This is a genomic window from Bacillus paramycoides (genome assembly GCF_038971285.1).
In the GTDB taxonomy this organism is placed as follows: domain Bacteria; phylum Bacillota; class Bacilli; order Bacillales; family Bacillaceae_G; genus Bacillus_A.
In genome coordinates this window covers 2,009,298-2,124,640 of the sequence record NZ_CP152427.1, presented here as the reverse complement: position 1 = coordinate 2,124,640, position 115,343 = coordinate 2,009,298, and the positions used below count along the sequence as shown (strand labels likewise).

102 protein-coding genes, 6 pseudogenes and 4 other annotated features (2 of these 112 cut by a window edge) are annotated in these 115,343 nt (G+C 34.1%); of the genes and pseudogenes, 16 read left to right on the top strand and 92 right to left on the bottom strand.

The window, feature by feature from the left end; translation table 11 throughout:
• Positions 1-290: the 3' portion of a chromosome-anchoring protein RacA gene (gene racA / locus AAG068_RS11000; RefSeq protein WP_342719290.1), read on the top strand. Its footprint begins 253 nt before the window's first position; 290 of the gene's 543 nt are visible here — the last part of the coding sequence; its start codon lies off the left edge, out of view; the stop codon is at positions 288-290.
• Positions 291-385: 95 nt separating this feature from the next.
• Here the strand turns inward: racA and AAG068_RS10995 are convergent, their stop codons facing one another.
• The 15 genes and pseudogenes from AAG068_RS10995 to gntK all read right to left on the bottom strand — a co-directional run bounded on the left by AAG068_RS10995 (position 386) and on the right by gntK (position 18,735).
• On the bottom strand, positions 386-982 hold the full coding sequence (locus AAG068_RS10995) for a hypothetical protein (protein ID WP_087956354.1): 597 nt from the start codon (positions 980-982) through the stop codon (positions 386-388).
• A gap of 276 nt (positions 983-1,258) precedes the next feature.
• Entirely contained in the window at positions 1,259-3,109 is a 1,851-nt protein-coding gene (locus AAG068_RS10990) for a hypothetical protein (RefSeq protein ID WP_342719744.1), read from the bottom strand.
• The gene (locus AAG068_RS10985) at positions 3,099-4,919 is read right to left on the bottom strand and encodes an AAA family ATPase (RefSeq protein WP_342719289.1); all 1,821 of its coding nucleotides are present in this window, start codon (positions 4,917-4,919) and stop codon (positions 3,099-3,101) included. The genes AAG068_RS10990 and AAG068_RS10985 overlap by 11 nt, the downstream gene beginning before the upstream one ends.
• Before the next feature lie 106 nt (positions 4,920-5,025).
• The gene (locus AAG068_RS10980) at positions 5,026-5,286 is read right to left on the bottom strand and encodes a LemA domain protein (protein WP_098667929.1); all 261 of its coding nucleotides are present in this window, start codon (positions 5,284-5,286) and stop codon (positions 5,026-5,028) included.
• Positions 5,287-5,362: 76 nt separating this feature from the next.
• Positions 5,363-6,790 (bottom strand): arginine-ornithine antiporter, encoded by a 1,428-nt coding sequence (arcD, locus tag AAG068_RS10975; RefSeq protein ID WP_342719288.1) that lies wholly within the window; start codon positions 6,788-6,790, stop codon positions 5,363-5,365.
• A 213-nt stretch (positions 6,791-7,003) separates the two neighbouring features.
• On the bottom strand, positions 7,004-8,515 hold the full coding sequence (locus AAG068_RS10970; RefSeq protein WP_342719287.1) for an ABC transporter permease/substrate-binding protein: 1,512 nt from the start codon (positions 8,513-8,515) through the stop codon (positions 7,004-7,006).
• Between the two features lie 3 nt (positions 8,516-8,518).
• A complete protein-coding gene (locus AAG068_RS10965) occupies positions 8,519-9,466 on the bottom strand; it encodes an ABC transporter ATP-binding protein (RefSeq protein WP_342719286.1) in 948 nt (315 codons plus the stop codon).
• 102 nt (positions 9,467-9,568) lie between these two features.
• Positions 9,569-10,126, bottom strand: coding sequence for a YdcF family protein (locus AAG068_RS10960; RefSeq protein ID WP_342719285.1), 558 nt, complete (start codon positions 10,124-10,126; stop codon positions 9,569-9,571).
• A gap of 201 nt (positions 10,127-10,327) precedes the next feature.
• Positions 10,328-11,557: an MFS transporter gene (locus tag AAG068_RS10955; RefSeq protein ID WP_342719284.1), complete on the bottom strand. Its 1,230-nt coding sequence runs from the start codon at positions 11,555-11,557 to the stop codon at positions 10,328-10,330.
• Position 11,558: 1 nt separating this feature from the next.
• A complete protein-coding gene (locus tag AAG068_RS10950; protein WP_342719283.1) occupies positions 11,559-12,095 on the bottom strand; it encodes an NADPH-dependent FMN reductase in 537 nt (178 codons plus the stop codon).
• A 146-nt stretch (positions 12,096-12,241) separates the two neighbouring features.
• Complete coding sequence (locus tag AAG068_RS10945; protein WP_342719282.1) at positions 12,242-13,396, bottom strand: glycosyltransferase family 1 protein; 1,155 nt, start codon at positions 13,394-13,396, stop codon at positions 12,242-12,244.
• 34 nt (positions 13,397-13,430) lie between these two features.
• Entirely contained in the window at positions 13,431-14,651 is a 1,221-nt protein-coding gene (locus AAG068_RS10940; RefSeq protein WP_342719281.1) for a tetratricopeptide repeat-containing glycosyltransferase, read from the bottom strand.
• Positions 14,652-14,917: 266 nt separating this feature from the next.
• Positions 14,918-15,814: a phosphogluconate dehydrogenase (NAD(+)-dependent, decarboxylating) gene (gene gnd, locus AAG068_RS10935; RefSeq protein WP_342719280.1), complete on the bottom strand. Its 897-nt coding sequence runs from the start codon at positions 15,812-15,814 to the stop codon at positions 14,918-14,920.
• Positions 15,815-15,832: 18 nt separating this feature from the next.
• Positions 15,833-17,182: pseudogene (locus AAG068_RS10930) on the bottom strand (GntP family permease).
• A gap of 14 nt (positions 17,183-17,196) precedes the next feature.
• Positions 17,197-18,735: pseudogene (gene gntK, locus AAG068_RS10925) on the bottom strand (gluconokinase).
• 497 nt (positions 18,736-19,232) lie between these two features.
• Here gntK and AAG068_RS10920 point away from each other — a divergent pair.
• A complete protein-coding gene (locus AAG068_RS10920; protein WP_342719279.1) occupies positions 19,233-20,135 on the top strand; it encodes an ABC transporter permease subunit in 903 nt (300 codons plus the stop codon).
• On the top strand, positions 20,132-21,151 hold the full coding sequence (locus AAG068_RS10915) for an ABC transporter permease (RefSeq protein WP_342719278.1): 1,020 nt from the start codon (positions 20,132-20,134) through the stop codon (positions 21,149-21,151). The genes AAG068_RS10920 and AAG068_RS10915 overlap by 4 nt, the downstream gene beginning before the upstream one ends.
• 130 nt (positions 21,152-21,281) lie before the next feature.
• Here the strand turns inward: AAG068_RS10915 and adhP are convergent, their stop codons facing one another.
• The 6 genes from adhP to AAG068_RS10885 form a co-directional block, all read right to left on the bottom strand.
• Positions 21,282-22,325 (bottom strand): alcohol dehydrogenase AdhP, encoded by a 1,044-nt coding sequence (adhP, locus tag AAG068_RS10910; protein WP_342719277.1) that lies wholly within the window; start codon positions 22,323-22,325, stop codon positions 21,282-21,284.
• Positions 22,326-22,638: 313 nt separating this feature from the next.
• Positions 22,639-23,493, bottom strand: a complete 855-nt coding sequence (locus tag AAG068_RS10905) for a MurR/RpiR family transcriptional regulator (protein WP_172552987.1) — start codon at positions 23,491-23,493, stop codon at positions 22,639-22,641.
• A gap of 251 nt (positions 23,494-23,744) precedes the next feature.
• Complete coding sequence (locus AAG068_RS10900; RefSeq protein WP_342719276.1) at positions 23,745-24,392, bottom strand: response regulator transcription factor; 648 nt, start codon at positions 24,390-24,392, stop codon at positions 23,745-23,747.
• 14 nt (positions 24,393-24,406) lie between these two features.
• Complete coding sequence (locus AAG068_RS10895; RefSeq protein ID WP_342719743.1) at positions 24,407-25,504, bottom strand: sensor histidine kinase; 1,098 nt, start codon at positions 25,502-25,504, stop codon at positions 24,407-24,409.
• 150 nt (positions 25,505-25,654) lie between these two features.
• Entirely contained in the window at positions 25,655-26,548 is an 894-nt protein-coding gene (locus tag AAG068_RS10890) for a mechanosensitive ion channel family protein (protein WP_342719275.1), read from the bottom strand.
• A gap of 278 nt (positions 26,549-26,826) precedes the next feature.
• Positions 26,827-27,264 (bottom strand): Hsp20/alpha crystallin family protein, encoded by a 438-nt coding sequence (locus AAG068_RS10885; protein ID WP_098088188.1) that lies wholly within the window; start codon positions 27,262-27,264, stop codon positions 26,827-26,829.
• A gap of 378 nt (positions 27,265-27,642) precedes the next feature.
• On the opposite strand from AAG068_RS10885, the gene AAG068_RS10880 reads away from it, so the two are divergent.
• Positions 27,643-28,092 (top strand): NUDIX hydrolase, encoded by a 450-nt coding sequence (locus tag AAG068_RS10880; protein WP_342719274.1) that lies wholly within the window; start codon positions 27,643-27,645, stop codon positions 28,090-28,092.
• Positions 28,093-28,128: 36 nt separating this feature from the next.
• Here the strand turns inward: AAG068_RS10880 and AAG068_RS10875 are convergent, their stop codons facing one another.
• From AAG068_RS10875 to AAG068_RS10845, 7 genes and pseudogenes are all read right to left on the bottom strand, one after another.
• Positions 28,129-28,677, bottom strand: a complete 549-nt coding sequence (locus AAG068_RS10875) for a cysteine hydrolase family protein (RefSeq protein WP_098670209.1) — start codon at positions 28,675-28,677, stop codon at positions 28,129-28,131.
• A 114-nt stretch (positions 28,678-28,791) separates the two neighbouring features.
• Positions 28,792-29,046: pseudogene (locus AAG068_RS10870) on the bottom strand (hypothetical protein).
• Between the two features lie 65 nt (positions 29,047-29,111).
• Complete coding sequence (locus tag AAG068_RS10865) at positions 29,112-29,600, bottom strand: hypothetical protein (protein WP_342719273.1); 489 nt, start codon at positions 29,598-29,600, stop codon at positions 29,112-29,114.
• Positions 29,601-29,858: 258 nt separating this feature from the next.
• Entirely contained in the window at positions 29,859-30,506 is a 648-nt protein-coding gene (locus AAG068_RS10860) for a nitroreductase family protein (RefSeq protein WP_342719272.1), read from the bottom strand.
• A 98-nt stretch (positions 30,507-30,604) separates the two neighbouring features.
• Positions 30,605-31,480 (bottom strand): D-amino-acid transaminase, encoded by an 876-nt coding sequence (gene dat, locus AAG068_RS10855; RefSeq protein ID WP_342719271.1) that lies wholly within the window; start codon positions 31,478-31,480, stop codon positions 30,605-30,607.
• A gap of 132 nt (positions 31,481-31,612) precedes the next feature.
• Positions 31,613-32,578 (bottom strand): ABC transporter substrate-binding protein, encoded by a 966-nt coding sequence (locus AAG068_RS10850; protein WP_342719270.1) that lies wholly within the window; start codon positions 32,576-32,578, stop codon positions 31,613-31,615.
• Positions 32,579-32,714: 136 nt separating this feature from the next.
• Positions 32,715-33,564 (bottom strand): annotated as a pseudogene (locus AAG068_RS10845) (phosphatase PAP2 family protein).
• Between the two features lie 352 nt (positions 33,565-33,916).
• On the opposite strand from AAG068_RS10845, the gene AAG068_RS10840 reads away from it, so the two are divergent.
• Positions 33,917-35,247, top strand: a protein-coding gene (locus AAG068_RS10840; protein WP_342719269.1) for an IS3 family transposase whose coding sequence is annotated in 2 segments (ribosomal slippage) — positions 33,917-34,304 and positions 34,304-35,247 — 1,332 coding nt in all. Because the reading frame shifts where the segments join, the coding sequence is not laid out codon by codon here.
• A 46-nt stretch (positions 35,248-35,293) separates the two neighbouring features.
• Here AAG068_RS10840 and AAG068_RS10835 read toward each other — a convergent pair.
• The 3 genes from AAG068_RS10835 to asnB all read right to left on the bottom strand — a co-directional run bounded on the left by AAG068_RS10835 (position 35,294) and on the right by asnB (position 38,026).
• Entirely contained in the window at positions 35,294-35,623 is a 330-nt protein-coding gene (locus tag AAG068_RS10835) for a hypothetical protein (RefSeq protein WP_342719742.1), read from the bottom strand.
• 48 nt (positions 35,624-35,671) lie between these two features.
• Positions 35,672-36,031: a GNAT family N-acetyltransferase gene (locus AAG068_RS10830; protein WP_342719268.1), complete on the bottom strand. Its 360-nt coding sequence runs from the start codon at positions 36,029-36,031 to the stop codon at positions 35,672-35,674.
• Between the two features lie 93 nt (positions 36,032-36,124).
• A complete protein-coding gene (gene asnB, locus AAG068_RS10825) occupies positions 36,125-38,026 on the bottom strand; it encodes an asparagine synthase (glutamine-hydrolyzing) (protein ID WP_000333816.1) in 1,902 nt (633 codons plus the stop codon).
• A 217-nt stretch (positions 38,027-38,243) separates the two neighbouring features.
• Here asnB and AAG068_RS10820 point away from each other — a divergent pair, with 217 nt between their 5' ends.
• Positions 38,244-38,705, top strand: coding sequence for an Hsp20/alpha crystallin family protein (locus tag AAG068_RS10820; RefSeq protein ID WP_001288087.1), 462 nt, complete (start codon positions 38,244-38,246; stop codon positions 38,703-38,705).
• 38 nt (positions 38,706-38,743) lie between these two features.
• Here AAG068_RS10820 and AAG068_RS10815 read toward each other — a convergent pair whose 3' ends face one another.
• Positions 38,744-39,331 (bottom strand): SCO family protein, encoded by a 588-nt coding sequence (locus tag AAG068_RS10815; protein WP_078418580.1) that lies wholly within the window; start codon positions 39,329-39,331, stop codon positions 38,744-38,746.
• Between the two features lie 335 nt (positions 39,332-39,666).
• Here AAG068_RS10815 and AAG068_RS10810 point away from each other — a divergent pair, with 335 nt between their 5' ends.
• Complete coding sequence (locus tag AAG068_RS10810) at positions 39,667-40,641, top strand: MBL fold metallo-hydrolase (protein WP_342719267.1); 975 nt, start codon at positions 39,667-39,669, stop codon at positions 40,639-40,641.
• 267 nt (positions 40,642-40,908) lie between these two features.
• On the opposite strand, the gene AAG068_RS10805 is transcribed toward AAG068_RS10810, so the two are convergent.
• The 4 genes from AAG068_RS10805 to AAG068_RS10790 all read right to left on the bottom strand — a co-directional run bounded on the left by AAG068_RS10805 (position 40,909) and on the right by AAG068_RS10790 (position 43,470).
• Positions 40,909-41,751 (bottom strand): DegV family protein, encoded by an 843-nt coding sequence (locus AAG068_RS10805; RefSeq protein ID WP_342719266.1) that lies wholly within the window; start codon positions 41,749-41,751, stop codon positions 40,909-40,911.
• Positions 41,752-41,903: 152 nt separating this feature from the next.
• Positions 41,904-42,155 (bottom strand): DUF2535 family protein, encoded by a 252-nt coding sequence (locus tag AAG068_RS10800; protein ID WP_000629012.1) that lies wholly within the window; start codon positions 42,153-42,155, stop codon positions 41,904-41,906.
• Between the two features lie 343 nt (positions 42,156-42,498).
• The gene (gene tatC / locus AAG068_RS10795; protein ID WP_098670200.1) at positions 42,499-43,242 is read right to left on the bottom strand and encodes a twin-arginine translocase subunit TatC; all 744 of its coding nucleotides are present in this window, start codon (positions 43,240-43,242) and stop codon (positions 42,499-42,501) included.
• A gap of 42 nt (positions 43,243-43,284) precedes the next feature.
• Complete coding sequence (locus AAG068_RS10790; RefSeq protein WP_000492443.1) at positions 43,285-43,470, bottom strand: twin-arginine translocase TatA/TatE family subunit; 186 nt, start codon at positions 43,468-43,470, stop codon at positions 43,285-43,287.
• A 213-nt stretch (positions 43,471-43,683) separates the two neighbouring features.
• Between AAG068_RS10790 and trhA the strand changes: the two genes are divergently transcribed.
• A complete protein-coding gene (trhA, locus tag AAG068_RS10785; RefSeq protein ID WP_000136894.1) occupies positions 43,684-44,340 on the top strand; it encodes a PAQR family membrane homeostasis protein TrhA in 657 nt (218 codons plus the stop codon).
• A gap of 40 nt (positions 44,341-44,380) precedes the next feature.
• On the opposite strand, the gene AAG068_RS10780 is transcribed toward trhA, so the two are convergent.
• From AAG068_RS10780 to AAG068_RS10760, 5 genes are all read right to left on the bottom strand, one after another.
• A complete protein-coding gene (locus tag AAG068_RS10780) occupies positions 44,381-45,100 on the bottom strand; it encodes a lysophospholipid acyltransferase family protein (RefSeq protein WP_342719263.1) in 720 nt (239 codons plus the stop codon).
• Between the two features lie 111 nt (positions 45,101-45,211).
• Positions 45,212-45,847: an FMN-dependent NADH-azoreductase gene (locus AAG068_RS10775; RefSeq protein ID WP_283791093.1), complete on the bottom strand. Its 636-nt coding sequence runs from the start codon at positions 45,845-45,847 to the stop codon at positions 45,212-45,214.
• Positions 45,848-46,091: 244 nt separating this feature from the next.
• Positions 46,092-48,077: a penicillin-binding protein 3 gene (gene pbpC, locus AAG068_RS10770; protein ID WP_342719262.1), complete on the bottom strand. Its 1,986-nt coding sequence runs from the start codon at positions 48,075-48,077 to the stop codon at positions 46,092-46,094.
• 155 nt (positions 48,078-48,232) lie between these two features.
• Positions 48,233-48,721, bottom strand: a complete 489-nt coding sequence (locus AAG068_RS10765; protein WP_098670196.1) for a dihydrofolate reductase — start codon at positions 48,719-48,721, stop codon at positions 48,233-48,235.
• 19 nt (positions 48,722-48,740) lie between these two features.
• Positions 48,741-49,697: a thymidylate synthase gene (locus AAG068_RS10760; protein WP_342719261.1), complete on the bottom strand. Its 957-nt coding sequence runs from the start codon at positions 49,695-49,697 to the stop codon at positions 48,741-48,743.
• A gap of 198 nt (positions 49,698-49,895) precedes the next feature.
• On the opposite strand from AAG068_RS10760, the gene AAG068_RS10755 reads away from it, so the two are divergent.
• Positions 49,896-51,353: a serine hydrolase gene (locus tag AAG068_RS10755; protein ID WP_342719260.1), complete on the top strand. Its 1,458-nt coding sequence runs from the start codon at positions 49,896-49,898 to the stop codon at positions 51,351-51,353.
• A 194-nt stretch (positions 51,354-51,547) separates the two neighbouring features.
• Here the strand turns inward: AAG068_RS10755 and AAG068_RS10750 are convergent, their stop codons facing one another.
• From AAG068_RS10750 to AAG068_RS10730, 5 genes are all read right to left on the bottom strand, one after another.
• On the bottom strand, positions 51,548-52,480 hold the full coding sequence (locus AAG068_RS10750; protein WP_342719259.1) for an aminoglycoside phosphotransferase family protein: 933 nt from the start codon (positions 52,478-52,480) through the stop codon (positions 51,548-51,550).
• Between the two features lie 85 nt (positions 52,481-52,565).
• Positions 52,566-53,201, bottom strand: coding sequence for an HAD family hydrolase (locus tag AAG068_RS10745; RefSeq protein WP_139365374.1), 636 nt, complete (start codon positions 53,199-53,201; stop codon positions 52,566-52,568).
• Between the two features lie 107 nt (positions 53,202-53,308).
• Positions 53,309-53,896 (bottom strand): YpjP family protein, encoded by a 588-nt coding sequence (locus AAG068_RS10740; protein ID WP_001134412.1) that lies wholly within the window; start codon positions 53,894-53,896, stop codon positions 53,309-53,311.
• A gap of 282 nt (positions 53,897-54,178) precedes the next feature.
• Positions 54,179-55,378, bottom strand: coding sequence for an ABC transporter permease (locus AAG068_RS10735; protein WP_342719258.1), 1,200 nt, complete (start codon positions 55,376-55,378; stop codon positions 54,179-54,181).
• Positions 55,371-56,081: an ABC transporter ATP-binding protein gene (locus AAG068_RS10730; RefSeq protein WP_342719257.1), complete on the bottom strand. Its 711-nt coding sequence runs from the start codon at positions 56,079-56,081 to the stop codon at positions 55,371-55,373. Before AAG068_RS10730 ends, AAG068_RS10735 begins: the two co-directional genes overlap by 8 nt.
• Positions 56,082-56,234: 153 nt before the next feature.
• Between AAG068_RS10730 and AAG068_RS10725 the strand changes: the two genes are divergently transcribed.
• Complete coding sequence (locus AAG068_RS10725) at positions 56,235-56,666, top strand: GNAT family N-acetyltransferase (protein WP_342719256.1); 432 nt, start codon at positions 56,235-56,237, stop codon at positions 56,664-56,666.
• Between the two features lie 29 nt (positions 56,667-56,695).
• Entirely contained in the window at positions 56,696-57,223 is a 528-nt protein-coding gene (locus AAG068_RS10720) for an HAD-IIIA family hydrolase (protein ID WP_342719255.1), read from the top strand.
• A 55-nt stretch (positions 57,224-57,278) separates the two neighbouring features.
• Here AAG068_RS10720 and AAG068_RS10715 read toward each other — a convergent pair whose 3' ends face one another.
• The 6 genes from AAG068_RS10715 to AAG068_RS10690 all read right to left on the bottom strand — a co-directional run bounded on the left by AAG068_RS10715 (position 57,279) and on the right by AAG068_RS10690 (position 62,689).
• On the bottom strand, positions 57,279-57,719 hold the full coding sequence (locus tag AAG068_RS10715) for a GNAT family N-acetyltransferase (protein WP_098670186.1): 441 nt from the start codon (positions 57,717-57,719) through the stop codon (positions 57,279-57,281).
• A complete protein-coding gene (locus AAG068_RS10710; protein WP_088327120.1) occupies positions 57,716-58,189 on the bottom strand; it encodes an SAM-dependent methyltransferase in 474 nt (157 codons plus the stop codon). Before AAG068_RS10710 ends, AAG068_RS10715 begins: the two co-directional genes overlap by 4 nt.
• Before the next feature lie 87 nt (positions 58,190-58,276).
• Positions 58,277-58,975, bottom strand: coding sequence for an aspartate/glutamate racemase family protein (locus AAG068_RS10705; protein ID WP_342719254.1), 699 nt, complete (start codon positions 58,973-58,975; stop codon positions 58,277-58,279).
• 148 nt (positions 58,976-59,123) lie between these two features.
• Positions 59,124-60,326 carry an alcohol dehydrogenase EutG gene (eutG, locus tag AAG068_RS10700; protein WP_342719741.1) on the bottom strand — a complete coding sequence of 401 codons (1,203 nt, stop codon included), beginning with the start codon at positions 60,324-60,326 and terminating at the stop codon, positions 59,124-59,126.
• Positions 60,327-60,378: 52 nt separating this feature from the next.
• Complete coding sequence (locus AAG068_RS10695) at positions 60,379-61,818, bottom strand: GntP family permease (RefSeq protein ID WP_342719253.1); 1,440 nt, start codon at positions 61,816-61,818, stop codon at positions 60,379-60,381.
• Between the two features lie 205 nt (positions 61,819-62,023).
• Positions 62,024-62,689, bottom strand: a complete 666-nt coding sequence (locus AAG068_RS10690) for an HAD family hydrolase (protein WP_342719251.1) — start codon at positions 62,687-62,689, stop codon at positions 62,024-62,026.
• Between the two features lie 180 nt (positions 62,690-62,869).
• On the opposite strand from AAG068_RS10690, the gene AAG068_RS10685 reads away from it, so the two are divergent.
• Entirely contained in the window at positions 62,870-63,667 is a 798-nt protein-coding gene (locus AAG068_RS10685; RefSeq protein ID WP_097852384.1) for a lipid II flippase Amj family protein, read from the top strand.
• A gap of 30 nt (positions 63,668-63,697) precedes the next feature.
• The gene (locus tag AAG068_RS10680; RefSeq protein WP_342719250.1) at positions 63,698-64,264 is read left to right on the top strand and encodes a nucleotidyltransferase family protein; all 567 of its coding nucleotides are present in this window, start codon (positions 63,698-63,700) and stop codon (positions 64,262-64,264) included.
• A 41-nt stretch (positions 64,265-64,305) separates the two neighbouring features.
• Here the strand turns inward: AAG068_RS10680 and AAG068_RS10675 are convergent, their stop codons facing one another.
• The 24 genes and pseudogenes from AAG068_RS10675 to AAG068_RS10560 all read right to left on the bottom strand — a co-directional run.
• Positions 64,306-65,220: an alpha/beta fold hydrolase gene (locus AAG068_RS10675; protein ID WP_342719740.1), complete on the bottom strand. Its 915-nt coding sequence runs from the start codon at positions 65,218-65,220 to the stop codon at positions 64,306-64,308.
• A 36-nt stretch (positions 65,221-65,256) separates the two neighbouring features.
• Positions 65,257-66,597 (bottom strand): sodium-dependent transporter, encoded by a 1,341-nt coding sequence (locus AAG068_RS10670; RefSeq protein ID WP_342719249.1) that lies wholly within the window; start codon positions 66,595-66,597, stop codon positions 65,257-65,259.
• A gap of 116 nt (positions 66,598-66,713) precedes the next feature.
• Positions 66,714-66,962: a binding site (T-box leader), on the bottom strand.
• Positions 66,963-67,735: 773 nt separating this feature from the next.
• On the bottom strand, positions 67,736-68,548 hold the full coding sequence (imm47, locus tag AAG068_RS10665; protein WP_342719248.1) for an Imm47 family immunity protein: 813 nt from the start codon (positions 68,546-68,548) through the stop codon (positions 67,736-67,738).
• A gap of 4 nt (positions 68,549-68,552) precedes the next feature.
• Positions 68,553-68,852 carry a hypothetical protein gene (locus AAG068_RS10660; protein WP_342719246.1) on the bottom strand — a complete coding sequence of 100 codons (300 nt, stop codon included), beginning with the start codon at positions 68,850-68,852 and terminating at the stop codon, positions 68,553-68,555.
• A 394-nt stretch (positions 68,853-69,246) separates the two neighbouring features.
• The gene (locus AAG068_RS10655; RefSeq protein ID WP_342719245.1) at positions 69,247-69,636 is read right to left on the bottom strand and encodes a hypothetical protein; all 390 of its coding nucleotides are present in this window, start codon (positions 69,634-69,636) and stop codon (positions 69,247-69,249) included.
• A 33-nt stretch (positions 69,637-69,669) separates the two neighbouring features.
• On the bottom strand, positions 69,670-70,260 hold the full coding sequence (locus tag AAG068_RS10650) for a CdiA family toxin C-terminal domain-containing protein (protein WP_342719739.1): 591 nt from the start codon (positions 70,258-70,260) through the stop codon (positions 69,670-69,672).
• A gap of 721 nt (positions 70,261-70,981) precedes the next feature.
• Positions 70,982-71,338, bottom strand: a complete 357-nt coding sequence (locus AAG068_RS10645; protein WP_342719244.1) for a hypothetical protein — start codon at positions 71,336-71,338, stop codon at positions 70,982-70,984.
• Between the two features lie 18 nt (positions 71,339-71,356).
• Complete coding sequence (locus AAG068_RS10640; protein WP_342719243.1) at positions 71,357-71,500, bottom strand: hypothetical protein; 144 nt, start codon at positions 71,498-71,500, stop codon at positions 71,357-71,359.
• Between the two features lie 30 nt (positions 71,501-71,530).
• The gene (locus tag AAG068_RS10635; RefSeq protein ID WP_342719738.1) at positions 71,531-71,734 is read right to left on the bottom strand and encodes a hypothetical protein; all 204 of its coding nucleotides are present in this window, start codon (positions 71,732-71,734) and stop codon (positions 71,531-71,533) included.
• 204 nt (positions 71,735-71,938) lie between these two features.
• The gene (locus AAG068_RS10630) at positions 71,939-73,174 is read right to left on the bottom strand and encodes an IS110 family transposase (RefSeq protein WP_342719242.1); all 1,236 of its coding nucleotides are present in this window, start codon (positions 73,172-73,174) and stop codon (positions 71,939-71,941) included.
• Positions 73,175-73,332: 158 nt separating this feature from the next.
• On the bottom strand, positions 73,333-74,115 hold the full coding sequence (locus AAG068_RS10625; protein WP_215557186.1) for a recombinase family protein: 783 nt from the start codon (positions 74,113-74,115) through the stop codon (positions 73,333-73,335).
• 740 nt (positions 74,116-74,855) lie between these two features.
• On the bottom strand, positions 74,856-75,311 hold the full coding sequence (locus AAG068_RS10620; protein ID WP_000428102.1) for a DUF4274 domain-containing protein: 456 nt from the start codon (positions 75,309-75,311) through the stop codon (positions 74,856-74,858).
• A 24-nt stretch (positions 75,312-75,335) separates the two neighbouring features.
• A complete protein-coding gene (locus tag AAG068_RS10615; protein ID WP_342719241.1) occupies positions 75,336-76,733 on the bottom strand; it encodes a WXG100 family type VII secretion target in 1,398 nt (465 codons plus the stop codon).
• Positions 76,734-76,789: 56 nt separating this feature from the next.
• Positions 76,790-77,227 carry an SseB family protein gene (locus AAG068_RS10610; protein ID WP_342719240.1) on the bottom strand — a complete coding sequence of 146 codons (438 nt, stop codon included), beginning with the start codon at positions 77,225-77,227 and terminating at the stop codon, positions 76,790-76,792.
• Between the two features lie 33 nt (positions 77,228-77,260).
• Positions 77,261-78,016, bottom strand: coding sequence for a DUF975 family protein (locus tag AAG068_RS10605; protein WP_342719239.1), 756 nt, complete (start codon positions 78,014-78,016; stop codon positions 77,261-77,263).
• Between the two features lie 164 nt (positions 78,017-78,180).
• Positions 78,181-80,898, bottom strand: a complete 2,718-nt coding sequence (locus AAG068_RS10600; RefSeq protein ID WP_342719238.1) for a hypothetical protein — start codon at positions 80,896-80,898, stop codon at positions 78,181-78,183.
• Positions 80,899-80,921: 23 nt separating this feature from the next.
• Positions 80,922-83,597, bottom strand: a complete 2,676-nt coding sequence (locus AAG068_RS10595) for a tetratricopeptide repeat protein (protein ID WP_342719237.1) — start codon at positions 83,595-83,597, stop codon at positions 80,922-80,924.
• 83 nt (positions 83,598-83,680) lie between these two features.
• On the bottom strand, positions 83,681-83,953 hold the full coding sequence (locus AAG068_RS10590; protein WP_000807831.1) for a WXG100 family type VII secretion target: 273 nt from the start codon (positions 83,951-83,953) through the stop codon (positions 83,681-83,683).
• 127 nt (positions 83,954-84,080) lie between these two features.
• Entirely contained in the window at positions 84,081-88,088 is a 4,008-nt protein-coding gene (essC, locus tag AAG068_RS10585) for a type VII secretion protein EssC (protein WP_342719236.1), read from the bottom strand.
• Between the two features lie 31 nt (positions 88,089-88,119).
• The gene (locus tag AAG068_RS10580) at positions 88,120-88,482 is read right to left on the bottom strand and encodes an EsaB/YukD family protein (RefSeq protein ID WP_342719235.1); all 363 of its coding nucleotides are present in this window, start codon (positions 88,480-88,482) and stop codon (positions 88,120-88,122) included.
• A gap of 29 nt (positions 88,483-88,511) precedes the next feature.
• Entirely contained in the window at positions 88,512-89,282 is a 771-nt protein-coding gene (locus AAG068_RS10575; RefSeq protein WP_342719234.1) for a hypothetical protein, read from the bottom strand.
• Positions 89,283-89,296: 14 nt separating this feature from the next.
• A complete protein-coding gene (locus AAG068_RS10570) occupies positions 89,297-90,061 on the bottom strand; it encodes a vWA domain-containing protein (RefSeq protein ID WP_044792564.1) in 765 nt (254 codons plus the stop codon).
• A gap of 194 nt (positions 90,062-90,255) precedes the next feature.
• On the bottom strand, positions 90,256-91,542 hold the full coding sequence (gene aspS / locus AAG068_RS10565; RefSeq protein WP_342719233.1) for an aspartate--tRNA(Asn) ligase: 1,287 nt from the start codon (positions 91,540-91,542) through the stop codon (positions 90,256-90,258).
• Positions 91,543-91,650: 108 nt separating this feature from the next.
• Positions 91,651-91,862 (bottom strand) — a binding site (T-box leader).
• 66 nt (positions 91,863-91,928) lie between these two features.
• Positions 91,929-92,273 (bottom strand): annotated as a pseudogene (locus AAG068_RS10560) (glutamate ligase domain-containing protein); the annotation flags it as partial.
• Between the two features lie 193 nt (positions 92,274-92,466).
• On the opposite strand from AAG068_RS10560, the gene AAG068_RS10555 reads away from it, so the two are divergent.
• Positions 92,467-92,946, top strand: coding sequence for a hypothetical protein (locus tag AAG068_RS10555; RefSeq protein ID WP_342719232.1), 480 nt, complete (start codon positions 92,467-92,469; stop codon positions 92,944-92,946).
• A gap of 210 nt (positions 92,947-93,156) precedes the next feature.
• Here AAG068_RS10555 and AAG068_RS10550 read toward each other — a convergent pair whose 3' ends face one another.
• The 11 genes and pseudogenes from AAG068_RS10550 to AAG068_RS10500 form a co-directional block, all read right to left on the bottom strand.
• Positions 93,157-94,668 carry a M36 family metallopeptidase gene (locus AAG068_RS10550; protein WP_342719231.1) on the bottom strand — a complete coding sequence of 504 codons (1,512 nt, stop codon included), beginning with the start codon at positions 94,666-94,668 and terminating at the stop codon, positions 93,157-93,159.
• Between the two features lie 241 nt (positions 94,669-94,909).
• Positions 94,910-98,011 (bottom strand): isoleucine--tRNA ligase, encoded by a 3,102-nt coding sequence (ileS, locus tag AAG068_RS10545; protein WP_342719230.1) that lies wholly within the window; start codon positions 98,009-98,011, stop codon positions 94,910-94,912.
• 53 nt (positions 98,012-98,064) lie between these two features.
• Positions 98,065-98,304: a binding site (T-box leader), on the bottom strand.
• A gap of 97 nt (positions 98,305-98,401) precedes the next feature.
• Positions 98,402-102,604, bottom strand: a complete 4,203-nt coding sequence (locus AAG068_RS10540) for a tetratricopeptide repeat protein (RefSeq protein WP_342719229.1) — start codon at positions 102,602-102,604, stop codon at positions 98,402-98,404.
• A gap of 414 nt (positions 102,605-103,018) precedes the next feature.
• Positions 103,019-103,369: pseudogene (locus tag AAG068_RS10535) on the bottom strand (methyltransferase domain-containing protein); the annotation flags it as partial.
• 187 nt (positions 103,370-103,556) lie between these two features.
• Positions 103,557-103,775 carry a hypothetical protein gene (locus AAG068_RS10530; protein WP_342719228.1) on the bottom strand — a complete coding sequence of 73 codons (219 nt, stop codon included), beginning with the start codon at positions 103,773-103,775 and terminating at the stop codon, positions 103,557-103,559.
• A gap of 29 nt (positions 103,776-103,804) precedes the next feature.
• Positions 103,805-104,134, bottom strand: a complete 330-nt coding sequence (locus AAG068_RS10525; RefSeq protein WP_342719227.1) for a DUF2085 domain-containing protein — start codon at positions 104,132-104,134, stop codon at positions 103,805-103,807.
• A 112-nt stretch (positions 104,135-104,246) separates the two neighbouring features.
• The gene (gene argS, locus AAG068_RS10520; RefSeq protein WP_342719226.1) at positions 104,247-105,935 is read right to left on the bottom strand and encodes an arginine--tRNA ligase; all 1,689 of its coding nucleotides are present in this window, start codon (positions 105,933-105,935) and stop codon (positions 104,247-104,249) included.
• Positions 105,936-105,982: 47 nt separating this feature from the next.
• Positions 105,983-106,197: a binding site (T-box leader), on the bottom strand.
• Between the two features lie 40 nt (positions 106,198-106,237).
• Complete coding sequence (locus tag AAG068_RS10515; RefSeq protein WP_342719225.1) at positions 106,238-107,014, bottom strand: class I SAM-dependent methyltransferase; 777 nt, start codon at positions 107,012-107,014, stop codon at positions 106,238-106,240.
• 49 nt (positions 107,015-107,063) lie between these two features.
• Positions 107,064-107,498, bottom strand: coding sequence for a BrxA/BrxB family bacilliredoxin (locus AAG068_RS10510; RefSeq protein WP_098387880.1), 435 nt, complete (start codon positions 107,496-107,498; stop codon positions 107,064-107,066).
• 83 nt (positions 107,499-107,581) lie between these two features.
• Positions 107,582-107,965, bottom strand: coding sequence for a thiol-disulfide oxidoreductase DCC family protein (locus AAG068_RS10505; RefSeq protein WP_342719224.1), 384 nt, complete (start codon positions 107,963-107,965; stop codon positions 107,582-107,584).
• A gap of 3 nt (positions 107,966-107,968) precedes the next feature.
• A complete protein-coding gene (locus AAG068_RS10500) occupies positions 107,969-109,096 on the bottom strand; it encodes a conserved virulence factor C family protein (protein ID WP_342719223.1) in 1,128 nt (375 codons plus the stop codon).
• A gap of 258 nt (positions 109,097-109,354) precedes the next feature.
• Between AAG068_RS10500 and AAG068_RS10495 the strand changes: the two genes are divergently transcribed.
• Together AAG068_RS10495 and AAG068_RS10490 are read left to right on the top strand one after the other, a co-directional pair.
• Positions 109,355-110,488: an FAD-dependent oxidoreductase gene (locus AAG068_RS10495; protein ID WP_342719222.1), complete on the top strand. Its 1,134-nt coding sequence runs from the start codon at positions 109,355-109,357 to the stop codon at positions 110,486-110,488.
• A 122-nt stretch (positions 110,489-110,610) separates the two neighbouring features.
• The gene (locus AAG068_RS10490) at positions 110,611-111,201 is read left to right on the top strand and encodes a TetR/AcrR family transcriptional regulator (RefSeq protein WP_342719221.1); all 591 of its coding nucleotides are present in this window, start codon (positions 110,611-110,613) and stop codon (positions 111,199-111,201) included.
• 25 nt (positions 111,202-111,226) lie between these two features.
• Here the strand turns inward: AAG068_RS10490 and AAG068_RS10485 are convergent, their stop codons facing one another.
• The 5 genes from AAG068_RS10485 to AAG068_RS10465 form a co-directional block, all read right to left on the bottom strand.
• Positions 111,227-111,565, bottom strand: a complete 339-nt coding sequence (locus tag AAG068_RS10485; RefSeq protein ID WP_342719220.1) for a single-stranded DNA-binding protein — start codon at positions 111,563-111,565, stop codon at positions 111,227-111,229.
• A gap of 158 nt (positions 111,566-111,723) precedes the next feature.
• The gene (locus tag AAG068_RS10480; protein ID WP_098668970.1) at positions 111,724-111,978 is read right to left on the bottom strand and encodes a DUF4318 domain-containing protein; all 255 of its coding nucleotides are present in this window, start codon (positions 111,976-111,978) and stop codon (positions 111,724-111,726) included.
• A 106-nt stretch (positions 111,979-112,084) separates the two neighbouring features.
• Entirely contained in the window at positions 112,085-112,816 is a 732-nt protein-coding gene (locus tag AAG068_RS10475; protein WP_001260642.1) for a Bax inhibitor-1/YccA family protein, read from the bottom strand.
• A 75-nt stretch (positions 112,817-112,891) separates the two neighbouring features.
• A complete protein-coding gene (locus AAG068_RS10470; RefSeq protein ID WP_342719219.1) occupies positions 112,892-114,787 on the bottom strand; it encodes an ABC-F family ATP-binding cassette domain-containing protein in 1,896 nt (631 codons plus the stop codon).
• A protein-coding gene (locus AAG068_RS10465) for an HD domain-containing protein (RefSeq protein ID WP_342719218.1) crosses the window boundary here: on the bottom strand, positions 114,784-115,343 show its 3' portion. The gene runs 88 nt beyond the window's last position; the window shows 560 of its 648 coding nt (coding positions 89-648); the start codon falls outside the window, past its right edge; it ends in the stop codon at positions 114,784-114,786. The genes AAG068_RS10470 and AAG068_RS10465 overlap by 4 nt, the downstream gene beginning before the upstream one ends.

Here is a 115,343-nt window from a genome sequence, read left to right as displayed (position 1 = left end):
AAAACATATCATCACATGATTTTGAGCAATTAGCAACTCAATTAAATACAATTACGAGAAGGCTAGATCGAATGGAAGAACAAATGCAGGATAAGGCAAATGATGTTGTTACGTACCAACTTTTACAACATCGCCGTGAAATGGAGGAAATGTTAGAGCGAATTCAAAAGCTAGAATCTGCCCTCAAGAAAGAAGAACCAATATATATTACTCCCGATACAAAAACAACATATGAGCGTGAAAAGAAACCAAATCGCCGTAAAATGATTTTTAGTATTTTTGGATTATAATTTTTAGACCCTTATTAAAATAATAAGGGTCTTTTTCATGAAGAATGATTCCATTTTAAAATAGTTTTCTCTTTATTATACATATTCATTTCTTTTTATTTGGTTAACATAATATTCTTACTGTATTCTGCGATTAATGCCTGTGCATGAGCATTTCCTTGAATTACATCTCGAAATTCTTTTAAAGAATATAAATGCGTAGCTCCTTTCCGGGCATGAATTCGTACTGGTACACCTTGTAAAGTATCATGAAACTGAAATGGCTTATCTATCGGTTCAATTGGAAAACCGAGTGTTAATAAATACATATACATTCTTTTCGTAACTGCTGCAATATACCATTCTGCTTTCGTTTCTAATGCATGCATAAATAAAATAGCTGTTAAACGTTTGAAGTGTCCTCTCCCACGAGACGTTTTCGCAATACTTAACTTACCTATTTCATATACATTTTTCAAATCTTTTACTAAATCATTTTTAGAAAACGGATAGAAAAACTCAGAATTCGACTGCTCTGGTACCGTATACTTAATACATTCTACTGTACCGATATGATGTTCATCTTCTATTAATAAAAATCGTGATGGATTTAAATTACGTTCTACGAACATTAAGTTTCTTTCTTCACAAAAATCTCCCCATAGTTGTTCGAACCAAAAATGTTCTTCCTTCGTTTGGACACGCTGGAACATATTTCCCCGCCTTTCCCATTGCCGCTCTGTTTTTGATAACGCTTTCACTATCTATCATATAAGAACAAATCTTCGTATGCAACTAAAAATATTTATGACTTATTATATTCTGCAAAACGAATTAAATTCCATCTTAATCGTCTTTTATCCCTCATGTACCGTTCTTCTAATAACATATTTATATTACTACCAAATTCATATCTCATGGAACTTTCTTCCACACTGCATATAATTCTTCTTAATCTAAAAGAAATCCTTTATAAAAAAGGATTTCTTTTACTTCTTCATGCTTTTTAACCACTTCTCAAAAATTTGTACCATTCCATGTTTTCCAGCTAATTTCTCTTCCCCTTGTTTCGTTTTATATGGATATAATTGCAAAAACACACCACATCCAGACTCAATTTTTTTACTATGCATATGACTTCCTGGATATACACAAATAACTTCATAAATGGCCCTTCGATGATAGACTCGCTTTCCATCTTGTTCTTCTACATATTTTATAGACCAGTACTTATACATTTGCTCAGTTGCTTTCGTATTTCCAACGTGCTGAAAAATATTGTACATTGGGCTATACTTCACTTCAATAATAATAGAAGATTGATATACATATTTCTCTTCTTCCTTTACATAGCAGTCTAATCGAATATCTGGCTTCTTCGTATCTTCTCCATTATAAAAATTACTCCCTTTACTTAATGCTATAAGAGGATGTGTTTCAATTAAATCATTAAATGCAACATGTACTCTCATATCATCACGTTGTAAAACTACTGTCGTGCCATCTTGTAATCCATCTACATAAAAATGTTCTTGTATTTGTTCACGAATAGAATTTCTAGCCTCAAAACCAATTTGCTCTAACATGGAAATAACGATAAAAAAAGCGTAATATTCATACACTAAAAATGTTGGCTTATAAACAAATAATAGAGATGGAGATTGATCTGTATATTGTGGAAGTAAATCTAAATGCTGTAGTAGTTGTTGATGTGGTGTCGGTAAATTATGTGGGTTCATCTTACCCGTTTCTGAAACCTCTCTCCAAAATGGAGAATGCATTAAAGTTTGAAAGTATTGTACACTTTCATGTACAAAATGCGCTAATATTTTATATTCTTGTATCTTCATGGAACTTTTTCGTAAATCCGCCTCTTTTAGTAAATGAATATTTTTATATTTTTGTTTCTCTCTATCGGTCACTGATCCATTACGCTCTATTGTTTGTATAATCGTTTTTACAGCTTGAAATTCTTCTGATTTTTTCTTCTTTGCTCTTTCTAATATATCAATTGTTTGACACAAAAAACTTTCAGCTTCAAGTAAATAAAGATAAAATTGCATCGCTTTAAATTTAAGAAATGCATTCTCCTTACTATTTTTTTGTTCTATAAATTTACGATTATAATATTTTGCATACGGTTTTCTTTCCGCCACTACGGCTCCCTTTCTCGTTACTTTCCGCTCCTTTTCTTCCCATTTATATTCATGTATAAACTTTGAACTCGATTCTATTTTCTTAAAAATTTGCTTTATCTTTTTCATTTTTTGTGGCAACTTTCTAAGTAACACTAAATAAGAAGAATCTTCAATATCACTAAGAGCAGAGAAAGTCTTTTTATAATAACCTCTATCTAAAATCAACTCATTTAAAATTGACTTCACATAGTTTTGAATCATTTCAAATTGATTATCGAAAAAATTTTTTGGTACGACTTGAAAAGCGCCATAATACGTTTGATCTTCTATATTTACCTCAAAATGATACAAACCACAACGCCATGGATAAAAGAATTCTGTTTTTCCATGTTCATATATTAATACCTTTTGTTTTTTGTCATTTATTTCATATTTTGTCTCTTTTATATTCTTCTGTCCCTCATAGACTTTATTCCATATAAAAGTAATATTCATTGGATTTTCATAATGGTACTGCAATCTGATTGGTTTTAATTCTTGCACTTTATAAATACATTGAGCTAATGCTATTGCAGATGTACAAAGACGATTTAATAAAATATATTCTCCTTTTGACTCCGTTCCAATAATTAACTTTAATACAAAAGGAAGCGTTTCTTTCGTATCAACGATTTCTGTTTCGTATCGCCCATCATTTTGCATAGCCATACAACTCCAGTTCTCTACGCTTTTCTCTTATATATGCTATAGAGTGTTCAAATGTAGATACGCTGTTTGCAAGTGGAGATTGCAAAAGAGGTACTAGTGTCGCTCCCCTTTTTACTTCTTCAGAAAGTAAAGAGCCCACCATCATTTCGGTCCCTCTTATTTTCGTCAATACACGTTGCTTTATTTGTAAATCAAACCCCTCTTCTCTACTGATCATATAGGAATGATTATTTTGGAACGGTATATTTTGCAAGTAAGCAGCTATTGCGTTTGCACATCGAAAAGAAATCCCCTTTGACGCATCATGTGATGACAATGCAGCATGTAATTTATCTAATAGTTCTAACTCTTCCCCAGAAAACACCTCAATCATCGTTTTATTCCTAACCCAATTTATACGAAATTCTCCTGCAGTTACTTTCAGAGGTGGCTGTAATACAACTTTCTCTTGTTCCATACACATCTCACAAAACGGGATCTTTTGTAATGTTATTAAATTTGTCCGATCTAGTAATCGATCTGAGAGCTCTTTCGTTGTTTCATCAAAATTTATAGTGCCTACAAATATAATATTTTCTCCAATTTCAATTGTTGGTGGAATTGGATTTTCTTTTTCTTGTACACCTTCATATAAATTTAAAATACGATTTTGCTTTTCAAGTTGAAGAACAGATAGAAATGGAGTAAACCAATGCTCAATATGTGACATATTCATTTCATCAAAAACGATTATATACAGCTGATTTTGATTTTCTTTTGCCTTCATTAGCGCCCTAACCAATTTTGTTTCACTTTCAATAAAGGTACCATTTGGGTGAAGATAACCGAGTAAATCATGTGGTTCTTGATACGATGGTGAAATCGGGATCCAAACCAATTCTTCCCCGTATTGTAATCCAAGTGCTTCTGCATAAGCTTGTAAAAAACGGGATTTGCCAGTACCCGGTATACCACCAAGAATCGTTAACATATTTGTTTTCACGCTTATATGAAAATTATAAATGTCCGTTTCATCCAAATATAACCCTTTATTACGCACAAAACTTTTTACATATTGTAAAAAGACGGATTCACGCTCATCCCATTCCCATTCATCCTTTTGCACTTTTATTTCCTCTACTTCTACATGCTTACCTTCTTCAGTCATTCGTTTTTTTAATTGCTCATGCATATGATTACTTACAAAATACAATTGATCTTCTACAGCTATATCTACATGCTTCATCCAGTCATTAAAGTCTATATACTTACATTCCCGCTGCTGTTCAAAATATGCGATTGAACTAATTGATGAAGACTTTAACGATATATTTCCATATAACCTTCCATCATGCCACAATAATTCAGGAGGTTCAAAGTCTTTCGGATATTTAGGCATTAGAAATGACAAATAACCATTATTAAGTTTTCTTTCTAAAGATTCCCCTTTTTTATAATCGGAAACTTTAGGTACTGGAATCATTTTATAACCGTTTGCTATTTCTCTCGGTTCTTCTGTACAAATTAATTCCGCGTATATATGTCCTCTTTCATAATAAAGACGAAACATAACTAATTGTTTTTCTAATTTTTTTTTCTTTAATTCCGAAAAGACTTTTTCATTCTTTTTATTACTACATAAACCTTCAAATACATATGGTTCATTTTTTAGTTGTTCTTGTAACGTATATGGTATTGGCGATAGGCATTGTACAAAGAAATTCTCTCCATTCTTCTCACTTTCTGATTTTGTAAACTTTCCGATAAACCTCATATAGTACATTCGTTTTATAAAACTTGGATGAAGAGCTTTATGTAATTTCACCTTTGTCACCTTCTTTTTTTCATACTATTCTTAGTGTATGAAAGAAACGAAAAACTAGAAACAAAAAACCTGACGTTATCCGTCAGGTTCAAAATAAAAACGTATATTAATGAGATGGAAATGCTTTTTTCTCTTGTAAAATGGCATTATGAGCAATTTTCATTTTTGCAAGTACATATCGTAAACGATCTTCAGCGTTTTCATCTTTATGTTGCTGTAATTCCGCCAAATTCTCTACCGCACTCGCTAAATTTTCAATCACTCCTCGCAGTTCAGGATGATGATTAAAAAAAGATTCTTGCACTAATACTTTCCTTACTTCACTCGCTAAATCAACAATTCTGGTCAACTGTTCTTTTTCTTCCATTTTCATCCCTCCTGAATATCTTATGTATTAAATATTCTCTAGACAAAGAAAAAAGCCCTTTAATTGAAAAGGACTTTTACATTTTTATATTTCCAGTTAATAACATATAAATTGATGTGACAGCTGCAACTACAATTGCCCACATTACATATCTCTCTATACCAGTAAAACAACGATTTCCTTTTTCTTTTCTTGCATACATATAAACCATGATCCCGATTCCATATACGATTGAAACAAGCAATAAATTCTTCAAACCAGCTGCATAAATAAGCCATACAGAGTACATAGAAGCAATTAAAGCTAATGAACCGTTTTTTACTTTTGCATCTTTTAGTTCATTTGTAATGACTAATTTCAATTGGAATAATGCTGATAATAAATATGGTACTAAAATTGATGTTGACGCTATGAAATACATAATTTGATATGTTGATTCTGAAAACAGAACAATTATAAATATAACTTGGGCAACGCCATTTGAGATCCATAATGCCATATGCGGCGTTTGTTTTTTATTTGTTTTCGTAAAGACTTTCGGAAACACGCCATCTTTTCCTGCTACATGGGAAATTTCAGAAACAAGTAAAAACCAGCCTATTAATGTACCTACAAGTGAAGCAACTAACCCGATGTTAATCGCTACTGCGCCCCACGTCCCAACAACATGTTCTAATACATGTCCCATTGACGGCGTTTCTAAAACAGAAAGCTCTCCTCTTGTCATCGCTCCCATTGACAAGACAGAAATTAAAATATAAATAGACATTACTAAAATAAGTCCTAATACTGTCGCTTTACCGACGTCTCGACTATTTTTCGCTCTTCCAGATAATACTACCGCTCCTTCAACCCCAATGAAAACCCAAAGAGTTACAAGCATAGTATTTTTCACTTGACCAAGTATAGAGGAAACTGAAATAGTTCCTTCTCCCCAAAAATCATGTGTAAATGTATCCCAGCGAAACGCTGTTACCATTACAACAATAAATAATACGATTGGAACCAATTTCCCTATCGTTGCAATAACATTCATAATAGATGCTTCACGGATTCCAAATAAAATTAGAAAATGAAGTGTCCATAATAAAAGTGATGCTCCTACGATAGACGCAACACTATTTCCGCCTTTAAAAATTGGGAAGAAATAACCTAATGTACTAAACAGTAACATGATTGTTGCAACGTTTCCTAAAATTCCTGCTAGCCAGTATCCCCATGCACTGTTAAATCCAATATATTCACCGAAGCCAGTACGTGCATAACTATAAATTCCGCCCTCAAGCTCTGGTTTTTTTCTTGCTAACGTTTGATATACGAGCGCGAGTGGAATCATTCCCATCGCTGTAATACACCAGCCAATTATTATAGAGCCACTATTTGCTCCTACTGCTAAATCATGCGGTAAACTAAATACACCGCCACCAACCATTGTTCCGACTACTAATGCAATTAATGGAAAAAATCCTAACTTCTTTTCTATTTGTACCACCCCATCTGTCATTCTAGGTGTTATGTTCGTTCAACTATTAAAGTCACCTTTTTCTCTAATAGACGTTTCTTTTATATTTTTTCAGGAAAACATTACTTATTCTAAAAGAAAATGAACAAAAATGGAATACTTTTTTGAAAAAATGTATAAGTATGCACAAAAAAACCGTTCATTTTGTAATGAACGGTCATTTCATACATATAAATTTGTATATTTCTTGTAAAATTAACGAAGTAAATTCTCTTTTTGTAAAAATTGTTTCGCTACTTCTTCACTACCCTTTCCATTCACATTGACTTCATAATTCATTTTTCGCATTTCTTCATCTGTAATCTTTCCAGATAATTTATTTAATACTTTTTCAAGTTCAGGATATTTTTGTAACGTCTCTTTTCTTAATAAAGGTGCACCTTGGTACGGTGGGAATAACCCTTTATCATCTTTTAGCACTTTAAGTCCGTATTGTTCCAATTCACTATCTGTTGAATATGCATCAATTACATTCACATCCCCTGATTGAATTGCACTATAACGTAATTTCGGTTCCATCGTTTTCACATTTGAAAATTTATAGTTATATAATTTTTGCATTCCTTTATAACCGTCTTCACGATCAGCAAATTCTAATGTGAATCCTACTTTCGCATCTTGTGCAATTTTTCCTAAATCAGAAATTGTATTTACATTATTTTGATCTGCTATTTTTTTCGGCATAGCTAGAGCATACGTATTGTTATACTCCATCGGTTTCAACATAACCATATTATAATTCTTTTCCATTCCAATGCGGGCTTGCTCATATACTTCATCACGATTTGTGCTTTTCGGCTCTTCTTTTACGAAAGTAGATAAAGCTGTTCCTGAAAATTCAGGGTATATATCTACTTCTCCTGATTTCAATGCTTCAAATACAAATGCTGTTTTTCCAAGACCTGGTTTTAATTCTACGTGTAAATCAGTATCTTGTTCAATAAGCTGCTTATACATTTGAATTAAAATTTCTGGTTCTGATCCAAGTTTGCCGGCAATAACAATATCTTTCTTTTGCGTGTTCCAAAGAAAGGGAGCAGCAATCATGATACAAATAATACATATCGTCAATATAACACCCTTAGAAGAGCGTTTAGGACTCTCAAGCACTCTAAGTACTACATCAAAGAATAAAGCGAGTAACGCGGCTGGTACAGCCCCTAAAATGATAAGCGCATGATCATTCCGATCAATACCAAGTAATATGAGTTTTCCGAGCCCACCAGCACCTATAAGAGCTGCTAATGTAGCCGTTCCAACAATTAGTACCATCGCCGTACGAATACCGGCCATAATAATTGGTAATGCAAGAGGAAGTTCTACCTTCCACAATCTTCTCCAGCTATTCATCCCCATAGCTCTCGCTGCTTCAATTAAAGATTCATCTAATTCCCTTATTCCCGTATATGTATTTCGTAAAATAGGTAATAGTGCATACACAACTAATGCAATAATGGCCGGGAGTTTTCCAATTCCTACTAACGGAATTAAAAGTCCGAGTAGTGCAAGTGATGGCACTGTCTGCATAACTGCAGAAGTTCCTATAATAAATTCAGCCATTCGTTCTTTTCTCGTTAATAAAATACCAAGCGGTACTGCAATAATTACTGCAAAAAATAATGAAATAAGCGATATTTGTAAATGTTCACTTAATGCAGTAAGTAATTCTACTTTTCGTTCTTGGAACGTTTGTATAAAATCAGTCACTGTTTAGCCTCTTTCCTTCATTTGTTCAACAATGTAATTGACAATGTGACGGCTTGTTAAAGCTCCAACATATTGACCATTTGCTTCAACTGGAACTACTTCGTCAGCTCGCACACGAACTAATGCATCTTGTAAAGAAGAATGTAATGATAGTGCTTCCCCTTCTACCCGCATACTTTCATCAAGTGGCAATACATCTTCTATACTTTTCCTCTCATACCAAGGTCGTCCACGATTTCCAATGAACTCTTCTACAAATTCATTTTTCGGATTATGTATAATTCCTTCTGGTGTATCTAATTGAACTACTTTTCCTTCTTTCATAATACAAATACGATCTCCAAGTGATAATGCTTCTTGCATATCATGTGTTACGAACACGATTGTTTTTTGAATCTTTTTTTGCAACTGTACAATATCCTTCTGAAGCTGTTCCCTACTTAATGGATCTAACGCACTAAATGGTTCATCCATAAGAACGATTTTCGGGTTTGCGGCTAATGCTCGCACGACACCGACACGTTGTTTTTGCCCTCCTGACAATTCATCAGGCATACGATCGCGATATACATCTGGATCTAGCCCGACCATCTGTAGCAACTCATCGACACGAGCTTTTATTTTTTCTTTGCTCCACTTTCTCATTTCAGGAACGACTGCAATATTTTCAGCAATTGTCATATGCGGAAACAAAGCAATTTGTTGCAACACGTATCCTATATCCCAGCGTAATTCATTAATATTGTATTGTTGAATATCTTTTCCATCGATTAATATTGATCCTTCTGTCGTTTCAATTAAACGATTAATCATTTTCATTGTCGTTGTTTTCCCACAACCACTTGGACCAATAAGGACAAAGAATTCTCCCTTTTTGATTTCTAAATGCAATGAATCCACTGCTTTTGTGCCATCTTCATATGCTTTTGACACTTGATTAAACTGAATCACAAATACAACTCCTTTATCGTTGTTTTCTTTATTTTGATGGAATATGGAATTCATTTCAAATGATACGCATTATTCTACAAAAAAAGAGCTCACATTTGAGCTCTATCGGTCGAACAATATTGTTTTCATTATAGCGGCATATTCACGCACATACATTTTCCTCTTAGAACGCATTGGTGTTTCAGCAGCTAACGCCTCCATCTTTATCCCTAAACGCTTTGCAATTATTTTCGTTCTATACAAATGATACGTATTACTTACAACTACCGCATGTTTCACATTATATAAATCCATACTAAACTTTAAATTCTCATACGTATTTGTAGATTGATCTTCTATTAAAATACGACTCTCATCTATACCACGCGCCATTAAATAAGTTCTCATACTATGAGCTTCCGATATATCTTCATCTTCTCCTTGACCACCTGAAACAATTACTTTCGCTGTAGGATGGGAAACTAAATATTCCAAAGCTACATCCAAACGGTTTTGAAGAGATAAAGATGGTCTATCTCCAAATAATTTTGCACCTAATATAAGAACGTATGGAGAGTGATTACTCAATTTTTCACGAGCAACTTTCTTCATTCGAAACGTCATATAAAGAATGTATAGTGGTGGTAATAATAAAATTATAAGCAAGATCCATTTGTTCATAAATAAGTCTGCACTCCCTTTCATTTTATTATATAGAAAAAGATAGGAAGGCAGAAGTACTTTTTATCCCGCTATTTGCGGGCAGTAAGACCCCCAACTCAAAACTCAGCGAAAACAAAGAAGTTAGATGGGGCCTGGCTGCCCGTAAAAGCACGATTGGTGAGGGCTGATAATCAGTGGGGGATGCCCCCCAGTTTCACTTTATACGATTGATTTATTAGAAACGTTCGTCCCTACTTTACGTTGTGAAAGTACATAATAAATAGCGATTCCTAATGATAAAATCAATATACAGCTTAATACGTAAAAAGGGAGCATTACCCCAGTTTTAGATACACCAGCTGTAAACAACATTAACAATACAATTCGTATTCCTGTACCAATTAATCGAAACAAGCTGTCTACACGCCCCATTACTTCGTTTGGAATTTCCTCCATCATCAATACATTTCTCGCCACTCTTGTACCCGCATTTCCAATTGCATGAAAAATTGCAAGTCCATATAACAACATTACGGAAGGTTTAACAATCATTACGGTAATTGAAATTACATATAGGAACATCGTCATAACGATTGAAATTTCTATTTTGACATATTTCATCATAATTGGAATACTAATTCCGGCAAGAACCGCTCCGACACCATACATCATACCTTCTATTGCGTATACAGAGGCACTTGCTTTTAATATATCTGAAATATATACCGGGATTAAATAATTTGCCATCATAACACCGATAAACGGCATATAAGTCGCAAGTAAAAACCAAAATAACCTAGGACGTTTTTGCATAAAGTGAATCCCTTCGAATAATTGCTTCTTAAATGTTACTTTTCTTTTCACTTCCTTTTTCTTTACATACGGTATACATAAGAAAAGGACGAAGGCTCCTGCAAAAGTTAACATATCCACTAACAAAATCCATTTTAAAGAAATAATTCCAATAAGAAAGCTAGCAACAGCTCCTGAAATAACTTGCGTTAACTGTCCTTGTATTTCCATTGTTCCACTTAAATTTTTATAATGTTCTGCTTGAAATATCTCTTGGTTGAACGCAAATATTGTAGGATAAAATAATAAATAGTAAAATGATCCAGCTATATATATAAGAATATAGTGAATAGAATGATAGGATTGCCCAATAAATCCCCATATTGCCATCATTCCTATAACAACTATCCCAATACCTTCATTACATAATAATAAAGATTTTCTTGAAAAACGATCAATACTTTGCCCGATAAACGGTGTTAATAAAAACATAATAAGAGTTGAGATGATAGATACATAACCAAACGTTGTCTCTCCCCCACTCTCTTTAATTAACAGCCATGGAATCGTTATCATTACAATACCGGAACCAATAGCTGATAGACTATTGGCCCCTAGTATGAAATACAAGCGTGAATCTTTATACAGAGATGACATATCACTCAACTCCTAGTTGTTTTTTCACCTCTTTATATACGCCCATATATGCTTTTAATTCTTTAACTAAATCATGAATTAATGGTTTTGCATCTTCTCCCAGTTCACTGTCTTGTACATGAAGTCCATCAAGTACAACTTGTTTTGGGATTGCATTTGCGTATACCCCTCTAGCAACAGTACGCATACTGTTTAATGCGTTAATTCCACCTTTACCGCCCCCTGCAACTGCAAGTAATGCGACAGGTTTATGAACGAATTCACTACTGCTTAAGTAATCTAACGAATTTTTCAGCGCTCCACTCATTGCATTATGATATTCAGGTGTACATAGTACTACACCGTCTGCCGTTTTCACTAACGCCTTTAATTTTTTTACCGCTTCTAATTCACGTTGTGATTCTTCCCCATTATATAAAGGCAATTCTTCTACTGCTAAATCGTATAACTCCCCTTCAAATTGGTCAGCAATATATTTTGCCACCACACGAGTTCTACCGAATTTTCTTGGCGTACCGTTAATAACGACTAGTTTCATAATCATTTCTCCCCTTTATTTTCAAGCTACACTTATATATTATCAGAAATTTCTATACAAAACACAATATAAAGAGGGAATTAGCTTGATAAAATAGTATGATAAACCCAAAAAAGAACTCATACGAAAGTATGAGTTCTTCACAATTACTTTTCTCCTCCTTTATGGCTCAGTCTGTCTATGCTTCCTTTCGCTTCAAAATGGTTATACGCTTCTTCTGCTAATTTCATACGTTCTTCTGGTAATTCTATATATGTCATAACGTTTTCTATTATTTTTTCGTACGGAGTAAATACAATTCCCGGCCACTCTATCTCGTCCTCAGGATTACTATTTTCCGAAATAATAAATTTCTTATTTGCCACTGCATAAGAAACTCGAGGAGTTTCAAGAATACCCGATAAGTAAAAATGAATATTTAATATAATTTTAGACCTAGCAATTAACTCATTTTTAACAATTCCCCACGCATTATTTTTAAAGACAATATTTAAATGCGGAGCAACTGCTTTTAATTGGTTAAAAATAGCTTGCCGCCTTGGGTTAAGAGCACCTATAAACAGTATATCAATGTCTTCAGTTAACTCTTCATCAAACGCATCTTTTTTTATTTTTAGAGTTGGAGCATAGTTCATTTCTACATGTTTTATTTCTTTTCCAACTCCTTTTTGTTTTAACCATTCTATATTTTGTTTACTATAATCCCAAATTTCCTTTTCTTTTAATAACATTAAATAAAGGGGATGCGCATAAGGACTTCCTTCATATAGCTGTTCTAAATTATAAATAATTGCATTTTTCGGAAGTAAATTCGGGTTATGTGCATATGTATGCGCTCCAAAAACAATTGTATTTTTCACATTTTCTAATATTGTTTCTGATATGATTGCAGTATTTCCCTCTTGCTCCAACCGCCATTTCAAAGCTCGCGCGACATCTATAAAACTACCATACGTCTTTGGGCATATAAAGAGACAATAATCATATTCTTTATTCAAATAAGCTTCCATTAGTCTTAAATTATTTTTATATAAATCTACATCCGGATATTTAATTAAAAGCTCCCTTGCATGTTTTTTTGCTACTTTATACATTCCGGCATAATAAGCAGCAATGCACCTTCTTAATTCGATTTTTTCCCGATGCTCTTCTGCTACGTCCATGTCTAAAAGAAGAGTTGCGATACAATACGCTTTTAAATGATCACGATCATAATAATAATCTAGTAGTGGCATCAATTCTTCATACGTATTTCCATGCACAGATTCCCCTAACTCTAGCGCCCATCGTATTAATTCCATTATTACTCCACTACTCCTTTAACCGAAATTGTATTTAATAAAATTTCGCATTACTTTCAACCATATTCGCTATATGCAACGGTAGATCTTCTTTTTTCGATTCCAAAAATTTTTGTGATACTGCACCTAAATGCTTTTTATGTGGTATATAAAAAGCACTTATAGAAATCTCATAGTCAAATAAGTAATCATACACATGATAATCTACAAATAGAAGATCATTTTTTGGAAAAGGAATTTCCTTCCCTTGCAACGCATACATCAAGGCAATATTATTTTGAGATTTTAATCGATACATTCTTGCAAGTTGGTATAATGGCTCAGCCCGAGTTGGTCTATATTCCCACGCTTTTTGAAAATAAAAAATAGCTAATGCTGTATATTGCTCTTCTTGCATCTTAGCATTTTCTTTTTCATCCGCTTCTGTTACTTCATATTGTTTATTTGCTGAACGGTTTGCTAATTGTTCATAACAAAATCCTATTCGCAATAACGAATAGAACACCTCTTCAACCCATCCACCTGCTTCTACCCGTTTTTTATACCATTTAATCGAATCTTCGAATTGACTTAAATGAAAATAAGTTTGGGCTAAATAAAATAAATATCTTATATGCAAATCTGGCGTTGTTTCTGGATCACTCAATCCTTGTAACAACAACCTCTCATCTCTCTCAAATTTATCACCTTTACTACCACCATCCCCAGGATCGTTAACGACAAGCGTCTCTAACCTAGCTACCCTCGTATTGTAATCCGCGCCAACCTTGGAGCGATCTATATCCCAATACTCATGAGTAACACCGACAGACTTCCATGGTAAAGAAGCTTTCAGAAGGCGTGTAAGCCAATACTTAATATGAATATCATATTGCAATGTAAGATAATGATCTTCCGTTAAACTAGTCTTATCAAACTCGGGATCAACTTCTAATATCATATCTGCATCTAATATTAATAAATAATCTGCTTCTGGATATGTTTTTTGCGCCAATGAAACTGCTAAACTTCTGTTATAACCAAAGTTTTTAAATGGTTCATGATGTACTGTGCCAGGGATATCATTTTCTTTACACCAATTTTCAATAATTTCAGGTGTATGATCAGTTGATCCCGTATCACAAATAGAAACAAAATCTACAATTGATTTTGTAGCATTTAAACATCTTTCCATAATCCTAGACTCGTTTTTAACAATCATACAAAGACATAACTTTTTTTCTTCCCCTGCATTCTTCACTTGCTCATTTCCCATTTAACCACCTCATATTTTATTAACACGCTCTTTTCATATGTAACACCACTTCATAGCTACACTGATGACATAATCATCCTTTTACTATTTATGAAAACTTCATTTTATTTATTCTTACTTTTATGTTAGGACATCTTTCAAGCTTCACTATATATTTGATACAATCAGTACAAATAAACAATGATTGGTATTTTTAAAGTAGAGATTTCTTACACTAAAAAAAGAAACTTGCGCCTATGCACAAGTTTCTTCTCGAAAATCATTTCCTATTTTTTCACAACTTCATGTCCACCGAACTGATTACGAAGAGCGGAAACTACTTTTCCGTGGAATGTATCATCTTCTTGAGAACGGTAGCGCATAAATAATGACATTGCGATTACTGGTGCTGCCGCTTGCAGTTCAAGTGCCGTTTCCACAGTCCATTTCCCTTCTCCTGAAGAGTTCATCACACCTTTAATACCATCTAGTTTTGGATCATCTGCAAATGCCTTTTCAGTTAAGTCCATTAACCAACCGCGGATAACCGATCCATTTGCCCATACTTTTGCAACATCTTCATAATTGAAATCAAAATCACTTTTATCTAACACTTCAAATCCTTCAGCAATTGCCTGCATCATTCCGTATTCAATACCGTTATGAACCATTTTTAAGAAATGACCACTTCCGACGCGGCCTGCATAAGAATACCCATTCTCTACTGCTAAATCTTTAAATAAAGGTTCTAATTGATCGTAAATTTCTTTTTCTCCACCAACCATTAAGCAAGCTCCGTATCTAGCTCCTTCTACACCACCTGATGTACCGATATCAACGTAATGTAAACCAAAACTTTTCGCTTCTTCAGCACGGCGTAACGTATCTTTATAGAATGAATTTCCGCCTTCAATAACGATATCGCCTTCCTCTAATAATGGATATACATCTTTTAATACTGACTCAACAACTTCCCCCGCAGGTACCATTACCCAAATTGTACGAGGGGCTTCTAATTCAGCAATTATTTCTTTTAATGTATGACGAGCAGTAATTCCTAAAGCCCCAGCCTTTTCAACAAGCTCTTTATTTACGTCATATACAACAACTTCATGTTTGTCTTCATATAAGTGTTCCGCTAATGGGAATCCCATTTTTCCTAATCCAATTAAACCTAGTTTCATATTAATCAATCTCCCATTCTATACAAATATATTTAATAACGAAATGAGCCCAAGTGCTACAACAGATAATATTGTCTCCATTGCCGTCCATGTTAATAATGTTTCTTTCACAGTCATTCCGAAATACTCTTTAATCATCCAAAAACCAGAATCATTTACATGTGATAAAATTAATGACCCTGCACCTGTTGCAAGTGCTAGTAGTTCTACATTTACACCTGGTGTACTTGCTGCAATTGGCGCAACAATTTCAGCCGCTGTCATCATAGAAACCGTTGCCGATCCAGTTGCGATTCGGATAAGTGCCGCAATTCCCCAGCCTAATAATATCGGTGAAATATGAGATGCTTTCGCCATTTCTGCGATTGTCGTTCCAATTCCAGAATCTAATAATACTTTATTAAACGCGCCGCCTGCACCAATAACTAACAGTATGTTCGCAATAGGCCCAAGGCAATCATTTGTAGATTGTAATACTTTATCTTTTGAGAAACCTTTTGCATAACCAAGACTAAAGAAAGAGTATATCGTTGCAATTAATAACGCGACGATTGGATCTCAAATAAAGTGCAATACTTGTGCAAGTTGACTTGTTTTGCTTAGCGCGACTTCCGCAATCGATGCACCTAGCATTAGAAATACTGGAAGTAAAATTGTAAACAATGTATTTCCGAAACTAGGAAGCTCCTTCTTCTTATCTCTTTCAATAAATTGCTCCGCTATATCTAATGGTACTTCTTTATGTATACGAGCACCAATCCATTTCCCGTAAAGCGGACCTGAAATGATTGCAGTTGGAAGTCCGACGATTAAAGCATATAAAATTGTTTTCCCTACATCTGCTTTAAAAATACCTACTGCTGCCATCGCTGCTGGATGTGGCGGAACGAGTCCGTGTACAACAGATAAACCTGCTACTAGTGGTATACCGATTGTAATAAGTGATACCCCTGTTTCTAACGCAATCGTAAATACTAATGGAATTAACAGTACAAATCCAACTTGGAAAAACACTGGAATCCCTACTAAAAATGCAACGAACATCATTGCCCAGTGAACACGTTTCTTTCCAAAACGATCAATTAATGTGTTAGCAATTCGTTCAGCACCACCAGATTCGGCCATCATTTTTCCAAGCATCGTTCCTAATGCTAATACTATCGCTAAAAACCCTAACGTATTACCAAGCCCTAGTTTAATAGAATCGATAATCCCTGGATCTTTTGGTGAAGTTCCAATCAATGGCATTCCCATTGCTAGTCCTACACCAATTGCTGTTAAAATTAACGCGACAAACGGATGCCATTTTACTACTGTAATAAGTAAAAGTAGTATGACAACTGCCGCTAGTACGATTCCAACTACCATTTCTCCCAATCCCCCTATTGTTTACGTTGGAAAGCAGCTATACAATCAAATTCTTCTTTCAAGCGATTGTAAAGTCGTTCATACATATAAAACATTTCTAAATATATAGCTGTATTTTCTTTATTCGGTACATGATGATGAACGATATCAATCCAATCCTTTACCTCTTCAAGAGAATCAATTTTTCCTACAGCATATAAAGCAACTGCTGCTGCCCCAAGCGCAGATGCTTCATGACTTTCAGGAACAAGCAATTCTTTTCCCATCATATCGGATAACATTTGTCTCCAAAATGCAGATTTCGCAAAGCCTCCTGAAACGCGTATTTCAGTAAGTGGACCTGTACAATCCCTGATTGCGAGTGCAACAGAATATACGCTCATACAAACACCTTCCATGACTGCACGTATAAAATGTTCTCGTTTATGCTGAAGGTTTATTCCAAAAAATGTACCACGAGCATTTGCATTCCAGTACGGTGCACGCTCTCCAGATAAAAACGGTAAAAATAGCAATCCACCCGCTCCAGCTGGTACACTTTCCGCATATTTAATTAATAAATCATACGGATCAATGCCAAGTTTCTTTGCTACTTCTTGCTCTGGGCTACCAAATTCATCACGTAACCATCTCAGTAATATTCCGCCATTATTCGTTGGTCCGCCAATCACCCAGTGCTCGTCTGTTAATGCATAACAGAACGTTCTACCTTTTTCATCTGTATTAACACTAGATGAAATTGTTCGAACTGCACCACTTGTTCCTATCGTAATTGCAGCTGAACCAGGAGATATTGCCCCAACTCCTACATTCGCAAGAACACCATCACTCGCACCAATAACAACTGGAGTATCTTCACGAATACCCATCTTTTGTGCTAATTCCGGTTTCATACCCGATAAAATATATGTGGTTGGCACAGGTGTTGATAATTGTTCTGGTGACATATGTAATAACGTTAAAACACCTTCATTCCAGTTTAATGTTTCTAAATTAAATATCCCAGTAGCTGATGCTATTGAATAATCCACTACGTAACGTGAAAACAATTGATACATAACATACTCTTTAATGGAAATAAATTTATATGCGCTCGCATATAATTCTGGCTCTTCCTCTTTCATCCACAATAATTTAGAAAGTGGCGACATCGGATGAATTGGTGTACCCGTTCGTCTATAAATTTCATGACCATTCATATGTTGTAATAATTTTTCTGACTGTTTCGTACTTCGATTATCTGCCTAAATAATAGAGCGCGTTAACGGCGCACCGTTTTCATCTACTGCAATTAATGCGTGCATTGCAGAACTAATACCAATTGAAGAAATATCTTCTGGTAACACGTTACCTTTTTTGATGGCAACGCTTACAGTTTTATATACAGCGGCACATATCACATCAGGATCTTGCTCAGCCCATCCGACGTTCGGTTGAATAATCGGATAATCTACTGCATGTGATGCAACGACTTTTCCTTTTTCTGTGAACACAACCGTTTTTGTACTTGTGGTACCGATATCAATCCCGATTACTCTCCCCCTTGTTTCCATGCGAATCTTCCCTTCGTTTCTAGCAAAATATAATCTAGTAAACCGTTTACATGAATTAGTATTTAAAATATTTTTTCTTTAATCAAGTTTTAAAAAGAAAATTTTTTCATAACAAAAAAATAAATCCCCTCATTCCATTTCACTTACATACTAAATTTAAATTTCCCCGCGGTAAAGTTGCGTTATATTCGTTACGCAACACACTCTTTTTCTTTCATTAACAACACATACATAGTCCTTCCTTACGTTCTACTCATTTGCATGAAAAAAGTTGAGTAGCAATATTCATTTTTAGGGAGTACTTAACATCAATCTAAGAAAAACACTCGTCCTTTTATCTTAATAAATATAGAATACGTATCCTACTATCACTTTATTAACTTGTAAATATATATTCCATACAATAAAATTTAAAAGTTTTTATATTTTTCCGAAAAATAAAACAATATTTTTAGACTTTATTGTATAATGTTGTAAAAAGATGTCGGAGGGATTTAATGTTACAAAAAATATCTCAATTCACAATTAAGCTTTCATCCATTCTTTTATCACTCTTACTATTATTAAATTTACCCTACTTATTTATCACTCAACAAGGATTCACCTTTCAACCAATGTATTTTTTTAATCAGATTGTTACTATGTTAAAACAAGTTTTCTCACCTGAATCATTGTTGGTTATAGGATCAGACCCCAAGTTTGGTCATTTAAAAACAACACCATTATTTCCAACTGTTTTAGAACCTTACCTATATTCATTTATTGTATTATTTGTAGCCTTTTTGCTTGCGCTCTTTATCTCATCTAGCATGGCATTTTTTTATTTTTTAGCAAAAGATTATATAAAAAAATGGATAAACCGAATTGTGTTCATATTAGAAGCTGTCCCTGATATGATGATGATGATTTGTTTGCAAATATTTTTCATATGGTTACTGCGGAAATTCGGGGAATTATCTGTCACCATAATTTCTTTTAATGAAAATCGAGCTTATTTACTCCCTATTTTATCTTTAGCGGTCTTACCTACATTACAAATGTTTCGGATGATGGTGTTATACATAAAAGAAGAACATGGAAAACATTACGTGGAGGTTGCATATGGAAAAGGGCTTTCATCAAGTTATGTACTGTGTATTCATTTATTCAAAAATATATCTATCCACTTCTTCCACCATTTAAAAACGATTTTTGTTTTCTTACTTTCTAATTTATTCATTTTAGAATTTGTATTTAATATGCAAGGCATTATTCAATTTTTATTTAAAAAGGCGTTTATTTCACCTCCAGCTGCATTTATCATACTTGTCATGATTATTTTACCGTTTTATGTTATTTTTCAAATAATCTCATTCATGATGAATAGATGGCAAAAGCAATTGAAAGGAGCAGCTTTATGAAATCTATTTGGAAATCAAAACGCTTTTTAATCGGCTTTACTTATTTATTCATACTTGTTTCAGCTAGTTTTATTTATAGTTGGTTCTTTAAAGATAACATCCCAAAACCTCCTCAGTTACTTTACAATGACAATAACGAATTACTTGGAAAGGCCCCTTTTCCACCATCGTTAATGCCACCTTTTGGATCTGATCGTTTTGGAGAGTCTGTTTTCTTACAAATTATAGAAGGTGCAAAATTCACCATTTTATTGGCCGTGGTAATTAGCTTCTTTCGAATTTTATTCGGAACATGTATAGGAATACTCTTAAGTTTATATGCTTCAAAATTCAAGAGATTTTTCCAGTCATGCTCAGAAGTTTTTTATTATATTCCAACTTTATTTATCACATTTATACTCATTACGCCCGTTAATATTGTAATCACATCAAATGCTGATAGATTAGACCCCAATATTTCATTTACGTTTTATCAACTACTTGTACTTATTTTCGTGGCTCTGCCTACACTTTCTTTATATATATCATCAGAGGTTGATGAATTTATGAAACAAGATTACATTTTAAGTTCACAATTACTAGGTGCTAGCCGTTTTCATATTATCAAAAAACACTTACGAGTCTTATTACTTGACCGCTTATTCGTATTATTCATGGAACATATCGTTCAAACTCTCATACTCGTTATCCATTTAGCGTTGCTTGACATTGTAATTGGTGGCGTACAAATGCGGGAACTCTATGACGGAGTGCTCAAACCTGTTTCTCTTTCTAATGATTGGGCAGGACTTATTGGATTAAATCGTTATGAAATGAATATTTCATGGTGGATTATTTTGTATACTCTCGTTTCATTCTTTATTACAATTCTATTTATTAAGCTTATGACAATCGGGATTCAAGATGCACTGAAAGCAAGAGATACGCAAGTTATAGCAATTCAAACCGTTCCAGATCATAAAAAATTTGTTAAAAGTAAAGATTCTTTTTCGTTTATAGATAAAGTGAACCTTTAATCCTTTCTCATTACTCGATATTGATAGTAGTGGAATGCAAAGAAGATGATCCCTGTTGAATGCAGGGATCATCTTCTTTCTGTCGTCTAACTTTTTTACATGTCTTTATCTAGACTCATGCTTTTTATATTTAAAGTGAATTGCAATCACAATTATTGTGTTTAAAATCGATTACCATACGTCCTTGAATTCGACCTTGTTCCATTTCTTCGAACACATGTCGCACTTTATCTAGAGAACAAGTTTGAACAACAGGCACTACTTTTCCTTCTGCACCGAACATGAATGCCTCTTCTAAGTCTTTACGAGTACCGACTAAAGAACCAACTACTTCAATTCCATCTAGTACAAGTCGCGGAATGTTTAAATCCATCGTTTCTACTGGTAAACCTACTGCAACGACTTTACCACAAGCACGTACCGCATCAACTGCTGAGTTGAATGCTGCTTTAGAAACGGCTGTTACTACAGCTGCATAAGCACCACCAAACTCTTCTTGAACAATCTTTTCAGCAGGACCTTGAGAAATTGGATTGATAGTCATATCAGCGCCAACCTCTTTTGCTAAGGCTAACTTATCGTCATTAATATCTACTGCAATTACCTTTGCACCAAATACGTTTTTAGCATATTGAATAGCTAGGTTACCTAATCCACCACAACCATAGATGACGATAGGTTGACCAGGTTTAGTATCCGATACTTTTATTGCTTTATATGTAGTTACACCCGCACATGTAATGGATGATGCTTGAGCAGGATCTAATCCTTCTGGTACTTTCACCGCATAATCTGCTGTAACAATACATTGTTCAGCCATACCACCATCTACTGAATAACCAGCATTCTTAACTTCACGACAAAATGTTTCTCTACCCGTTACGCAATATTCACAACGTCCACAAGATTGGAACATCCAAGCAATACTTACACGGTCACCTACCTTTAGTGAAGTTACATCATCAGCAATTTTCGTAACAATACCAATACCCTCATGACCAAGAATACGGCCATCTGTATTTCCAAAATCATGATTTGCAACGTGTAAATCAGTATGACAAACTCCACAATACTCAACATCTACTAGCGCTTCACCTGAGTGTAACGGACGTAATTCCTTTTCAATAATTTCAATGTTTGCTTTACTATTTTTATTTACTACTACTGCTTTCATATGTGATCTCCCCTTTAGTGTTTTAGAATTTTAATGAGTTTATCTCACAACTTCTGTCTTCACTAGTTTGGCTAATCATTATGCCAAATTTAAGTGTTCAATCATCATTACATGTTCATCATAACATGACACTTCAAAAACAAATTGTGAAATTGCGAACAATATTTGAATTATTGCATAAATCGTTTTTTATTTTATATTTTTAAAAATGAGAGTCTATCACTGACTATAAGTAAGTAACATATTTCTACTAGAAAATAAATCAACAAACTATTTACTAATAAAAAAAAGCCCTTCGTTTGAAGAGCCTTTCTTATATTCGTTTCATCGAAATTGTTTCACGTATACTTTGTAAATTTTGCAACGTTTCTTCTTGGCGTTGTAATGATAACCCAACGTACAAAGTATCTAATAAACTTAACTGTGCTAATCTTGATGAACTTGCTTCTGTGCGGAATTCCGTTTCACGTGTTGAAGTGTATAGTGTAATATCAGCAAGTTGACTTAATGCTGATTTCTGATAGCTCGTAATTGCAATAATGCGAGCTCCCCTTGCTTTTGCTACTTCTAACGCTTCCAGTAACCCTTTATTGCTACCAGAATGAGAAATTGCAATGACCACAGCTTCTTTCGTAAGTAAACCCGCACCCATAATTTGAAAATGTGAATCTGTATGAGCAATACACGAAATACCCGTTCTCATAAATTTATGATATGCATCCATCGCAATAATACCAGAACCACCATTTCCATAAAACTCAATACGGCTTGTATCTTGCAATACTTTTACAGCTTTCTCTAGCGCTGTATCATTTAGCAAATGTAATGTATCTTGCAGTCCTGTAATATGCGAATGGAAAACTTTTTTAGCAACAGTTACCATACTATCTTCTGCCGATACTTCTTCATGAATATTTTGCATAGGAGTATGTACAATTTCACGAGCTAATGTAATCTTTAAATCTTGAAACCCTTGAAAACCAAGGTGCTTACATAAGCGGAATATCGTAGCTTCTGAACTATTCGTAACCTCAGCTAATTCTGTAATAGATTTATGTACAACATCTTGTGGATGTTTCAATATATGTTCGGCAATACTTCGCAATTTTGGTGATAAACCGTTTAACGAAGCTTGAATCTTTCCAATCCCACTTCTTGTACCTGGCATAGTATTTCTTCCCCTTCCATCGTAGCTTAATCCAGTAAAATCCAATTGGTACAGGCTAATAATCAGTTGGGATGACCCCACTGATTCAAGTTTCACTTTATTGTACCTAATTATTGAAAGAAGAAAAACCTTTATTTGGCATCACTATGGTTTGTAATGTAAATCAACGCAAGTTTTGTACAGCTCTCACTGATTGTTAGCTCACAAATAGCGGGCCAACTATATATATTCTGCCATAACATGGTACACCATTATTCATACTTACTATTCCCCTCATGTTTCACCGCATATAATGCAGCTTGCGTACGATCATCCACTTCCAATTTAGCTAAAACATTTGAAACATGTGTTTTCACAGTCTGTTCTGTAATATGAAGCTCTGCTGCAATTTCTTTATTACTTCGCCCTTTCGCAATTTCACGAAGTACTTCTTGCTCTCTTTTTGTTAACATGGAAAAAGGGTTTTCTTTTTCTTTCTTAACTGCTGATCGTCCTAATAGTGCCGGTGTTACTTTCGGATGAAAATTCGCATTCCCTTCCTGTACTGCAATGATAGAAGCTACAAGTTGCTCGGGTTGTACTTCTTTTAATTGATAACCATCTGCTCCAGCTTCTAGTGCTGGTAAAACATAATCTTGCTCTGAAAAACTGCTTAATATAAGTATCTTTATCGTTTCATCATATTGTTTTATTCGTTTTGTTGCCTCAATTCCATCCATCTTTGGCATTGATAAGTCCATTAATACTACATCTGGTCTTTCCGTTCGGACAAATGTTAATGCCTCTTCCCCATTTTCTGCTTCCCCAACTATTTCAAATTCTTCTCTCGTTTTCAAAAAGAAGACAAGTCCTCTTCGGACAATATGATGATCCTCAACTAGTAGTAATTTAATCTTCAACCTTCTTCTCCCCTTCAAACTGGCAATTGAATTTCAATTTTTGTACCCTTTTTCAGCTCAGTTTTTATTTGAAATGATCCCCTCATTAACTGAATACGTTCCTTCATACTTTTTAAACCGAGCGCTGATTCTCTTACGTGATCTTGTATAAATCCGATTCCGTTATCCTCTATGTAAAAATACAACTGGTTATTTTCTATTTTCAAAAGAACATTTACTTTTTCACATGAAGCGTGTTTTTTACAATTATGTATTGCTTCTTGACTAATACGCCATAAAACTTCTTCAATTTCATCTACAATTGAAACCATTCCATCAATTCGAACTTCCACGTGAATCCCTAACAACTTCCCGTAATTTTTAATTGCCTCTGCTAAACCTTTCTCTAATCCTTCCGGTCTTAATTGCCAGATTAAAAGTGTCATTTCTTGTAATGCTTCCTGTGATAATTCTCCAATATAACTCAACATCTCTTGCAAGTCGCTATCTTGCGTCATATTTAGAGTACCTTTTGCTGTTAGCATAATAGAAAATAACAATTGTTTTACTGAATCATGTAAATCACGGGCTAATCGATTTCTTTCAGCTACCACTACATATTTACGTTCTTTCTCTACTAACTGAATACGTTGTATTGTCGTTCCTATTTGAAATGCAATCGATTCTAATAATGCCAATTCTTCCTCTGAAAAATGTGTTTTTTGAGGTGACGCTACATTTAATAGACCAAACTTCTCCGATCCTGACCTAAGCGGAATCGTCGCATGATGCGTAACATCTTCTGTCTCTCCCCAATTACACTCAATCGCATCCTCTATTCGCTTACATTCAATAATATTTGTCGCTTTTTCCAATCTGCCATTCACAAAACGCTCTACACACCAGCAGTCTCCTTCACACATTGGTTTCTTCTCTTGCCACGTAAGAGCTGGTGGTAAGTTTTCATCTACAAGCATTCGGTGCTTTCCACTTTCATCAATAAAAAAGATCCACCCTGTTTGCAAATTCATAACTTGTAACAATGTATGTAACACTTTTTCCAACATGTCTTGTAAGTCTGTTGCTTCATTTAATAATTCTGCAATTGCTTTTAATGCTTCTAAACGATGCATCTCTTTTTCTTCAAAGTTCATTTTCATCACCATCTACCATTATAACATTAAGAAATTTCTAAATTCTACAAATAAAAAAGAACTGAATTCCTTCAGTTCTTTCTTTATATTGATCATTTTATTATTGTTTTTCTATCCAATTATTCTACTTTAGCTGTCCGATACAGATTGTCCACCATGGTTATGCTGTAAACTCTCAGTAGTAACGAACATATTTGTTGCTGGCATTTGCACTTGATTCTTATGGAACATAGACATTAATTCAAACCTTACTTGTCTAGAAGTTTCAAAATAATCTTCTGGCTTTATTAAGCCTGTAATACAAAATTCATATCCAACGTATTTAAGATTTGGATTTAAATCTGTAACACCAACGTATTTAAACGGTTCCACAGCTTCATCTTCTACTTTATAAAGATTTGAAGCGAATTTTTCATTGCAATTCACACAAACTTCTTCTAACAATTCTTTAACTCTTGTAGGATCTTCCTGATAACTTACCGTAATTCGTTCAATTACGCGCATCCATCCTTTATTAAAATTTTGTATCGTTCTAATCTCTCCATGTGGTATCGTAAGAAGCTTTCCTGACCATTCACGAATTTGCATAAAACGAATACTTATTTCCTCAATCGTTCCTGAGTTTGTTCCGTTAAAAGTAACAAAATCGCCAACACGAAACTCTTTGTCCGCTAATCTCGCAAAGCCTAATATAACATCTTTTAACATCTGTTGTGCAGCAAAACCAATAACAACCCCCGCTATCCCGGCACCTGCAATGATACTTTTTATATCTACAAATTGGCTAATTAAATAAATGATTAAACTGATGATAATGATATATCTAAAAATAGATCGAATTACACTTTGAATCGTTTGCTCTACCTCTTCATCAAAAAAGCTTGATTTCCTAAAAAACCAATCAATAATGCGGTTGATTACAAAAGAGATAATGATTAAAACGAAAGCAAATAGTAAAAATCTTAAAAGTAAAAACTCCCGTACATAATTAAAAAATTCTTCCGTATACGTTAATAAACTCATCTTACCACTTCCTTACTAATTAAAAAATTCATAATCGTCTCAGTTTGTTCTAGGAAATTCTATTATCCTAATCTAAAATGCCACTACTCTTACTATGTATTTTGACTTTATTACTAATTTACTTTAAACAATATGTAGATGTTCTTTTCCTTTCCTTTAAATATACCCTTTTTAATAACCTAAGGGGAGCTAATAGTGAAAATTTTTCAACATTACACTTTATTCTACTCATTACAATTTATTAACTCCGTAAAAAAGAGCTGAATTTATCAGCTCTTTTATTCAATATTAATTGTTGTCTTACTGCTTTTTTCTTCTCTCAATTTTGGCAATTCAATTGTCAGTACGCCATCTTTATAATTTGCTCTAACATTTTCTTCCTCAACTTGTTTAAAACTAAAGCGTCGAGTTACAGAACCTATAGAACGTTCTTTACGAATATATATGCCATTCTCATTTTTTTCTTCTACTTCATTATGATTAGTTGCTTGAATCGTTAATACATCTTGTTCAAAATCAACTTGAATGTTTTCTTTTTGAAAACCTGGTAAATCTGCTTTCACAGTATATTTATCAGATTGCTCATGAACATCTACTTTAAAAGTATCCATGTTCATCGGTTTAAAAAAAGTATCTGTCATCCCTTCTAATAAAGAAGGCCCAAAATCAAAAATACCATTTTGACGTTTTGTTATCTCTGGAAATAAATTACGCATATTTTTTCCTCCTTATTATTTATGAATGAAAGATTATCTCTTTCTGTCTTTATTATAACACTTGGTCAAAAAAGGTCAAAGAATTTGTTTGACCTTTTTTGATGTATATTTTGCCAAATAAAACAAATAAGTTGTACGATATCTCTCCCCCTTATAAAGTGAAACTTTAATCAGTGGGGTTTTCTTCATCCCCCACTGATTATTAGCCCTCACCAATCGGATTTTTATAGGCAGCCCGACCCCCACCTAAATTCTTTGCTTTCGCTGAATTTTGAAGTGGGGGTCTTACTGCCCATTAAATTAGGATAAAGAGGAATATATTTACATAATAACGAATAGTTTATTTGCTCTTATTTTTTCTTACGGAGGTTATATACAATGGGATATATTGAAGAACTTAGAGAAGTTGTCGGATCAAGACCACTCAATCTAGCAGGAGTTGCTATAGCTGTTTTCAATGAACAAGGACAAATATTACTACAACAAAGACGAAGTAGTATTTGGGCTGTCCCTGGTGGATTCGTTGAACTTGGAGAATCAACAGAAGAAGCTGGAAGACGAGAAGTGCTTGAAGAAACAGGGATTGAAATAGGCTCTTTACAGTTAATAAGCGTATTTTCTGGAAAAGAATTTTTTGTGAAATTACCAAACGGAGATGAATTTTATCCTATAACAATTGCATATCTTTGCAAAGACATTACAGGTGGTACGTTGAAAGCTGATGGATTTGAATCATTACATGTACAATTTTTTGATTTAAATGCGTTACCCGAAAACATTAGTCCTTTCATAAAAAAACTAATCGAGCAGAACCTCGTCTCAATTTAAATATAAAAAGAGACCTGTTTTAAAGGTCTCTTTTTTTCACTTCACTTCTGCATGTAAGCATGACTTAAAATGTCCAAGTGCAAATTCATGTCCTTGCTCATTAAAAGATGCAACCGCCTTTTCAAAAACAACAATTTTAAATCCTTTATTATAAGCGTCTACTGCTGTGTGAAGAACGCAAATATCAGTACAAACACCTACAAGATGAACTTCTTCTATTCCTCTTTCTCGCAACTTCATTTCTAAGTCTGTTCCTGCAAATGCACTATATCTTGTTTTATCCATATAATATACATTCTCTGCATTTTTATATGTTTCGTACACTTCTTGTAATTCACCAAACAAATCTCTTCCATTTGTGCCAGCTATGTTATGTGGCGGGAATAACTTTGATTCTGGATGGTATGCATCGTTTTCTTCATGTTTATCAATCGCAAAGACAACGTAATCTCCATTTTCAATATATTGCTTCGTTATATGGACAATTTCCTTTTCAATTTCTTGCCCTGGTTTCCCACATGTTAAAGCACCTTTTTCAGCTACAAAATCATATGTATAATCAATATTAATAAGAGCTCGTTTCATAACTACTATCTCCCCTTCTTCTGTTTCACAGTAAACAATAGAAAATTTGTTATTACGACATCGTATGTACTATTCGACAATTCAAATGAAATACCTACATTTTTCTTATAAAACTTACCTTAGTCTGAGTTTATCATATAATAGATGAACAATGGTTAAACAAATAGCTCCCATTAACAAATCATAAATTTGATAATTGAGTGTAATTTGAATTACTTCTTGTATCATAAACCAAATTAATTACACCTTTATACTAATAAAGACGATACGAATACACCGATTCACATCTTCAGCCTCTTTCTCTGTCATAGTAGAAATAAGTGATTTCTTCCTACTTAATCGTATTAGAAAACGAAACACGTTATTCACTATTACATCCTCTAGTATTAACAAAAAAGCACACTACTTTTTGAGTAATGTACTTTTTATTCTTCTTATGACGCTGGTTTTGTTTCAAATGTTGCTTGATTTAAACTAATAACCTTTCCTTTTGGGTCATTGTTTTCATACTGAACCGCAGTAATCGTATGACTACCTGTCTCAAGCGTCTTTTCTTTTAATTGTACTGTTGTCTGTGTTGTACTAGTTACTTGATGTTTATCTGCATATACTTGATCTACAAATATAAATGTTTCTTTATCACTTTGAAAATTAGAAAGCTCTAATTCAACATGTTGAATTAAAGTATCCTTTTTGATGAATACAGCTGGTATATTTCCATTTTCAGAAGTACCGTCTGGTGTAATAACTGTTACTTTTCCTTCTCCGACTGGCACTGCTCCTTCAGGAAATGCAACTATATTCTCATTACTTGCGTTTACAACTTGTTCTTCCTGCTTTGATTGCGCACCCTCTTTTTCTTGTGGAGCACCGCAACCGGCTAATAACAATACAGACAATCCAGTGATTATGAATTTTTTCAAAATTCATCCCCCCTGTCATTTCATTATAATTTATTATACAAAAATAACTTTTAAATTTTAAGACTATTTTCAACACTTTCATGAACAAATTGAATCTTGCCCAGGATTAATGTATCATACTTTCCTTAATAGAACATTAATTTTTTTATGAAATAAATAGTAATTCCCGCTTATCTATCATTTTAGCCCAATAGATTCATTACATACCTGTCCAAAATAAAAAGACATTGTTCATTCAATGTCTTTTTATTTTAAGTTTTAAAAAACAAATGTTGTAATCTCATCTACTTCTTTTCTTGGAAGTTTCTTCGGCTTATCTTTCGGAAAACCGAGTGAAATAACCATATTTATTTGTTTTTCAGACTCAATTTGCAAATATTGTCGTAGTTCGTTTTGAGCTAACAATACCGGTCCTGTCATTGGACAAGTGCCAAGCCCTTTCGCATGTGCAGCCAACATTAAGTTTTGTGCCGCTAAACAGCTACTCTTAATTCCTTCTTCTTCCCAAACTGAATCTGGAACAAAAGCAATTGGATCAAATATCTTTTGTCGAAATTTTGATTCATATTGTGTCGCCAAACACACGATTAATACTGGTGCATCCGAGAAAGCTGTTGCATATGGTCCAAAAGAACGTGTAAGTAATTTCCCCGCTTTCTCTTCTCCGTTTTCTGCCGCTTTTGCCGCAAGTTTATGTAATGCATCCCATGTCATTTGTTCAATTTCTTTAATTTTCTCTCGGTTCATAATGACCAAGAACTCCCAAGTTTGTGAGTTTGTATCACTTGGTGCATAACGCGCACAATCAATAATCTCTTTTATATCACTAGTGGAAACTTCTTGTTCCGTGAACTTTCTAACACTTCGTCTACCGTGAATTACTTCCTTTAAATCTTCATAATTCATACATTAAATCCCCTTTTTACAACGTTTTCAAATCTTGTCCTATGCTTGAATTATATCATGAAAAAAAGCTGGAGGAATACCAGCTTTTTTCTTCAATATTAGTTCGTAACTTTAAACAAACGAATACTTTCTTCATATGCAACTTGAAGTTTCTTTGTAATCGGTCCTCTTTCGCCGGCTCCAAACTGTTCATCACCTATTTGAACGACTGGGAATATTTCAAGTGGTGTCGCTGTGAAGAAGCACTCATCAGCCTCATATACTTCTTGTAGTGAAAATTCTCGTTCTTCTACTTCAATATGTAATTCTTTCGCTAATGTAATAACGTAGTGACGTGTAATGCCATGTAGAATGAAATTGTCAGCCGGATGCGTAATCAATTTATTATTTTTCACCATAAAGAAATTTGAATGACAACCTTCCGTTACAATTCCATCTCGTACTAATATCGCTTCTTGATAGCCCTGTTCGTTTATTTTATTTTTAATCATAATATTTGGTAACAGGTTTAAAGATTTTATATGACAGAACTTCCAGCGTATATCCTCTTCTACAGTAACTTTTATTCCTCGTTCCATAGCAGCAATTGGTCTTGGAAACGAAACAATATTTGCAAAATATGTTGCTTGCATATTGGACTCATATACATGATTACGCGCTTGAGCACCTCTTGATATTTGCAAATATACATTCCCATCCTCTTGAAATTGATTTTTTTCAATCATTTCATGTAACTCTTCTACTAACTCCTCCTTAGTAAACGGTGGAATTAGTTTAATTTCTTCCATAGAATTAAAGAATCGTTCTAAATGTAAATCTAATAAATGTGGCTTCCCATCATATAGTCTAAATACCTCGTATATACCATCACCAAATTGAAAGCCTCTCTCCTCTAATGGAATCATCGGCTGTTCTTCCTTCGTATTTACAATTCTTCCGTTAAATAAAATCCAATCTTTATGAGTAGCTTTCATTTATTCCCACTCCTTTATTCCATGATTGGTATAATTGTACAACTTATTGACACTCAAAAGAAGGAATTTTCTGTATTTTTTCTGAATAAAAAAGTACATCACCCATTTAAAGTGATGTACTCGGCCATGCCTTTACTTTAGAAAATATTTTTCAATATCATCTAACATAAGGTTTGCAGCTACAATACCACCTGCTGTATTCCAAATCACTTCGTCTACTTGGAATACTTTATTATCTTTAGAAGCCTGTAACTGCTTAAAGAGTGGATCTTCTGTCCATTCTTTCGCTAACGTGTTTCCTTCATTATTTTTATCTGCATCTTTATCAGATGTGAAATAAAATAAATAATCCCCATCCATATTTGGAATTTGCTCTTTTGTAATTCCTTTTATCGCAAATTCATCTTTATCTTGTAGTGGTGGTCGTTTAAATCCAATGTCATGTAATACAACGCCTGAGAATGAATTTTTTTGATAAATACGAACATCACCTGGGACGAAGCGAATAATGGAAACTTTAGAGTTAATTTTATCTCCTAATTGTTCTTTTATTGATGTAATACGCTTTTTATAGTCATTAAGAGCATTTTGTCCCTCTTTTTCTTTATTTACAGCTTTTGTATAAAGGGTAAAATTTTCTTTCCAATCACCGCGCAACGTTTCAGCATATACAGTTGGCGCGATTTCTTTTAACTGCTCATATATTTTTTCGTGACGCATTTTATTTCCGATGATTAAATCCGGCTGAAGCTTCATTACCGCCTCTAAATTAATGTCACGCTCAGTTCCTACTACTTTCGTATCTTTTAGCTCTTTTGCTAAATGAGGATACCATTCATCACCAGCTCGTGGTTTTGTCGTTCCAACTGGCGTTATTCCAACAGTTAAAAGTGCCTCAGCACCCTCATTTGTTAAAACAACAACTCTTTTTGGCGTACCATTTACTGTCGTTTCGCCCATTGCATGTTTAATCGTATATGAATCTTTTGCTTTAGCCGATATATCTTTATCTTTCTTCTCTTCTTCTTTACCGCACCCTGCGATTATAACCATTAGTAACATAACGCAAAGTATAAGAATATTTTTAGTGCGTGTCATAAGTCCTCCTAGCTGAAATTGATTATCATTTACATTTTAAAGAGTAATGTATATCTCATACATTGTCAATATATATATCAGAAAACTTTTTCAATATATATAATGCGGACCTCATACCTCATTTTTATTCAAACTCTTACTTGTTTCTACTCATATTTTTTAACCGTAACATATGAAAAATAAACGGACAAAAGAACGTAATTGTAATTCCAGTCAATACATAACGTAAATAATACATATCAGGTATTACTTTTTTTAATATGAGTTGCATCATTAACATGAAACTAAGACCTAATGCTGTTTTTGCCACTTGTATTTTCAAATTATTATTTTCGTTCATTTTAATAAAATGATACTCTAACATGATACCAATCGTAGAACCTGTCAAAACTCCTAAAAATTTCAAATAATCTATTTGTTCTGTCATAAAATACATTATAAGTGAAACAGCCAATACAACTCGTTGTAATAATATAAATTTCTTATCACTTAATCCTACTGTTACTTTCGTATATACACAAACAATTATGACACTAATTATAACGGCCCCTATTATATCACTGAGCCAATGTACACGTAAATATAGACGAGAAGTAGCAAGCAATATAATAAAAACAATACCAATGATCCAAATCATTCTCTTTTTACATAAAATCATGAATGAGCTCCAAAATGTTGTCGCTAACTGCACGTGTGTACTGGGGAACGAATAACCTGCGGCTGATTTTTCATATAAAGCTTGAATTCCGTCGTATGTATACGGTCGTGGGATTTTCATACATTCCTTTACCTATATATCTATATAAACAAAGCATAACAATCATATGAAATGCTTTTCTTTTAGAAACGCACCAATATAAAATCGAAATAATAACTAAATACAACGTTTCATTTGCAATACTAGATACAAGTTTAAAAAATGTTGTAAGTACACTTCCCTCCAAACTTGTCATCCATTCAAGAAATAACCTATCAATATTAACCATAAAAAACGATACCTCCTAAAAACAACTTCTGCTATTTGCCAGCAATTAAGATAGACTAGTTGATTAACATTTCAAATTTATACACCTACTTACGTTACAGATTAAGAATATATAGTACCACATACTAAAAACAGATTATATGTTAAATCCTCTAATCATTTCTATAAATTTTAATGGAATTTTGAGCTTTATATACAAATCCATTACAATTACAAATAAAAAAACCGCCTTATGTTGAACTGTACCCCGAATCATGGACACTTAAAAAAAGCCCCATGATTCGGGGTTTTTGTGTATTTTTATCAAAAAACCTCGTTATAATGGAACCAACGATAGAAATGAGGTACGGAGAATGAGTAAAATTATTTTTAATGAGATTCAAATGAAGCAGCTGGAAAAAAATAAAAATGTAGTAAAAGCGTCGGAACGTTCGATTAGCTATTGTCCAGATTTCAAAGTAAGAGCGGTAAAAGAAAATCAACAAGGAAAAGGTCCTAGCCAAATCTTTTTAGAGAATGGGTTTGACTTAGCTGTGATTGGTGAGGAGAAACCAAAACAATGCTTGAAACGTTGGCGAAGAACCTTTGAACAATTTGGTGAAGAAGGATTTTATACAGAACGCCGCGGGAAAGGAAGCACGGGACGTCCTTCGGAAAAACCTCTCTCTTCCGATGAAAAATTAAAGAAAGCGGAAGCGCGTATTGCGTTCTTAGAAGCGGAATTGACATTCCTAAAAAAGTTAGAAGAACTCGAAAGGCAGGCGTTACAGAAGAAGCGTTAACACCACGAGAAACATACACACTGATTGAACAAACCATACGTCGATTCCAATTGCCACGTATGGTGCGTTATCTTTGCACACTGGCTGGGGTAAGTCGGAGTGGATACTATGCGTGGCTTCATCAGACAGAGAAACATCTAGAAAAAGAACGCAATGATGAAACAGATTATGAATGGATCCAAGAAATTTTCAATCGAAAAAGGAAAACATGTGGTGGTCGTTCTATCAAAATGGTGTTGGAAAAGACAAAAGGAATTTGTATGAACCTCAAACCTATTTACCGTATTATGCGTAAATATAATCTTGTGACAAAGATTCGCCGAGCGAATCCTTATAAACACATCGCAAAGGCGACACAAGAACATAAAACATGTCCGAACCTTTTAAAACGCCAATTCAATCAAGAAGAGCCTGAAAAAAGTATGTTAACGGATATTACCTATTTATTTTATGGAAAAGGAAAGAAGGCTTATTTATCATGTGTAAAAGACAGCACAACACGAGAAATTTTAGCCTATCATGTCTCCTCTTCTTTACAAATGGATATCGTCTATCAAACATTAAATAACTTGAAAGAGAGATTAGGAGAAAGCATCCATTCTGAAGCGCTTCTACATTCAGACCAAGGTATTCATTACACACACCCTGAATTTCAGAAACGCGTAAGGGAAATGGGAATCAGACAATCTATGTCCCGTAGGGGCAATTGTTTAGACAATGCACCAATGGAATCCTTTTTTGGTCATATGAAAGATGAATTAGATTATAAAGATTGTCAAACCTTTGAATCCCTCGAGCTCAACATAAGGGAATATATGAAGGAGTATAATTGTAATCGTTATCAGTGGACATTAAAAAAGATGGCTCCGATTGAATATCGGAACCACCTTTTAAGTGCTTGATTTTTCAGGGCTTTTTTATTAAACTGTCCATTTTATAGGGTACAGTTCATGTAAGGCGGTTTCTATCATTTTGCTTTAACCAATTTAAAATAAATATATACGATTGATAGTGAATATAACGTATGCAAAATAAAAGAAATAAAAGGGCTATTCCAGTGCTACTATACAGCAAACCAAATTTTAAAAAAACATTTAAAAGTGGTGGGAAGTTCGTTATGTTTTGTAATGTAATAAGCATACTAAATAAAAGGAAAAACACTGGAGCATATTGTAATTCATATGGCTTTCTCTTCTTATTCATTCTTTTTCGAATAAATATATGAATTAGCTCTGCTACTAAAAAACACCCTCCAATTAATACAAGACCAGAGGTCATCGTCATACATCCACCTGCCTTATATTTATCTCACATAACAAATCATCGCTATATTTTCTTCACATATATTCCATCTTCCACATTAAATCCAAAACTCTCTATGAAGGATTTAGCTTGTTCTGTTAATTCCGTTTGTAATACCTTTATCTCTTTCACATTTCTTTCTTTCATCATCGTTTCAAATGTAAAATACGTATTTGTCCCATAACCGTAACTTTGATAATCAAAGTGAATAATTAACTGAGATAAAACTGCACTCTCCTCTTGTACACTATAGTCTATTACGCCAATATATGTATCATCAACTTTCAAACAATACTGTACTTGATTCTCAGTTAAACTATGTGAGCGAAACATTTCTTTAACAACGCTTTCATTTTCTACAGTTACTTTTTCAAACGTAATCATATGTTGTCCATCCTTTTACTATTATTGTATCAATAATACGTCCTATTTATGAAAAAAACCTTAAGACCATATGCGATCTTAAGGTTTTTCTAATTAAACTAAGCTATACGCACGTTTCGTTTCTTCGTGGAACTTATTCGTATCGTATTTATGCTCAACATAAATTTGATGCCATACCATAAACGCAAGTACAGTCCAAATTTTACGGCTATAATCGCCTTTATCCGCACAATGTGCTTCCAGTAAGTTTAATACATACTGTTTGTCGATTAAATGCTCTGTTTTACTCTCGTTTATAATATTAATAGCCCAATCATGCATTTCATCTTTTAACCAGTGACGAATTGGTACTGGGAATCCAAGTTTTTTACGATCTAATACGTGATCTGGAACGATTCCGCGTGCTGCTTCACGTAAAATAGCTTTCGTAGTTCCGTTAGCAATCTTAAATTCAGTTGGAATTTTAGACGCAACATCAAATACTTCTTTATCTAAGAACGGTACACGAAGTTCTAATGAGTTTGCCATTGTCATTTTATCAGCTTTTAATAAAATGTCACCGCGTAACCATGTGAACATGTCAATGTACTGCATTTTGCTTACATCATCATAATCTTTAATTTCGTTATACAATGGTTTCGTGATATCCATATAGTTAACACTTTCATTGTAATACTTCATTAATTCAGCTTTTTCTTCTTCACGGAAGATTTTCGCGTTTCCATAGTAACGCTCTTCAATTGGCGTACATCCACGCTCTAAGAAGCTCTTACCTTTAAAACCTTCTTTAAGAGCACCACTTAATGCTTTTAGAACGCTCTTACCTGGGCTAGGAATGTAAGAGAACATTTTTAGTGAATTTGGCTCACGATAAATGTTATAACCACCAAATAGCTCGTCTGCACCTTCGCCTGAAAGAACAACTGTTACATGCTTACGTGCTTCTTTTGCAACGAAGTACAATGGTACAGCTGCTGGATCTGCTAAAGGATCATCCATATGCCAAATGATTTTTGGGAACTCATCCATAAACTCTTTCGCTGAAATGAATACGTTATGGTTTTTAACGCCTAATTTCTCAGCAGTTTCTTTCGCAACATCAACTTCACTGAAACCACGTTGCTCAAAACCAACAGAGAATGTTAAAAGATTTGGATTCATTTCTCTTGCGATAGAAGCGATGATAGATGAATCGATACCACCAGATAAGAATGAGCCTACTGGTACATCACTGCGCATATGCACTTTTACTGAATCATATAACACATCACGAATTGCTTGGATATGCTCCTCTTTCGTTGCACTTGAAGCATTGAAATAAGGTTTCCAGTAGCGATGGATTTCCATCTCTTTACCGATTTCTTTTACGAAATAATGACCAGGTTCGATTTTATTAACATCAATTGTTAATGTTTCTGGCTCTGGACCATATTGGTACGTAAAGTAATGTTGTAGCGACGTTGGATTAACGCCTTTATCTTCCATCACATGCATAATACTTTTCTTCTCAGACGCGAAGAATGTAGTATCACCTTGTTGTGCAATGTATAAAGGTTTAATACCGAAATGATCACGTGCACCGAAAAGTTTCTTCTCTTCACGATCCCAAATCATAAATGCAAACATACCACGAAGATAGTCTACACATTTTTCTTTCATATGTGCATACAATGCAATGATAACTTCTGTATCAGATTGCGTTGCAAACGTTGCACCTTTTTCAAGTAACATTTCACGTAATTCTACATAGTTGTAAATTTCACCATTAAAAATAATTACATATCGATCATTTTCATAAGTTAGCGGCTGATGTCCTGCCTCTAAGTCAATGATACTTAAACGGCGGAAGCCAAATTGTACATGTTCATCACGAAAATATCCTTCGTCATCTGGACCACGGTGGAAAATCATCGTGTTCATATTTTCAAATTGATGTTTTTCTGTTTCTGAAAACTCTCTAGGGTTTTCACATAAACATCCTACAAAACCACACATACTTCTTACCCTCTTTCAGTTTTCATTCTGTCTCTATACTACTATATCAACCCTATTTATACTAGCATAATCAACTGAATATGGCGACCAAAAACTATAAAAAAATCACTCCATTTCACATTTTTAACATTTTTTTATGAAAACATGAAAATTAGGCAATCACCTTTCTCCGCTTTTGTCATATGATATTGCAAATTGATTTCTAGGAGGGAATACCATGAGTGAAGAAAAAAAAGACTCTTCTCGCCCACCGGTTCGCAATTATTTAAAGCAAATTGATGATTTCTTTGAGCAAACGCCACTTCGCAATGTAATTGCTGATTTAAATCATTTTTTCCAAAAAGGAAACCGTTTATTAACATTCCCTGTAGATTTATACGAAGTTGGAGAAGAACTCGTTGTTACAGCTGAACTACCAGGTATACAAAAAGAACAAATTCAAATTGAAATACAAAGTGAATACTTAAAAGTCTCTGTAAAAGAAGAGATACTGGAAGAAGAAGAGCAAACATCCCATAACTATTATCGCCGAGAACGTTCCATTTCAGAAGCATCAAGATTAATTAAGTTGCCGTATTCAATTAATAAAAAAGCGGCGAAAGCTTCTTATCAAAACGGCGTATTAGAAATTCGGGCACCGAAACTTCCACAGCAACATGACATTTTATCCATAGACTAATGTAAAAAAAGAAGGGTGCTTTAATTGCACCCTTCTTTTTAATCCGCTAATCGCTTCATATCACGTATAATGTCTTCATACGGCGTATTGCTAATACCATTATACTTTTTCATTACTTTTCCGTTTTGATCAATTAAATAAAATGATGTGCCATGTATAACTTGACCATTCTCAGGTTTATCTACAAGTGATTGGAAATTATCTTTTGAAAACTTCGTAATATCCTCTAACGAATAACCTGTTAATAAATTCCAGTTACTAGTATCCTCTGTAAACTTTTGAATGAAAGCCTTCAAATTCTCCGGCTTATCAAGGTCTGGATCTACACTAAACGAGACAAACTGAACGTCTAATTTCTCTTCTTTTGCCATCTTTTGCAGTTTTGCCATATTAGCAGTCATTGGCGGGCAAACAGTTTGGCAGTTTGTGAACATAAAATCTGCAACCCAAACTTTCCCTTTTAAATCTTTTGTACCAAATGGCTTTCCATCTTGATTTGTAAATTGGAACGTTTCTAAATCCCAATTTAATGGTTTACGAAGCTTTGAACCTGATCCACTACATCCAGCAAGTACAAAGAGACAAAATACAACCATAAGACCAATTATTTTTTGATAACGCTTCATTTATAAACCTCTTTTCTCTATCCTAAATTTAAATAGGTTATGTTTATCATAACAAAAGTTAACACTACGAGAAAATTGTTTACTACATTTGTTCACGAAATCGTACGAATTTACGTACGTTACTTCTTTATTTCAAGCGAATTACTAGACAAACTATATTTTTTTACTATTATTTCTCTAAGTAAAAGTTGTAAAATCCATTGTATTGTTACTTTTGTAAATACATCTTTCTATTTTTTAACAATTCTTTAAACATTTATCCATGTTATACACTGTATTCCTTAACAACATTTCGGTACAATACAATTACAACGATTTTAAATGAGGTGATGTTCATGACAAAACGTTATGAAAACATGGATAATGTGAGCACAAAAAAATCAATTCGTTCCTTTATACGTTGGCGAAAAGAGCGAAAACAAAATAAAAAGGACTTTTCTTTTTTAGTAGAACAATCACCTGTTAAACAAAGTAAATTCCTACAAAACAACTTTGAAAAAACGACTGTAACTTGGATTGGTCATTCTACATTCCTTATTCAAACGAACGGACTAAACATATTAACAGATCCAGTATGGGCTACTAAATTAAAATTAGTTCCGAGGCTTACTGAACCTGGACTTTCTATACAAGAACTACCTAAAATTGATATTGTCCTCATTTCGCACGGTCATTATGATCATTTAGACTTTTCAACGCTTCGCCAGCTAAATGATGATGTACTATACCTTGTACCAATTGGGCTAAAAAAATTATTTACTCGCAAAAAATTTACTAACGTAGAAGAGTATAATTGGTGGGAGAACACAACGATTAATGATGTTTCCTTTCACTTCGTCCCTGCTCAGCACTGGACGAGAAGATCATTATTTGACATGAATACATCTCACTGGGGTGGGTGGATTATTAATAATGAAACAACGGAAGAAACCATTTACTTTTGTGGAGACAGTGGCTATTTTAAAGGGTTCAAAGAAATTGGCAAACGTTTTTCAATTGATATTGCCCTTATGCCAATTGGAGCATATGAACCAGAATGGTTTATGAAAATATCTCACGTTTCACCTGAAGAAGCAGTGCAAGCTTATTTAGATTTAAATGCTACACACTTTATACCAATGCACTACGGAGCTTTTGCACTAGCCGATGAAACTCCCCGCGAGGCAATAACAAAACTTCGAAATAATTGGAATTTACGTATGTTACCGTGGGAACAACTGCATGTACTCTTTTTAGGTCAAACTTTCACTTATAATAGCGTAACAAATAATAAGCAAACAAATGAAAAAATTAAAACGTTACAAGTATAACATAACTACTTATTTTCTATATTCAACATATACTATAGAAAATCATAAAGTGAAACTATAATCAGTAGGTGTTTTTTATGAATGAATATTTACAGACTCGCTATATTATTAGTGGTAGCGCCTGTATAGCCCTTCTTATTTCTTACTTTCTATTCACATAAAGTGAAACTTTAATAAGCGGGAGTTCTTCATCTCCTACTTAACCAATCGCCCGTAAATAGAGGTATAAAAAAAGCTACTTGAAATTTATTTCAAGTAGCTTTTTTATTACTCTGCTAAATACATAAATCCGATTGCACCCGGACCTGTATGAGTACTAATAATAGGCGTTGTAAAGAAAATTTCTGATTTAGCAAATCCACTTACTTTTTCTACAGCCGCTTTTACATTTTCAGCTAAAGGAATTGCTTTCGCATGTGGAATTGCCACAGCTTTTACAACTTTTCCAGCCGTATCTTCCTCAAATAACTTAGCTAACGTTTTTACAATTTGACCTTGGCTACGTACTTTCGTTACAGGGTTATAAACACCATCTTCAAGACTAGCAATTGGCTTTATATTAAGTAGCGAACCGATAAACGCTTTTCCTTTACCGATACGCCCACCCTTCACTAAGTTTTCTAATGTATCTACTACTACATATAAACGAGTATTCTTTCTTACTTCATCTACACGTTTTAAAATTTCTTCTAGTGAGCGTCCTTCATTTGCCATTTTCGCAGCTTCAACTACTTGATATGCTAAAGCATGTGTAATAAATTGCGAATCAACAACTGTTACTTTTGTGTCGGTCATTGATGCAGCACTATTTGCAGTTGCTACAGTACCACTCATTCCACTTGTCATATGAATGGAAAGTACTTCACTTCCATCTGCCCCTAACTTGTCATACATTTCTACAAATGTACCCATTGCCGGTTGTGATGTTTTTGGTAGTTCCTCTGATTTAATCATTTCTTCAATAAATTCATCTGGTTGTAGATCAACGCGATCTAAATATGTTTGTCCATTTACAGAGATTGATAATGGTAGAACATGAATGTCATACTTCTCAATTACCTCTTGTGATAAATCTGCCGTTGAATCTGTTACAATTTTAATTTTTTGCATATTATATTCTTCCCTTTCCAATACGCTCTCCTTGTTATTATACTAGTATTCCCATTGCTTTCAACAATTTGGAACGAAATTTCATCAAATTAATTATATTTTCATACCTAAAATAAAAAAGACAGAGCTCCTAACCCTGTCCACACTCTATATCATGCATTTTTTTCAAGAGTATTTGTTTTATATACATTTAAATAATCATTCCACTTCAAACAATTTTGTAAATATTCACGGAAAGAATACGAAAATCTTGGGTGTTTTTGTTTTTGAATTTTTGCAATAAATAATTGAAGACGAGACTGAATTAGAAACGATAATGGATGCTGTGCCTGTAGGACAGGGATTTCAAATATTTTAATACAATCCCCTGTTGAATGAGTGAAATAAAAACTTTTCGTAATCACAATATCAATCCTCTTTTTCATTGGATTTTTGAACTTCTTCTACTTTACGCTTGTAACACGTTGTTTAAAGTGGCGACTCCCATGAATACAAAAGTATCCTTAGACAATCTCTGTAGTCCTTATGGTTAGAAGATTTATACTCTATTCATCTCCACCTAATCCATCCCTCATCCTAAATTTCTAATAAGACGCGGACTCGTTATCCGTATATTGCTTAATATATTTAGTATAAACTTATAAAAGCGCAAAGTTTGTCTAAATTTTGGAGATTCTATATTTTTTTTCTTCTCTATATTGTATACGTTTATAGCTAGAGTATAACAAATAAATAAAAAAAGTGCCTTTATAACGAGGCACTTTTCGACTGAATTTCTTCTTCTCTTTTCTTTTTTCGCTTACTAACAATCTTTGATAAAGCAATACTAATTTCATAAATACAAATAAGCGGTACCGCAACTAAACTATGAGATAAAAAATCTGGCGGTGATATACACGACGCAATGATAATCAATGCTACGTAAGCATACCTTCTTATTTTTATTAGAAGTTCCGCCGTCAATAGTCCAATACTCGTTAAAAACATTACTACTACAGGCAATTCAAAAATTACAGCAAATGGAACTGTTAAATTAAGAACAAAATGAAAATACTTTTCTGTCGTAAACATTGTATTAAACATTTCATTACCTATCGTAGTTAAAAAATGAAATAAAAACGGCATTACAACGAAATATCCAAAGCATAAACCTGCAATAAATAATATAGACAATACCGGTATATACATTACTGTCATCTTTTGTTCATTTGGATGTAAACCTGGTTTTACAAATAACCAAATTTGTATAGCAGCAAAAGGAATTGTACAAACGATAGCAAATACTGTAGCAATCGAGAAAAAAATCCATAATACATCACTTGGACCGAGAACAGTTAATTTCATTGGTAAATCTTTTACAAGCCAAAAATAAATATCCTTCGTAAAAGTAAATCCAACAATTAAAAATAGTACAAAGGATAACACTGTATATATTACTCGTTTGCGAAGCTCAACTATATGTTCTACTACACTCATTTCCCGATCTTCCATCTCGTTCACCACACTTTATTTATCCATTACAAGGAAAAATCATTACATTTTTTCTTTCTTTTCCTTCTCTTGAAATGCATCGTCAGTCAATTCTTTCGTTGATTTTTTGAATTCTTTTAACGTTTCCCCTAAAGCCTTTCCGATTTCCGGCAATTTTTTCGGCCCAAATAAAATAAGTACAGCTACTAAAATTAAAATTAATCCTGGAAAGCCAATATTTGAAAACATTTCTCCATCCCCTTTATTAGTAGATTCCTTGTCCTACTATTGCATAATTTTATTTTGTCAAAAAAGTTTGAAAACGTCAACAAAACCATTACCTTTTGTCAAAAAAATTCAAAAATATAATCAATTATACAAATTTCATTTTCTATTGCTCTTGTGTATGATATGGTAAGGGAAACGACATATTATTTTATGATAGTAGAAAGGATTACCATTATGACTGAAAAAATGACACGAATGACGCAATTTGTGAAAGAAGAAATTGCAAATGCAATCACACATGGTATCGGTGCCATTTTAAGCATCCCAGCCTTAATCATATTGATTATTCATGCCTCTAAGCATGGTACTGCATCTGCTGTTGTTGCATTTACGGTTTATGGTGTAAGCATGTTCTTACTGTACTTGTTTTCGACATTGTTACATAGCATTCACCATCCAAAAGTAGAAAAATTATTTACTATATTAGATCACTCAGCCATTTATTTATTAATCGCAGGCACATATACTCCTTTTTTACTTATTACACTTCGTGGACCATTAGGCTGGACGTTACTTGCTATTATATGGACACTCGCAATCGGAGGTATCATCTTTAAAATTTTCTTTGTACGTCGCTTCATTAAGGCCTCAACGTTATGTTATATCATTATGGGATGGCTCATAATCGTTGCTATTAAACCACTTTATGAAAATCTAACTGGGCACGGTTTTTCACTACTGTTAGCGGGTGGAATTTTATATTCTGTAGGGGCTATATTCTTCCTTTGGGAAAAGTTACCTTTCAACCATGCCATTTGGCATCTTTTCGTTTTAGGTGGTAGTGCGATGATGTTTTTCTGCGTACTCTTTTATGTCTTACCAACAGCATAATAAAAAAGGTTTCAGCTTATATAAGCTGAAACCTTTTTTATTATTTATGTAATTGTGATGCGATAATATCTTGTGTATGCTTCGTTAACTCTTTAATATCCATATTCGCATACTCTTCAGGTGTAATCGGCTTAGAAATTGTTACTGTTGCATGAGCTCGTTTCATACGGTTTCCATTCGCTTCAAACATTTTATATGTTCCATCTAATGTTACAGGTAAAATTGCTACACCAGATTTTACTGCAAGATGAAAACTTCCAGCCTTAAACTCTCCGATTTCGCCACCTTTACTTCTCGTCCCTTCTGGGAAGATTACGATAGAATGTCCATTCTTTAATAGCTCGATTCCATCTTTAATCGCTTGAAGTGATTGACGACGATCGCTACGATCCATAAATACACAATTCATAAGTTCCATCCAAGTTGGTACAACCGGGAACTTCTTAATCTCTGCTTTTGAAACGAATCCAATTGGTTTATTTAAGTAACCTAGTAAAACAGGGATATCCATATTACTCTGGTGATTACTTACAACTAGTACTGGTTTATCTTTTGGAACATTTTCAAGTCCCTTTACTTCAACTGCCCCACCGGCTACTCGTACCATTTTCTTACCAAACCAATTTGTCGTTTTATACACAGCATTATCTTTTTCTTGTGGCGACATCGTATTTACTTGTCTTTTCAGACGCCACATTCTCGGTGTAATCGCAATTACGATTAAAATTAAATAAAAGATTTTAAAAAACGTTTGAATCATACAGAACCCCCACCTATTATCATTCCGACCTTCATTATACTAGACAAACGAAGGAAAAAGAAGAAAAAAAGTCCAAACAGCAAGTGTTTGGACTTTTTTAAGTATTATATATTAGAAACGTTTTGCTAATTCACGAGCATTAGCAATTGCTGCTTCTTTAATTTCTTGTGCTTTTTCAGGGTTTGCATTCATACCTTCAACTGCAATATATTCAGTTTCATTTACACCAATGAATCCTAATACTGTTTTCAAGTGATTGCGGCCGAAGTCTACAGCTGCGTATGCTCCTTCAGAATAAACGCCACCTGTTGCTTGAATGTGAAGTGCTTTTTTGCCTTCTAATAAGCCAACTGGCCCATTTTCAGTATACTTGAATGTTTTACCTGCGATTGCTAAGTTGTCTAAGTATGCTTTTACTACTGGTGGGTAGCTAAAGTTCCACATTGGAGTTACGAATACATAACGATCTGCATGCATAAATGTTTCTAGGTTTGTGTTCATTGCTGCTACTTTTTGTTGTTGAACTTCAGTTAAAGTTTCAAAGCCTTCACCTGCTGCAAATTTACCCCAAGCAGCAAATACATCTGCATCGATTGCTGGTACTGTAGTGTTGAATAAATCAATTGTTACCACTTCATCTTGTGGATGCTCATTTTTGTAAGCTTCGATGAAAGCTTCCCCTACTGCCATTCCGAAAGAACCTTCTGCTGAATTTGGATTTGCTGTAATAAATAATACTTTTGTCATTGTATTCTCTCCCTTTTACACATTTTATCTTTAATGTGAGATTTATAATTCGAAAGTAAATAACTTACCTTATGTAAGTATAATACAAAAAGTTATATCTAATGTCAATAAAAAAATAGCTACTTTTTTTTCGTAAGTTAATGATTTATTTTGTTTCTTTAAAATTGAGTATAAAGATATTAAGAATTTTTTTCATACAAAAAGGCTATCCCTATAAATTATAGAGATAGCCTTTTATTACAATTTATTTTTGAAAAACATGTTTCACTTTTTCAGCAGGAATATTACTTCCACCTCTACCTTTTACATCTTCAATCATCATCGTAATGACCATATCTGGTGAATTTAAATCAAATGCAGCGAACCAGCCTAGTTCTTTTCCTTCGGCCTCTTTTGATACTTTTAATTCCGCTGTACCTGTTTTTCCAGCAAGAGTCATTCCATCAATTTTAGCAATTTTCCCAGTACCATCTGGATCATTAATTACTTTCGTCATAGCAGTTTTTAATATATCCTGATTGCCTTTTGAAATGACATTCTCTTTCCAAACTTTTGGTTGCTTATCTGTTTTAATAATATACGGAGAAGGTATGTTTCCATCATTAACAATTGGCGCGTACGTTAATGCTAAATGGAGCGGTGTCATTAAGACTTGTCCTTGTCCATAACCTGTGTCTGCCATTTGAATATCATTTTTAATACCATCATTGGCGATTTTAGAAGCTGGGAATCCATATTCAATTGGTAATTTCTCATCGAATCCGAATTTTTTCGCTTCACTCATAAATTTATCTTTTCCGATTTTCAAAGCTTCTTGTGCGAAATAAATATTATCCGAGTATTTCATTGCCTTATCAAAATCAATCGGATTTGCATCTTTTACACGCGTTACATAATAATTACCCCAAGAAGAATCTTTTGTCCATTTTAATCCTTCAATTTTCAATTCTTCTTTTGGATCGATTATTTTCGTTTCAAGACCGATTGCAGCTGTAATCGGCTTAAATACAGATCCTGGAACTGATAATTGTGTAAATCGATTCGTCATCGGTTTTTTCGGATCGTTATTCCATGCATCGCGTTGTGCTTTTGATGTCCCTCTTGCAATTATGTTAGGATCATATGCTGGGCTACTTACAAGTGCAAGTGTTTCTCCGCTTTTCGGATTAATTGCCGCACTTGAACCAGCCTCACCTTTCATTTCATTATAAGTTTTTTCTTGAACAGCACTATCAATCGTTAAAGTTACATTTTCCCCATCAACAGCATCTGTTTTTGCTAAATTTTTAATTTCTTTCCCTTGGGCATCTTCTACAAAGACACGGCCACCTTTTTTACCACGTAGCTTTTCTTCCAGTACTTGCTCTAAACCAGCTTTACCTACTGGATCATCTGCTTGATAGCCTTTCTTTTGTAGCGTTTTTAAATCTTCAGCATTCACTTTTCCAATATAACCAGTAAGATGTGCTGCTGCTTCCCCTAACGGATATGTACGAACATTTACCGGTTTTGTTGAAACACCAGCTAAATCAATGTACGTATTTTGCGTTGCCCCTTCAGGCAAAATTCCAATTGGTACGAGATACCCTGGTTTTACCCATTTAGCAGCTAGTTTTTGATCAATTTCTTCTACAGACATATTTAATAACTTCGCTACTGTCTCTTTCGTTTGCGGAGCAGTATCGTCTAATTTTTCTGGAACTATTCCAATTTCAGAAGCTTTCCCATTCGTTGCAAGACCTTTTCCATTACGATCGTATATTTCACCACGTTTTGGCTCTGTCGTTTGCATACGCACTTTACTATCTTTTGTCATACCTGGGAAGATAAAATCAGGAGTCCAATCTATTTTCCAAGATTCTTTATCTCCATCTTTTTCTTTCACCATTTTTGCTTCATGGGCAAAATTGATTTTACCACCAACTGTATCCATGCTTACTTTAAAAGGAACAGGACCTTCATCTTTTTTATCTTCTTTTACTTCTCCTGCTTCTACTTTTAAGTCTTTCACTTCAATGCCAGAATAAATTTTTTCATATTTCTCAGTGAATTCTTTCTTTGAAATATCTTTTTTTGCCTTTTCTGATAATTGATCATACATTTCTGCAAATTTTTGTTTATTCCATGCTTTTGCATATGTATCAAATGCTTCTTGTGGTTTTTCTTCTTTACCACATCCGACTAACATGAATGTTAAGCAAAGAAAAAGAATCCCCCATATCTTTCTCAATCGATTCTCCTCCTCTTTCTATCTTAATACTCTTGCAAATTTTAGCATTTTCACATGCTCCCTTTCATTATAGCACTATCGAATCTCATCTATAAACCTATATTGATGGATATAAATAAAAAGACTGATGCGAATATTCACATCAATCTTTATTATTATTGTTGCTTTTCATATACATGATAATAGTACGTATACGGATTTTTTTCATCCGTTAATCCTTTTTCAACAAAAGTTTCTTTCCAATTTGTCATATCTATTTCTGGGAAGAATGTATCTCCTTCAAATGCATGATGGATTTTTGTTATATATAACTTGTCTACGTAAGGTAAAAAGAGATCATAAATTTGTGCTCCGCCAAAAATAAAAATCTCTTCTTCATTTTTGCATAACTCAAACACTTCTTCTACAGAATGTGCTACTTCACAGCCTTCAACATGATACCCTTCATTACGAGTTACAATGATATTACGTCTTCCAGGCAGTGGTCTACCAATCGCTTCATAGTTTTTTCTTCCCATAATAAGCGAATGACCCATCGTTGTTTTCTTTACATATTGTAATTCACTCGGTAAACGCCAAGGCAAATTATTATCTTTACCAATTACTCTATTCTCGTCCATTGCGACCATAAATGAAACTATCATCTTTTCATCTCCTCTACAATTACACTGCAACCGGCGCTTTAATTGCTGGGTGTGGATCATATCCTTCAATCGTTAAATCTTCCATTTCAAAATCAAACACAGATTTTACATCTGGATTTAATGTAAGTTTCGGAAATGGACGTGGTTCACGTGCCAATTGCTTTTCTACTTGCTCAAAATGATTCGTATAAATGTGTGCATCTCCAATTGTATGAACAAATTCTCCCACTTCAAGACCACATTCATGCGCAATTAAATGTGTTAGTAGTGAGTAACTCGCAATGTTAAATGGAATTCCAAGGAATATGTCACCACTTCTTTGATATAGCTGACAAGAAAGTTTACCGTCTGCTACATAAAACTGGAATAACGTATGACACGGTGGTAATGCCATACTTGGTACATCTTCAGGATTCCAAGCAGATACAATTAGACGACGTGAGTCTGGTGTTTTTTTAATCATTTCAATTACATCTTTTAATTGGTCAAGCGTCTCACCAGCTGTCGTTTTCCAGGCACGCCACTGCTTACCGTATACGTCTCCTAAATAACCATATTTATTTGAGAAATCATCATCTTCTAAAACGCTCTTTTTAAACAATTCCATTTGCTCATCGTACTGAACTTTAAATTCTTCATCTTGTTGTGAGCGAAGACCGAAATCAGTCATGTCAGGACCCGTATACTCGTCACTTTCTACCCAACTCTTAAATGCCCATTCATTCCAAATGTTATTATTATGCTGCAATAAATAACGAATATTTGTATCACCTTTCATAAACCAAAGTAGCTCACTTGCTACAAGGCGAAACGGCACTCTCTTTGTCGTTAATAAAGGAAATCCTTTACTTAGATCAAAACGCATTTGATATCCAAATACAGACACAGTGCCTGTCCCTGTACGATCTTCTTTCTTCGTACCATGCTCCATTACATGGCGGCATAAATTTAAGTATTCATTTTCAGCATGTTTCATATGTAGTAAAACCTTCTTTCAATCTTATATGCAATTTATCATAACATGAAAAACAGTAAATTTAATAATCTTGATTAATAAAATTTATTTCAGTAATTCTTACAAAATTATTAACTTTCCACATTTATAAAGGTTTTCATTTTCTATTACCGAAAGTATAGTGCGGTAGAACAAAATTTATATTTGGAGGTTAGAAGTATGTCTAAAATTGAAACGCCTGTTATGACTTCTTTACAAACAACGGTTGAAAAAATGATGAAGGATTTAAACGTTCCTGGAGCTGCTGTAGCTGTTATAAAAGACGGTGAAGTTATTATTTCAGAAGGATTTGGCTATCGAAATCTAGAGACAAAAGATGCTGTTACACCGAGTACTCGGTTCGCAATCGGTTCCTCAACGAAAGCTTTTGGCACACTTTCATTAAGTTTGTTAGCACAGCAAAAAAAGTTCAATTGGGATAGTCCTGTCCAGTCTTATATACCTAACTTCTCTTTATCTGATCTACTTGCTAGTTCACAAGTTACCGGGCGAGATTTAGCTTCTCATCGAACCGGTGTAAGCCGCCATGAGGCTCTTTGGTATAGCTCTTCCTTATCTCGAAAAGATCTTGTTGAAAAAATAAAACATTTACCGCTTGATGCACCGTTTCGAACTTCCTTTCTATATAACAACTTAATGTATGCAACAATTAGTTATATTGTAGAAATCATTACGAATCAAACGTGGGAGCAATACGCTACAGAACATATTTTAGAACCTTTAAATATGGATCAAACAAACTTCTCTGTTACAGATTCACAAAATACAGATGATTATGCTTTACCTTACATTGAAATTGAAGGTGAAATAAAAGAAGTTCCATTCCGTAACATTGATACAGTTGGCGCTGCTGGGTGTATTAATTCTACAATTAAAGATATGGCAAATTGGGTCCTTCTTCACTTAAACAAAGGGAAATTTGGAGATCATGAAGTAATCTCCTCTGAATTATTACAACAAATGTATACACCACATAATTCCATTCCAGATCAACCAGTTTTGTCACTTCCTGAATCTCCATTAAATAGTTACGGCCTTGGTTGGTTTATTAGCGCTTATCGTGGTAATAAGGTAATTCATCATGGCGGTAATATTGATGGGTTTTCAGCACTTGTTTCATTCATACCAACAGAAAACATAGGCCTTGTCATTTTAACGAATGCTGGAGGCACACTACTTCCTACTTATCTCGCTAATCAAATTTATGACGAACTACTTGAATTAGAATCCATTGATTGGCATAAACGTGCTGTAGAAGATACTGAAAAAATGAAGGAGATGATGAAAGAAGCAACCGAATCCATTCCTGAACAAACGAAAGGGACTACACCTTCTCACAAGTTAGACGATTATACTGGTACTTTCGAACATCCTGCATACGGAACATTACAAGTATACAAACGAGATAATTCGTTATATGTACAATTTATGGAGATGGACATTCAATTAGCGCATCATCATTACGACATCTTCTCTGCAAAAGTTGATTTATTCCAAATGAAAATGAGTTTATTATTCGCTTATGAAATGAATGTGAGTGGTGAATTTCCATCCCTTCAGTTACATGTACCAGCTATGTTAAGTACGCAGCCACTTGTATTTACGAAAATTAAATAATTTTTTAAAAGAGGGATGATAACACATCCCTCTTTTCTCTATCTAAAAAAGGATAATACGTAAAGAATACAGAATTCTATTATTCAACTAATTAAATTGTCAGGAGGAAAAGCAATGTACACAGAAATTTTCAAAGAAGTTGTTTCGATTACTCATCGCGATTATAAGGTAGATGTGAATTATACCTACCTTTTTTATTTCATCTTAATCTTTTCTGGTTGAAACCAAATTGGCTTTAATAGCTCAAAGTTTTTATGATCCTCTAAAACGACAGTAAGGCGTTCTAACGTATCATCTAACATGTGTGGTGCTGCTCGTAATGTCCATACAACTGAAGAGAAAACTGTCATGCCAACGTACACCGCATATAATTTCCAAAACTCCTCTGGTATTCTCCCATTAAAGTATCCTTCTATTTGTCCGATTGAATACGGAATACTAATGTCCCTTGCAAATAGTGCAATTTTCACGAAATCATGAAGCGGATCGCCCCAGTCGTAGCCATTAAAATCAACAACACCTACATATTTCCCATCACGTACAATTATATTTTCTAAATGAAAATCATCGTGTTGAAATCGATTTGGGCGATTCTTCAAATATATTTCATTTTCATCTATAAATTTAATGATTTTATCATCATTTTTTACTTTTATTCCACATGTTTTATATGCCTCTACATATTTCCGATGTTTTTTCATTGCTCTTTCATACCATGGAGGAATATCCTCAGGAGCTTCATATGTATGCATTTTTGCTAAATCTTTTCCTGCCTCTATGCCAATTTCATATTGTTCTTTTGGTGAATACGTAGGCAATAGCTTCTTTGCATCTTCCCCTTCTAAATATGAAAAAATACTATAGCATAAACCTTCTTCTGCCAATAAACCCATTTCAATTGGTTTTTGAGCTTGTACACTACGTTTTTGCATTTCATTTAAAATGTAAAACTCTATTTTCTTTCTTTCATACTCTTTTATATCGCCTGTCCGTAATAAATATTTTTCATTATTCGCTTTCGTAATGATATATTTCTTATCCGGTGAGAAACCTTTAGAAATTTCTTCAATATTAACTGCATCTTTTACTATTTGTATATTGTTTTGCCATGTTGTAATTGTTTTCATGTATATTCCCCCTTACATTTCTACATTTGGTGTATACGCTACCCAAAATTCAATATAATGAATGCCTGCTCGAAGTTTATTCCTATTAAGAATACGCCCCTTGTACTACTTGCACAATTTCCATCGGTGTATTGACCATATAATCTGGTGCATCTTTTTTCACTGTTTCAATAACATCATATCCCCAAGATACCCATATTACATTCACCCCAGCCTTTTTACACGCTGCTACGTCTCGCTGTTCGTCACCGACGTATAACATATCTTTCTCAGTTATTTTTTTCGATTTTAAAAATCTTTTTATCATTTTATCTTTACCGAACAAATTTTTAGAACAATACACTTCTTGTATATTTTCTATATCATTATTGTGTAAAAATGCCCGAATATGCTCTTCTGAGTTCGATGATATGACTGCAATTCCGTAGCCTTTTTTATGTAACTCATCTAATACATCCTTCATCCCATGGAACAAAATAAGATCTTTTATGGCAGGTTGATACAATTTATAAAACTCTAGTGCTAATATCGGTAGTTTATACAATGGTACATCGAGTTGTTTACATCTCTCTGGCATCGTTAATTTACGTAAATACTCAATTTCTTCTTCCTTTACCGTTTTATATCCGTGCTTTTTAGCAATTTGATTATAAATTGGTACAAATATATTTTGTGAATCTACTAATGTGCCATCAAAGTCAAAAACAATATATTTTTGCATTCCCATACTCCCTTTTCTTCTTTTTTCTAAACCTACCTTATTCAACACCGTAGTTGTCTTACCCTTCTATACACATAAAAAAAGAACAAGATTTTCTCTTGTTCTTTTTAAGAAAGCCACTTTGGTGGTACATTTGTATTCCAATAAATATTCCCTAACTCATGGTGTCCAGAGTACCCATCATCAAAACGGTGATAGTGGAAATTAAAATAGTAACCATCTTGCGGTGGATGATCTCTCCTTACATGAAATCGCAATAAGTCATTTCCTGATTTCGTGTCATAAACGTGAAAGATTTTTTCATTATTCCCACCAGCTGGTTTTTGGGAAATCGCTAATGACTGTAGTGAATCTTCTGGTACATCATTGGCAAGCTCAGCAATTGCCTCTTCAATTTTCGGTAATATTACATCTTTAAATTCATCTTCAATTACTGGACCAATTTTAGTGCCAAACTTTTGCATCGACTGCTTCTCTGCTTCTTGCATTGCATACGTAATAAAAGTATCGGTGGTTAACCTGTCATTCGTTTCTTCATATGTATAGGACGTACTCTCCAAATTTTGTTGCCCAGCTGTGCTCGTAGGCTTGTCCGCAGCTTTGGCATTATCAAGCAATATGGAAGGAGGCGTCACTAAACCAAATGTAAATACGGTAATTAAGGCGACTAAGGTTTTTCTAAACCAATTTGGCATGTATGTTCCCTCCCCTTTCACTCATTATATTTTATATAACAGTTGTTTCTTCTATTATACAAAATGATTGTAATTTTTGCACTTTACAATTTTGTTAACGTTCACATATTTTTCACTTGAATATGAAATTGTAAGATTTCATACAATAAAATACAACAACAATGAGGAGGCGATCATATGTCTTTAGATGTCATGTATTCCGCCGCAAGCATACTCGTTTTAGCATACTTTCTTTATCAATGTGTGACAGATTAGAAAAAGAGCCATTTTCCGGCTCTTTTTTTATGGTAAAAATACAACCCCACCAATCCATACTATAAAAATAATCCCGGCAATTGCAGCTGGTACTAAATAAAAATGAGAAAGGATAACCAACCCATATAAAAGGATTACTGGAAGTAATAAATATCGATCTGCCTTCCATCTTAACAATAGTAATTTTCCTTCATCACAATATAAATGAAGAAACATTTTTTTCGTAAATTCATTCCAATAGTCGCGCGCATAACGGGAAATTGCAAATAAAGCAAATGCAAGAATGATAGCGGCAATCCACTTCGGACTCATAATAATACTTACAGTACTTATACATACAATTTGAATATAAAATATTCGTGCACTACTTGTACGGAAAAATTCTTTTAAAAAGGATTCAACAATACGAGAATCCTTTTTCTTCCCTAAAAACTTTTTAGAACGTGGAAACATCCACGCCTTTTTATTCGAACTACTCGGTTTAGCCGTATGACCACCAACTTGCATAATCCCACTCGTCCAGCGCATACTTTCTTCTTTTTCTTTCTCAACTTCTTTAAAAAAGCAATTTTTATAATTTAATTTTTCTTTTATCAATACGATAATTAGAAAAACTGCTAGACCGATACTTAGTATAGAATAAAATGGATTTTTATAAATAAGAAACAAACTCAATCCGAAAAAGGATAGACTTGTAGAAAATATTACATTTTTTATAATCCACAGTAGCCATCGTTTCCCCACACGTATATGAATACATCTCGTTAATAACGCCAACAGAAATCGAAATACAGTAAAGAATAGCCAAAATAATACGACTTGTATCTTTGTCACTCCAATACTTTTCATCAACACTGGTAACATCGCAACAACAACTACTACATTCGTTATTGCTATTCGAATAAACGTATATGTCATGCCATACTGAATTAATTTTTGCATGTGAGCAGGATACGAAATTAAAAATAAACTATCCGCTTGCTCAAAAAATGAGCGAACTCCTCTTCCATATGTCATCACATAAAATGCGAGTAGACCTAATCCGAAATAAATAGTCTCTCCCATCGATAATTCTTCCGTCCATAGTGAACGATAATAAATCCCCATAAATATAAATGCTGGAATAATAATATATAGCGCAACTGTCCAATCCGTTATAGAACGTATGGACTTCCATTTGCGGCCCAGTTCATGGCGCAATCTTTTATAAAATTGTTGTTTAATCATGTTGTTCACGCCTTACAATTCCATCAAAACAATCTAATAATGAACCCCCTGGCATTTCTGCTAACGTTTGGATTGCTTCTAAATGTCCATCTGCAACTAATGTACCTTGTGAAATGAGTAAAAATCTCTCACAAATTCTTTCAGCTGTGTCTAATACGTGCGTACAAAGTAATATACCCGCGCCACGTTCTTTTTCTTTATATAAATAACTTAAAAATTCTTTCGTAGCTACTGGATCTAAACCGATAAAAGGTTCATCAATGATATAAAAATCTGGTTCAGTTAAAAATACCAAAATGAGCATCGATTTTTGTTTCATACCTTTTGAAAACTTTGATAAATACTCATGCTTATGCTTATCCATTCGAAACATATGTAATAACTCTTCCGCTTTCCTTTCCCAGCTCCCTACTTTGTTCCCTCGAGCAGCCATTAATAATTCAATATGTTCCCAGAGCGTCAAATAATCATAATAAGTTGGATGTTCGGGCACGTATGCATATGGATTTTTCTTTTCACCAAATGATATTTCACCATTCACATTTACAAGTAACCCGAGCATCGTTTTAATCGTTGTACTTTTCCCGGCACCATTTGCGCCAATAAGAGCAACTAATTCGCCTTGCTCAATCGAAAAGGCAATATCATGAATTGTTTTTTCACCTATTTCATATCCAGCAGAACGGATATTTACTTCTAACATACATTCCCCTTCTTTCCATTTCCAATACAAACTAGGAAAAGAATAACATATAACTATCTATATATCATTATAAAATATTTATTTTCAAAGCAGGAATAAATATTTTTTAACAGAATACTTAATGTTTGATTACATTTAATTGGAGTGGATAATATGTGTTTTCAAATTCGTGAAGCTACGATAGACGATATAGATGCACTTTGCTCTTTAACAACAGAACTAAAAGGTTCCTCTATTTCATATGAAGATATGAACAACCGATTACAATTCGTACAAATGAGTCCTTTTGATTTTCTATATGTTTATGAAGAAGAGGACACTATATTTGGATTACTTGGGTTTCGTATACGTGAAAATTTAGAAGATGTAACTCGGTACGGGGAAATTTCAATTATTAGTGTTGATTCTACAATACGACGGAAAGGCATTGGGCAAGTATTAATGGATTACGCAGAGCAATTAGCAAAGAAACATAATTGTATCGGCACATGGCTAGTCAGTGGAACAAAAAGATTAGAAGCACATCCTTTTTACAAAAAATTAGGATATGAAGTGAATGGATATCGATTTGTGAAACACTTTTAAACTACTTATAAATGGAAAGGACTAAAACTATGACAAACATCGAAGCTATTTTTATTGATCGTGATGGTACAATTGGTGGTGACACTACAATACATTATCCGGGATCTTTTACATTATTTCCGTTTACAAAAGCAGCTTTGCAAAAACTAAAAGCTCAAAATATAAAAATTTTCTCTTTCACAAATCAGCCAGGTATCGCAGACGGGATAGCAACTGTTACTGATTTCGTACAAGAATTAAAAGGTTTCGGCTTTGATGATATATACGTATGTCCTCACAAACACGGTGATGGTTGTGAATGTCGTAAACCAGGTACAGGTATGCTGCTGCAAGCAGCTGAAAAACACGGGCTTGATTTAACAAAATGCGCTGTAATTGGTGATCGCTGGACCGATATTGTTGCAGGAGCAACAGTGCATGCGATAACGATATTAGTTCGCACAGGCGCTGGATACGCTGCTTTACATACGTACCGAGACAAATGGGCACATATTGAACCAAACTACATTGCAGAAAACTTTGAAGATGCTACAAATTGGGTTTTAAATCAACTATAACGCAAATGAAAAGAGACATTTTTACAATAAAAATGTCTCTTTTCATCTTATATTTTTAAAATGTTAATTCGTAATGGAAATAACGATTATCTCTCAAATAACCATTTTCAGCATATAATCGCTGCGCTGATAAATTATCAATCTCTGTTTGTAATTTTACACCTTTTGCACCATGTTCTAAGGCGAATCCTTTAGCAGCTTCTAATAATTTTTTTCCTGTTCCTGCCCCGCGCTTAGTAGCTTGTACAAATAAATCATTTAAAATCCATAATTCTTTCATCGAAATAGAAGAAAATGATGGATATAATTGTGTGAATCCAATATATTCCCCGTCTTCAACTGCCACGAAAATAACTGATTCTTTTTTCTCGATTCGATTTCGTAAAAATACTTTTGCTCCTTCTAAATCGGAATCTTGTCTATAAAACATACGATAGTTATTAAAAACTGATGCTAGTCCATCTAAATCTGCAATTGTTGCCTCATATATTCTCATTTTACTCCATTCCCCTTCCAATACTGTTTCATTATATCCGTTGCCCATTTAGGCTGTACGATTTCTTCTTTCGGCATAAACTCTTTCATTATCGGCTTTATATCCAATATAGGGGTACCATCAATAGCATCTAACCCCTCAACAATAATTGATTTACCTTCTCTTTTGATTACCTTTACAATGGTTGCTCCTATACGATTCGGACGATTTTTTCCACGCTGTGCAAAAATACCTACTTTAGGATAATCATGATTATTTCTAGGATATCTAGCAAAATATTGAATTTGTTCATCAGTTACTTTATGAAAATAAAAAACAACTTCAATATGAGAAAAATCTTCAATCCCTTGTATACTTTCTTCTGTATACATTTCAGTTAAAGTAATATAGGATTTTACTTCTCCCCACTCATCATCTTTTATTTCCTTTCTTTCATTATGTACAAATGCGATTGGCTGAACTGAAAACATACGCATTCCCCCTTAAATGTAACCACTTACATTATAAAATATTTTCTGAATGTTTTCCACACACACGAACTTGGTTACATAATATAATTATACTCTATTTCGTAAAGCGAAATTAACTGCCTCAACTGCATGTATATGAGTTGTATCGAATATCGGAATGGATACGTCTTCCTGCTTAACTAATAAACCTATTTCTGTACAACCTAATATGATTCCTTGTGCCCCTTCTTGTACTAGATCTTCTATAACTTTTTTATAATACTCTCTAGATTGAGATGTTATCTTTCCTAAACATAGTTCTGTATATATTACTTCATTTATCTTTTCTCTATCCTTTTTTGATGGAATCATTACATTTATATGATTTTCTTCTATGCGTAACTTATAGAAATCTTGCTCCATTGTATATTTAGTTCCAAGTAAACCAACCGTTTGAATATCTTTCCTTATCATTTCTTTCGCTGTTGCATCAGCGATATGTAAGACTGGGATATGAATATTCTCCTTTATTTTCTCAACTACTTTATGCATTGTATTTGTACAAATAATTATAAAATCTGCTCCTGCACTCTGTAACGAATATGCTGCATTCCCTAATACTTCTCCTGCTCCATCCCAATCTCCATTAAACTGGAATCGTTCAATCTCTTCAAAGTCCACACTATTAAGAATACATTTTGCTGAATGTAATCCTCCTAATCTCTTTTTTATTTCTTCATTTATAATTCGATAATATTCAATAGTCGATTCCCAACTCATACCACCAATTAAACCTATTGTTTTCATAAAATCCACACCAACCTCACACTATTTTTACAACCTGATTCAAACATTTTATTATGTATATTATACATAATAAAACAAGACTTTACGTTCAAAATATAAAGTCTTGTTTTAACTATTTCCAAGGAAATTTTATGAGAATATTCTGAAATTAATTATCTAATGTTTTTATAGAATCTCCATATTGATAATGAAAACATTCTCGATACAACTGTTTAATTTCGTCATATGATGGCACACGTGGGTTATTTGCTGGACTTCCACTTTCAATTGCATCTGATGCCATTTTAGAAACAGCTTTTTCAAATTCAACCTCACCAATTCCGTATTCTTTTAAATTTGGAATACGAAGATCAAAGCGAAGTTTTTTTATTTCCCTGAGCGTGTAATCGGCTACTTCTTCATCACAATAAGAATACATATCTTTATTTAAACAACGTCCAATTTCCGCTAGTCTTTTTACTGCACTCACTTTTGTATATTCTAAAACTGTAGGTAATAGTATTGCATTCGATATACCATGTGGTACATGAAATAACGCCCCTACTGGTCTTGACATGCCATGAACTAATGTAACAGATGCATTTGAAAATGCGATTCCAGCTTGTAAGGACGCTATCATCATCGCTTCTCTTGCCTCCATATTCTCTCCATCTTCATATGCAATACGTAAATATTTCATAATACTTTCAATAGCGGAAAGAGCTAATACATCTGTAAGTGATTGTGAAACTTTAGAAATATATGCTTCGACTGCATGACATAAAGCATCTATCCCTGTTGCTGCTGTAATGTGAGGTGGTACCGAACGTGTTAAAATTGGGTCAATAATCGCTACTTGCGGGGTAAAACTTGGATGCTTCATCATCATTTTTACATCTGTTCGTTTATTCGTAATTACTGCTACACTTGTTACTTCCGATCCAGTACCAGAAGTTGTCGGAATTGCAATAAGTGGTAGCGGATCATTGTCTATTTCCATATCTTTTTGGACATAATCTTCCACGTCTCCGCCATTTGTATATAATACCGCAACTGCTTTCGCTGCATCAATACAACTTCCACCACCAATACCGATAATAAAATCACACTTTTCTTCTTTACTAAGAGTTAACGCTTCTAACACGTGTATATTTGTAGGCTCAGCATTTACTTTATTATATGTAATAACAGTAATACCTTTCTTATTTAGTTGTTGTATACAACTCTCAACATACCCTAAATTCTCCATAATTGTATCCGTAACTATAAACGCTCTTTTCCCCAACTTCTTAGATTGTTCCCCCAGTTTTTCAAGCGAATTTCTTCCATATAATACAGACTTCGGCATACGAAACTCAGCAACTTCTTGCAAGTACTCCACCCCTTCTTCCCCTAATTAATATTTTAGTTCATAACATATCGACTTAATAAATTCCTGTTACTGTATAGAATGCAATAACTAAAAATACAGCAACCGTTTTCAAAACAGTAATTGCAAAAATATCTTTATATGACTGTTTATGTGTTAAACCTGTTACGGTAAGAATAGTAATAATAGCCCCGTTATGTGGTAATGTATCCATTCCTCCTGATGCCATTGACACGATACGATGCATTACTTCTAACGGAATATCGAATTGATTGGCCGCTGCAATAAACTTATCTCCCATTGCACTTAAAACAATTCCCATTCCTCCTGATGCAGAGCCTGTAATACCGGCTAAAATATTTGTCGTTACTGCTCCATTCACTAGAGGGTTTGTGAATGTGGCAGAAATGCTATCTCTCATAATTGCGAAGCCTGGAAGTGCTGCGATGACACCACCGAATCCAAATTCAGCCCCTGTATTCATCGTTGCCAGTAGCGCCCCACCGATACTTGTATTCAATCCAGCTTGAAATCCTGTTACTACTCGTTTCCAATATAATAATAACGTTGTTACTATACCTATAATAAGTGCCAATTCTACTGACCAGATTCCAACTACTGCACTTAATTCTACTTTTCCAAATGCTTTCATACCAATTGCAGAAAAATCAAAACCATTCGGATACCACTTCGGTATCATAATAGTAAAAACTTTATTCATTACACCTACTAAAATAAGTGGTACAAAAGCAATTACTTGCTGTGCTCTTGTAATTTCAATATTTTTAACCAGCGGCATATCTTTTTGTTCTGCTTGTAAAGAAGCTGCCATTTCAGTATTCCCATCGTTAAAACCAAAATATCCTTCTCCAGCTGCTTTCGCCTTCTTACGTCTACTCTCTAAATATAGTAACCCTAACGTAAGTACAAAAATTGCCCCTACAATACCAAGTATCGGCGCAGCATAAATGTCTGTTTTAAAAAACGTCGTAGGTATTACGTTTTGAATTTGTGGTGATCCAGGTAGCGCATCCATCGTAAACGTAACCGCTCCAAGAACGATTGTTCCAGGGATTAAACGTTTTGGAATATTTGCTTGTCGAAACAACTTAGCTGCGAACGGATATACAGCAAACACTACTACATACACACTAACACCACTATACGTTAAGATAGCACCCATTAATACAATCGCTAATATTGTACGTTTTTCACCAACTAACTCTATAATTGTCTTTACAATCGAATCTGCAATTCCTGACATTTCTACTACTTTCCCAAATATTGCCCCGAGTAAAAATACAGGAAAATATAGTTTAATAAAACCTACCATTTTCTCCATAAAAATATTCGAAAAGAAAGGTAATACAAAACTAGGCTCTGTTAAAAATACTGCAAATAATGCAAATATCGGTGCAAATAAAATAACAGAAAACCCTCTATAAGCTACAAACATTAATAAACTAAGTGCTAATAATATAATAACTAGCTCCAATTATACCCCTCCTTTAAACTGAAAATTCTAAATTTTATTGATAAAATTCTTCTAATCTTTTATTTCTGACATCCCTCCTCTAATTCATACAAATTTTTCATGCTAAAAATGTCTAATTATAAGTATTCGATTACATATGAAAAATCCCTTTAAACATAAACGAATTCATCGTCATCTGTTATAAAGGGATTTTTAGTCTCTATATTTACTTCTTTACCAAACTATTTTCTACACAAAAATAATGTAATTCTTTTACATCATTTACTATATGAGTCGCACCAACTTCGGTCAATTCTGTTTCACTACCATAGCCATATAAAACGCCGATTGATGCAATTCCATTCTGATTCGCACCGATTATATCGTGCTTTCTATCTCCAATCATAACAAGTTCTTCTTTATTAAGTTCTTCATTTGTTTGTAAAATATGAGCAATGATTTCTTCTTTTTTTATTCTTGTACCATCTAAATTACTTCCAATGATACCTTCAAAATAATCCGTTAGTTGAAAATGATCTAGTACTTGTTTTGCAAATACAGTAGGCTTTGAAGTTGCTATAAATAAACGATTTCCGTTATCTTTTAATTGTTTTAAAAGATTTGGAATACCATCGTATACCTTATTTTCTAACAATCCACGCTGCTTTAAATATTCTCTGAAATAAAAAACAGCTCGTTCTACTTCTCCTTCATTCATATTGTATCTCTCTATGAATGATTGCTGAATGGGCGGTCCAATAAATGAATTTAACTCTTTTATATGTAATTCTTCAATACCAACCTTTTTTAATGCATACAGTACTGAATTAATAATCCCTTCTTTCGGATCAGTCAATGTTCCATCTAGATCAACTAGAAATGTTGTATACATGTTTTCTTCCCTCGCTTATTTTACTGTATATATAGCATTGTTTCCTATCTCTTTATTATACCATTATTATCTTTTTTCTGAAAATTCCTTTTTCTATGTCACATACTTTCAGTTACAAAAAAAGATATATATGATAAAGTAAAAAAGTTAAAATTATTTTAATAGAAACTGGTGAATCTAATGTCAATTACGTTAATTGTTATAATGGCTTTCACAATTGTTATTCACGCGGTTGAAACAAGCTCTTATAGTATTCGATTAGCTGGAGTACGTTTAAAGAGAATTGCTGTCGCTTTGTCTGTGGTAGGCATGGTGTTACTTATTTCAAGAACATCTAACATGCTACAAGCCTTTTTAATCGGTGGGATTGTCGATGAGGCAAAACGAGACGCATCCATAAATTTAGAACATATTATACGGCTCGTTCTATTATCCGCCTCTGTCGGTACATTGATTGCGATTATACTATATCCAACTTTGACAAAACTATTTGGATACGTCATTCAAAACTTTGAAACAGACGGTTCTTTCATTCGAATGATGAAAACAAATAACATTCAAAAATTAAAGTACACAAAAAAATATGTACGCTTCCCAAAATTAGAAATGATTCATAGACTACGCATTGGTGGTATTCCAAAACGTATTATGCTTATTAACATGTTTGCTACTGCTATATATACAGCTGGTGTTCTTTCAGCCCTATATGCTTCTTTTTTACTTCCAGATTACGCGACAAAAGCTACTACAGCTTCTGGCCTTATTAATGGTTTTGCTACTATTTTATTAACAGTGCTACTAGATCCACGTATCGCTCTTTTAACAGAGCGAGCTCTTCAATCAGAAGAAGGTGCTGAAGCAATGAGTAAGATGTATGGTTGGTTAATGATTTCTAGACTTTTCGGTACGTTATTAGCACAACTATTATTCATACCAGGTGCTTATTGGATCACATGGATTATAAAACTAATGAATTAGCCCTCAATTAAAAAGTAGGTGGGATAACAAATGACAATACAAACAGAGCAAGATATAATTCGCTTAATAGAAAATGACGAATGGATGATGAACATATTAAAAATGGCAAAATCACTAGAGCTACCTGATTGGTGGATTTGCGCCGGGTTTGTCCGTTCTAAAATTTGGGATACTGTACATAACTACGAAGTTCGAACAGCTATGCCTGATGTTGATGTAATTTATTATGATAGTCTACATAAAGATGAGATGTACGAACAATCATTAGAAACGAAATTAAAGAATATTGATGCTACGATCCCTTGGTCTGTAAAGAATCAAGCTCGTATGCATGTAGTGAATAACATGCCACCATATTCTTCTTCTGTTGATGCTATTTCTAAATTCCCTGAAACAGCAACGGCTTTAGGGGTTACATTAGACGAAAAAAACAAAGTTATACTAACAGCTCCGTGCGGCATTGAAGATATTCTTTCCTTACAAGTGAGACCAACAGCTCATTTTCTTGAATCGAAAGAGCGTATACATATGTACAAAAACAGAGTTTTTAAAAAGAATTGGCAAAGTAAGTGGCCTAACATCACGATCACATCATAAATAAGAAAAGGGTGCTTCTCATTTATAGAAGCACCTTTTCTTCATTTCAAAAAATGTATGACTGTTTCTGCGAATCTACCTGCTTCCTCATAATGAGGTGAATGACCGCTCTCTTCAAATGCTATATACTTACCGTTTCGAGCATCTTCATTAAATATTTCACTTTGTTTTTCACACGTTACTGCATCGTGTTTTCCTACAATTAATAACATTGGGTTTGTTATATCTTTTATCTTAGGTAATAATGAAGTATGGAATGCTCCTTCTAATTTTAATCTATCAAAATGAATCTTGGAGCGATTTGAAAATTCTTCCCACTCTTCATCACTATATAAACTCTCGTCTGTCACATCTTCCTTATTATTGTAAATCTCCATTCTTTTTTCTTCTAGTTCATCACTTAGACTTATATAAGCTTCTAACAACTCTTCTGAATTAGCATTGCTAGATGAATAAGCAAGAGACTCTTCTGCTACTTCTTCTTTTCCATACTTTTTTAATAAATGTCCTGTCTTTTGTAACAAAGCCCTACTTGTTAATGCGAAATCGAAAGTTGGTCCTTCAAATATTATTTTCTCTATTGAACTTGGATATATCGATGCATATAACAATGCTACATATCCACCGAAAGAATGTCCAATTATAGACCACTTCTCAATTTTTAATACTTTTTTTAGTTCCTCACAGTCTTCAATTAAATCTTTTAATCCAAAAGCTTCGTCCTCAGTAATTTCTTCTGAGCGACAAACACCTCTTTGATCTATCATAATTACATATAAAGAATCTTTTAAACGTTCCGCTTGATGAAATGAAAAATCGTAACAACTTTCTCCTGGTCCACCATGCAAGTATAGGACTGATTTATTTTTAGGACTTCCATGCGTTTCAACGTATAGCTTTTTCCCTCTAATATTCATGTATTTCCCTGCTTCTATCAAATTCGCCTTTATGATCATCACCTTCTTTTTTACTGAATATTATAACATTTATTGTTAAATAATCCCTATTACATTTAAAAAGACGATGATGATTGCGAGTGGTGCTACAAATCGAAGTAAAAACGCCCAACAAGTAAATACTTTCTTTCCATAATTACCACCTACAAAAAACTCTGCTTCTAATACCTTCTTTTCCATTTTGAATGAAACGAAAATACTAATAAATAGTGCACCAAGTGGCATTAATATATTACTAGATAAGAAGTCTACTGCATCAAAAATATTCTTTCCGAAAATCGTAATATCACTCCATACTCCAAATGATAAGGCTGATGGTATACCTACTAAGAAAATGCCGAAACCGATGATCCATGATAATTTCGTTCTTCTTTCTTGTTCACCATTTGTCACTGCTGAAACAACTGTCTCTAATAGTGAAAATGCCGATGTTAATGTCGCAAATGTAAATAGTGCAAGAAATACTGTTAAGAAAATTCCACCGAATGGAATTTGACTAAATACAGATGGTAATACGATAAATAGCAATCCAGGCCCTTCTGTTGGCTCCATTCCTAATGAAAATACAGCCGGAAAAATTGCAAGACCTGCAAATAATGAAACAAATAAATTCAATCCAACAATTGTTATTGCTGATTTTGGTAAACTTTCTTTTTTATTTAAATAGGAACTATACGTGACCATAATTGAAATCCCGATACTAATGGCAAAGAACGATTGGCCCATTGCGAACAAAATACTTTCTGAAGTAATCTTTGAGAAGTCTGGTTGTAAGAAAAACTTCACACCTTCCACTGCATTATCAAGTGTTAATGAACGAATAATAAGAGCAACAAATAAAATGAACAACGCTGGCAACATATATTTACTTGCTTTTTCAATTCCATTTTGTACTCCTTTTGATACAACCCAAATCGTAATGAACATAAAAGCGAAATGGCCCATTATAGCCCAAGCGGGATTTCCAATTGTTTCAGTAAATAATGCTCCGTAATTTTGCCCTGGAGTAATAAGTCGTCCCGTTACTCCCCTGAATAAATAAATTAACACCCATCCACCTACAACACTATAAAACGAAAGTAGTATAAAACACGTTCCTACACCAAGACGTCCAATCCAGTGCCACCCTGTATTTGGTGCAATACTTTTAAATGCGCCAACTGCTTGCTTCTGTGTACTACGTCCAATCATAAATTCAGCTATAAGTAGCGGTAGTCCAATTAATACTGTAAATAATATAAAAATTAAAAAGAATGCTCCTCCCCCGCTCTTGCCAGCGATATAAGGAAATTTCCATATTGCACCTAGCCCAATTGCTGATCCTGCTGCAGCCATTATAAACCCTAATTTAGAAGTCCATTGCTCCGTCTGTTTCATCTTATTTTCCTCCTAATTAAATCTTTTTATACAAATAATCAAATTATATAGACCAATTCGAATAAACCCTCCATTTCTATTTCTATAAAATAAAAAAATGGCTTAGCGTCTCTATATAAAGAGACGCTAAGCCATTTGCTTAACGCGGTACCACTCTTATTGATTCCATTATGAATCCACCTTAGTAGTAATCGTTTGATTACAAACCTAATATCGAAGGTTAACCGTTAAGATTTACTAAGAATGTGATTCCGTTCCACCTTACTGCTCCTAGGCGAGTTCAGGATGTCATTTGACTATGTCACACCAACCCATAGCTCTCTGTACAAATATACGACCTTACTACTCCTATTCAACACAATTAAATATTTAGAATATATTTTCTTTTGAAATTAATATGAAGTATATCGGTTATATTTGTAACTGTCAAGGGATATATTAAAATTTATTGAGAAACCTTTTTATTATCCTTCGTCATCATCACCACTATCAGCAGTACCTTCTTCTGGATCATCGTTATCTTGTTGTTGCGATGACTCCTTGTGTTGAATAGCGTTATTTACCGCTGTAGTAGACATGACTCCACCTTTTATTGGATGTACTCTTACATCAACCGTTAAAACGTACTTTACGATGACTTCAAAACATAATACAACCCTCTATTCTTCTCACTACTATCGTCATACACTGTACAAAGTCATTACAATCTATAAAACAACAATAAAAATTTAACACCTAATGCACTTATAAAATTATACTGCTCTTTTAAATTTCTACGCTAAAACGCAAAAAAAGCACTTGTTTCCTTTAATTTACAATCAAGTGCTTTAAGTTCATCTATTTTTAAGTGGCATAAATTTGTAAGTTTTGTAGTAACAGTATGACACCTTTTATATGTCGTAACATCTACTACGTTAAAACTTACGAGTTTGTACGAGTTCGTTAGTTTAATATACATTCCATGTGGTTTATATTTATCGCCATATAAAATGTCATCTCGTCTAAACTCGTACTTCGTTTTCTATTCTATCATTGCGCACAGTACTCTATGATGGTACAACCATCATGAGGTATATATTTTCAAACACCATATATTTTTCTATTTACTTCACATATACTTGTTTTTCATAGGTTATAGTTAAAGCTTATATCCATAAAAATATTTTTGTCCCTTTTCCCAATTTTCACTTGAAAGTTCGTTTATATAGTCAATAAAATCTTTATAATTTCTTGCACTAATAATAGTGTTGTAATCCGCAGGTACTCTTTTACCAGTCCAAATTGATAATAAAGATGGTATTAATTCCATTTTTAATTGCTCCTCATTATTCGCAGCAATCATAACCCGCTGAATCAATTTTTTAGCCAAGTCTCCAGGAAAAGCTAAATTCTGTTGAAAATAATAACTATTTGTATCCTTTTCCTGACAATACTTAAAATAAAAATTTCCAATTTCATCTATAGTTGCATCTTCACCAATATGCTCTTCAAAATTAATAAAAGAATCAATAGAGTCTCTTATAATAGTAGCTGTATCACTGAATTCCTCCCACTCTTCAAGTAAAACCAATAAATATGGAATTACCTCAAGAGAAAGTGAGATTGTGGCTGCTGATGCAAAAGTGTCTACTTTTTCTTCAGTTACCTCACTAAGAAAACGGAAATTATTTGAATTTCTTAAGTCTTCATGTGTTGCGACAGATAAAAATACTCTAATACATAAATTCAGAACCGCTTCATCTTTAGTCTGATTCATTAATTGAACTAATAGTGGTTTTTGAGTAAAATCCCCCGTTTTAAATAATTCTATTAAGTTAAATAAAACTTCCGTTTCTGTTACAGATTTTAAAATTTTTTCTTTTATTTCCGATTTAGCTAAAATTGTTTTTTCTCCAAACCATATACTATTCATAAGATTTCTCGTTTCTCCCATAAATGCACCTACTTTCATTAAACTATCTCTTTCCATTTTCTCGTTGCCATTTCAGAACTTTATTTTGAAAAACAGTAACCTCAGTATGTTGTGGATTATTACCAAATACCATAATCCCCTTTTCATTCTCATGTATTTTTAGTATCTTAGCATTTTCTTTACCATAACCCATTTCATGATAAAAATCCAAATTCAAATCATCAATTTGTTCTCGACGAATAGTTGATTCTCCTGTATTCTTTATATTTGAACTTACATTCTCTCCCCCAAAAGATAAACCTTGTACATGGTGACCTTTTTCAAGTTCCCCTCTTCTAACCAACGCTTGATAGTCTGCCCTTGCTTCCTTTAGTTCTTTACTCTTTACTATTGTAGATTCATCAGGATTAGGATACCAATCAGGGTTAGTTTCGTGTAATTTTTTTGCCTCATCATAATAAGGTCCATAAACATCCTTACTCGAAGAATTATTATCCGTACCCTTATAGTTGTTATCTCACGCTAATTTTTCATTAGGTATTTTTTCAATACACTAAACAAAAGAGATCTCAAATATGAGGTCTCTTTTGTTTAGTCTTCTTCATCTATAACTTCCTCTTTACTTATTCAATATCAGACAATCTTCTTTATTGAAATATAATAAAATCCTAATAAAAACGCGTTCTTCAAAAAGTTCTTTTTCTGCCCTTCGAATCTAGTAAAACGGCTATAAGATATTACAAATTTAAGCTACGCTTAACTTGTACTAATAAATCCATTAATTCATTTCTTTCTGGATTTTTTTCCACTTCTTTTTTCACATGTTCTTCTAAATAATTATAAAAAGTTTCAAAGTCCAAATACACTTGTTGTTCAGACTCCACAGCTGGAGAATCTAATTCAACTAACACATGCTTATCATCTAAAGGTGTAGGTAGCTGTGACATATCAAATTCATCTAAATCAGACTGAAAATGAACAAATACTATTTCTTGTCCAAACCCCTCTTTTTTTACAAAAAAACTCAAAGCTCTTTCCAAGTACTTACCGTTTATAAAGTTAAAATATATTGACATCAATTCATCGTTTTTCTCTTTATCTTCAATAAATTCAAAATTACTATTCATTTTATCCTCCTATAAATATTGTATCTTATAATATCAGTCTAGAATTGGGAAAAAGTTAGTTATCTCCCCAGTATCATTTAAATAACCTCTGAACTTCAATCCATTTGAAGCAGTACCTTCAACAAGCCTACCATTTATTGTTCCCTTTTGCATTGCTTCTTTTCCCCACTGATATATCTTATCATCACTAATCATTGCTGGATCGTATATTGTTTTAGGCTCCTTAATATTTTTATACGAAACAGGTTCGGCAATATTTCCAGCCATATCTTTTCTAGGTATTTTGTATTCTATCTCATAAATCCCTTCAATTGAAGAATGTGATTTTTTAGATATAATTAAGTCTTCTACATCAACACCCTGATTTTTCAAAGTATTGTAAAATTCATCCATGTTATGTCCACCACTAACTCCTTTCTTAGTGCTTATATTCTCAACATTTTTTAAATGATTTTTAGCATTATCTCCAAATTTAAAGTTATTAGCCCCAACCGTACCTTTAACAACCTTACTCTCCATATACTGATAAGCCTCTTTCAGAGAATACTGTCCTCCTCCTGAGACCTTTCCTACTCCAGCCATAGCGAAGCCTTTTCCCTCGCCTGGGATCCATTTGTACTCCAGTAATGTTTTTACTGCGTGCTGGATCTTTTCATTCCCCTGCAAGAAGGTTGTTTTTACGGTTGTGGCACCTTTGTTCCATAGACTTCCGATTTTGTCGGCAAATCCTTTTGCTGTCGAGGCTACAAAGTTTACACCTTCTGTTACTTTGTGGCTGGCTGTTTTTATGCCATCGACAGCTGCTTTTTAGTAGATACTTTTTATTTTCTCAATCTAACAAAATATTAACTTTTTTATTATATCTTATTTCTATACTAAGACGAAAAAAGCACTTGTTGCCTTTCAGAGACAATCAAGCGCTTTAAGTTCATATGTTTTAAGTAGCATAAATTTGTAAGTTTTATAGTAACAGTATGATACCTTTTATATGTCGTAACAACTACTATGTTAAAACTTACAAGTTTGTACGAGTTCGTTAATTTAATGTCATTTCATGTCTTTATATTCATCACCCAGTAAAATGCCATCTCGCCTAAGCTCGTACTTCTTTTCCTATTCTATCATTGCACACAGTACTCCATGATGGTATAACCATCATAGAGTATATATTTTCAAACACCATATATTTTTCTATCCACTTCAAAAACACATTCTTTTTCATCCATTTTTCTTATGTGCTTTTGTATTTATGGTTTTAGAACCATGAGCTTTATCACTCGCTTATGTTGCTTTACTAACACAAGCTCTTAACATATATTTTTAAAATAATAATTATTAAGACCAATTAAACTTCGTCAGACAAAGCATCATCGTAATCCTGTAATTCTTCCATAATTTCTTTTAATCGGTCAATATTATTTATAAATTCATCGTAAGAAATTTCTTGATAATCGAAAATTCCTTCACCATATTCATCACTGTCAAATATTTTTACTTCTGCACCTAACTTCAACAAGTTATCAACTAACCCTTTTAAATTTTCCATATCATCAATATCATTTGCATCCGTTTCAGCAAAAAAATCTTTGTTTTCAATTTTATTTTTTATCTCTGTAATTCCTAAACCAGTGTACTTTCTTAAGGGTACTACACATTTACTAAATGGACCATTAGAGCTTATTTTAATTGCCACTTTACTCATTTATTATTCTCCTTCCCATTACAACTCTTCTAAATAATTTGGATTAACAGGTCTACCAGGTGCATTTTTACTATAGCTTCCACCATGCCAACCTTTTAAATGTTCCCTGCTAGTTACATGATAAATTAATTCTCCTCTATTACATATATGTGGGTAATTCATAGCGTTGTAAGTATGATGTCCAATTATTGATTACCCATTATATTGAGGTTTTTTTCCTCTTAAAATCTCTTGTATCTGTTCATTAGTCCAATCCCTTGTTGTAGGTTCTCCATCTAAAATCCTTTTCTTTTCTTGCTTCCAAAATTCATTAACCTCTGCAGCTCTTCTTTTTGAAAATTTTTTATCCCATTGATATCTTTTATATTCTTCTTTTGTTACTGTTCGATTTTCAATCTTTTCTTTTATTTTTTTCTGCTGACCCCTACTTAAAGATTTGTATGGTGTAAGCTTTGGTGTTAAATCAAATTCTGCTTTCAGTACCCTTTGAGCAATAATATCTTCTCCTACTGCTACATTTTTATTACCCAGAGTTTCACCCGTACCCTATGTTGTAATCTTAAACCCTCACAATAAAAAAGCAAACCATGTAAAACCTTATTAAACTACTTCTTTTTCTTCCACTACCGGCAATTCATAAGCTGTTTTATATTTCATCATGCCATATACAATGTTTACAAGCCTTCTCATAATACATACCAATGCTTGTCCTTTTGTTTTTCCCTCTTTAAGTTTCTTTTGATAATATGCATGAAACACTGGGTTTCTGGGTAACTTACTTCCTTTCGCTACTTGCACTTGTTGTACAGCTAAATTATAAAATAAAGCGTGTAGCGCCCTGTTTCCTTGTTTGCTTTTATGCACCTTACCTTTCCCACCAGAACCAAAGTAAACAGGCGCAATCCCCGCAAATCGTGCTAATTTGTTGGCATTTGGAAATCGTCTTACATCTCCAATTTCTGCAATTAATGCTGATGCCGTCACAAGTTCTATTCCCGGCATCGTTTCTAATTGATAATCTAGTAGTTTTACTAGCTGTTTTAATTCTCTCTCGATGTATTTCATTTCTGTCTTTTTAAACTCAATATCCCGTACAATACTTCTTACTAAAAAATCTAGTGTTTCTTGATATTCCTTCATTGTATGTCCATCTTCTTTTACAAGTTTTAATATTTCGCTTGCTTTCTTTACTGAACATGTATTATTGCTAACATCTAATAAAAAAGCTGTTAATTGCTTTATATTCGCCCCCTCTAAACAAGAGGGTGACGGATATTGCTGCCAAAACGCTAATGCTGTTTTCCCATCTAACTCTGAGAAAAACTTTTTATAGCTTGGATAATGATGGTTTAATTGAATATGTAGTTGATTCTTTAACGCACTTTGTGCTTTTACTAATGCATTCCTTCTTGATACTAGTTGTTGTATCGACCAAAATAAATCGTTTGGCTTTGCATCTGGCAATTGATTAAATTTGTTTACCAATATGCGTGCTACACATTCTGCATCCCAACTATCATTTTTTTGTATCATCACTTGGCTTTTTCGTTCTAAAAATGATAAAGCTGGATTTACTTCTTTCACAACTTGTTCATGGTCTACTAAATATTTCGCTAATGCTCTTCCATAACCACCAACATCTTCTAAACCAAATACAACAGTTATCCCATCACACACATATGTCTCTACTTCTAATAAGAACTTCGAAAATGCAGATGGTTTATTCTCAAATTGTATTTCTCCTAGTTTCTCTTGCCAACAATTAATAATAACAGCCGTATGATGCTCCTTATGTAAATCTACTCCTACATACAAATAGTTCTGTCTATTATGCATAACTCATCCCTCTATTCAATGATTTAGTCATATACAAAAATGTCGGCAACCTTAGTTCGAGCGTTCATCTTTCGATGCGCATAGGTACGCAAGCCTATCCATTTTCGTAACTTCATAAGTACATATAGTAAAATGAGCGATTTTTTTAAGTACGACTGTTATAAAATTGCTGAATGTTTACCGTTTGTTTGTATTTGCCCGTATGTATATACCCCTCGATAAAAGTTCTCTCGGTCTAACATGCGTTTCACTTGTACTTTCGTAAACAGCTTTCCTTTCTCTGTACGATAACCTTCCCTATTCAGTCGTTCTGCCAATTGAGTAAGTGACCAATGTTTAAAAAAGTGTCTTAATTCAAATAGTCTACGTACAACTACCGCTTTCTCCGCATCTACTTCTAACACTTTTTGCCCTTTCTTTACTCTATAACCAAACATCACACCGCCCCCCGCATATCCACCTTGTTCCGCTTTCTTCTTTCTCCCTCTACTTAGTTTTAATGCAATTTCAAGACGTTGGTATTGGTCTAATAGCTCTAACATGCCATTTACTAAAAAGTCATTGGGGTCATGTGTATATATACTGTAATTCGGTTGTTCAATTGCTTTCACATCTACCTTGTATTTCTTTAGCTCTCGTTGTATTAATACTTTTGCCATATCAGAGCGCCATAACCGAGATGTATTTAATACAATAACTTTGCCCACTTGATGATATGCAATATCCGACAATAGCTCTTGTAGACCTTCACGTTCAACTGTTAATCCATCTTCATCTACTTTCGCTCCGCTGATTCCTTTATCTTCGTATATGTGAAGCAGTTGTAGTTCATTTTCAATGCAGTACCGTTCAATTTCTTCTACTTGATATGTTAAACTGTACCCTTCACGTACTTGCCCTTCTGTTGAAACTCGTACATAACCAACTACTTTCTCTTCCATATTGAGTCCTCTCCCGTTACAGCAATTAAAGTCCCTGTAACGTTTACCCGTTTTTTGCGGATAACGTGTGCATAACGTCCATCCGTTAAAACGTACTTTACGATGACTTCAAAAAGTAACACAACCCTTTATTTTTTCCTCTACTATCTTCGTATACTGTACATAGCCACTACAGTCTATAAAACAACAATAAAAATTTAACACTTAATGCACTTATAAAATTATATTGCTCTGTTAAATTTCTACGCTAAAACGCAAAAAAGCACTTGTTGCCTTTAATTGACAATCAAGTGCTTTAAGTTCATTTGTTTTTAAGTAGCATAAATTTGTAAGTTTTATAGTAACAATATGACACCTTTTGTGTGTCATGAAAACTACTACGTTAAAACTTACGAACTTTTACGAATTCGTTAGTTTTATGTCCATTCCATGTCTTTATATTCGTCGCACAGTAAAATGTCATCTCGCCTAAGCTCGTACTTCGTTTTCTATTCTATCATTGCACACAGTACTCCATGATGGTACAACCATCATGGAGTACATACTTTCAAAAACCCTTTTATTTTTTCTATCTACTTCACATATACTTTATTTTTTATTCATATATACTTATGCGTATTTAAATTTAGCACCGCGAACTTTATCATATTCGTACATAAAATATAATTTAGTATAGTAAGCTTTATAAAATCACTATAACTAAACTCATTTATTTACTGTAATGAGTTTTTAATGTTTATTTATATTTTAGGAATATCAATTATATTTCCTGGTGACTCATTAATAAGAATATCTGAAATACTTGGGTTCCTTTTTTTCAACTTGAATATTTGAATTTTTGTTAATTCAGGGCTAAATGATATATTTTGTGTTTTAAACTCCAAATTCATAATTTTATTTTGAAGTTTTAATATAAAAACCTTCCATTCTTGTAATGGAGAATTCGAAACTTCCTCTGGACTTTCTAATAATCGATATCCGTCTGCATAATGAAACATTAGTAATCCCGTTCCTAAGTCACAATCTTTGTTTTCAAGAATTGCATTTGGTATATCAAATCCACTATTCCAATTATAATTTGCTGCAAAACAATGAAGGAGTATTGGATTATCTATATTCTTTATTCGGCTAATTGTATCCTCTTTATTTGTATTATAAAGTAATTCTTCAAGCAAACTAATATCTTTATTTTCCATTACACCTTACCACCTTACTGATATTTACTTATTTTGTATTTCCAATTGTTTTAGCTTTCTTTCCCAGAGTTCTACTGTTGCACCTTGGCTTGGGTACAATGGTAAACCATTCCCCTGTAATTTTCTTAAATTTTTTTGCAAATCATATACCTGCTTTTGTAAACTATCAATACTTTGGTTAATATCCATTTTATTTAATGCTCTTGCAACTACTTCATTGTAAACAGAATGATATCCTCTGTGTCTAGCCATTGTACTTATATTATCATCTGGTACTCTTAGAAAAATACCATTTGATGAGTCATCAAAGTTCATACCTATCTTTTTAATTACAGGATTATCTGCCATTTCAGAAGGAATAATATGCTGTGCTTGATATCCACTCCATTTAGTTGAACGTCTAAGCCCCATTTCTGTCATCATATTTTTTCCTAATTTAGTAGAATTTCCTCCTGTTACAATACCCGGAGTACCAGGAATAATCCTACTACCTTCACCCGTACCCTTAACAACCTTACTCTCCATATACTGATAAGCCTCTTTCAGAGAATACTGTCCTCCTCCTGAGACATTTCCTACTCCAGCCATGGCGAAGCCTTTTCCCTCACCTGGGATCCATTTGTATTCCAGTAATGTTTTTACTGCGTGCTGGATCTTTTCATTCCCCTGCAATAAGGTTGTTTTTACGGTTGTAGCACCTTTGTTCCATAGACTTCCGATTTTATCGGCAAAGCCTTTTGCTGTCGAGGCTACAAAGTTTACACCTTCTGTTACTTTGTGGCTGGCTGTTTTTATGCCATCGACAGCTGCTTTTCCAGCTTTTCCGGCTACCATTGTTACGCCTTCGCCTAGTCTTTTTCCTGCTTTTACAATTGTCTTCCCAAAGCTAGAAGCGACATACTTTATTCCTTTTCCAGCAAGACTTGCCACTTTTCCAACAGGAACAAAGTTTAGGAGTGTCCATCCTGCGGCGATGAGTCTTTCTTTTGATGATAATTCTTTTCCTGTAATAGGATCTTTACCGGTAACTGCACGAATTGCATCATTTACTCCAATGAATTCAGCTGCCCCTTCTACTCCCTTTTCCCACCATGATTTTTCATGTTTCTTTTCTTTTTTATGGGTTTCTTTCAATTTTTCATTTTGTTTCTTTTGATATTCTTCATCTGCTTGACGAAACTTTTGAGCGATACGCCGTAATTCTTTTTCTGTAACTTGTAAGTTACGTATGTAAGATTCCATGAGTCTCATTGATCTCATATATTCCCCATAAAAATGCTGACTCGTTGCTCCTTGCCATTGCATTTGAATACTAAACATAGATTGATTGAGATTCTGTTGTATATTCTGGCTGTGTGTTTGCATCTCTGATATGTTTTTGGCAATTTGTTCGAGTTGTTCAGGTTTGACCTTAATTTCCAAACCTTCTCCCACCTTCCTCTATTTTATACCAAAAAGGAATAGAACTGCATCAATTTTTACTTATCCCCTTTAGAAAAAACATCAAAAATACTATTATCACAAATCGCTTCAATTTCTTCCCTTACAAATAATTTTTGAAATTTTGTTCCTGGGTTTAATATTACATTTGCATCTAAATCTATCGTCTTTAATAATTCAACTGCATTCATAGAGACATACGGACATTCTTCTGGAATAACCATTTCTAAATGCTTCAAATCAGAATATAGTGGTAACATTAATCCTTCTTCCATTTCAAAATAATGAATTTGCAATTGTGTATTATCAGTTGAAATCAAATTTCCTTCTTCATCTACAGTTGTATCTCCCTCTACAGAAGCAACAACATACAAATTTGTTTTCTGTAATATCTCATAAAAACGAACTCTTTTTTCTTCATTCTGTAAAGCTTCCACTAACGCCTCATCTAATGGACAAATTTCTAGTAAACTCATTGAACTTCACTCCTTATGCAAAATTTAAATTCGTTATTTTTGAATATTGATTACTGGTACTTCTTTTGAATCATTAGTTCTATTCACTAGATTTAAATAGAAATGTGATACTGTAGTAGTATAATATGGCGTAATCCAAAGATATGGAAGATTTAGTGTGAATATTCCCACCAATGAACCTAAAATAAACCAACCAATGAAACTTAACCAAGTGATAAATAAATCTAACTTATGTCCTTTCATCATCATTTTACTTTTTTTAATTGCTTCACTTGCTGTACATTCTGGATCCTCTAACATAATGTAGTAAGCCATAGAATAAGAGAAAAATTTAATAATACCTGGAACAATGAACAAAAGACTCCATAAGCTAATAAATATTGTTTGTAAGATACCTAATTTCATAGCTCTAAATATATTATTTGAATTGAAACCAGCAAATAGATCACCTATTGTGGTAGATTCATTTTTCGCTAAACGTAATGTGATTGTATAATAGCCGTAACTCATAACACTTTGTACAACAATATAAATAATAAAAATAATAGCCCATACAATAATTTGAGATAAAATCAATCCAAAATTAATTTGAGGTTCGCCATATGAATAATATACAAAGTTCTCAGGTCCTATAATATCTATAAACAAACCAAAAATTAGAAATACTACTATACCAATGATATACATACTTGCTACGGGGATGAGATAATTAAGAAACGTTGAGCCTACCCCTAATCCCCATCGGCCTTTCAATGAGGCTAATGCTTCCCTTTTTAAATTGCTAATCATCTTTTTTCCACCTTTCAAATTCTGTATTATGCATAGTGTGGCTTTAATGAATAATTAATGAGTTTAGTAAAATTCAAATTTCTACTAAACTCATTAATATTTACTCATTATGCGAAATAATTTCGCCATCTTACGCAAGGTAAGATGGCGAATGTTAAATCTAATTATTTTTTAACGTTCATAGATTTAATTTTATCTACCTCCATTTTTGCTTGTTTCGTTATTTCTCCATTAATAGCATTTGCATATTTATCACGACTTAAAAATTCAAAACATTTATATGCATTATTTGTATCAGTTGCGGACATATATCCTGCACCTTTATTAAACATTTTTAGAGCTACTGTATTCATCCATTCTTTTGCATCTGCTTCTGGATACCCTAGTTCCATAGAACGATAAGTTAATTCAATTGCTGAAGCTAAATCTTCAATCGTATCTTTATTCCCGCTTGCCTTTGCAGCTTCAAATGTACTCAAATACTCAATTGCCGCTTTTACCCCATCTTTAATTCCTAATTCTTCAATACCTGGTGTTTTATATAAAATTTGATAGTTGTTTAACGCTGATTTATATTGCGTTTTTTCTAACTGTTTTGCTTCTTTAATTACAAGACTAGCAACATTAGAAAATCCTGTTTTGTCAACAACACCACGAGAAGCTGCTTGGCCATAATAATGTAAAGCATTATAAAGGCTCGTTTGCCCTTCTTTATTTGCTTCATCACCTGCTAATTGAATAAGTTGAATTCCCTCCATTTTTTTGGATGCATTATCAATCATATTCATACCACTAATTTGGCCAATCGTTTTATCAATATCCTTTAACTGTGCAAGTAATGTGTATGATGGTAATAAGTTTTTACTTACTTCACTTTGCCATCCTGTCGTTCCATTTATTTTATTCCATTCATTTTCTGTATCTGTCCATAATTTATTCGCATAATTAACCATTTCTTCTCTTGAACGTTCCAATGGGTGCTTTGTACGAATTGCATTTGCAATGTTTAATACCGCTGTATAATATTCTCCATTATTTGCAGCATCGTTTGCTTTTCTTTCAAACATTAGCGGCATTAATAATTTATGAGATTCATCTTGAACAGATTTTTCTACTCTTGCCGTATTTGCTAATAAATTTGCTTTATTTATAGCATCTTCCACTTTGAAATTAGAATCTTTAATTTGTCCACGAAGTCCCTCTACAGCCGCACTAAATTGCTTTTCTAATTTTTCTTTTTGTTCTCCTGTTGCACCGTCAATATACTTATTTGCTAATAGTAAAGCATTTTCATATTGTGGATTCGCTGGATTTAAATATGTTTCTATTTGATCGATTTCTTGACTAAATGGTTCAGATTTTACTTGTGCTTTTTGAGTACTTGAATCGATATTACTTGTTTTCTCGTTATTTTTGGCACCTTCAGTCTTTGCATCTTTTTGGTTTTTCTCAGTTGTTGTACTTGTTACCTCATTTTCTTCTGTAACTACTTTTTCTTCATTACTACTAGTATTTTCTTTTACCGGGCTTGCATTTTCTTTTGTTTCAGTTGTAGACTGCACTACTGATGTTTGGATATTAAGTTTCTGTAATTCTTCTTGTAATAGCTTGTTGAAAATATCTTCTACATCTTGATTCGCTTTTTCTACTAATGCGGAATCTACGCTTTCAAATACTGATGTAACTAAATAAAATTTACTTAATGCTTGTTCTAAAGATGCTACATCCCCTGTATTTGACCACTCTCTTTTTTCTTTTGTTGCTGTTTGATAAACTTTTTCTGCTACAGATTTAATATAATCTTTCTTATTTTCACTTAAATATCTTTGTAACTCTTCTTGTGTAGTAACTGATTCATTTAGTACATTCATTTGATTACGTAAATAGAATAATGCTCTCTCATTTGAATATTCACCACTTGTAAGGATTTGTTCTACATTATCTAACGCTAACTTATGTTCTGCTATCGATTTTGATTTTGATGGTGTATTCAATTGGCTAACGAGCGTCCAGTCTTCTTTTTTGCTAAAGTAGTTCGTTAAATTATTTAATGCATTTTCATCCAGTTCTTTTTGACTCGTATAAAAATCATTAAAGAAAACAGATGAGTAGTATTTTCCATTTACAGCGTACCACTCAACTAAAATGTCACCCGTTTTTGGTGATACTGTAATTGTTGGGTGTGTTGGTTCTGGTTCTGGTTTTGGTTTTGGTTTTGGTTCTGGATCTGGTTTTGGTTCTGGATCTGGTTTTGGTTCTGGTTCTGGTTTTGGTTCTGGTTCTGGTTCTGGATCTGGTTTTGGTTCTGGTTCTGGTTTTGGTTCTGGTTCTGGTTTTGGTTCTGGTTTTGGTTCTGGTTCTGGTTTTGGTTTTTCTGTTTCAGTTCCTCCGGTTCCAGTATTAGTTTTTGGCGGTTCTACAGTAGATGTAGGTAATTGAGCATTATCATTATTTTTACTTGGCTCTGCCACAGGTCCAACCATATTAGTTGGTAAATCTAGTTTTTGTGGAGTTGGTGCATCCGATAATTTGATCTGTGGATCTTTCTTTTCCACCGATACTTCATCTGGTTTATATGTTACTGGCGTAATTGGTGATTTATTATTCCCAATTAAGTCTGCTAAATTAATAGTTGGTTTTTCACCGGGTTTTTCATCTTTTTTTGCAGGATCAGCGACTAAATTTGGGAACATAGACTGTAAATCGCCTCCTGTAATACGATCATCTTTTTTCTCTTCTGTATTACTTGCTAGTTTTACTTGTTCTTTTCCTGCTGTCTTAAAGCCTTTGTCATACACAAGATATCCTGATGTTCCTAGTAATGCTACCGACATTACTGATATAGCGACTTTTTTCCCTATGTTATTATTGTTTTCCTCCATGTCCTTTTCCCCTTTTCCTATCTTTATTGAATCCAACCGTTTGTTTTCATTTCTGTTAGTTTTTCTTGCGCAGCTCTTACTTCGGATTCATTTTCATTTGCTTGCACTGTTTTTCTTAAGAAACGACTTGCTTCCTCGTATTTTTTCTGTTTAATTTTAAACATCCCGAATGCAAAATTCACATGTGGATTTTCATCGTTTTGTGCGTATGCTTCTGTGAAAAGCTTCTCTGCTTCATTCCCTTGTCCCACTTTATCGTATAAAATCCCTATATTTACAAGCGTATTTATGTCGCGTGTTCCACTGCTGACAACTCTATTGTAAGCTTCTAACGCTTGCTGATATGCAGCAGTACTCTTTGCACCATCTCGCGTTTCATAAAATTGACCCGCTTCGTAATACACAATTCCTAGTTGATTTAATAACTCAATATTTTTCATATCTTTTTGAATCGCTGCTTGTAAAATGTGCGATGCTTGTTGATAATTCATTTCTTTCTTCGCACTATCAATTAGGTTTGTTTTATTCCAAAGTACATATAAATTTGAAAGTTCAATTGTATATATGGCATTCTTTGAATCTTGCATGATAGCTTCTTTAAAGAAAGATTCTGCTTTGTCTAACTGTACAGTTGCGGTTGATAGTTGACCTTTTAAATACGAAACAATTGCCTTATCCTCATTTGTTTTCGTACTCATTTTGACAATAACATCTTCCGCCTTTTCAAATTCTTTCATTTTCATATGGCTTACAGCTAAATCTCGCATCGCATCTTTTTTGTATGGTTCAATTCCTTTTGCATTATTCGCTAGCGCTTGTTCAAAATTTTGCACTGCTTCTTGATATTTTCCAATGCGGAAATTCGCTGAAGCTAATAGATAAGCAGCTTCATTATTTTCTTTATCGATTTCTCTATCTTTTATTAGTTTTGTAATATAATCAATTGCAATTTTATTTTTTCCTTCAGCAACGTAAATCGTTGCTAATTGGAGATAAGCCTCATCCTTACCCTTCACAGTAATTGCCTGTCCAACAGCTTCTTCAGCTTTTGTATATTTTTTATCATCATAAGCTTGTCGTGCTTGTTCCATAAACTTTTGATATTTAGCATTTGTTGTGTAGAAATAAAACAACGTCGAACCACCTATTACAACCACTACAGTTGAACCAATAATCAAAATCCGTTTTTTATTCTTTTTCCACCATTTAGAAAAAGGTGACGGTTCACTTTGTTCATGCGCTACTGTAAGTGGTTGATTGGATGCTTTTGCATTTAAAATCTCATCATCTATATCATATTCCACTTGTTTTTTTGTTTGTTTTCGGCTCTGTAGAATGCTATTTGGCACTGTAATTGTAGCTGCTACTTCTTTCTGCGACTGTGTTCCTTGCTCTTCTTCTATCTCTTTAATAATGCTTTCAATTTCCTGTTTTAACGCCTGATCAATGTTTGGAAATTGTACGATTCGTGAATAGACGAAACAAGCAAATGCTGCATTGTTTTCTCGTTCCAATTCAGTAGCTAATTCCAAATAATGTTGTAGGACCATTTTATTATTTATTTCAGGCTCTTGACTCTCCATAGTTTGAATGATATATGCGAGTTCTTTTTGCAGAGCTGTTGATGGATTGAGTGAATTGAAAATTATTTTATATTCATATAATGCCGCTTGTTTAAATCCTCTCTCTTCTAATAATCTTGCAATTTCCAAACATTTTGATACAAAAAGAGAGTGTTCTTCTGCTGACTGCCTTTCCGCATCAATTTTTATTCTTTCTCTCGCGCTATTAAATACATCGTACCACTGTGCAAAGCTTGGGCATTCTGCGAAAGAATTACTACTCCATGCCTGCTTAAATAATTTTGCAATTTCCCCGTTCCATTGATTATGTAATACTTGCTGAAGTAACGTATATCTTTCACATTCTGTCTGCATTTCTTCCGTTTTAAAGTAACTTGCATCAGTCCATTTTTTATTTCGAACTTCTTCACTGCACCAACTTAATATTTCTCCTATTAAAATAGCACCAGCAAATCGATCGGCTTCTTTTTGCCATACTCCACTTGTCAAATACTTTGGTGCGTAACCCGCTGAACCTGCTGGCAATAATGAAGGTTTTTTCGTTTTTGGGCCATACATTTGCTCAACATCAACAAGTTCGATATTGTGTTGGCCTTCAATTGCATTTTCACTTAAGAAAGGTACAAGTACGTTGCTAGACGATAAATCATTATGAGCAACTTCATTTTCTTCCATCATTTTAAGTGTTGTAAGAAATGCTTCTGCAATAAAGAAACATTGTTCTTTTGATAACATTCGTTGTTCTTGTAAAATATCAGCCCAAGTTGGACCTTCAATCCAAGGCATTACAATACTATTAGCAAGATCTTCTGATTTTTCGATAGCAGATGTATGTTCTTCTTTAGTAACGATATAGCGTGAACATACTTTCAGACCCACTAAGGAAGAAAGTGGTTTCAAAAATGCTAGTTGATGTTTTTCCTCACGATAGCGTTCCTTAAAAACTTTTAATGCAATTCGTTCTACACCATTTTCCTGTTGTAATTGATAAACTGTTCCTTGTCTTCCCTCTTGACCATAGGGCATCTCAATACCAATTACAGCTGGGTGTTTCTCAAAACGATAAACATCTTTATTAAGATTAATTTTTTCTCCTACTTCTGGTCGGAATCCCATTTTATCCCCTTACTCTCGTATAACAATTTTTCAAAAAAAAGACCAGGAACAATAGCTCCTGATCTTTTGCAATTGTTCTATTCTTAGTATGCGTTATCTGTGTTACGGAATTTATCAGCAATACGTTTTAAGTCTGTTGAAATACCCTCTAAGATTGGAATATATTGCTGCATTGCTTGTTTAGATTGGATAAATTCTCCACGGAACTTCGCTTGTGTTGCCCCAGCCCATTGTCCTTCTAAACTATTAATATCGCCTTCAAGTCTATTAATTTGACTTTGTGCTTCTCCTGCTGCATTTTTAAAGTTTCCTGCGATTCTTTCAAGTTCTTCTGGTGTGATTTTAATTTCTGCCATCTTAATAATTTCCCCTTTCAAATCATAAATGATACAACAATTAGATTATAAACTATATTCATACAATTTTTAAAGGGTTAAATTACAAAAATATTCTATTTTATAGTAATTTAACCCTATTTGAATATTATTTCACTTTTAATTCAGACCATTTTACACTAATTTTATCTGTCATCGTGCGAAGTAAATGTAATGGTGTATATGCACATTTTATTTTTATTGGCTTTCTACGTATACAATATCCATCCCCACTTAATAATTCTTGATCCATTTCAGTATGTGGCAGTTTCATATTAAAGAAATACACATCGTTATTTTGTGTCGTTCCCAATAAATATCCAATACTTCTCTTTCTAATTTCCGCAAACCATTTTTCATGAGAATAGCTATTTAAGCTAGACGTAGTAGCAGCTGTCATAAAGTGAATCCCTTTATTTTTACAGTTTTGGACTATTAGTTCCATTTTATTTTTCGCCTCATAATCAGTAGATAATATAGTTAACATTTGATCGATATCATCAATCGCAATGATTATTCTCCTATATGGAATCTCCACTGTTGCGTTTGGATCTATAGAAGGCATTATTGGTTCTCTATTATTTATTAGCTCTAACAATTCATCTAACATTTCTTTTAATTGCATACCATCTGTAACTTTCTTCTTCACATGAGGTAAATCTCCAAGAGCTAATAAGCCTGTAGGTCTTTCACCAAGGTCTACTAAGTATAGCTCAACCTTTTCAGGAGAGTATTGGTATGTAGTAGTGAATAGAAGTGTTTGTAATAGCGATGTTTTTCCGCCTTCTATTCTTCCCCCAATAAATATATGACTCATTTCATCTAAAGAAAAACTTTGCAAACGAATATCCTCTGTTTCTATACCTGCTGAAATATGAGCTCTTTCTAATTTTTCAATCATATGTTCTACAAATATTTCTTTAGGTACCATTGGAATCTCTTTTGCTTTTTCACCATTCCATTCTCCATTCATTTTTTGAATAATTGTTTTTAATTGTTGAGAGTATTCAAGTTCACTTTCCCCAATAAACGGCAATGCTGCTTGGAATAATTCCGGCGGTTGCCCTTTCATTAATCCACGGCCAACAGGAACTTCAATTAATGGGAATTTAGGTCTGCCAACTAAGTTATGATATTCTGTCCCATCTTGCAATTCAAATGTAAGTGCCATCGGTATATTATTACGAACACGATCGAACATATCTATTGTTTGATTCAGAGAAAAATAGAAATATACTCCGTATGTACTTGATTCACGCAATAATAATTCTAATACTTCATTTTCTTTCTCGAATTCATTTTTGAATCTTATATAACCATCTACCATTACTACTACTGCTGGTATTTTCTTTTCTACCATTCGGTTATACATAGAGAATGACTTTGCACCGATATTAGAAAAGCCCTCTTTTCTATGCGTGATTTCCTTCTTTAAAAATCCGAATAGACGTTTCATTTTCTCATTTTCGCCTTCTTGTATAATCCCGCCAATATGAGGTAAATCTCTAAAATCTAAGAACATTCGACCAAAATCAATAATATAGAAATTCACTTCTGCTGGTGTATGAGATACAGCTAGAGACATAATAATTGTTTGCAACATCGTCGTTTTTCCTGTACCTGGCATACCATAAATATTTAAATGCCCTTCTTGTAAATCTAACTTCAGAGGAAATTGAGCTTGATTTGCAACATCATCAATTAATCCTACTGTTACTTGTAAATATTCTTTTGATTTATTCCACTCAGCAATTGTCCAATCTTCCATAGCATAAAATTCTTTTAACAATAATTTTTCCGGTAATGGATCCAGCCAAGGTCCTGGTAATGCTTTAATATTTTCTTTTTCTGATACGCTCTGTACATATTGAATAAAAGCTTGTAGTTGTTTTGGACTATTTGTCATTGGTTTTGGACGCTTTTTCACTTTTATTCTTTCACCCGAGAGCTTAACTTCTGTAAAATCAACAATATCAAGAACTTTCTCTTCATCTGGATTATAAGGTGCTCCGCTCCATGCTGATTGGAATAATTCCAATACTTCATTGCTACCAACTTGGAGATACCCTCGTCCTGGTACATTGATTTTAGAGGCATCTGGAATCTTTAACATTTCACGACTATCTGCATCATCTTGGACACGTAAACAAATTCGAAAACGCGAGTTACTCCAAATCTTGTCATTTACAACCCCCGAAGGTTTTTGAGTTGCTAATAATAAATGAACTCCTAATGTCCTTCCTATTGCAGCGACACTAATTAGCTCGTCCATAAATTCTGGTTGTTCCTTTTTCATTTGAGCAAACTCATCAATAACAATAAATAAATGTGGTAAAGGTTCTCTTTCACGCCAGCTTGTTTCATAATATTCATCTAGATGCTGAACATTTCCAGCCTGAATGAATAATTTTTGTCTACGCTCTAATTCTGCCTTTAATGAAATTCTGGCACGCTCAATTAAGTTTGGATCTTCTAAATTCGTAATCGATGCAATAATATGCGGTAATCCCGCAAATGTGTTTGACATTCCACCACCTTTATAGTCGATAAGCATAAATGCCATCTCATGAGGATGATAGGTTGCCGCTAACGCGGCTATTATAGACTGAATTACTTCACTTTTTCCTGATCCAGTTGTACCAGCCATTAGACCGTGCGGACCATGCCCTTTTTTCTCTATTTTATCGTGAATATTTAGAAAAACAGGTTTACTTCCTTCTCTTACACCAATTGGAACCGGCAATGAAGTCGGGTATCGATTTTCTTTCCATCTCTCTAGCACTTGTAACTCTTCCATATTTTTAGCTTGAAACAAATCTAAAAATGTTAATACTTTCGGAATGTTGGCTGCTGTAGAACTTTTCATTCGAATTGGAGCAATGCTTCGCGCTCCTAGTTCACATCGTTCGAATGAAAGTCGATCTACTTTAAAACTAGCACGCGTTGTCCCACTATTTTCAGCTGAACTTGAAAACGTTTCTACTAACTCACCATTTTCTCCATTTAAACTTATTACAAGATCACATTCCATCGGTAACCGTTCCTTTTGTTCCGCAAAAATAAATGTAGAAGCTCCTACACTTTCACCTTCTCTAAGTAACATTGGAGTTAAAGGATCATCTTCTAAAAATTCTCTCGCTGATAAGAAAAAGACATACATCGGAATTAAAGGAACTTTTGCATCCGCTTGCGCAGAAGAATTATAGATTCTACGCATGTTAAGTGGGGTAAATAGTACTTCAGCTAGTTTCTGTGCATCTTGTTGATTTTCAGATAAAAAGCGCATACTTCTCTGTTCATCCCATACGTGAGGAAGCCACCTCATCCAATCCCACTGCTTTTTCTCTTTCTCATGATAAAATGCTGCTATTTTTACTTCATTTGGTGCATGATGCGTCATAATTTGCGTCGTTACAATTCGAATAAAGTTTAGTCTATCTTCTTTATTTCCAACTACACCAATTACATCGTTTTTTTTCAAAGAAATGGAGATGTGTCCATTTGGTATCGTATTGAAATCCCTTTTCACATTTTGCGCTTCCGTAACTAATGGATTTTCTTCATAACCTTTCTGTTCAGGCACCTTCAATTCTACAAGAAATGGTCTTTCTCCTGTACCAATACGAATATCTAAAAAGTCTGGACTTTCAGGTGTTCTCTCCCATAAATTACTTTCCCGATTTTCAATTCTTTGTACGCTTTTTAATGGGCTTGGATTTTGTGTAATTAAATATTTTGCTTGTTCAACCTTTAACGTATCTAATTCCACTCGATGCTTTTGAATTTGCTCTAAATATCTTGTTTGTAATTGTTCAACCATTTGACGATGTTCTTTCTTTTTACGGAAATGTCCCATCGTTGTAATTATATATGATCCCAACATCGGAATACTTGAAACCATCATTAATGGCATATAACTTGAATTCATCTTCATAAATTTCATCATTACAAAATATAATACCAATGTTAAAACTGTCATCATTGCAGGCAGTAACATTGTTTCAATTGAAAACTTCGGCTCCTCCGGTATATTCGGTGGATCATGAATAATAACATCCCCTGTCGGTATATCTACTTTCACACGCGGAGAGCGTTGAAAATACGGTGATTTTTGCACAAAACATTTCTCCTTCCCCATCCAAAAACTATTACTCAATGATTTTCCATACATAATCTTCTTCACTAGAAGACATATCTTGTTTAACAGGTTCATTATAAACTTCTTCTGCTGGCATCATTTCAAAAGAAGGGATAATTGCTCCTTTTTTATGTAGCATTACATATTGTCCATCCCACACATCATTATCGCGCAACGTTTCATCATTTCGAATAGAATGCCACTCTTCTTTATCTTTTGCCACTCTAATTTCATAGATTCCGCTTAATGCTTCATCTATTTTTTCATGATGTAAAATCGCTTCAATAATTCGCACCACTTTTACGTCATTTGGAATTGCAATATCAATTTCTTCATTTGACTGTTTTATGTATGTCACAATAATCTCTTCCACATTTATTCACCTTTTTTCCATCATGTTTGTTACCAAGAAACATCTAAAAATGAAATATCATCGCTTGTCGGAGAGTTCTGTGCCCTCTCAATTTCTTTTAACACTTCCTCAAAGTTATACTGCTTAAGCGACACAAGTCCGTCTGAGTGAATAACTATCCGATTAGCTTCTTGCCTAGATAATGCCTTTGAAAAAACCGCCAATTCCCCACCAATAATGCCTCGCTGTGTAGACCATCTTTTCTCTATATTTCTATTAAACTTCATTATATTCGAACAATTCTCCTTATCTTGAAACAATTGTACAAATGAATCGCCATGTGTAACTATCGTTATTTGTACTTTATCTTGATTTGGAATGAGTTCTATTTTCCCGCCAATAAACATCGTTTCACTACCTTTTTTTCGCTTTTCTTCCAAAACATCGCGTAGTAACCACGGTGTTTCTTCTGGCAATCGAAATGCACTCACTTCCTCTGAAGCTTCTTCTATCCAATTATTTAACTGTTCATTTAATAATGTAGCAATATCCAGTCCACTTTCTTGACATGTATCAAACAAGTTTACTAACTTCATACCAAGAAATTTCGCAGCAATTTCACCATGAAAAGATAGCCCTACACCATCACATAAGGCAAATACGAAACTAGTTCCATTATCTAGAAATACTAGAAAGTCTTGTCCACTCTCGTTTAAATCCTGCGTTTCTTTTGCTCTTACATAACTATATCTATAAGTAAAATGTTTCGTTTCCTTTTCTTGCAATACCGTTTCTTCCTTTTGCGATAGGGTATATTTCACCTTACTCCCTCCTCCTATCGAACCGGCGTTGCAGCAGACATTTGAAATCCAAGTGATACTAAGTCCGCATTTGTCCCAGGAAACATCATCACAGCACCATCTGCAATATGAAACCCATGTTCCGTCATCATCTCACGATAGCTTTGAGGGATAGGCGATGAAAGTCTTTGCAACTTTGCACCATATTCATCTGTAATCTCTGTATTTGGCATAATCCCTTCCCACTTCTTTATATTAGAAATTTGTTCTTGCATAATTTCATCTGAAATAAAAATATTTTCAATTAGTACGTTTCCATCAGGTACAGACATATTCATAATTCTTCGTACAATTAATTCTGGATCTTCACCAGTTGATGCCCCATCTGTCATATGACAAACAACAGGAGCTGGCCCATCTTGTAAATTTGGTAATTCCTTTTGCAATAACTTCTCCACTACAGAGAAAGCTTTTGCTGTATCAGTTAAACGATGCGTTTGAATTTTTTCTAATGGGCGCAGTCTTGCTACCTCATCTATTGTTTTCACACCGCCCAATAAATCAAAAACATGATCGCTATAGGCTAAAATAGATAACTTATACCTTGGAAGCAGGCGACTACCTTTTGTTGAACGAAATACCATTTGGCGAATCGCTAAAGAAAGAGCATCCGTTACAATATCAATTCTTCTTTTTTCTTCTCCGCCTGCATCCATCATTTGGTTCATTGATGCGCTTACATCAAGAAGATAAATTATATAAGCTGGTGTTTGTTGTGTTGCTTGAGTTTGATATAACATGTTTCATACCCTTCCATACATTATTATATGAACTTTTTTTATATTCATATTTCATTATAACTTATGAATTTTCTTTTTCTCAATTCATTATAAAATGTTCTTAATATAATTTACATATTTTCACACAAAAAATTATTCCTTTTAACATGTGTTAAAAGGAATAAACCCCTTCTACACATAGAAGGGGTTTATTCTTACGGTATAAGACGCGTACAATCTCTCGGAAAAGCACTCGCCTCTCGTACATTTGTTAATTCTAATAGTTTGTATACAACTCTCTCTAATCCAATTCCAAAACCACCGTGCGGGGGACAACCGTATCGGAATGTATTTAAATAAGATTGAAATGTATCTGGATGTAATCCTTTTTCTTTAAAAGAAGCAAGTAACATTTCGTAATCATGAATTCGCTGTGCCCCTGAAGTTATTTCTAATCCTTTATATAGTAAGTCGAATGAATCAGTAATAGATGGATTCTCTTTATTCGGCATCGTATACATCGGCCTAGCTTCTTTCGGATAATGTGTAATGAAAACAAACTCGCTCTTATATGTTGCCTTCACATATTTCCCTAGTAGCTTTTCACCTTCTGTATCTAAATCCCCAATTGGCGATTCTTTCTGGTACTTACTTTTCAAAATTTCTTGCGCTTGTAACAATGTAATTTTCGGTATTTCTGTAATAACAGGTACTTCTATTTGTAATAGTTGTAGTTCTTTTTCACATTTTTTTGCTACTTGTTGAAACATATATCGTAAAACATCTGTTTCTAATTGCATCACTTCATGAAAATCATGAATAAATCCAAGTTCTACGTCTAACGATATATATTCATTCAAATGACGGGAAGAATTATGATGCTCTGCTCTGTAAACAGGTGCAATTTCAAAAACACGTTCTAGCCCGCCAGCTACCATCATCTGTTTATAAAACTGTGGCGATTGTGCTAAATAAGCTTCTTTTTGAAAGTATGGAAGCTTAAAAACATTCGCTCCTCCTTCTGCCCCTTGCGAAACAATTTTCGGAGTAAATATACGCGTGAAATCGTTCTCTATTAGAAATTCACTAAAGCTCTGAACGAGTGTAGATTTCACTTTAAATATCGACGCGATTCGCTCATGTCTTAATGATAATACCCGCTCATTCAATAGTTGATCTAAGCCCACTTGCAATCTCTTTTTATTTATTTCAAACGGAAGTGGTTCTGCGCCATTTAATATTTTCACTTCGTGAGCAAGTACTTCAACTCCTAATTCTGTTTTCGAAGTCTCTACTATTTCGCCTACTACTTGAACGACACTTTCCACATCTACCTTATATCCAGCTAACTCATTTTCTAATACACATTGCATAACTCCTGAGCGATCTCTTATTAATAAAAAACTAACATTACCTAGATGACGAATCTTTTTTACCCATCCTTGAAGTAATACAACTTTTCCGCTTTGCTTTGTACATTCTTTTGTGAGTGAACGCTTCATTACATTTCCCTCCAGTAAATTTATAGTTATTTACGTTATTGTTGTTGTCATCGTCATCATCCACGGTCACTCACCTCCTTTCAAAGAATACAAAAATCCGCCCCTATAAATAGGGACGGATTTTTCCGCGGTACCACCCAAATTGTCATAATGACCATCTTAGCCCTGATAACGGTAGGTACCGTTTGCTTTTACTAATTATCACGGTCAAAGCAACACTCACAGGTGTCTTTCCATCATGCGGTATCGCAATCTTCTCAGCAATCGATTGCTCTCTGTAGACCTTTGCATCATGTACTTTTCCTGATCATCACTTTTTATATTTACAGAGTATTCTATCTCCTTATTTTATAAAACGCAAGCCTTTTTACATATATTTTCATTTTTCATATCCAATTTTGTACAATCTCCTCTAAAGCCATACCACGTGAGCCTTTTAATAGTACAACATCATTTTCCGTTATAACTTTTAATACTTCCTCTGCTATCTTGGCTTTATTATTAAATGACTGTACTTTTCCTGTATCATATTTCTTGCTTGCTTCTTCCGCTACAATTTTAGCTAACTCTCCATAAGTAAATACATATTGAATGCTCTCTTCATTTAACATTTTACCAATTTCTCTATGATATGTTTCAGCTTCCTTCCCTAACTCCAACATATCCCCAATTACTATCATTTTTTTCTTATAGGTGTTTAATTTCTGTAACGTTTCAATTGCAGCTTTCATTAATGCTTTTAGAATCTATGCAGATACCATGTATCTCCATATGATGAAACGATTCTTGTAACCCTTCTCCATCTACTACCTCTTCAAGTTTTTTCAAATTCATTTGAATCAAAGTATCGACACCTTCCATTTTATTACATATTTTCCATTTCATTTACGCATATTAATAAAAAATTTGTAGCGAGGTGTTCTTATGAAAAAAGCAATTAGTTTCTTCCTTCTTTTGTTATGCCTAATTGTAGTGAATGAAACGTACGCCTATTCACCAAAATCTTTACCAATCTCCCAAAACTCTAATCAATGGCAAGTGAATATTGATGAACCGAAGAACATAGATAAAAATAAGCTTCAAGCTAAAAAAGATGAATTTCAAACATATCAATTTTCTGTAAAAAATGTTGGCAACAGTGAGGTATATAACGTACAAGTCGAAGTATTCCGCAACGAGCCAAAAACGAAAACGAAATATGAACTTTTCTCACGAAAGGAAAGTCGCTTAGCAAGTGGAAAAACTGGATTTGAACATGCTAATTTTCCAGTTGCTACAAAAGCAGATGAAGTTGATGTAATTATTACTTGGCAAGAACACCCTTTCCGCTCAATGAGAAACGGTCAAAAAGTTGAGTCTAGGAAATTTAAAGAGCATTTTGTTTTTAAAGACGAGAAAAAATAAACAAATGCATATAAAGTGAAACTTTAATCAGTGGGGGTTTTGTTGATCCCCCACCTAACTTCTTTGCTTTCGCTGAATTTTGAGGTGGGGGTCTTACTGCCCGTTAAATGCGGGATAAATTCACACCACCATTCATTTTGCTTACTTTACTAGTACCAGTTCATAAGCAAATTAAAAAGTCGTGGCTTATAAATGCCACGACTTTTTATATTAATTCGTACTAATTCCTCTCGCTGCCCAAATACGATCGATATCAGCAGCATGTTGTCCGCCATATAAAAGAGCATCCGCTTGCTTAATCGCTTTTGCTCCATCACTGAATTTAGAATTTGGTGTTAATGACCAGTGCGATTGTAAAATAATTTTCGTTGCTACATCTCGTCCAAAAGCTTGTGCCATTTCATATTGACCTTGTGCCCAAATTTCACCATCATCATGTACCTCATTTGTAATATCTTTCGGATACACTTTATTCGTATCTAATCGGCGTAAGCACGTCGGATCTGAACTAGAATAAGCAGTCGCATCCCACTCTCCAACACATGCTTTTCCGTACCCTGTTGTCGATACTGCATCTTCATATGTCGCACCTAAGAAGTCGCCAAATCCTTCTCCCATCGCTCCACCTTCTGCTGAACTACCAAAACCGGGTACTTGATTATCTTGAATCGAATGCCCATACTCATGTGCGATAATACCAGCATCTTCTGCATCATCTACTCCACCAGTACCGAAAGTTAAAGCTTTCGTTGTCGGAGAGTAAAATGAGTTATCAGCTGTCGTTCCATTCACATTTACTTTAATGGAGCGATTATTAATATTTTTAAACCCTAGACTTTGAATGTAACGTTGTAATGTGTCGATATGATAATACGACATCACGTCCTCAAAGCTATCATTTGCACGTGTATAGTTAAATTGTAAATTCGTAGATTTCGTTTTCGCTTTTGAAGAAATCGTTACATACTCTCCAATTAAAAATCCTGTTCCGTCTAAACCTTTTAACGTAACAGTCTTCAATTGGTTCGTTAGAGCTGTTGAATCTGCATCATTATTATCTTTTAATCCTGCTAAACTCCCGCTTGATACGACAGGGTTAGGTAAAAATACTTTTCCTGATCCTTCTGCTTTTCGGTTTATATCAACCTTTTTAATTAACTTTCCGTTTTCAGCATCAATAAATGTTTCCCATGCACCAAACGGGTTATTAGAATGGACTACAACTTTATATACTGGACGAGCAATTCCTTCTTCCACAATATATCCGAATTCTTTCTCTGTAGGAGCCCATAAGTTTTGCTCACTTGCTTCTCCAACATACGCCATTGATTTTTGTATTGCATCTTTTTCACTAATTTTTGTCGATACTTCCTTCACACCTTTAACGGATTGATAATCAGAAACAGCAAGTACTCCTTTTTCCTCTCCGTTAAGAGTAACTGTAATTTGTTTTGAAAATACAGGTGCACCATTAACAACTTGTTGGAACCTAACATATGAAGCTACTGACGTTTCTGTTGTAGAAATATATTGTAAGTCTGAAAGGTCTGATTTTAATCCATACTGCGAAGCATTTTCTTTTAAATATTCAGTTGCTTTTTTCTGCGGTGAATAGGTCTCTAGCTTTACTTGCTGTTGTTTTTCCAATGCCGAAACTGTAGTAATCGTCCCCATTACTAACGGCACAGTCATTGCCATTGCCACCATTTTTTTATTAAACATAGAACCACTCCCCCTAATAAAGTAGCTCAACCTTATCCCATTACCACTAGGCAATCATTCCCCACAAAATGGGGGGATAAAAATTGAATCTACGAGTAATTCTCTACGAACAATTCTATTACCTTTCCATTTAGGGGGAGTGAAATTTTCTCAATATTTATGTGTAAAGTGAAAACAATACTTTAGAAATAAATTTTCATCATACAAAAAGGAAGTTGGAATTATTCCAACTTCCTTTTCTTTAATTAGCTGAACTTAATTTAATGCGGACTTTTGTCTCACCTAAAGATAGTTCATCGTCTTCATTCGTTAAATGACTAAATGTAAATTGCTTAACGAGTAAATTTTCTGCCAACAACTCTTTATGATTGATTAATGTTCGCTTTAGTTCTTCTTCTGTATCAAGAATAACATCTACTCGTAAATTAACTGGTAAATTTAGTTGTTTACGATATTCTTGAACTGCTCGAATGAATTCACGTGCTACTCCTTCTTGTAACAATTCTTCCGTTACATTTGTATCTAACATAACTGTATATTGTCCGTTAGTCGTATTAGAAAATCCTGATTTTGCAACTTTCTCTACTACTACATCTTCAGCTGTTACCACTACTTCTTCTCCTGATGTAGCTTCGTAAACTGCTCTTCCTGTAGATACAAAGTTTTGTACTTCTTCTTGTGACAGTTGTTTTAACCAGCCATTTACTGCATTCACACTTTTACCAAACTTCGGCCCAGCTGTTTTAAAATTCAGCTTTAATTGATAGGACGTATATTTCGTTTCATCAAGTTCAACATGGAACGCTTTTACATTCAACTCATCCATGACGATATCACGATAAGATTCCCAATCCATATCATTTTCATTATGTGCTAGTAATACAAGTTCTGCTAACGGCTGTTTTACTTTTAAAGAATGCTGATTACGGTTACTTCTTCCAAGTTCAACAACTTGTAAAACTGCATCCATTTCCGCTTCTAATTTCGGCTGAAGTAGTGATTCATTTACAACTGGATAATCCTCTAAATGAACGCTACTTCCAGTTAAATTCAAATGAATATCTTCAGCGACAAACGGTGTAAATGGTGCAATTAGTTTACTAATTGTTACAAGCACTTCATGAAGTGTCTCATATGCAGCTGCTTTTTCAGCATTCATACCAGATTCCCAGAAACGATTACGTGATCGTCTTACGTACCAGTTACTTACTTCATCTACAAGCGCCGCGATTTCACGAGCTGCATTCGTAAATTGATAATCATCAAGCGCTGTTCTCACTTTTTTCGTTGTGCTATGCAATCTTGATAATACCCATTCATCTAATTTCGTCTGCTTTACATCATACGTTTCGTTCGGATTATACTCATCTAAATTTGCATATAAAACGTAGAAGCTATACACATTGACTAACGTATCTACAAATTTAGATTTTGCTTCCAGTACTGTTCTTTCAGAAAAACGCTTTGCATTCCACGGAGCACTGTCAACGAGTAGAGCCCATCTTAGAGCATCTGCACCAAACTTCTCTACTAAATCAACTGGATCTAGTGCATTCCCTTTACTTTTAGACATTTTCTGTCCTTCCTCATCTAGAACATGCCCTAGTGATAACACTCGTTTATACGGTACTTTTCCTGTATATAGTGCTGATACAGCTAATAAACTATAAAACCAGCCGCGTGTTTGATCAATTCCTTCTGCAATTACATCTGCTGGAAACTGTTCTTCAAATAACTCTTTATTTTCAAACGGATAATGATATTGCGCAAATGGCATGGAACCACTATCAAACCAAACATCAATTACTTCTGGTGTACGATTCATTGTACTTCCGCATTTTTCGCAGCAAACTTGCACTTCATCTACATACGGCTTATGCAATTCTAAATCTTCTGGTGTTTCTTTCGTACTATGCTTTCTTAAATCAGCAATGCTTTTCGGTGCGAATTGATGATCACATCTTTCACATTCCCATACGTTTAATGGTGTTCCCCAATATCTATTTCGGCTAATATTCCAGTCCACCATATTTTCTAAAAACTTACCAAAGCGTCCATGTTTCATATGATCTGGATACCAAGTAACAGTATCGTTATTTTGTAAAAATGTTTCCTTAATTGCAGTCGTTCGGATTAACCAACTCTCTCCTGCATAATAAAGAAGCGGTGAATCACAACGCCAGCAATGTGGGTAGCTATGTTCATACTTTTCTTTATGGTATAGTAAACCTTCCTTCGCTAAATAACGAACGATATCTACGTCACTATCTTTTACAAATTTACCTTTCAAAAATGGTACTGCTTCTGTATACTCACCTTTCTCATCTACAACATGTAAGAATGACAATCCTTCACTTTGAACAACTCTATAATCGTCTTCCCCATATGCTGGAGCGATATGAACAAGTCCTGTACCACTATCTGCAGTTACGAAATCTGCTCCGATTACACGGTAACCATTTGTAACTTCTTTCATTGGAAATGGTGCTGTATAAGAAGTATTTATTAATTCTTCTCCTTTATGAACAGATAGTACTTCATAGTTTTCTTTTAATACATCTTGCACACGTTCTTTCGCAACAATGTATACATGACCTTCTTGTTTCGCTTTAACGTATTCCATATTTGGATGTACAGCGAGTGCAACATTTGCTGGAAGTGTCCAAGGTGTTGTTGTCCAACCTAGGAAATATTCATTTTCACTATCTTTTACTTTAAACTTAACTGTTGCACTTAAATCTTTTACTGTTTTATACCCTTGTGCAACCTCATGTGAACTTAGTGAAGTTTGACAACTTGGGCAATATGGTGAAACTCTATGCCCTTTATACAATAATCCTTTTTCATGAATCGTCCCTAAAATATGCCATACACTTTCGATATATGGATTCTTTAACGTAACGTATGGATCATCCATATCTACCCAATAACCGATACTTTCAGTGAATTCACGCCACTGCTTCTCGTATGTGAATACACTCTCTTTACACTTCTTAATAAATGGCTCAATTCCATACTCTTCGATTTCATATTTACCAGAAATACCGAGTTGCTTCTCAACACCTAATTCTACAGGTAAACCGTGTGTATCCCATCCCGCTTTTCTTAGCACTTTATAACCAGCCATCGTTTTATATCTTGCTACTACATCTTTAATTGTCCGTCCAAGTGCGTGCCCGACGTGTGGTAATCCATTCGCTGTTGGAGGTCCTTCATAAAATACGAAAGACTGTGCGCCTTCTCGATTCTGAATTGATTGTTCAAAAATGTTTTGTTCGTTCCACTGCTTACGAATACGTGTTTCTCTCCCTACAGCTGACTCTTTTACATCTACTTTCTTCATCTACAATCACTCCTTTGAATATTTTAAAGCACACAAAAAACCCATCCCTATGAAGTAGGGACGGGTTTAACCGCGTTACCACCCTAATTCTATTAGCTCTTCGCTAATAGCACTTAGCAACGTACTATCATACGTGTTCTTTGTAACGGTAGACATCCGTCCGGGCTTACTCGCTTTCAGCCTCGGCTCCTCGGAGATGATTTTCAAATAACGTCTGCACACCGGCTTTCAGCAACATACCGGCTCTCTGGGGAACAGTACACTATTTTACTCTTTCTCGTCTTCAGATTTGTATACTTTGTTAAAAGTTATTTTATGCCATTGGTCAATAAATTGTCAACTAATTCGAAATATATTTTATTTATATCCTTTTTCGCTATTCTTATACAATTACTTTTCAAATTCTCGCAATACTGCTAAATTTTCATTATCCTCGATAAGTTCAGCAAAAAATCCTGACTCATCCTCACGAAGTACAATTTCAAGCTCTTCCTTCGCCTCTTCATTTCTGTTTAACTGTGCTAAATAACAAGCACGATCGTATCTCGCTAACAAATCACTCGCATCAATTTTTAATGCTTCATTTGCTATTTTTTCTGCCTTTATTGTTTGGCCCGCACCATGATAAGAAGATGCTAAAGAAAGAAGAATTGCTGTTTCATTCGGATGATGTATAGAAGCATTTTCTAATACATGAAATGCCTCTTCAAACCGTTCTTGACTTTGATATATTTCTCCTAAAGCAAGAAACGCTCTACTTACAAACGGTGTTTGCTCCGTTAATTGTAAAGTAATCTTTTCTGCTTTTCTTTCTTCTCCCATTTTAAAGAATACTTGTGCTTGTAAAAGAAGCGTATCATAATCATCTGGTAACTCTCGAACCATTTGCTTCGTTAATTCTGAAGCATCCCGTAACCTATCTTCTTCCTCACACTCTATGAAAAGATTTACAAGTTGCTTCGCTACATCGTAATCCCATTTACTTTCTAATGATGTTTGCAATACATCTATCGCCTCTTTATACATCGCCACATTCTCGTAAAATAGTGCAAATCGCTGCGCTGCCATACTATTTTTTGGATTTAACTTTAATGAGATTTCATATAAATCAATGATTGTAGTAATAATCGAAATTTCTTTCGCACGGTTTTTCATGCGATAAAAAGCTCTTGTAATTATGGATTTCTTCGGCTGTTCATTTTGTTGACGTTCAATCCATCTTTCCGTCACCGCAGATGCTGCATACATAAATGCCATACTTCTTTCAGCTTTTTTCACTTTTAATGTATGAAGAAAATCTCGTATGTTAGACCATTTCTTATGTTGTTCTATCGCTTTTACATATACATCAAATATACGTTCATTATTCACATCTTTTTGTATCACTTTTATCGCAATTTCAATTGCTTTTGCATTTCTTTTTTTCACTAATACTTTTGCATAATGATATAGAACTTCTGCATGCTCACTATCTAGTTGTAGCGCATATTCAATCTGTTCTTGTTCTTTATCTATTTCATCCATCGCTCCATACACATATGCAATCGCATCTAATCGCCATATTTCAGGTACTTCGTCCGCTAATTGTTCTAGCTCAGTCAGCAACTCTTTCTGAAGATTCATTTCTACTGAAAGCTGTGCCAAATATTCCATATTAATGTGCAATGGCTCTTCTTTCATCGCCTGAACCATATGACTTTGTTCTTTAGAACGGTTTTCTTCTTTTTCGTATATTTCCGCAAGCTGTAAATGTACACCAACGAAATTCCCATCAAGCTCTAAACATGTTTCATACGCTTGTTTTGCTTCCGTCAATTGTCCTAATGCCATAAGTGTTTCACCAATTCGGTAATACGGTAATGCCGTTTCTTTTTGTTCTATCGCCTTATTATATCTTTTCATCGCCTGGCCGTACTGTCCAATCGATTCATATAAAATACCTGTATAACAACCATATTCACTTACGTCATTTCTTTCTTTTTGTAACGTTCTTAAGAATGCTATTCCTCGTTGTACAAATACGGTTCCTTTAATTCGATTCACATATTCATCTAACGCACTTGCTACATTATATTCGCTCTGCTTTATACCACTCTCTAACTTAAACAATGCTACTTTAAATCCTTCTTCACTTCCACCAAGTTCAACCTCAGCATCCCATAAAACCATTCCCGCGTTCATAAGGAAATCTTGGCTCTTTTCAATTTGTTTTTCAATATTGAGAATATATTCTTTCGCTTCCTTATATTGTTCTCTTGCCATATAAACTTGCGTAAGTCCGAAATGAGAATAAACATCATCATGATTTTCTTCTAAAGTACGAGTATACAATGTTTCCGCTTCTTCCAGACTATCATTTTGAAAATGATAGTCACCGAGTTTTACGTATAGAGGTGCCTTATCGTCACAATTCTCAATACCTTTTAATAAAATTTCTTTCGTGCTTTCCTCATCCTTCAAATCAGACTCGTATATTTCCGAAAGTTTCGTATAAATGTAAGGTGCATTACTATCCAAATGGATCGCTACTTTAAGCCCTTTTATCGCTAAATGTAATTTCCCTAAATGATGCGCACATCTCGCTCGCTCATACCATACATGGGCCTCATATTTATACTCTCTTAATAGATCATTAAAGATTTCATATGCTTCTTCATACCTTTCTAGGTCTATTAATATTAACCCGTGATTCGTTAAAGTGAATCTTTCAGGACTACGCTCTAAAGCTACTTGAGAAAACTGCAACGCCTTTTCAGACTGATCGATATACATATACGATAAAGCGAGAAAACTCCAAGCAATCGGCTGATCCGCGTCTAATTGTAACGAGGAACGAAAACTTGAAATTGCTTCTATATAACTTTCCTGCTCAAAAGCATACCTTCCGTTTATTAAATGATATAAGGCACGATTATTTTTCTTCTCAACACTCGCAAGCATGTGCCCAGCTTTTTCTAACTCTTCAAGGCGAATAAAGCACTGTGCACCATGTAATTTAACAAAATCTGAGTTCGGAAACTTCTCCATTAGCTTTTCAATACAAGATATAATAAACTCGTTATCTACTTCAACATCTAAGTGCTTAACCGTATATAACCACGTATTCGGATTATCACTCGTCCCTTTTAAAAACTGTACTAAGTCATGAATCCCCTCTTTATCTTGTTCATCCAAATGATCTGTTAAAGAAAAAATAGATTTAAAATAATGATGTTCTTCTTCATTTAAAAATGATAGTAGTTCCTTCTTTTCTTTCGGAACAAACGTAATCGCTAAACACCCTGTATAACGATATTTTTCTTGCAACTTACTATATTCCACAATAACTGGTTCGATAAAGTTCGGATCTTGAACATAAAAAGCTTGTAACGTATCATCATATCCAGCTAGCACTTGCACATGTGAAGCATGCTCAATATCTATACTTAATAAAACGGGAATCCCCTGATCTAACAGTCTCTTATAATTTTCTACATTCCCTTTAAAATAACGATATTCATAACCTAATTCTTCTAAATAAGAAACAGTATCTGAAAACTTGGATCCTGTCATATCAAAAATAAACTCTGCTATTTCATCTTGTGTACGTTTTTCTCCCCATAACTGTAACATCATTTCTAAACTTGTCGGCACACAATAATTATCTTTTTGTACAATCGGAACTATCGGTAAGTGAACCTTTTTGCCATCCGGATTTTTTTCTAAATTATGATATAAAGATTCTTTTAAACTTTTTTCTTCTTTTAATAATTGTTGTAAATCTACAAGTTTATTCATTTTGTAAAGCGCTTCTGCACGTAAATGTACAAAGTAAGTTTTATACGCATGATAAGGAAGCTGCTTATTTATGTTATCTATTACCGCTAACATTTCTTCATACTTCCCTAAATCTAATAAATATTTCACCTTTTCAAAATGGAAATATGGTACTTGCGGGAACTTTACAATCGCATCATCAATTAACTGTAATGCACGTTTTTGTTCTCCCTTATTCGCATATAACTGTGATAATAAATAGGTAGATAACTCTTCACAATCTTTATGCTGGATGCCAGCTTTAAATTGTTCTTCTGCTTTCTCCCATTCACCTGTATGCATATACACGTAGCCCCATTTATCAAATACAGCTCGTGTACTGTACTCCTCTGCCTTTTGCATATAAAAAAGAGCTTCTTCATTTCGTTTCATTTCTAGCAAACATCGTACTAACGTAAAATATGTTTTCGCTAAAAGATCAACTTCTATCTCTTCTTTATTTACCTCTTCTAATGAATCTTTTAACAACTGTTCTACTTCAAGTATTTTCCGCTCATCAATTAACTCATCACAATATAAAGAGAGCGTTCTCATATTTGGGAATTTTTTATAAGCGTAGCGAATGAGGAATGAACTGTATTGGTGCATAAGCCCTTCATCAGTAAGACGTATTAATATATCAAACTCCTTATGTGAAGGAACACTAGCAAGCCAATTCTTCACATAAGATAAAGTATTCTTTTCTTTTATATATGAAATTTCATTATTTATTTCCTGTAATCCATCTATAAATCTCTTGTCTTTCAAACAAGCATCTAACTGCTTAAAATCTAGCATGTATTCACCTCGAATAATTATTTGCACTGCTACTTGCTTAGATTTTACACATCATATTGTAGGTATTCAACTAAAATCTCCTATAATTGATAGTATTATTTAATATTATTCGAATTTATAACAAAATATAGTAAAAATGATTGTTTTTCTCCGTATTTTATTTAATTATAAGGAATAACGTAACATGCGGATCTTATCTTTCGGAAGCGGAAATCAGTACATGAAATTATATCGGCGATAATTCAAATATATCGGCGATTCTTGAAATATATCGACGATTTTCAAAATATATCAGCGATTATACGGTGTATATCGACTTATCGACAAATAATGACACCCTTCAACATATAGCTATCTTTCAACATTCTACGTCACCAAATGTAATTTTCATATTCGGAGCATATACTAAAGAAGCATCATTTTTTGTAGCATCGTTTTTGGTGAACTCATATGTAATAAGAAGGCATGACAGATTGCTATATCATATGTATCGTTCAATTCAATTTCTGTAGCATCTCCCTCAAGAAATTGTGTCTCATATGGAAGTAAACGAAACAACTCTCTCGCTTCAGCAAGTAATGTTTCTCCACTATCAATGCCAGTATACTTTGAACCTTTTGGAAGTAATGGCATTAATACTAAACCTAAATAACCATATCCACAACCGAAATCAATGATTTGTACGGGCTTATGAATCTTCCAAACTGTATTTACTAAAAAGCTTACATAATCGTCGTTATAATATAAATCTCTTGTATTTTTCAAATATGTTAGTTTACTGTTCTAGTCGTACGTTTCCAAATTTAACGCCCCCTTTTATATACAAAACTAAAGTTCTCTATATAATAGCCGTATTCCTACACTATTCTTAAATTTTCAAAGCAAAAAAGCTAGTGTATTTTTAACAATACGCTAGCCTTTTTATTTGGAAGAAAAGTAGATAATTAGAAATTTAATTTGTACAATCACAATCTAAACAATCCGTACAGTCTACATCGCTACAATCTGACTTTCTCTTTTTTTTGTTTCTTTTAAGATAATAATATAGTAGCCCCATCAGTAGTGTGCAAATTACAAAAGCTATTATTGCTTCTGTATATTTGTTTTGGATAATAAAACCTATTCCACTTCCGGCTGAAATAAAAATTAGAATTAAGTAGATCCAGAACATCTATGTAAATACCTCCGTTACTATATGCCTTAAGATAATATCCAAATAACACTTGATGAAACAAATAACCCCATACCATTACCGCTTAATACACCAGTAGTTACTCTTAGTAAATTTGTGCTACTTCTCCATTTCCACTTTTGAGTGAATCCATCAATAAGTAACGGAACTTGAGCAGAAAATGATAGTATTATTGCCAAAAGAAATGAAGGTGCTATATAAAAATAAATCGGAAACATTAAAATACCGATAAGCATGCCTGTACAACGCGCACATAAAGGTATGTATTTTTGTAGTTTAAAGAAACTTCTTTCCGCTTTTCTATGACAAGGAATTTGTAAAATCATATTTCGAATCAATATAAATCCTCCTCTCTAAAAAGATTTTAATTGATTTTGCAAAAAAATTATATATCCAAATAAAAAACAAACCAGGTTCATACTAGACCTGGTTTGTCAGTTTACTACTATATTACATCTCCTCAGGTGCCTCCACCCCAAGTAAACGTAATCCCTCTTTTAATACAACCGTCACAGCATACACTAATGCGAGTCTGCTGTCTTTCTCTTCGCTCTCTTCTAATATACGAACATTACCGTAATATTTATTAAACGATTGTGCTACATCCAATACATATTTTGAAATGATTGATGGCTCATTTTTGTTGAAGGCTGCTTCAATTATTTGAGGGAATTTATTCAATAATTTTACGACGCTCCAGCTATGATCATCTTTTAATGCAAATGTACACGTTTCAAATTCTACACTTTCTTTTCTTAAAATAGAGCACGCACGTGCATGTGTGTACTGTACATACGGTCCTGTTTCACCTTCAAATTTCAGCATGTTTTCTAATGAGAATTCGATATTATGCATACGCTCGTTTTTTAAATCGTGAAAGATAACTGCGCCAACACCGACTTGCTTCGCTACTTCTTCTTTCTGTTTTAAATTTGGATTTTTCTCTTCAATATTTTGTTTTGCAAGGTCTATTGCTTCTTCAAGTACTTCTTCGAGTAAAATAACTCTTCCTTTACGTGTCGACATTTTCTTACCGTCTTTTAAAATGAACCCAAACGGTACATGTTCCATGCCGTCAACCCAATTGTAGCCAAGCTTTTTTAATACAGTGAAAAATTGATTAAAATGTAAACTTTGTTCTGGGCCAACAACATATAACGCTTTATCAAATGCATATGTGTTTTGACGATATAACGCTGCCGTTAAGTCACGTGTTGCGTAAATCGTTGCACCATCGGATTTTCTAATTAAGCAAGGCGGCATTCCCTCTTCTTCTAAATTAACGACTAACGCGCCTTCTGACTCTTCAAGCAAATCATGCCCCTCTAAAATCCCAATAAAATCTTCCATCAAATTATTATAAAAAGCTTCTCCTTGAAAATTAGTAAATTCAACACCGAGAAGTTCATAAATACGAGAAAATTCTTTTAAAGATTCGTGACGGAACCAATTCCAAAGCTCAACAGCTTCTTCATCACCTTCTTCTAACTTCTTAAACCAAGCGCGTCCATCTTCTTCTAATTCTTCATCGTCTTTTACCTCTTCATGGAATTGCACATATAACTTAAATAGTTCACGTATTGGATCCTCTTTCACTACTGCTTCATTTCCCCATTTTTTATAAGCGGTAATTAACTTTCCAAACTGTGTGCCCCAGTCTCCAATATAATTAATTCCTACAACTTCATAACCACATTTTTCAGCGATATGTTTCAGTGAATTTCCAATCATTGTAGAACGTAAATGCCCCATTGAAAAAGGTTTCGCGATATTAGGAGAGGAATAATCGATAACTACCGTTTTTTCACAACCAAAGTGATTTTGACCGTACTCTTCTTTCTTCGCTAAAACCGTTTTTAATACATCATCACTTACCGTTTCACGATTAAAAAACACATTTACATAAGGACCAACAGCCTCTACTTTCGTAAAAAATGGATCACTTAATTTCTCCGCAACTTCTTTTGCGATAATAGCTGGTGATTTTTTATATTGCTTCGCAAGTGAAAAACATGGAAATGCTGCATCACCGAATTCATCTTGTTTCGACGTTTCGATTAAATCTAAAATTTGATTTTGCGTTAATTCATTCGTAAAAATATCGGATAAACTTTCCGCAAACTGCGTTTTATAATCCATGCTATATAACCTCCTTATTTTTTTAAACACAAAAAACTCGTCTCTAAAAAAGAGACGAGTTTAAACCCGTGGTACCACCCTTGTTGTTCATTACGAACCACTTTCCCGTTTATAACGAGGACAGGGGGCCTCGGCTTACTCTACTATTCGTTCAAGAAGCATCTCCGAAGTGCGCTTCATCTTTTCCTTCCGCACTAGGCTCACACCATCCCTAGCTCGCTTTCCTTCTAAAAAAGACTACTCTCTTCATCACCGACAGTATATTTAATTAATTATTGCTTATTATACATCTTTTCAAACAATTAGCAAGGGTCAATTACACCAAAGTGAAACTTAGCACTTTTTCTTTTGTATACGTGAAAATTATGTTTTTCAAATCTAGAACTACGGAAATGATCTTTCAGAACGACACGCTTTCTCGCCACACGCTTCGCTTCTGCAATTGTTTCGTCAGTAATATCATGATACAAAGCGAAGTGTTTTAATCCTTTTATTCCATCTGATTCTATAACAGTTTCTTCAAACATTGGATCAAGGTACACAACATCATAACTATTGTCTTCACATTGTGTTAAAAATGCATAATGCTCCGTTTGCTTCACATCAATTCGTTGCATTGCCTCATCAATTTCAGAAACAGATGAAGACCATGTTTTCAAACCATTTCCCATAATATAAGCCATATACTCATTGCCTTCAAGTCCCGTTACTTTTCCGCTTTTACCAACAATATAACTAGCTACAATACTATCTGATGCCATACCGAGCGTACAATCTAACACTGTCATTCCGCTCTCTAATTGCGTAGCTTGTACAAACGGATCGTGTTCTCCGCGCATTAATCTTTTCACACGAAACATCGCTGAGTTTGGATGAAAGAAAAACGACTCCTCCGTTCCTTTTGGGTAAATGGCTAATCGTTTTTTGCCTACGACAAGTACATCTTGTTCATACTGCTCATGTAGTTTATGTACTGGTATATCATTACGTTTAACGAATGAACGATTTAATTCTGTGGCTACCTGCTTTGCATAATCTGTCATTTCTTTATTCGTTCTTCCTGCTGTTGTTACTATCATTGTTTCACCTCTATATAAAGAAAAGAGGGAGATTTACTCTCCCCCTTCTTTAGCAATTCTTTTCGAAAGCTTGTTCTAAGTTCGTAATAATTTCGTCCATAGTTGCACCTTCAATTTCATGACGGTGAATGAAGTGAACAACTTCTTTTCCTTTTAATAATGCCATAGATGGTGAAGATGGAGGAATTTCTCCGAAGTATTCACGCATTTTTGCAGTAGCATCTTTATCTTGACCTGCGAATACAGTTACAAGATGATCAGGTTGTTTTTCAGCACGAACAACCGCTTGACCTGCTGATGGACGTGCTAAACCAGCTGCACATCCACAAACTGAGTTTACAACTACTAAAGTTGTACCTGTTGCGTTTTCCATAAATTCTGTTACAGCTTCCTCTGTAGTTAACTCTTCAAATCCAGAACGCACTAATTCTTGGCGCATTGGGATTACCATTTGGCGCATGTATTCTTCATAAGCATTTGACATCTTGTAATCTCTCCTTCAACTTTCATTCCAAATTCATCATATCACGCTCTATTACTAGGTGCAAAAGAAAGATAACGATGATTTCATTTTTTTGTAGGGATTTCACAAACCCCTTCACGGCAATGTCCAACTGGGACAAGTTTTCTATTGTTAGCGATATAATCGTATACTTTACTTCCAAATCCGAGCATGATAGATAGTTTTATAAAAGGAACAGCAAACCAGTAAGATGGAACAGCCTTTGCTAATACATGTATGCTATGAATTCCTTCATACCACTTATTAGTTTTTAAAATATATAATCTTTGTTCCATCTTGCTTTGTAGTTCTTGAGAAAGTTCATACTTCTCAACTACATCTTCATCTCGAAATGAAACAAATTTCATCTTACCCTTTTTATCTAATTTTTTCGTACGTTCTGCAACCGCCGTACACATCGGGCACCAACTATCATAGAAAATAATCATACATTATTCCCCTTTACGAGACTCCGTCATTTGTTTCCATACAGAACCTTTTGCTTCTTCTCCACCTTCAATACGCTCTAATGCTAGACGTGCTTGCATCGCTACTTCAAACTCTGGATCATCTTGCGCTGCTTTTAATGCCGGAATCGCACTTTCATCTCCGAGTTCAAATAAGAACATAGCTGCACGCCAGCGTACTAATTTACTTGAATCTTTCAGAGATTTAATCATAACGAACATCGCCGCCGGATTACCTACATCTGATAAGCAATCGCCCGCTGTACGGCGAACACTTACTGAACGATCTAATAGCGCTTTATATAATAACGGCAACACTTCATCACCTTTTACCATACCTAAATACGCTGTTGCTAAACGGCGAATCGAAACTTTTTCATCATCTAACGCCATCTTCAACACTGGAATATCTTCTTCAGTAGGATCCATTTGTTCTAATGCTGCGAAACGTTTTTTCCAGTCAGCATCTTTCATCATCTCTTCTGTTACTTTATATGGCTCACGCTTTTGAATCGTTACTTCAACAGCACCTGCCTGATTTAATAATTCTTTGACCGTTTCATTTACACGTTCTTCTGGATAAGCAGCAACAATCTCTTCTACTACTTCTTTCCCGATTTCTTCCAAGTTACCGTAACGTGTACTTTGTTCCACCCATTTACGCTCTTTTACAACGTTTGGTGCAGACATTTGCACTTTCATAATTGATTCTTTAAAACGATCTGGTAAACCAACACGTTCTTCTGTCGTTCCATCTGTTAACTTTACTTGCATTGGAATTGTAAAGAACATTTGAACAAACACTTTCACTTCCCCAAAATGAGCAAGTTGCTGTTCTTCATTTTCTTCTACTACTTCTTCACCGAAAACAGCACGAACTTGTTGTAATAAAACTTTCCAGTCATACTTCGCATTTCGCTCCACTGCTAAAAAGTCGGCTACATGATATACACCTTTAATGCCTTCAATTTTCAAAATTTCTTGCACTTGCATTGGTGCTTGTTCTTTATTTTCATTTGTATAATTATTACGTGCTCCTGATGGTAATACTTCATTCAAAATAACTTTCATTGTATTTGGACTTGGCGTCGGTTCAATTGCTTTAATCTTCACGTAAAAAACTCTCCTTTATTGCATGTTCTTAGCTGTATTGTAACATGTTATCACTCTATACTCCTACTCGGATGCTTAATTTTACTATTTACTTTTCTACATTGCTGGGAAGTTTCATTCATTCTATTTTCACCTAATCGTTCCATAACTATAGTTAAAAGTATAATTGACAATTACATAAAAAGGGATTAACCTTAACTCATAAAATGACCGTGGTCATTTTATGAACAAAGTCATTCAAAGGTGGAGTGATAACAAATGAACAATGTCATAATTATTGGTGGCGGTATTGCTGGTCTATGTGCAGCAATTTCCTTACAAAAGATAGGAATAGAAGTAACAGTATATGATAAAAATACTGAGCCTACTGTTGCTGATGCAGGTATTATCATTGCTCCGAATGCAATGCAAGCACTTGAACCATACGGAATTTCTGAGAGAATAAAAAAATTCGGCAACGAAAGTGACGGCTTTAAGCTTGTATCCGAAAAAGGAACTATTTTCAATAAATTGATTATCCCAGCTTGTTATCCAAAAATGTACTCTATTCATAGAAAAGATTTACATCAATTACTACTTTCTGAACTACAAGACGATACTATCGAATGGGGAAAAGAATGTGTAAAAATAGAACGAAATGAAGAAGACGCCTTAAAAATAGTATTTCAAGATGGTAGTGAAGCATTTGGCAATATACTCATTGCTGCCGATGGTATTCATTCTGTCGTTCGAAAACAAGTAACACAAAGGGATAATTATCGTTATGCAGGATATACATGTTGGCGCGGCGTAACTCCTACTAATAACATTTCTTTAACAAACGATTTTATTGAAACTTGGGGAACAAACGGTAGATTTGGTATCGTCCCTCTACCAAATAACGAAGTATACTGGTATGCGCTTATAAATGCGAAAGCTAGAGATCCAAAATACAAGGCTTACACAACAGCAGATTTATATAATCATTTCAAATCTTACCACAATCCCATACCATCTATATTAAATAATGCATCGGACGTTCATATAATTCATCGTGATATTGTAGACATTACGCCAATGAATCAGTTTTTTGAAAAACGCATCGTCTTTATTGGGGATGCTGCCCATGCTCTTACTCCTAATTTAGGCCAAGGTGCTTGTCAGGCGATTGAAGATGCGATTATTTTGGCTGAATGTATTAAGAATAATGCTCATTATCGTCAAGCATTTATGGAATATGAACAAAAAAGACGAGATAGAATTGAAAAAATCTCAAACACTGCATGGAAAGTTGGAAAAATGGCGCAAATAGAAAGTAAACCCTTAACTATAGTAAGAAACAAAGTAATGAAACGTATGCCGAAATGGATTTCTGAAAGGCAAGCACATGAACTATACAACTTTCATTTATAACAAAAATAAGAAACAGTATTCTCTATCCTTCTTTCAATTACAATAAACTTAATCATGAAGTAAGATTTTATTTGAGATTATCTATTAAACAGATATAATTGTTTGTGTTAGGAGTAGATTATATGCTGAGAGAAACGAGAAAAAAAGAATTAAAAGAACTTATATTCCTAAAAGCAGTACAACTCTTCCAAGAACGCGGGTACCAAAATGTAACGGTTCAAGATATTACTACTGCATGCGGGATTGCAAAAGGAACGTTCTTCAATTACTTTCCGAAAAAAGAAAACATATTATTATTTTTAGGTGATTCTCAAATTGAACTATGGAATGAAAGTTTAAAAACATATGAAAATGTAGAACATCCAAAAGAAAGAATTAAACTTGTTCTAGGAGACTTACTAGACCGTTTTACTGGACATGGCGATTTAATGAAGCATGCCATCTTTGAGATTATAAAGTCTAATTACTTAGTAGAAAATGAAGTGAAAAGTATACAGCAGCTACAAGAAGGTTTGTCTTCAATTATTACAGAGGCGAAAGAAACAGGAAAATTAAACAGTCAATGGGATATACATATTATCACTTCTACTATTATGAGTACTTATTTTTATACTTTAATGTCCCATTCACTATTACATGCTAATGAAATAAACGCGAAAAATACACTCAATCAACAATTAGATGTTGTTTGGGAAGGTATCAATCAAAAATGATAGAGGGCTATACTACTAAGCCCTCTTATTGTGATGCCCCCTCCCGCCTTTTCTCCAAAAATGTAATATTTTCAATCACTACTTCCGTTATATATATTCTCTTTCCTTGGTCATCCTCGTAATTCCTCGTATGAATACGTCCGGTAATTCCAACAAGTGAGCCTTTCGTACAATATTCAGTTACATTCTCAGCTGACCTTCTCCATATCGTGCAATTAATAAAATCTACTTGCTGCTCACCTAAACTATTTCGAAAACCTCTATTCACCGCAACACATACTCGTGCATACGCGACGCCTTGCTTTGTGTAGTATAATTCTGGCTCCTTTGTCAATCTACCGATTAATACAACTCGATTCATCATAAGTTATACCACCTCACATATTTTTCTTCATTGTAAATAAAAATGTATAAAGGGTAAAAAGCGTAAAATAATATATTTTAAAGTAAAAAAGATTATTTTTTATGCTATAAAAGAAAAAAAGAAACCTTACATATTTTAAACATGTAAGGTTTCAAAATTTATACTTCACTGCATGAAATGTAATAACCACCGCGAGCCATTTTTATCTCAACGCGGTACATTACATTTTCTAAGTAAAAAGTAATCGGTTTAACTTTACTCTCGAATTTTAGTCTTTCATTACATTCAGCCGCATATCCCTCTATTGCTGAAGTAATAACTTCTGATGATGGATACGTTAAAGCATCATCTAGTTCTATGAAAAAACTTTTAGAAAATAGCTTTTTCATAATCCCTTTCTTCTCTTTCATCATATTCCATCCCCCTTGAACTCAAGTTACTACCATCCACATTATACCATATATTCAATTTACCTTTAAAAATAAAAAAATCCTGCATTTTTCATGCAGGATTTTTTTATTAGTCATTTTTCGTAAAGTAAGAAACGAAACGAAGAATTTCTAAGTATAACCAAACTAATGTAAGCATTAGTCCCATTGCAGTGTACCACTCCATATATTTCGGAGCTTGACTACGTACACCATTTTCGATTAAATCGAAATCTAGTAATAAGTTTAATGCAGCAACTACGATAACAACTGCACTAATAATAATACCGATTGTACCACCTTGGTGAATGTACGGAACCGTTACACCAAACATGTTTAGTAGAAATACGACTAAGTACATAACCATAATTCCAAGTGTTGCTGCCATCACGCCTGTACGGAATTTATCCGTTACTTTTACTACGCGTGTTGCATATAACACTAACATTGCAAATAGAATTGAGATTGTTAGTAATACAGCGTTTAAAACGATAGAATCGCCAAACTTCATTGTATAAACAGCTGAAATACTACCTAATACAACCCCTTCTACCGCCGCATAGATTGGTGCACCAAAAGGTGAAATACGCGGGAAGAACATAGACGCAAATGCGATGATTGCCGCAACGATTAAAGCACCAATTAATACTGGCATTTTCATCGTACCCTCTATCATCTGTATGTATGAATAGACAGACGTTGCAAGTAGCAAGATAAGCATAATAAACGTTTTGCCTACTGTTCCGCCAATAGTCATCGCAGAAGCACTTGCTCCTTCTTTACGAAATGCCTCTTTTTTCAACATTGGATTAGATGTTCTCATTTTTTCCCTCCTAAAATAGGTTCTACCAATAGTGTAAAGTTTTTCTCTTTACTTTTCAATATATGCAGCTTGTTTTTATTTTAATCCTTCAACAATGTCCGATAGTTCACTCCATCTTTCCATCGTTTTTTCTAGCTCTTCTTCTGTTTTTTGCTGTGCTTCAGATAATTCTTGTGCCTTTGTGAAATCAGAACCAACATTTGCAAGCTCTTCTCCAATTGACTCAAGTTTTTCTTCAAGTTCTGCAATTGTATCTTCAATTGTTTCCCATTCGCGCTGTTCGTTATATGAGAGTTTACGCTTACGTTGTTGTTTCGGCACTTCTTCTACTACTTTTTTCTCTTTTTGTACTTCCGCTTTCTCAATAAGTTCTCTCGTTTTTTCCATTTCTAAGTAATCCGTATAACTACCTAGAAATTCGCGCACTTCTCCTTCTCCCGTAAAGATGAACAATTCATCTACTACTTTATCTAAGAAGTAACGGTCATGCGATACAGTTAAAACGACACCTGGGAAATCTTCTAAATAATCTTCTAACACCGTTAATGTTTGTGTATCTAGATCATTCGTAGGCTCATCCAGTAATAGTACGTTCGGTTCTCCCATTAATATACGTAATAAATATAAACGTCTTCTCTCGCCACCAGATAATTTGCCAAGCGGTGTACCATGTGAATGTGGTGGGAATAAGAAACGTTCTAACATTTGAGACGCACCAATTACTTTTCCGTCTGTCGTATGAATGACTTCCGCGATTTCTTTAATGTATTCAATCATACGTTGATTTAAATTCATCTCTTCATTTTCTTGCGTATAATAAGCGATTTTCACTGTTTGCCCAACTTCAATTTCACCACTATCAGGAGATATTTTACCTGCAAGCATATTTAATAACGAAGATTTCCCGCTACCATTCGCTCCAATAATTCCGATACGATCGCCTGGTTTCACAATATGATTAAAGTTGTTCAATACAGTTTTATCACCGAATTTTTTCGTTACATCTTTTAACTCTAGTACTTTTTTCCCAAGACGGCTACCGCTAAGCGCAATATCAACTGACTGTTTTGCAGCTGGTCCTTCTTGACCTTTTAACTCTTCAAAACGTTGAATACGTGCCTTTTGCTTAGTCGAACGAGCTTTTGCACCACGGCGAATCCACGCTAGTTCGCGGCGATATAAGTTTTGACGTTTTGATTCTTGCGCAAGTTCTTGTTCTTCACGAAGTGCTTTCGCTTCTAAAAACGTACTGTAATTCCCTTCATAACTATACAGTTTTCCATTATCTAATTCGAAAATACGATTCGTCACACGATCTAAGAAGTAACGATCATGGGTTACAAGTAATACTGCACCTGTATATCGTGCTAAATATTCCTCTAACCACTCAACTGTCTCATGGTCAAGATGGTTCGTAGGCTCATCTAAAATTAATAGATCTGGTGTTTCAATAAAACACTGCGCCATCGCAATACGTTTTTTCTGTCCACCAGATAAATTTCCAACAATTGCTGTGAAATCAGTAATTCCTAATTTCGTTAATAACGATTTTGCGTTCGCATTTGCTTCCCACGCACTCATCGCATCCATACGTTGTTGCACTGCAAATAATTGTTCCTGTACTTTTTCATTGCTTGGATCTTTTTCGATATGTAATAGCGCCTTTTCATAGTCACGAAGAAGACGAATTAAAGGTGTATCACCATGGAAGACTTGCTCTAATACTGTTAATTGCTCATCAAACTCCGGTTGCTGTGATAAATAACTAATTGTATACCCACGTGAATGAGTCATATCACCTGTATCAGCAATTTCAGCTCCTGCAATGATTTTTAATAAAGTTGATTTACCTGTACCATTTACACCGATAATTCCGGCACGTTGTCCTTCTGCAATACTAAATGATAATCCATCAAATAACGGTTTTTCTCCATATGATTTTGATAAGTTTTCCACAGTTAACATTTTCATATTTGTGCATTCCACTCTTTCATAAATTGTTCAATAAACTGTTCCATATAACGATGACGAACTTCCGCCTCTTGTTTTGCTGCGTTCGTATTCATTAAGTCTTTTAGTTTCAAAAGTTTTTCATAGAAATGGTTTAAAGAAGGATCGTTATTTTTTCTATATTCCTCTTTCGTCATCACTTCACGAGGCGGAATAGTTGGATCATACATTAATCTCCCTTTCGCTCCACCATACGCAAATGTGCGAGCTATTCCAATTGCACCAAGAGCATCTAAGCGATCCGCATCTTGAACAATCTTCCCTTCAAGTGACTCTACTTTACCGCCATGACCACCTTTATAAGACATATTGGCGATGATATGAAGAACATGTTTACTTTCCTCTTCTTCCACATGTAACTCTTCTAACCAATCAGAAACTTTTTTCATTCCTGCTTCTTCACTTTCATTTAACTTCTCATCAGCCACATCGTGAAGTAATGCTGCCATTTCAATTATAAAACGATTTCCTCCTTCTTGCTCGGATAAAGAAATCGCCAGTTTATGTACGCGCTCAA

What these genes read in the sequence shown, in the direction of transcription:
- AAG068_RS10995 (WP_087956354.1), bottom strand. Translation starts at nt 982, where the DNA reads ATGTTCCAGCGTGTCCAAACGAAGGAAGAACATTTTTGGTTCGAACAA.
- AAG068_RS10990 (WP_342719744.1), bottom strand. Translation starts at nt 3,109, where the DNA reads ATGCAAAATGATGGGCGATACGAAACAGAAATCGTTGATACGAAAGAA.
- AAG068_RS10980 (WP_098667929.1), bottom strand. Translation starts at nt 5,286, where the DNA reads ATGGAAGAAAAAGAACAGTTGACCAGAATTGTTGATTTAGCGAGTGAA.
- arcD (WP_342719288.1), bottom strand. Translation starts at nt 6,790, where the DNA reads ATGACAGATGGGGTGGTACAAATAGAAAAGAAGTTAGGATTTTTTCCA.
- AAG068_RS10960 (WP_342719285.1), bottom strand. Translation starts at nt 10,126, where the DNA reads ATGAACAAATGGATCTTGCTTATAATTTTATTATTACCACCACTATAC.
- AAG068_RS10955 (WP_342719284.1), bottom strand. Translation starts at nt 11,557, where the DNA reads ATGTCATCTCTGTATAAAGATTCACGCTTGTATTTCATACTAGGGGCC.
- AAG068_RS10950 (WP_342719283.1), bottom strand. Translation starts at nt 12,095, where the DNA reads ATGAAACTAGTCGTTATTAACGGTACGCCAAGAAAATTCGGTAGAACT.
- AAG068_RS10945 (WP_342719282.1), bottom strand. Translation starts at nt 13,396, where the DNA reads ATGGAATTAATACGATGGGCGCTAGAGTTAGGGGAATCTGTGCATGGA.
- AAG068_RS10940 (WP_342719281.1), bottom strand. Translation starts at nt 14,651, where the DNA reads ATGGGAAATGAGCAAGTGAAGAATGCAGGGGAAGAAAAAAAGTTATGT.
- gnd (WP_342719280.1), bottom strand. Translation starts at nt 15,814, where the DNA reads ATGAAACTAGGTTTAATTGGATTAGGAAAAATGGGATTCCCATTAGCG.
- AAG068_RS10920 (WP_342719279.1), top strand. Translation starts at nt 19,233, where the DNA reads ATGTTACAAAAAATATCTCAATTCACAATTAAGCTTTCATCCATTCTT.
- AAG068_RS10915 (WP_342719278.1), top strand. Translation starts at nt 20,132, where the DNA reads ATGAAATCTATTTGGAAATCAAAACGCTTTTTAATCGGCTTTACTTAT.
- adhP (WP_342719277.1), bottom strand. Translation starts at nt 22,325, where the DNA reads ATGAAAGCAGTAGTAGTAAATAAAAATAGTAAAGCAAACATTGAAATT.
- AAG068_RS10905 (WP_172552987.1), bottom strand. Translation starts at nt 23,493, where the DNA reads ATGCCAGGTACAAGAAGTGGGATTGGAAAGATTCAAGCTTCGTTAAAC.
- AAG068_RS10895 (WP_342719743.1), bottom strand. Translation starts at nt 25,504, where the DNA reads ATGCATCGTTTAGAAGCATTAAAAGCAATTGCAGAATTATTAAATGAA.
- AAG068_RS10890 (WP_342719275.1), bottom strand. Translation starts at nt 26,548, where the DNA reads ATGAGTTTATTAACGTATACGGAAGAATTTTTTAATTATGTACGGGAG.
- AAG068_RS10885 (WP_098088188.1), bottom strand. Translation starts at nt 27,264, where the DNA reads ATGCGTAATTTATTTCCAGAGATAACAAAACGTCAAAATGGTATTTTT.
- AAG068_RS10880 (WP_342719274.1), top strand. Translation starts at nt 27,643, where the DNA reads ATGGGATATATTGAAGAACTTAGAGAAGTTGTCGGATCAAGACCACTC.
- AAG068_RS10875 (WP_098670209.1), bottom strand. Translation starts at nt 28,677, where the DNA reads ATGAAACGAGCTCTTATTAATATTGATTATACATATGATTTTGTAGCT.
- AAG068_RS10860 (WP_342719272.1), bottom strand. Translation starts at nt 30,506, where the DNA reads ATGAATTATGAAGATTTAAAGGAAGTAATTCACGGTAGACGAAGTGTT.
- dat (WP_342719271.1), bottom strand. Translation starts at nt 31,480, where the DNA reads ATGAAAGCTACTCATAAAGATTGGATTTTATTTAACGGAAGAATTGTA.
- AAG068_RS10850 (WP_342719270.1), bottom strand. Translation starts at nt 32,578, where the DNA reads ATGACACGCACTAAAAATATTCTTATACTTTGCGTTATGTTACTAATG.
- AAG068_RS10835 (WP_342719742.1), bottom strand. Translation starts at nt 35,623, where the DNA reads ATGACCTCTGGTCTTGTATTAATTGGAGGGTGTTTTTTAGTAGCAGAG.
- AAG068_RS10830 (WP_342719268.1), bottom strand. Translation starts at nt 36,031, where the DNA reads ATGATTACGTTTGAAAAAGTAACTGTAGAAAATGAAAGCGTTGTTAAA.
- asnB (WP_000333816.1), bottom strand. Translation starts at nt 38,026, where the DNA reads ATGTGTGGTTTTGTAGGATGTTTATGTGAAAACCCTAGAGAGTTTTCA.
- AAG068_RS10820 (WP_001288087.1), top strand. Translation starts at nt 38,244, where the DNA reads ATGAGTGAAGAAAAAAAAGACTCTTCTCGCCCACCGGTTCGCAATTAT.
- AAG068_RS10815 (WP_078418580.1), bottom strand. Translation starts at nt 39,331, where the DNA reads ATGAAGCGTTATCAAAAAATAATTGGTCTTATGGTTGTATTTTGTCTC.
- AAG068_RS10810 (WP_342719267.1), top strand. Translation starts at nt 39,667, where the DNA reads ATGACAAAACGTTATGAAAACATGGATAATGTGAGCACAAAAAAATCA.
- AAG068_RS10805 (WP_342719266.1), bottom strand. Translation starts at nt 41,751, where the DNA reads ATGCAAAAAATTAAAATTGTAACAGATTCAACGGCAGATTTATCACAA.
- tatC (WP_098670200.1), bottom strand. Translation starts at nt 43,242, where the DNA reads ATGGAAGATCGGGAAATGAGTGTAGTAGAACATATAGTTGAGCTTCGC.
- AAG068_RS10790 (WP_000492443.1), bottom strand. Translation starts at nt 43,470, where the DNA reads ATGTTTTCAAATATTGGCTTTCCAGGATTAATTTTAATTTTAGTAGCT.
- trhA (WP_000136894.1), top strand. Translation starts at nt 43,684, where the DNA reads ATGACTGAAAAAATGACACGAATGACGCAATTTGTGAAAGAAGAAATT.
- AAG068_RS10780 (WP_342719263.1), bottom strand. Translation starts at nt 45,100, where the DNA reads ATGATTCAAACGTTTTTTAAAATCTTTTATTTAATTTTAATCGTAATT.
- AAG068_RS10775 (WP_283791093.1), bottom strand. Translation starts at nt 45,847, where the DNA reads ATGACAAAAGTATTATTTATTACAGCAAATCCAAATTCAGCAGAAGGT.
- AAG068_RS10765 (WP_098670196.1), bottom strand. Translation starts at nt 48,721, where the DNA reads ATGATAGTTTCATTTATGGTCGCAATGGACGAGAATAGAGTAATTGGT.
- AAG068_RS10760 (WP_342719261.1), bottom strand. Translation starts at nt 49,697, where the DNA reads ATGAAACATGCTGAAAATGAATACTTAAATTTATGCCGCCATGTAATG.
- AAG068_RS10755 (WP_342719260.1), top strand. Translation starts at nt 49,896, where the DNA reads ATGTCTAAAATTGAAACGCCTGTTATGACTTCTTTACAAACAACGGTT.
- AAG068_RS10750 (WP_342719259.1), bottom strand. Translation starts at nt 52,480, where the DNA reads ATGAAAACAATTACAACATGGCAAAACAATATACAAATAGTAAAAGAT.
- AAG068_RS10745 (WP_139365374.1), bottom strand. Translation starts at nt 53,201, where the DNA reads ATGCAAAAATATATTGTTTTTGACTTTGATGGCACATTAGTAGATTCA.
- AAG068_RS10740 (WP_001134412.1), bottom strand. Translation starts at nt 53,896, where the DNA reads ATGCCAAATTGGTTTAGAAAAACCTTAGTCGCCTTAATTACCGTATTT.
- AAG068_RS10735 (WP_342719258.1), bottom strand. Translation starts at nt 55,378, where the DNA reads ATGATTAAACAACAATTTTATAAAAGATTGCGCCATGAACTGGGCCGC.
- AAG068_RS10730 (WP_342719257.1), bottom strand. Translation starts at nt 56,081, where the DNA reads ATGTTAGAAGTAAATATCCGTTCTGCTGGATATGAAATAGGTGAAAAA.
- AAG068_RS10725 (WP_342719256.1), top strand. Translation starts at nt 56,235, where the DNA reads ATGTGTTTTCAAATTCGTGAAGCTACGATAGACGATATAGATGCACTT.
- AAG068_RS10720 (WP_342719255.1), top strand. Translation starts at nt 56,696, where the DNA reads ATGACAAACATCGAAGCTATTTTTATTGATCGTGATGGTACAATTGGT.
- AAG068_RS10715 (WP_098670186.1), bottom strand. Translation starts at nt 57,719, where the DNA reads ATGAGAATATATGAGGCAACAATTGCAGATTTAGATGGACTAGCATCA.
- AAG068_RS10710 (WP_088327120.1), bottom strand. Translation starts at nt 58,189, where the DNA reads ATGTTTTCAGTTCAGCCAATCGCATTTGTACATAATGAAAGAAAGGAA.
- AAG068_RS10705 (WP_342719254.1), bottom strand. Translation starts at nt 58,975, where the DNA reads ATGAAAACAATAGGTTTAATTGGTGGTATGAGTTGGGAATCGACTATT.
- AAG068_RS10690 (WP_342719251.1), bottom strand. Translation starts at nt 62,689, where the DNA reads ATGTATACAACATTTCTAGTTGATCTAGATGGAACATTGACTGATCCG.
- AAG068_RS10685 (WP_097852384.1), top strand. Translation starts at nt 62,870, where the DNA reads ATGTCAATTACGTTAATTGTTATAATGGCTTTCACAATTGTTATTCAC.
- AAG068_RS10680 (WP_342719250.1), top strand. Translation starts at nt 63,698, where the DNA reads ATGACAATACAAACAGAGCAAGATATAATTCGCTTAATAGAAAATGAC.
- AAG068_RS10675 (WP_342719740.1), bottom strand. Translation starts at nt 65,220, where the DNA reads ATGATCATAAAGGCGAATTTGATAGAAGCAGGGAAATACATGAATATT.
- AAG068_RS10670 (WP_342719249.1), bottom strand. Translation starts at nt 66,597, where the DNA reads ATGAAACAGACGGAGCAATGGACTTCTAAATTAGGGTTTATAATGGCT.
- imm47 (WP_342719248.1), bottom strand. Translation starts at nt 68,548, where the DNA reads ATGAAAGTAGGTGCATTTATGGGAGAAACGAGAAATCTTATGAATAGT.
- AAG068_RS10655 (WP_342719245.1), bottom strand. Translation starts at nt 69,636, where the DNA reads ATGAATAGTAATTTTGAATTTATTGAAGATAAAGAGAAAAACGATGAA.
- AAG068_RS10645 (WP_342719244.1), bottom strand. Translation starts at nt 71,338, where the DNA reads ATGAGTAAAGTGGCAATTAAAATAAGCTCTAATGGTCCATTTAGTAAA.
- AAG068_RS10640 (WP_342719243.1), bottom strand. Translation starts at nt 71,500, where the DNA reads ATGAATTACCCACATATATGTAATAGAGGAGAATTAATTTATCATGTA.
- AAG068_RS10630 (WP_342719242.1), bottom strand. Translation starts at nt 73,174, where the DNA reads ATGCATAATAGACAGAACTATTTGTATGTAGGAGTAGATTTACATAAG.
- AAG068_RS10625 (WP_215557186.1), bottom strand. Translation starts at nt 74,115, where the DNA reads ATGGAAGAGAAAGTAGTTGGTTATGTACGAGTTTCAACAGAAGGGCAA.
- AAG068_RS10620 (WP_000428102.1), bottom strand. Translation starts at nt 75,311, where the DNA reads ATGGAAAATAAAGATATTAGTTTGCTTGAAGAATTACTTTATAATACA.
- AAG068_RS10610 (WP_342719240.1), bottom strand. Translation starts at nt 77,227, where the DNA reads ATGAGTTTACTAGAAATTTGTCCATTAGATGAGGCGTTAGTGGAAGCT.
- AAG068_RS10605 (WP_342719239.1), bottom strand. Translation starts at nt 78,016, where the DNA reads ATGATTAGCAATTTAAAAAGGGAAGCATTAGCCTCATTGAAAGGCCGA.
- AAG068_RS10600 (WP_342719238.1), bottom strand. Translation starts at nt 80,898, where the DNA reads ATGGAGGAAAACAATAATAACATAGGGAAAAAAGTCGCTATATCAGTA.
- AAG068_RS10595 (WP_342719237.1), bottom strand. Translation starts at nt 83,597, where the DNA reads ATGGGATTCCGACCAGAAGTAGGAGAAAAAATTAATCTTAATAAAGAT.
- AAG068_RS10590 (WP_000807831.1), bottom strand. Translation starts at nt 83,953, where the DNA reads ATGGCAGAAATTAAAATCACACCAGAAGAACTTGAAAGAATCGCAGGA.
- AAG068_RS10570 (WP_044792564.1), bottom strand. Translation starts at nt 90,061, where the DNA reads ATGTTATATCAAACTCAAGCAACACAACAAACACCAGCTTATATAATT.
- aspS (WP_342719233.1), bottom strand. Translation starts at nt 91,542, where the DNA reads ATGAAGCGTTCACTCACAAAAGAATGTACAAAGCAAAGCGGAAAAGTT.
- AAG068_RS10555 (WP_342719232.1), top strand. Translation starts at nt 92,467, where the DNA reads ATGAAAAAAGCAATTAGTTTCTTCCTTCTTTTGTTATGCCTAATTGTA.
- AAG068_RS10550 (WP_342719231.1), bottom strand. Translation starts at nt 94,668, where the DNA reads ATGTTTAATAAAAAAATGGTGGCAATGGCAATGACTGTGCCGTTAGTA.
- ileS (WP_342719230.1), bottom strand. Translation starts at nt 98,011, where the DNA reads ATGAAGAAAGTAGATGTAAAAGAGTCAGCTGTAGGGAGAGAAACACGT.
- AAG068_RS10540 (WP_342719229.1), bottom strand. Translation starts at nt 102,604, where the DNA reads ATGCTAGATTTTAAGCAGTTAGATGCTTGTTTGAAAGACAAGAGATTT.
- AAG068_RS10530 (WP_342719228.1), bottom strand. Translation starts at nt 103,775, where the DNA reads ATGTTCTGGATCTACTTAATTCTAATTTTTATTTCAGCCGGAAGTGGA.
- argS (WP_342719226.1), bottom strand. Translation starts at nt 105,935, where the DNA reads ATGGATTATAAAACGCAGTTTGCGGAAAGTTTATCCGATATTTTTACG.
- AAG068_RS10515 (WP_342719225.1), bottom strand. Translation starts at nt 107,014, where the DNA reads ATGATAGTAACAACAGCAGGAAGAACGAATAAAGAAATGACAGATTAT.
- AAG068_RS10510 (WP_098387880.1), bottom strand. Translation starts at nt 107,498, where the DNA reads ATGTCAAATGCTTATGAAGAATACATGCGCCAAATGGTAATCCCAATG.
- AAG068_RS10505 (WP_342719224.1), bottom strand. Translation starts at nt 107,965, where the DNA reads ATGATTATTTTCTATGATAGTTGGTGCCCGATGTGTACGGCGGTTGCA.
- AAG068_RS10495 (WP_342719222.1), top strand. Translation starts at nt 109,355, where the DNA reads ATGAACAATGTCATAATTATTGGTGGCGGTATTGCTGGTCTATGTGCA.
- AAG068_RS10490 (WP_342719221.1), top strand. Translation starts at nt 110,611, where the DNA reads ATGCTGAGAGAAACGAGAAAAAAAGAATTAAAAGAACTTATATTCCTA.
- AAG068_RS10485 (WP_342719220.1), bottom strand. Translation starts at nt 111,565, where the DNA reads ATGATGAATCGAGTTGTATTAATCGGTAGATTGACAAAGGAGCCAGAA.
- AAG068_RS10480 (WP_098668970.1), bottom strand. Translation starts at nt 111,978, where the DNA reads ATGATGAAAGAGAAGAAAGGGATTATGAAAAAGCTATTTTCTAAAAGT.
- AAG068_RS10475 (WP_001260642.1), bottom strand. Translation starts at nt 112,816, where the DNA reads ATGAGAACATCTAATCCAATGTTGAAAAAAGAGGCATTTCGTAAAGAA.
- AAG068_RS10470 (WP_342719219.1), bottom strand. Translation starts at nt 114,787, where the DNA reads ATGAAAATGTTAACTGTGGAAAACTTATCAAAATCATATGGAGAAAAA.